General features: G+C 62.6%; 110 protein-coding genes (1 of these 110 cut by a window edge). 51 read left to right on the top strand and 59 right to left on the bottom strand.

The window, feature by feature from the left end:
* Positions 1 to 832, top strand: partial view of a DEAD/DEAH box helicase gene (locus tag R6254_RS07625; protein WP_318405689.1) — the 3' portion only. Its footprint begins 407 nt before the window's first position; 832 of the gene's 1239 nt are visible here — the last part of the coding sequence; its start codon lies off the left edge, out of view; the stop codon is at positions 830 to 832.
* Here R6254_RS07625 and R6254_RS07630 read toward each other — a convergent pair.
* Complete coding sequence (locus tag R6254_RS07630; protein ID WP_318405691.1) at positions 829 to 1074, bottom strand: DUF6139 family protein; 246 nt, start codon at positions 1072 to 1074, stop codon at positions 829 to 831. The genes R6254_RS07625 and R6254_RS07630 overlap by 4 nt on opposite strands.
* Positions 1075 to 1397: 323 nt before the next feature.
* On the opposite strand from R6254_RS07630, the gene R6254_RS07635 reads away from it, so the two are divergent.
* From R6254_RS07635 to R6254_RS07660, 6 genes are all read left to right on the top strand, one after another.
* Complete coding sequence (locus R6254_RS07635) at positions 1398 to 2162, top strand: SDR family oxidoreductase (RefSeq protein WP_318405693.1); 765 nt, start codon at positions 1398 to 1400, stop codon at positions 2160 to 2162.
* Positions 2163 to 2455: 293 nt separating this feature from the next.
* Positions 2456 to 3229: an ABC transporter ATP-binding protein gene (locus tag R6254_RS07640; RefSeq protein WP_318405695.1), complete on the top strand. Its 774-nt coding sequence runs from the start codon at positions 2456 to 2458 to the stop codon at positions 3227 to 3229.
* Positions 3229 to 3933, top strand: a complete 705-nt coding sequence (locus R6254_RS07645; RefSeq protein ID WP_318405697.1) for an ABC transporter ATP-binding protein — start codon at positions 3229 to 3231, stop codon at positions 3931 to 3933. Before R6254_RS07640 ends, R6254_RS07645 begins: the two co-directional genes overlap by 1 nt.
* A 68-nt stretch (positions 3934 to 4001) precedes the next feature.
* Positions 4002 to 5198, top strand: a complete 1197-nt coding sequence (locus R6254_RS07650) for an ABC transporter substrate-binding protein (RefSeq protein WP_318405699.1) — start codon at positions 4002 to 4004, stop codon at positions 5196 to 5198.
* Positions 5199 to 5297: 99 nt separating this feature from the next.
* On the top strand, positions 5298 to 6182 hold the full coding sequence (locus R6254_RS07655; protein WP_318405700.1) for a branched-chain amino acid ABC transporter permease: 885 nt from the start codon (positions 5298 to 5300) through the stop codon (positions 6180 to 6182).
* A 45-nt stretch (positions 6183 to 6227) separates the two neighbouring features.
* Positions 6228 to 7199 carry a branched-chain amino acid ABC transporter permease gene (locus tag R6254_RS07660; RefSeq protein ID WP_412103137.1) on the top strand — a complete coding sequence of 324 codons (972 nt, stop codon included), beginning with the start codon at positions 6228 to 6230 and terminating at the stop codon, positions 7197 to 7199.
* 117 nt (positions 7200 to 7316) lie between these two features.
* Here R6254_RS07660 and R6254_RS07665 read toward each other — a convergent pair whose 3' ends face one another.
* Both R6254_RS07665 and dbpA read right to left on the bottom strand, forming a co-directional pair.
* A complete protein-coding gene (locus R6254_RS07665) occupies positions 7317 to 8189 on the bottom strand; it encodes a transglutaminase-like domain-containing protein (protein ID WP_318405701.1) in 873 nt (290 codons plus the stop codon).
* A 365-nt stretch (positions 8190 to 8554) separates the two neighbouring features.
* Positions 8555 to 9979: an ATP-dependent RNA helicase DbpA gene (dbpA, locus tag R6254_RS07670; protein ID WP_318405703.1), complete on the bottom strand. Its 1425-nt coding sequence runs from the start codon at positions 9977 to 9979 to the stop codon at positions 8555 to 8557.
* 257 nt (positions 9980 to 10236) lie between these two features.
* On the opposite strand from dbpA, the gene gorA reads away from it, so the two are divergent.
* Positions 10237 to 11610: a glutathione-disulfide reductase gene (gene gorA / locus R6254_RS07675; protein WP_318405706.1), complete on the top strand. Its 1374-nt coding sequence runs from the start codon at positions 10237 to 10239 to the stop codon at positions 11608 to 11610.
* On the opposite strand, the gene R6254_RS07680 is transcribed toward gorA, so the two are convergent.
* From R6254_RS07680 to phnG, 8 genes are all read right to left on the bottom strand, one after another.
* On the bottom strand, positions 11607 to 11837 hold the full coding sequence (locus R6254_RS07680; RefSeq protein ID WP_318405708.1) for a hypothetical protein: 231 nt from the start codon (positions 11835 to 11837) through the stop codon (positions 11607 to 11609). The genes gorA and R6254_RS07680 overlap by 4 nt on opposite strands.
* 141 nt (positions 11838 to 11978) lie before the next feature.
* Positions 11979 to 13118 (bottom strand): alpha-D-ribose 1-methylphosphonate 5-triphosphate diphosphatase, encoded by a 1140-nt coding sequence (locus R6254_RS07685; protein WP_318405710.1) that lies wholly within the window; start codon positions 13116 to 13118, stop codon positions 11979 to 11981.
* Between the two features lie 14 nt (positions 13119 to 13132).
* Positions 13133 to 13831, bottom strand: a complete 699-nt coding sequence (gene phnL, locus R6254_RS07690; RefSeq protein WP_318405712.1) for a phosphonate C-P lyase system protein PhnL — start codon at positions 13829 to 13831, stop codon at positions 13133 to 13135.
* 37 nt (positions 13832 to 13868) lie between these two features.
* A complete protein-coding gene (gene phnK, locus R6254_RS07695; RefSeq protein WP_412103138.1) occupies positions 13869 to 14648 on the bottom strand; it encodes a phosphonate C-P lyase system protein PhnK in 780 nt (259 codons plus the stop codon).
* A 50-nt stretch (positions 14649 to 14698) separates the two neighbouring features.
* A complete protein-coding gene (locus tag R6254_RS07700) occupies positions 14699 to 15619 on the bottom strand; it encodes an alpha-D-ribose 1-methylphosphonate 5-phosphate C-P-lyase PhnJ (protein WP_318405713.1) in 921 nt (306 codons plus the stop codon).
* Positions 15616 to 16764: a carbon-phosphorus lyase complex subunit gene (locus R6254_RS07705; protein WP_318405714.1), complete on the bottom strand. Its 1149-nt coding sequence runs from the start codon at positions 16762 to 16764 to the stop codon at positions 15616 to 15618. Before R6254_RS07705 ends, R6254_RS07700 begins: the two co-directional genes overlap by 4 nt.
* Before the next feature lie 256 nt (positions 16765 to 17020).
* Entirely contained in the window at positions 17021 to 17635 is a 615-nt protein-coding gene (gene phnH, locus R6254_RS07710; RefSeq protein WP_318405716.1) for a phosphonate C-P lyase system protein PhnH, read from the bottom strand.
* Complete coding sequence (gene phnG / locus R6254_RS07715; RefSeq protein ID WP_318405718.1) at positions 17632 to 18096, bottom strand: phosphonate C-P lyase system protein PhnG; 465 nt, start codon at positions 18094 to 18096, stop codon at positions 17632 to 17634. Before phnG ends, phnH begins: the two co-directional genes overlap by 4 nt.
* Before the next feature lie 100 nt (positions 18097 to 18196).
* Here phnG and phnF point away from each other — a divergent pair, with 100 nt between their 5' ends.
* Genes phnF through phnN form a run of 3 tightly spaced genes read left to right on the top strand, consistent with a single transcriptional unit; the run spans position 18197 to position 20189 of the window.
* Entirely contained in the window at positions 18197 to 18967 is a 771-nt protein-coding gene (phnF, locus tag R6254_RS07720) for a phosphonate metabolism transcriptional regulator PhnF (protein WP_318405720.1), read from the top strand.
* Positions 18964 to 19659: a DUF1045 domain-containing protein gene (locus tag R6254_RS07725; protein WP_318405722.1), complete on the top strand. Its 696-nt coding sequence runs from the start codon at positions 18964 to 18966 to the stop codon at positions 19657 to 19659. The genes phnF and R6254_RS07725 overlap by 4 nt, the downstream gene beginning before the upstream one ends.
* Complete coding sequence (gene phnN, locus R6254_RS07730; RefSeq protein ID WP_318405723.1) at positions 19656 to 20189, top strand: phosphonate metabolism protein/1,5-bisphosphokinase (PRPP-forming) PhnN; 534 nt, start codon at positions 19656 to 19658, stop codon at positions 20187 to 20189. The genes R6254_RS07725 and phnN overlap by 4 nt, the downstream gene beginning before the upstream one ends.
* Positions 20190 to 20197: 8 nt before the next feature.
* Here phnN and R6254_RS07735 read toward each other — a convergent pair whose 3' ends face one another.
* The 4 genes from R6254_RS07735 to phnC form a co-directional block, all read right to left on the bottom strand.
* Positions 20198 to 20743, bottom strand: a complete 546-nt coding sequence (locus tag R6254_RS07735; protein ID WP_318405725.1) for a phosphonate degradation HD-domain oxygenase — start codon at positions 20741 to 20743, stop codon at positions 20198 to 20200.
* A gap of 8 nt (positions 20744 to 20751) precedes the next feature.
* Entirely contained in the window at positions 20752 to 21486 is a 735-nt protein-coding gene (gene phnE / locus R6254_RS07740; RefSeq protein WP_412103139.1) for a phosphonate ABC transporter, permease protein PhnE, read from the bottom strand.
* 117 nt (positions 21487 to 21603) lie between these two features.
* The gene (gene phnD / locus R6254_RS07745) at positions 21604 to 22566 is read right to left on the bottom strand and encodes a phosphonate ABC transporter substrate-binding protein (RefSeq protein ID WP_318405727.1); all 963 of its coding nucleotides are present in this window, start codon (positions 22564 to 22566) and stop codon (positions 21604 to 21606) included.
* A 42-nt stretch (positions 22567 to 22608) separates the two neighbouring features.
* Positions 22609 to 23472: a phosphonate ABC transporter ATP-binding protein gene (gene phnC, locus R6254_RS07750; RefSeq protein ID WP_318405729.1), complete on the bottom strand. Its 864-nt coding sequence runs from the start codon at positions 23470 to 23472 to the stop codon at positions 22609 to 22611.
* Between the two features lie 139 nt (positions 23473 to 23611).
* Here phnC and R6254_RS07755 point away from each other — a divergent pair, with 139 nt between their 5' ends.
* Both R6254_RS07755 and R6254_RS07760 read left to right on the top strand, forming a co-directional pair.
* A complete protein-coding gene (locus R6254_RS07755; RefSeq protein WP_318405731.1) occupies positions 23612 to 25111 on the top strand; it encodes an AMP nucleosidase in 1500 nt (499 codons plus the stop codon).
* A gap of 199 nt (positions 25112 to 25310) precedes the next feature.
* Entirely contained in the window at positions 25311 to 26216 is a 906-nt protein-coding gene (locus R6254_RS07760; protein WP_318405733.1) for a c-type cytochrome, read from the top strand.
* Positions 26217 to 26325: 109 nt separating this feature from the next.
* Here the strand turns inward: R6254_RS07760 and R6254_RS07765 are convergent, their stop codons facing one another.
* The 10 genes from R6254_RS07765 to purT all read right to left on the bottom strand — a co-directional run bounded on the left by R6254_RS07765 (position 26326) and on the right by purT (position 37131).
* Entirely contained in the window at positions 26326 to 27327 is a 1002-nt protein-coding gene (locus tag R6254_RS07765) for a D-2-hydroxyacid dehydrogenase (protein ID WP_318405735.1), read from the bottom strand.
* A gap of 8 nt (positions 27328 to 27335) precedes the next feature.
* A complete protein-coding gene (locus R6254_RS07770; RefSeq protein WP_318405737.1) occupies positions 27336 to 28370 on the bottom strand; it encodes a Bug family tripartite tricarboxylate transporter substrate binding protein in 1035 nt (344 codons plus the stop codon).
* Between the two features lie 56 nt (positions 28371 to 28426).
* The gene (locus tag R6254_RS07775) at positions 28427 to 29215 is read right to left on the bottom strand and encodes a class II aldolase/adducin family protein (protein ID WP_318405739.1); all 789 of its coding nucleotides are present in this window, start codon (positions 29213 to 29215) and stop codon (positions 28427 to 28429) included.
* Between the two features lie 30 nt (positions 29216 to 29245).
* Positions 29246 to 30406, bottom strand: coding sequence for a tricarballylate utilization 4Fe-4S protein TcuB (tcuB, locus tag R6254_RS07780; protein WP_318405740.1), 1161 nt, complete (start codon positions 30404 to 30406; stop codon positions 29246 to 29248).
* Positions 30393 to 31802, bottom strand: coding sequence for an FAD-dependent tricarballylate dehydrogenase TcuA (tcuA, locus tag R6254_RS07785; RefSeq protein WP_318405742.1), 1410 nt, complete (start codon positions 31800 to 31802; stop codon positions 30393 to 30395). The genes tcuB and tcuA overlap by 14 nt, the downstream gene beginning before the upstream one ends.
* A 22-nt stretch (positions 31803 to 31824) precedes the next feature.
* Positions 31825 to 32817, bottom strand: a complete 993-nt coding sequence (locus tag R6254_RS07790; RefSeq protein WP_318405744.1) for a Bug family tripartite tricarboxylate transporter substrate binding protein — start codon at positions 32815 to 32817, stop codon at positions 31825 to 31827.
* A 58-nt stretch (positions 32818 to 32875) separates the two neighbouring features.
* The gene (locus R6254_RS07795; protein ID WP_318405746.1) at positions 32876 to 33631 is read right to left on the bottom strand and encodes an SDR family NAD(P)-dependent oxidoreductase; all 756 of its coding nucleotides are present in this window, start codon (positions 33629 to 33631) and stop codon (positions 32876 to 32878) included.
* A 130-nt stretch (positions 33632 to 33761) separates the two neighbouring features.
* Positions 33762 to 34694, bottom strand: coding sequence for a LysR substrate-binding domain-containing protein (locus R6254_RS07800; RefSeq protein WP_318405747.1), 933 nt, complete (start codon positions 34692 to 34694; stop codon positions 33762 to 33764).
* A 95-nt stretch (positions 34695 to 34789) separates the two neighbouring features.
* Positions 34790 to 35893, bottom strand: a complete 1104-nt coding sequence (locus R6254_RS07805; RefSeq protein ID WP_412103128.1) for a mechanosensitive ion channel family protein — start codon at positions 35891 to 35893, stop codon at positions 34790 to 34792.
* Between the two features lie 11 nt (positions 35894 to 35904).
* On the bottom strand, positions 35905 to 37131 hold the full coding sequence (gene purT / locus R6254_RS07810; protein WP_318405749.1) for a formate-dependent phosphoribosylglycinamide formyltransferase: 1227 nt from the start codon (positions 37129 to 37131) through the stop codon (positions 35905 to 35907).
* Between the two features lie 233 nt (positions 37132 to 37364).
* Between purT and R6254_RS07815 the strand changes: the two genes are divergently transcribed.
* From R6254_RS07815 to R6254_RS07825, 3 genes are read left to right on the top strand one after another with little or no spacing between them, the layout of a single operon-like run.
* Positions 37365 to 38192: a siderophore-interacting protein gene (locus R6254_RS07815; RefSeq protein WP_318405751.1), complete on the top strand. Its 828-nt coding sequence runs from the start codon at positions 37365 to 37367 to the stop codon at positions 38190 to 38192.
* A 41-nt stretch (positions 38193 to 38233) separates the two neighbouring features.
* Positions 38234 to 39187, top strand: a complete 954-nt coding sequence (locus tag R6254_RS07820; protein ID WP_318405753.1) for an ATP-binding cassette domain-containing protein — start codon at positions 38234 to 38236, stop codon at positions 39185 to 39187.
* 23 nt (positions 39188 to 39210) lie between these two features.
* Positions 39211 to 40035, top strand: coding sequence for an ABC transporter permease (locus R6254_RS07825; RefSeq protein WP_318405754.1), 825 nt, complete (start codon positions 39211 to 39213; stop codon positions 40033 to 40035).
* A 104-nt stretch (positions 40036 to 40139) separates the two neighbouring features.
* Here R6254_RS07825 and R6254_RS07830 read toward each other — a convergent pair whose 3' ends face one another.
* Both R6254_RS07830 and R6254_RS07835 read right to left on the bottom strand, forming a co-directional pair.
* The gene (locus R6254_RS07830; protein ID WP_412103129.1) at positions 40140 to 40802 is read right to left on the bottom strand and encodes a hypothetical protein; all 663 of its coding nucleotides are present in this window, start codon (positions 40800 to 40802) and stop codon (positions 40140 to 40142) included.
* A 179-nt stretch (positions 40803 to 40981) separates the two neighbouring features.
* Entirely contained in the window at positions 40982 to 41788 is an 807-nt protein-coding gene (locus tag R6254_RS07835) for a hypothetical protein (protein ID WP_318405756.1), read from the bottom strand.
* Positions 41789 to 42321: 533 nt separating this feature from the next.
* On the opposite strand from R6254_RS07835, the gene R6254_RS07840 reads away from it, so the two are divergent.
* Together R6254_RS07840 and R6254_RS07845 are read left to right on the top strand one after the other, a co-directional pair.
* A complete protein-coding gene (locus R6254_RS07840; RefSeq protein WP_318405758.1) occupies positions 42322 to 42762 on the top strand; it encodes a hypothetical protein in 441 nt (146 codons plus the stop codon).
* Positions 42755 to 42928 (top strand): hypothetical protein, encoded by a 174-nt coding sequence (locus tag R6254_RS07845; protein WP_318405760.1) that lies wholly within the window; start codon positions 42755 to 42757, stop codon positions 42926 to 42928. Before R6254_RS07840 ends, R6254_RS07845 begins: the two co-directional genes overlap by 8 nt.
* A gap of 151 nt (positions 42929 to 43079) precedes the next feature.
* On the opposite strand, the gene R6254_RS07850 is transcribed toward R6254_RS07845, so the two are convergent.
* The 5 genes from R6254_RS07850 to pcaH form a co-directional block, all read right to left on the bottom strand.
* A complete protein-coding gene (locus R6254_RS07850; RefSeq protein WP_318405762.1) occupies positions 43080 to 43649 on the bottom strand; it encodes a YceI family protein in 570 nt (189 codons plus the stop codon).
* A gap of 15 nt (positions 43650 to 43664) precedes the next feature.
* On the bottom strand, positions 43665 to 44210 hold the full coding sequence (locus tag R6254_RS07855) for a YceI family protein (protein WP_318405764.1): 546 nt from the start codon (positions 44208 to 44210) through the stop codon (positions 43665 to 43667).
* Complete coding sequence (locus R6254_RS07860) at positions 44207 to 44824, bottom strand: cytochrome b (protein ID WP_412103130.1); 618 nt, start codon at positions 44822 to 44824, stop codon at positions 44207 to 44209. The genes R6254_RS07855 and R6254_RS07860 overlap by 4 nt, the downstream gene beginning before the upstream one ends.
* A gap of 78 nt (positions 44825 to 44902) precedes the next feature.
* Positions 44903 to 45493, bottom strand: a complete 591-nt coding sequence (gene pcaG / locus R6254_RS07865; RefSeq protein WP_318405766.1) for a protocatechuate 3,4-dioxygenase subunit alpha — start codon at positions 45491 to 45493, stop codon at positions 44903 to 44905.
* A gap of 27 nt (positions 45494 to 45520) precedes the next feature.
* Positions 45521 to 46234: a protocatechuate 3,4-dioxygenase subunit beta gene (gene pcaH, locus R6254_RS07870; protein WP_318405768.1), complete on the bottom strand. Its 714-nt coding sequence runs from the start codon at positions 46232 to 46234 to the stop codon at positions 45521 to 45523.
* A gap of 139 nt (positions 46235 to 46373) precedes the next feature.
* Here pcaH and pcaQ point away from each other — a divergent pair, with 139 nt between their 5' ends.
* The 3 genes from pcaQ (at position 46374) to R6254_RS07885 (ending at position 49014) form a co-directional block, all read left to right on the top strand.
* A complete protein-coding gene (gene pcaQ / locus R6254_RS07875) occupies positions 46374 to 47327 on the top strand; it encodes a pca operon transcription factor PcaQ (protein WP_318405770.1) in 954 nt (317 codons plus the stop codon).
* Positions 47328 to 47405: 78 nt separating this feature from the next.
* A complete protein-coding gene (locus R6254_RS07880; RefSeq protein ID WP_318405772.1) occupies positions 47406 to 48116 on the top strand; it encodes a TetR/AcrR family transcriptional regulator in 711 nt (236 codons plus the stop codon).
* Positions 48088 to 49014 (top strand): fatty acid desaturase family protein, encoded by a 927-nt coding sequence (locus R6254_RS07885; protein ID WP_318405774.1) that lies wholly within the window; start codon positions 48088 to 48090, stop codon positions 49012 to 49014. Before R6254_RS07880 ends, R6254_RS07885 begins: the two co-directional genes overlap by 29 nt.
* Here R6254_RS07885 and R6254_RS07890 read toward each other — a convergent pair.
* Positions 49000 to 49923: a class I SAM-dependent methyltransferase gene (locus R6254_RS07890; RefSeq protein WP_318405776.1), complete on the bottom strand. Its 924-nt coding sequence runs from the start codon at positions 49921 to 49923 to the stop codon at positions 49000 to 49002. The two genes, R6254_RS07885 and R6254_RS07890, sit on opposite strands and share 15 nt — an antisense overlap.
* A gap of 116 nt (positions 49924 to 50039) precedes the next feature.
* Here R6254_RS07890 and R6254_RS07895 point away from each other — a divergent pair, with 116 nt between their 5' ends.
* The 4 genes from R6254_RS07895 to R6254_RS07910 all read left to right on the top strand — a co-directional run bounded on the left by R6254_RS07895 (position 50040) and on the right by R6254_RS07910 (position 53397).
* Positions 50040 to 50480 carry a MarR family winged helix-turn-helix transcriptional regulator gene (locus tag R6254_RS07895; RefSeq protein WP_318405777.1) on the top strand — a complete coding sequence of 147 codons (441 nt, stop codon included), beginning with the start codon at positions 50040 to 50042 and terminating at the stop codon, positions 50478 to 50480.
* A 59-nt stretch (positions 50481 to 50539) separates the two neighbouring features.
* Complete coding sequence (locus R6254_RS07900; protein WP_318405778.1) at positions 50540 to 50959, top strand: organic hydroperoxide resistance protein; 420 nt, start codon at positions 50540 to 50542, stop codon at positions 50957 to 50959.
* A gap of 168 nt (positions 50960 to 51127) precedes the next feature.
* Positions 51128 to 52234: a DUF2855 family protein gene (locus tag R6254_RS07905; RefSeq protein WP_318405780.1), complete on the top strand. Its 1107-nt coding sequence runs from the start codon at positions 51128 to 51130 to the stop codon at positions 52232 to 52234.
* Between the two features lie 113 nt (positions 52235 to 52347).
* A complete protein-coding gene (locus tag R6254_RS07910; RefSeq protein WP_318405782.1) occupies positions 52348 to 53397 on the top strand; it encodes a serine/threonine protein kinase in 1050 nt (349 codons plus the stop codon).
* A 40-nt stretch (positions 53398 to 53437) separates the two neighbouring features.
* Here the strand turns inward: R6254_RS07910 and R6254_RS07915 are convergent, their stop codons facing one another.
* The 3 genes from R6254_RS07915 to R6254_RS07925 form a co-directional block, all read right to left on the bottom strand.
* Complete coding sequence (locus R6254_RS07915) at positions 53438 to 54400, bottom strand: tripartite tricarboxylate transporter substrate binding protein (protein ID WP_318405783.1); 963 nt, start codon at positions 54398 to 54400, stop codon at positions 53438 to 53440.
* A gap of 81 nt (positions 54401 to 54481) precedes the next feature.
* The gene (fahA, locus tag R6254_RS07920) at positions 54482 to 55810 is read right to left on the bottom strand and encodes a fumarylacetoacetase (RefSeq protein WP_318405784.1); all 1329 of its coding nucleotides are present in this window, start codon (positions 55808 to 55810) and stop codon (positions 54482 to 54484) included.
* Positions 55811 to 55842: 32 nt separating this feature from the next.
* Positions 55843 to 56646 (bottom strand): 3-hydroxybutyrate dehydrogenase, encoded by an 804-nt coding sequence (locus tag R6254_RS07925; RefSeq protein WP_318405785.1) that lies wholly within the window; start codon positions 56644 to 56646, stop codon positions 55843 to 55845.
* Positions 56647 to 56772: 126 nt separating this feature from the next.
* Here R6254_RS07925 and R6254_RS07930 point away from each other — a divergent pair, with 126 nt between their 5' ends.
* A complete protein-coding gene (locus R6254_RS07930; RefSeq protein WP_318405787.1) occupies positions 56773 to 57681 on the top strand; it encodes a LysR family transcriptional regulator in 909 nt (302 codons plus the stop codon).
* Positions 57682 to 57971: 290 nt separating this feature from the next.
* On the opposite strand, the gene R6254_RS07935 is transcribed toward R6254_RS07930, so the two are convergent.
* The gene (locus R6254_RS07935) at positions 57972 to 58844 is read right to left on the bottom strand and encodes a fumarylacetoacetate hydrolase family protein (RefSeq protein WP_318405789.1); all 873 of its coding nucleotides are present in this window, start codon (positions 58842 to 58844) and stop codon (positions 57972 to 57974) included.
* A gap of 179 nt (positions 58845 to 59023) precedes the next feature.
* Between R6254_RS07935 and R6254_RS07940 the strand changes: the two genes are divergently transcribed.
* From R6254_RS07940 to R6254_RS07950, 3 genes are read left to right on the top strand one after another with little or no spacing between them, the layout of a single operon-like run.
* Positions 59024 to 59992 carry a tripartite tricarboxylate transporter substrate binding protein gene (locus tag R6254_RS07940; RefSeq protein WP_318405790.1) on the top strand — a complete coding sequence of 323 codons (969 nt, stop codon included), beginning with the start codon at positions 59024 to 59026 and terminating at the stop codon, positions 59990 to 59992.
* A 39-nt stretch (positions 59993 to 60031) separates the two neighbouring features.
* Positions 60032 to 61003, top strand: a complete 972-nt coding sequence (locus tag R6254_RS07945) for a tripartite tricarboxylate transporter substrate binding protein (protein ID WP_318405792.1) — start codon at positions 60032 to 60034, stop codon at positions 61001 to 61003.
* 11 nt (positions 61004 to 61014) lie between these two features.
* Positions 61015 to 61722: a molybdate ABC transporter substrate-binding protein gene (locus R6254_RS07950; RefSeq protein ID WP_318405794.1), complete on the top strand. Its 708-nt coding sequence runs from the start codon at positions 61015 to 61017 to the stop codon at positions 61720 to 61722.
* 31 nt (positions 61723 to 61753) lie between these two features.
* Here the strand turns inward: R6254_RS07950 and R6254_RS07955 are convergent, their stop codons facing one another.
* From R6254_RS07955 to htpG, 3 genes are all read right to left on the bottom strand, one after another.
* Positions 61754 to 63004, bottom strand: a complete 1251-nt coding sequence (locus R6254_RS07955) for a HipA domain-containing protein (protein WP_318405795.1) — start codon at positions 63002 to 63004, stop codon at positions 61754 to 61756.
* The gene (locus R6254_RS07960; RefSeq protein ID WP_318405796.1) at positions 63001 to 63273 is read right to left on the bottom strand and encodes a helix-turn-helix domain-containing protein; all 273 of its coding nucleotides are present in this window, start codon (positions 63271 to 63273) and stop codon (positions 63001 to 63003) included. Before R6254_RS07960 ends, R6254_RS07955 begins: the two co-directional genes overlap by 4 nt.
* Positions 63274 to 63701: 428 nt before the next feature.
* On the bottom strand, positions 63702 to 65588 hold the full coding sequence (gene htpG / locus R6254_RS07965) for a molecular chaperone HtpG (RefSeq protein ID WP_318405798.1): 1887 nt from the start codon (positions 65586 to 65588) through the stop codon (positions 63702 to 63704).
* A gap of 265 nt (positions 65589 to 65853) precedes the next feature.
* Between htpG and R6254_RS07970 the strand changes: the two genes are divergently transcribed.
* The 5 genes from R6254_RS07970 to R6254_RS07990 are packed head-to-tail and all read left to right on the top strand — an operon-like array spanning position 65854 to position 70762.
* A complete protein-coding gene (locus tag R6254_RS07970; protein ID WP_318405800.1) occupies positions 65854 to 66309 on the top strand; it encodes a Csu type fimbrial protein in 456 nt (151 codons plus the stop codon).
* Positions 66310 to 66328: 19 nt separating this feature from the next.
* Positions 66329 to 66724: a hypothetical protein gene (locus R6254_RS07975; RefSeq protein ID WP_318405802.1), complete on the top strand. Its 396-nt coding sequence runs from the start codon at positions 66329 to 66331 to the stop codon at positions 66722 to 66724.
* 2 nt (positions 66725 to 66726) lie between these two features.
* Complete coding sequence (locus R6254_RS07980) at positions 66727 to 67443, top strand: fimbrial biogenesis chaperone (RefSeq protein ID WP_318405803.1); 717 nt, start codon at positions 66727 to 66729, stop codon at positions 67441 to 67443.
* Between the two features lie 41 nt (positions 67444 to 67484).
* A complete protein-coding gene (locus tag R6254_RS07985; RefSeq protein ID WP_318405805.1) occupies positions 67485 to 69896 on the top strand; it encodes a fimbria/pilus outer membrane usher protein in 2412 nt (803 codons plus the stop codon).
* Positions 69893 to 70762, top strand: coding sequence for a spore coat protein U domain-containing protein (locus R6254_RS07990; RefSeq protein WP_318405807.1), 870 nt, complete (start codon positions 69893 to 69895; stop codon positions 70760 to 70762). The genes R6254_RS07985 and R6254_RS07990 overlap by 4 nt, the downstream gene beginning before the upstream one ends.
* Here the strand turns inward: R6254_RS07990 and R6254_RS07995 are convergent.
* The 18 genes from R6254_RS07995 to R6254_RS08080 form a co-directional block, all read right to left on the bottom strand.
* Positions 70752 to 72056, bottom strand: coding sequence for an esterase/lipase family protein (locus tag R6254_RS07995; protein WP_318405809.1), 1305 nt, complete (start codon positions 72054 to 72056; stop codon positions 70752 to 70754). The genes R6254_RS07990 and R6254_RS07995 overlap by 11 nt on opposite strands.
* 147 nt (positions 72057 to 72203) lie before the next feature.
* Positions 72204 to 73226 carry a Csu type fimbrial protein gene (locus tag R6254_RS08000; protein ID WP_318405811.1) on the bottom strand — a complete coding sequence of 341 codons (1023 nt, stop codon included), beginning with the start codon at positions 73224 to 73226 and terminating at the stop codon, positions 72204 to 72206.
* Between the two features lie 37 nt (positions 73227 to 73263).
* The gene (locus tag R6254_RS08005) at positions 73264 to 75633 is read right to left on the bottom strand and encodes a fimbria/pilus outer membrane usher protein (RefSeq protein ID WP_318405813.1); all 2370 of its coding nucleotides are present in this window, start codon (positions 75631 to 75633) and stop codon (positions 73264 to 73266) included.
* Between the two features lie 28 nt (positions 75634 to 75661).
* Positions 75662 to 76471, bottom strand: a complete 810-nt coding sequence (locus R6254_RS08010) for a fimbrial biogenesis chaperone (RefSeq protein WP_318405815.1) — start codon at positions 76469 to 76471, stop codon at positions 75662 to 75664.
* A gap of 8 nt (positions 76472 to 76479) precedes the next feature.
* A complete protein-coding gene (locus R6254_RS08015; RefSeq protein ID WP_318405816.1) occupies positions 76480 to 76992 on the bottom strand; it encodes a Csu type fimbrial protein in 513 nt (170 codons plus the stop codon).
* Positions 76993 to 77275: 283 nt separating this feature from the next.
* Positions 77276 to 78133 (bottom strand): pseudouridine synthase, encoded by an 858-nt coding sequence (locus R6254_RS08020; protein WP_318405817.1) that lies wholly within the window; start codon positions 78131 to 78133, stop codon positions 77276 to 77278.
* Between the two features lie 75 nt (positions 78134 to 78208).
* Positions 78209 to 78916, bottom strand: a complete 708-nt coding sequence (gene kdpE, locus R6254_RS08025) for a two-component system response regulator KdpE (RefSeq protein WP_318405818.1) — start codon at positions 78914 to 78916, stop codon at positions 78209 to 78211.
* 65 nt (positions 78917 to 78981) lie between these two features.
* Positions 78982 to 81687 (bottom strand): DUF4118 domain-containing protein, encoded by a 2706-nt coding sequence (locus R6254_RS08030; protein WP_318405819.1) that lies wholly within the window; start codon positions 81685 to 81687, stop codon positions 78982 to 78984.
* Positions 81688 to 81758: 71 nt separating this feature from the next.
* A complete protein-coding gene (locus R6254_RS08035; RefSeq protein WP_318405821.1) occupies positions 81759 to 82601 on the bottom strand; it encodes a TorF family putative porin in 843 nt (280 codons plus the stop codon).
* Between the two features lie 203 nt (positions 82602 to 82804).
* Positions 82805 to 83200, bottom strand: a complete 396-nt coding sequence (locus R6254_RS08040) for a hypothetical protein (protein ID WP_318405822.1) — start codon at positions 83198 to 83200, stop codon at positions 82805 to 82807.
* A 132-nt stretch (positions 83201 to 83332) separates the two neighbouring features.
* Positions 83333 to 84277, bottom strand: a complete 945-nt coding sequence (locus R6254_RS08045; protein WP_318405823.1) for a magnesium transporter CorA family protein — start codon at positions 84275 to 84277, stop codon at positions 83333 to 83335.
* A gap of 21 nt (positions 84278 to 84298) precedes the next feature.
* The gene (locus R6254_RS08050; protein WP_318405824.1) at positions 84299 to 84460 is read right to left on the bottom strand and encodes a hypothetical protein; all 162 of its coding nucleotides are present in this window, start codon (positions 84458 to 84460) and stop codon (positions 84299 to 84301) included.
* Positions 84450 to 84791, bottom strand: coding sequence for a hypothetical protein (locus R6254_RS08055; RefSeq protein ID WP_318405825.1), 342 nt, complete (start codon positions 84789 to 84791; stop codon positions 84450 to 84452). The genes R6254_RS08050 and R6254_RS08055 overlap by 11 nt, the downstream gene beginning before the upstream one ends.
* 9 nt (positions 84792 to 84800) lie before the next feature.
* Complete coding sequence (gene kdpC, locus R6254_RS08060) at positions 84801 to 85373, bottom strand: potassium-transporting ATPase subunit KdpC (RefSeq protein ID WP_318405827.1); 573 nt, start codon at positions 85371 to 85373, stop codon at positions 84801 to 84803.
* Positions 85374 to 85382: 9 nt separating this feature from the next.
* Positions 85383 to 87470, bottom strand: a complete 2088-nt coding sequence (gene kdpB, locus R6254_RS08065; protein ID WP_318405828.1) for a potassium-transporting ATPase subunit KdpB — start codon at positions 87468 to 87470, stop codon at positions 85383 to 85385.
* A gap of 24 nt (positions 87471 to 87494) precedes the next feature.
* On the bottom strand, positions 87495 to 89294 hold the full coding sequence (gene kdpA, locus R6254_RS08070) for a potassium-transporting ATPase subunit KdpA (protein WP_318405830.1): 1800 nt from the start codon (positions 89292 to 89294) through the stop codon (positions 87495 to 87497).
* A gap of 85 nt (positions 89295 to 89379) precedes the next feature.
* The gene (locus R6254_RS08075) at positions 89380 to 89478 is read right to left on the bottom strand and encodes a potassium-transporting ATPase subunit F (RefSeq protein WP_318405832.1); all 99 of its coding nucleotides are present in this window, start codon (positions 89476 to 89478) and stop codon (positions 89380 to 89382) included.
* Positions 89479 to 89752: 274 nt separating this feature from the next.
* Positions 89753 to 90478 carry a Crp/Fnr family transcriptional regulator gene (locus R6254_RS08080; RefSeq protein ID WP_318405833.1) on the bottom strand — a complete coding sequence of 242 codons (726 nt, stop codon included), beginning with the start codon at positions 90476 to 90478 and terminating at the stop codon, positions 89753 to 89755.
* A 164-nt stretch (positions 90479 to 90642) separates the two neighbouring features.
* On the opposite strand from R6254_RS08080, the gene R6254_RS08085 reads away from it, so the two are divergent.
* From R6254_RS08085 to R6254_RS08125, 9 genes are all read left to right on the top strand, one after another.
* Positions 90643 to 92589 (top strand): AMP-dependent synthetase/ligase, encoded by a 1947-nt coding sequence (locus R6254_RS08085; RefSeq protein ID WP_318405834.1) that lies wholly within the window; start codon positions 90643 to 90645, stop codon positions 92587 to 92589.
* Positions 92590 to 92713: 124 nt separating this feature from the next.
* Positions 92714 to 93496 (top strand): ABC transporter ATP-binding protein, encoded by a 783-nt coding sequence (locus R6254_RS08090; RefSeq protein WP_318405835.1) that lies wholly within the window; start codon positions 92714 to 92716, stop codon positions 93494 to 93496.
* Positions 93497 to 93638: 142 nt separating this feature from the next.
* Positions 93639 to 94568 (top strand): branched-chain amino acid ABC transporter permease, encoded by a 930-nt coding sequence (locus R6254_RS08095; protein ID WP_318405837.1) that lies wholly within the window; start codon positions 93639 to 93641, stop codon positions 94566 to 94568.
* An 11-nt stretch (positions 94569 to 94579) separates the two neighbouring features.
* On the top strand, positions 94580 to 95656 hold the full coding sequence (locus R6254_RS08100; RefSeq protein ID WP_318405839.1) for a branched-chain amino acid ABC transporter permease: 1077 nt from the start codon (positions 94580 to 94582) through the stop codon (positions 95654 to 95656).
* A gap of 57 nt (positions 95657 to 95713) precedes the next feature.
* The gene (locus R6254_RS08105; protein ID WP_318405841.1) at positions 95714 to 97045 is read left to right on the top strand and encodes an ABC transporter substrate-binding protein; all 1332 of its coding nucleotides are present in this window, start codon (positions 95714 to 95716) and stop codon (positions 97043 to 97045) included.
* Between the two features lie 113 nt (positions 97046 to 97158).
* A complete protein-coding gene (locus R6254_RS08110; protein WP_318405843.1) occupies positions 97159 to 97968 on the top strand; it encodes an ABC transporter ATP-binding protein in 810 nt (269 codons plus the stop codon).
* 137 nt (positions 97969 to 98105) lie between these two features.
* Positions 98106 to 99365, top strand: a complete 1260-nt coding sequence (locus tag R6254_RS08115) for a phenylacetate--CoA ligase family protein (protein ID WP_318405845.1) — start codon at positions 98106 to 98108, stop codon at positions 99363 to 99365.
* A gap of 86 nt (positions 99366 to 99451) precedes the next feature.
* Positions 99452 to 100438 carry a tripartite tricarboxylate transporter substrate-binding protein gene (locus R6254_RS08120; protein WP_318405846.1) on the top strand — a complete coding sequence of 329 codons (987 nt, stop codon included), beginning with the start codon at positions 99452 to 99454 and terminating at the stop codon, positions 100436 to 100438.
* Between the two features lie 144 nt (positions 100439 to 100582).
* The gene (locus tag R6254_RS08125; RefSeq protein ID WP_318405848.1) at positions 100583 to 101593 is read left to right on the top strand and encodes a Bug family tripartite tricarboxylate transporter substrate binding protein; all 1011 of its coding nucleotides are present in this window, start codon (positions 100583 to 100585) and stop codon (positions 101591 to 101593) included.
* Between the two features lie 153 nt (positions 101594 to 101746).
* Here R6254_RS08125 and R6254_RS08130 read toward each other — a convergent pair whose 3' ends face one another.
* A complete protein-coding gene (locus R6254_RS08130) occupies positions 101747 to 102070 on the bottom strand; it encodes a DUF1840 domain-containing protein (protein ID WP_318405849.1) in 324 nt (107 codons plus the stop codon).
* Positions 102071 to 102217: 147 nt separating this feature from the next.
* On the opposite strand from R6254_RS08130, the gene R6254_RS08135 reads away from it, so the two are divergent.
* The 8 genes from R6254_RS08135 to R6254_RS08170 all read left to right on the top strand — a co-directional run bounded on the left by R6254_RS08135 (position 102218) and on the right by R6254_RS08170 (position 110498).
* Complete coding sequence (locus tag R6254_RS08135) at positions 102218 to 102958, top strand: 2OG-Fe dioxygenase family protein (protein ID WP_318405851.1); 741 nt, start codon at positions 102218 to 102220, stop codon at positions 102956 to 102958.
* Positions 102959 to 103157: 199 nt separating this feature from the next.
* Complete coding sequence (locus R6254_RS08140; protein ID WP_318405853.1) at positions 103158 to 105458, top strand: bifunctional salicylyl-CoA 5-hydroxylase/oxidoreductase; 2301 nt, start codon at positions 103158 to 103160, stop codon at positions 105456 to 105458.
* 63 nt (positions 105459 to 105521) lie between these two features.
* Positions 105522 to 106004 carry a MarR family winged helix-turn-helix transcriptional regulator gene (locus tag R6254_RS08145; protein WP_318405855.1) on the top strand — a complete coding sequence of 161 codons (483 nt, stop codon included), beginning with the start codon at positions 105522 to 105524 and terminating at the stop codon, positions 106002 to 106004.
* Positions 106001 to 106855 carry an enoyl-CoA hydratase family protein gene (locus R6254_RS08150; protein ID WP_318405857.1) on the top strand — a complete coding sequence of 285 codons (855 nt, stop codon included), beginning with the start codon at positions 106001 to 106003 and terminating at the stop codon, positions 106853 to 106855. The genes R6254_RS08145 and R6254_RS08150 overlap by 4 nt, the downstream gene beginning before the upstream one ends.
* Position 106856: 1 nt before the next feature.
* Positions 106857 to 108026 (top strand): acyl-CoA dehydrogenase family protein, encoded by a 1170-nt coding sequence (locus R6254_RS08155; RefSeq protein ID WP_318405859.1) that lies wholly within the window; start codon positions 106857 to 106859, stop codon positions 108024 to 108026.
* On the top strand, positions 108023 to 109663 hold the full coding sequence (locus R6254_RS08160; protein WP_318405861.1) for an AMP-binding protein: 1641 nt from the start codon (positions 108023 to 108025) through the stop codon (positions 109661 to 109663). The genes R6254_RS08155 and R6254_RS08160 overlap by 4 nt, the downstream gene beginning before the upstream one ends.
* The gene (locus R6254_RS08165; protein WP_318405862.1) at positions 109660 to 110106 is read left to right on the top strand and encodes an acyl-CoA thioesterase; all 447 of its coding nucleotides are present in this window, start codon (positions 109660 to 109662) and stop codon (positions 110104 to 110106) included. Before R6254_RS08160 ends, R6254_RS08165 begins: the two co-directional genes overlap by 4 nt.
* The gene (locus R6254_RS08170; RefSeq protein WP_318405863.1) at positions 110103 to 110498 is read left to right on the top strand and encodes a RidA family protein; all 396 of its coding nucleotides are present in this window, start codon (positions 110103 to 110105) and stop codon (positions 110496 to 110498) included. The genes R6254_RS08165 and R6254_RS08170 overlap by 4 nt, the downstream gene beginning before the upstream one ends.
* Positions 110499 to 110780 lie beyond the last annotated feature (282 nt).

A 110780-nucleotide genomic window follows, 5' to 3' on the forward strand; every position in this document is an offset into this window, starting at 1 on the left:
GCTGGACCTGGTGAACCAGAACGCGCTGGTCTTGTCCGGCGTCTCGGCGCTGGTGCTGGACGAGGCCGACCGCCTGTTTGACCTGGGCTTTGCCGACGAACTCGCGCGCATCCTCGCCTTGCTGCCGCCCAAGCGCCAGAACCTGTTTTTCTCGGCCACCTTTCCGACGGCCGTGCAGGCGCTGGCGAATCAGTTGTTGCGCGACCCGGTCCGTATCGACGTGTTGGCTCAGGAACAAGACGAACCCGACATCCTGCAGCGGGCGATGGCGGTCGATCCCGAGCGGCGCACCCAGTTGCTGCGCCACCTGATCGTACAAAACGCCTGGCGCCGGGTACTGGTGTTTGTGGCGACCAAACATGCGGCCGAAATGGTGGCCGACAAATTACGCAAGGCCCGCATCAACGCCGAACCTTTCCACGGCGAATTGAGCCAGGGCAAACGCACGCAGGTGCTGGCCGACTTCAAGGCGTCCCGGCTCAAGGTGGTGATTGCCACCGACATCGCCGCGCGCGGCCTGGACATCTCGCAGTTGCCGGTGGTGGTGAACTACGACTTGCCGCGTTCGGTGCACGACTACATCCACCGCATAGGCCGCACCGGCCGCGCGGGCGAAAGTGGTGTGGCCCTGAGTTTTGTCAGCGCCGACACCGAGGCGCATTTCCGCCTGATCGAAAAACACCAGGGCCTGGCCCTGCCGCGCGAGCAGGTCGAAGGCTTTGAGCCACGGCAAGACCCGGCGGCACTGCCGCCCTCCACCGGTGGCATCAAGGGCAAACGCCCGAGCAAAAAAGACAAACTCCGGGCGGCCGCGGCCGCCGCAAACCACTAACCGCCGGCGTTGACGCGGGCCTTCAGGCTGGTGATGGCATAACCTTTTTCGGCGATCTGCTGCTCCAGCCCGTCAATCGCGTATTTGCCCAGCAGCTCGGCCTGGGCACCGCCCTCCACACCGCGGGCCTCGGACGCCCAATCGGTGTTGGTCGCCTCCTCAGGAATAAGCCGGCCCTCAGGCACGGCCAGGTAAGAGTGCCGCTGGTCGGATTCGGCTCGGCGGTAAATGTCCACACGCATGGTTTTCTCCTTGGCTGGCTCGCTGAGCGTTCTACCTTATCGCCCTGTCGCCACAACGCTCTAGGGAAAACCCTAAACCCCTTCTTAAAACCCTGACAAAGGCGGTTCAGGGGTCGGCTTTTGCTCCTGTTTTTATAGCTGTTTGCGCCCGTCTTTCATGGGCTGGAGGCCAATTTCGCTCATAAATATCGCGCCACCCCAGGAAGCAGGCGCCAGAGCGGCCCGCCAGACACCCAGGTGACGGGCCGGCGGGAACAGCCGCGCTAAGCTGCGACGACAACGACCTCGCCATCCCGGACACCATCCCCACACAGGAGCCCCCCATGAATGATCTTTTCTCCCTCCAGGGCCGCACCGCCCTGATCACCGGCGGCTCGCGCGGCATAGGCCGCATGATCGCCGCCGGCTTTCTGGCCCAGGGCGCGCGGGTTTATATTTCGGCGCGCAAGGCCGCCGCCTGCGACCAGGCCGCCCAGGAGCTCTCCAGCCTGGGCCACTGCGTCTCGCTGCCGGCCGATGTGTCCACTCTGGCCGGGGCCGCCGCCCTGGTCGCCGCCTATGCCGCACACGAGCCCCAGCTCGACATCCTGGTGAACAACGCCGGTGCCGCCTGGGGCGCACCGTTTGACGAGTTTCCGGAAAGCGGCTGGGACAAGGTCGTGGACTTGAACCTCAAAACCCCTTTCTTCCTGACCCAGGCCTTGATGCCGCTGCTGCGCAAGGCGGCCGAAAAACGACCGGCCAAGGTCATCAACATCGCCTCCATCGACGGCATTTCGGTCAATCCGATGGAAACCTATTCCTACGCAGCGAGCAAGGCCGGCCTGATCCAGCTCACGCGGCGTATGGCGGTGCGCCTGGTCCAGGACAACATCGTGGTCAGCGCGATTGCGCCCGGCGCTTTTGCCTCGGACATGAACAAGGACGCCAGAGACCACGGCGACGCGGTGGCGGCGCGTATTCCGGCCGGGCGTGTCGGACAAGATGCCGACATGGCCGGCGCGGCGATTTACCTGGCCTCGCGCGCCGGCGACTACGTGGTCGGTTCCACGTTGGTGGTGGATGGCGGCGTCACCCATGCACGTTAAACAGCGCGTTGGCCCACACCGGACTCGCTCCATTTTTGATAGCTGCTTGCGCTTGTACGGCATGGGTCAGCGCCTCTTTTGACTTAAAAAACTAGCCTGCCGCCATTGGATCACCGAAAGCCGCGTGACCCGCCTGCGTGCGGCTTTACCACACATTGGTGCATCGCAACATGCTGGTGAAACTACTTAAGTTCTAACCCGCTGGTGTGGCCCAGTGGGGCTCGTTAGCATCCGCTTATCTTGTCGCGGATCGGGGTGTCCGCCATATGCCATTTAAATAGCCGGAGAGCAATTTGCCAGCGGAATTCATTCTTGAAACGCAGGGTTTGACCAAGGAATTCAAGGGATTCGTGGCCGTCAACCAGGTGGACCTGAAGGTCCAGCGCGGGCATATCCACGCGCTGATCGGCCCCAACGGCGCGGGCAAAACCACCTTCTTCAACCTGCTGACCAAATTTCTGCACCCGACCACGGGCACCATCCTGTTCAACGGCAACGACATCACCACCGAAAAACCGGCGCAGACAGCGCGGCGCGGCATTGTCCGTTCCTTCCAGATCTCGGCGGTGTTTCCGCACATGACGGTGCTGGAGAACGTGCGCGCCGCATTGCAGCGCAACCTGGGCACCTCGTTTCATTTCTGGAAAGCCGAAGACACGCTGTTTCACCTGCACGACCGTGCCCGCGAGTTGCTGGCCCAGGTCGACCTGAGCGCCTTTGCCGACGAACTCACCGTCAACCTGCCTTACGGCCGCAAACGCGCGTTGGAGCTGGCCACCACGCTGGCGCTGGAACCCGAGCTGATGCTGCTCGACGAACCCACACAAGGCATGGGCCATGAAGACGTGGACCGTGTGACGCAGCTGATCAAAAAAGTCTCCGTCGGCCGCACCATCCTGATGGTGGAACACAACATGAATGTGGTGGCCTCGATTGCCGACCGCATCACCGTGTTGCAACGCGGCGCCATCATTGCCGACGGCCCGTATGCCGAGGTCTCCAAAAACCCGCTGGTCATCGAAGCCTATATGGGCACCGTCAATACCGAGCTGCAAGGAGCGCATTGATGACCAAAGAATTGCTCCGTATCGAGAACCTGCACGCCTGGTATGGCGAGTCGCATGTGCTGCACGGCGTCAACCTGACCGTGCATGAGGGTGAAGTCGTCACCCTGCTGGGACGCAACGGCGCCGGGCGCACCACCACCATGCGCGCCATCGTTGGCCTGACCGGCACACGCAAAGGCTCCATCCAAATCAAGGGGGAAGAAACCATCAAGCTGGCGCCACACAAGGTGGCCCGTCTGGGCGTGGGTTATTGCCCCGAGGAACGTGGCATTTTCGCCAGCCTGACGGCCGAGGAAAACCTGATGTTGCCGCCCACGATTGCGCCTGGCGGCATGAGCATCGCCGAGATTTACGACATGTTCCCCAACTTGAAAGAGCGCGCGTCCAGCCCCGGCACCCGCCTCTCAGGCGGCGAACAACAGATGCTGGCGGTGGCGCGTATTTTGCGCACCGGTGCGCGTTTGCTGCTGCTGGATGAAATCTCCGAAGGCCTGGCACCCGTGATTGTGCAAAAACTCGGCGAGATGATTCTCACGCTGAAAGCCAAGGGTTACACCATCGTGCTGGTCGAGCAGAACTTCCGTTTTGCCGCGCCGCTGGCCGATCGTTTTTACGTGATGGAGCACGGCACCATCGTGAAACAGTTTGCCCAACACGAGCTGACCCAGAACATGGGCATGCTGCAGGAATACCTGGGCGTTTGAGCGCCCCGCGCCCAGCCCACCAGACTTTTTTCGCGTTTTAGACAGCCCCACTTTAACCAGGAGACACCATGAAACTCAAAACCCTCGTCGCCGCTTTGGCCATTGGATTTGGCGCCGCGGCGTCCGCGCAAACCAACACGGGACCGGTCAAGATCGGCATGATCACCGACATGTCCGGCCTCTACGCCGACATCGACGGCCCGGCGGGTGTCGAAATGGTCAGGTGGGCCGTGCAGGACTTTGGCGGCAAGGTGCTGAACCGCCCCATCGAAGTGTTGTCGGCCGACCACCAGAACAAACCCGACATCGCCAGCTCCAAGGCCCGCGAATGGATGGACAAGGACAACCTGGCCATGCTGGTCGGCGGCACCAACTCGGGCACGGCGCTGGCCATGGCCAAGGTTGCGGCCGAGAAAAAACGCCCCTTCATCGCGATTGGCCCCGGCTCGGCCCGCCTGACGAATGAAGACTGCTCGCCTTACACCGTGCACTATGCCTACGACACCGTGGCCCTGGCCAAGGTGGCCGGCTCCGCCCTGGTCAAGGCCGGCAACAAAAGCTGGTACTTCCTGACGGCCGACTACGCCTTCGGCCACTCCCTGGAAAGCGACGCGGCCTCGGTGGTGAAAGCCAATGGCGGTACCGTGGCTGGCGCCGTGCGCCACCCGCTGAATGCCTCCGACTTCTCGGCCTTCCTGCTGCAGGCGCAATCCTCCAAGGCGCAAATCCTGGGCCTGGCCAACGCCGGCGGCGACCTGATCAACTCCATGAAGGCGGCCAAGGAGTTCGGCATCACCAAAACCATGAAAGTGGCCGGTCTGCTGGTGTTTATCAACGACGTGCACAGCCTGGGCCTGGCCAACACCGAAGGCCTGCAACTGGCCGACAGCTGGTACTGGAACCAGGATGACGCCTCGCGCAAATTTGCCAAGCGGTTCTTCGAGAAATACAAACGCATGCCTTCCAGCCTGCAGGCCGCTGACTACTCGTCCGTCACGACCTACCTCAAGGCCGTCCAGACCGCCGGCACCACCGACGCCGACAAGGTGATGAGCACGCTCAAGGGCATGAAGATCGACGACTTCTACAACAAGGGCCAGATTCGCGCCGACGGCCGCATGATTCACGACATGTACCTCTACCAGGTCAAGGGCCCGAAAGAGTCCACCACGCCATGGGACTACTACAAGACCGTGGCCAAGGTGCCTGGCGAGCAGGCCTTCACCACGGTAGCCGATTCCAAGTGCTCGCTGCTCAAGAAGTGATCTGACGGCGCCGGTGGCCCATCGCCCTTGCGATCGGCCACCGGGCTTTTTTTACCTTTGCATTTTTCTCACTCTCCAGGCGTGAACTGACGGGCTTTCATGGAAATTTTCGGCATTCCCCTTCAAGCTTTTATGGGCCAGCTCTTGCTGGGCCTGGTCAATGGCGCGTTTTATGCCCTGCTCAGCCTGGGGCTGGCGGTCATTTTTGGCCTGCTGGGCATTGTCAATTTTGCGCACGGCGCGCTCTACATGCTGGGCGCCTTTGCCGCCTGGATCATGCTGGACCAGCTCGGCATCAATTATTGGGCGGCGCTCTTCCTGGCGCCACTCGTTGTGGGCATTTTGGGTGTGGTGATAGAACGCCTCTTCCTCAAGCACCTGTACAAGCTGGATCCGCTGTACGGCCTGCTGCTGACCTTTGGCCTGGCCTTGATTGCCGAAGGCATTTTTCGCGAACTCTACGGCGTCTCGGGCCAGAATTACCCGGTGCCCGAACTGCTGTCGGGCGCGACCAACCTGGGTTTCATGGTGTTGCCCAACTACCGCGCCTGGGTGGTACTGGTGTCGCTGGTGATCTGCCTGGGCACCTGGTACCTGATTGAACGTACACGGCTGGGCGCCTACCTGCGCGCCGGCACCGAAAACGCCGCGCTGGTGCAGGCTTTCGGCATCAATGTGCCGCTGATGGTCATGCTGACCTATGGCGCCGGCGCTGCGCTGGCCGCGCTGGCCGGGGTGCTGGCGGCACCCATCATCCAGGTCAACCCGCTGATGGGCTCCAACCTCATCATCGTGGTGTTTGCCGTGGTGGTGATAGGCGGCATGGGCTCGATTCTGGGCTCCGTTCTCACCGGCCTGGGCCTGGGTCTGGTCGAAGGCCTGACCCGTGTTTTTTATCCCGAAGCCTCGAACATCGTGGTCTTTGTGATCATGGTCATCGTGCTCATGTTCAGGCCCGCCGGCCTGTTTGGCAAGGAAGCCTGAACCATGAACAACAGCCTGACCGATACCGCCGTCCCTCCAACCACCATGCCCAAAGCCGCGCCCCTCATGACTGCAAGCCGCATCACCTACCTGGCCCTGCTGGCCCTGCTGCTGGTGGCACCCCTGCTCGGGCTGTATCCGGTGTTTGTCATGAAGCTGCTGTGCTTCGCCCTGTTTGCCTGCGCCTTCAATCTGCTGCTGGGTTTTACCGGCCTGCTGTCCTTCGGCCATGCCGCCTTTTTTGGCTCGGCCGCCTACGTCACGGGCTGGTTCATCAAGTCACAAAGCTGGACCCCGGAGCTGGGCCTTGTGGCCGGCACCGTGGCGGCCGGACTGATTGGTCTGGTGGTGGGCCTGGTCGCCATCCGGCGCCAGGGCATTTATTTCGCCATGATCACGCTGGCGATTGCCCAGATGGTGTTTTTTGTTTGCCTGCAAGCGCCTTTCACTGGGGGTGAAGACGGTTTGCAGGGCGTGCCGCGTGGCCGCCTGCTGGGCCTGCTCTCGCTGGAATCCGACACCACCATGTATTACTTCGTGGTGGCGGTGTTTGTGCTGTGTTTTCTGTTCATCTCGCGCATCGTGCATTCGCCTTTTGGCCAGGTGCTCAAGATGATCCGTGAGAACGAACCACGTGCGATTTCACTGGGCTATAACGTGGACCGTTACAAGCTGCTGGCCTTTGTGTTGTCGGCCGCACTGGCCGGTCTGGCCGGCTCGCTCAAAACCCTGGTCATGGGTTTTGCCACCTTGTCCGATGTGCACTGGTCGATGTCGGGCGAGGTGATTTTGATGACCTTGCTGGGCGGCGTGGGCACCTTCTTCGGTCCGGTGTTTGGCGCCGGCATCGTGATCGCGCTGCAAAACCTGCTGGCCGACAAAGTCGGCTCCTGGGTCACCGTGATCATCGGCGTGATTTTTGTGCTGTGTGTGCTGGCCTTCCGCAAGGGTGTGGTCGGCGAGCTGCAGGCTTATCTTGAGCGGCGTCGGCGCGCTGCCGGCACGCCCGGCGCCTGACAGCCCGCGCGCTGTCTCTTCACCAGCCGGGGCCGCGGAACCGGCTTTGCCGGGCCGCAGGCGCAGCGCCCCCTTGGGAGTCAGAGAGCTGCACGCTAGTAGAGCGAACGTGGGGGCTCAGTCTTCCGCCCCGGCCGTCGACAAGGCCTCGGTCCCATGTTGCGGCAACACCAGCACCCCCTCATCGTCGGGCAAGGCTTCAATGCTGATCACCGGTGCCGAGGGCGTGACCCCCCCGAACAAGGTGGCAAAAGCGGCGGACGCGGCGTCGCGGCCGGTCGCAATACGCACAAAACCCATGGGAATCGCGGTGCCCGACGGATCGAACAGGTACCAGCGGTGGCCCACGTAGGCCTCGACATAGGCGTGAAAGTCGGTCGGGCCCAAGGCCGGATCGGCGCCGTAGTCGATGCCGCTGACAAAACGCGCCGGAATGTTGACCGCGCGGCACATGGCGATCATCAGGTGCGCAAAGTCGCGGCAGACACCGACTTCGTCGATCAAGGTATCCACCGCCGTGGTGTTGACGGTGGAGCTGTTGGACCGAAAAGTCACGCGCTGCTGGACCCAGTCACGGATCGCCTGCACCCGGCTGTAGCCCTGGCGCAAATGGCCGAATTCCTTGACCGCCAGCCGGTTCAAACGGTCGGACTGGCAATAGCGGCTGGGGTAGAGATAGGGCAACACAGACCCCGGCAGTTGCAACACGCCGACCTCCAGCAGTTGCTCGGCTTGCGCCACATGGTGGCGGATGTCGACCGTGGCGCCATAACTCACCGTCAAGGCACCGGCCTCGGCCCGAAATTTCAGGTAGCGGTTGCGGCTGACCGCATCGGTGTACATCTCGGGCTGCAGGATCTGGCTGATGCCCAGGGTTTCATTGAGCACGGTTTGCTCGGGCGTGTGTGCCGCGTGGATATTGAAAATGAAATCGCAGCCGGCATCCGCGACCTGGTAACTCAGTTCAATCAAAAATTTAAGCCTGACCATACGCTGTCTTCCTGAAGTTTTGCCGCCACCCGGCCGGCATGGACGGGTGGGGTTCTTGCAAAGGGGGTGACGGCGCGGCGCACGCACCAGGCGGCAACATCTGGCTGCGGGCAAAGGCGTGGCCGCACACCAAGTCAGTGTGGCACGGGAAAACGAGGGGACTGGCAGGTCAAGCCAAACGGCCATGGTGCTGGCGCTGACTTCGCATGCCGGGCGCGCGCCGCACCTGACAGCGATGCGGCCTGTGCGCCTACAAACGACGGCGCCGGGGACTGGCCAGCGGCTCAGTCGCTATATTTTTTATAGCTGCTTGCGCCCTACTCATAAGGGCTAAAGCCTGTTTTTATGCCGAAACAGCGCCTAACTCAGGCCCCGACTTCGTCCATGAAACGCACTTTGACACTTTTGCCCTTGACCCCGCCGGCATCCAGCTTTTGCTGGGCCAGGCTGGCAATGTTGCGGTCCACCGCCACATAGGTGGAAAACTCGTTGACATTGATCTTGCCGACCTGTTCCCGCGTAAAGGGCGGGACGTTGCCGGCCTCGCCGGTCAGCGCGCCCAACACGTCGCCGGCGCGGATTTTTTCCTTGCGGCCGCCGACGATTTGCAGGGTGACCATGGGCGGCAGCAGCGGCTCGTTGCTGGCCGGTGTCAGTTCGGTCAGCTTGTGCCACTCGGACTCGGCTTTTTGCAGCACCTCGATCTTGCCGACATAACCCATCTCGTCCATGCTGGCCAGACTGATGGCCCAGCCTTCTTCATCGGCACGGCCGGTGCGGCCTATGCGGTGAATATGCACCTCGGCATCCGGCGTCACGTCGACGTTGATGACCATGGCCAGTTGCGCAATGTCCAGCCCGCGTGCCGCCACGTCGGTCGCCACCAGCACCGAACAACTGCGATTCGAAAACTGCACCAGCACCTGATCGCGTTCGCGCTGCTCGAGTTCGCCAAACAGCGCGAGTGCGCTAAAGCCCTGCTCTTTCAAATAGGCCACCAGCGCGCGGCATTGCGATTTGGTGTTGCAAAAAGCCAGGGTGCTGGCCGGGCGAAAGTGGCGCAACACCTGGGCGACGGCGCCCAGACGGGCTTCGTCATGGTCGCTGTCCGGCACCTGGTACCAGCGCTGCTGGATCTTGGTTTTTTCATGCTGCGCCTGCACCGTGATGGTTTGCGGCGTCTTCATGAACTGCTGGCTCAGCTTGGCAATCCCTTCGGGGTAGGTCGCCGAAAACAGCAGGGTCTGGCGCTCTTTCGGGCATTGTTTGGCCACCGTGACGATGTCCTCGAAAAAGCCCATGTCCAGCATGCGGTCGGCTTCATCCAGCACCAGGGTGTTCATGGCCTCCAGATTCAGGTTGCCGCGCCCCAGGTGGTCCATGATGCGGCCGGGTGTACCGACCACGATGTGGGCGCCGTTTTCCAGGCTGGCGGTCTGGTTGCGCAGCGGCACACCGCCACACAAGACCACCACTTTCACGTTTTCTTCGGCCCGCGCCAGGCGGCGGATTTCGGTGGCGACCTGGTCGGCCAGCTCACGTGTCGGACACAAGACCAGGGCCTGCACGGCAAAACGCCGGGCATTGAGGTTGGCCAGCAGGGCCAGCCCAAAGGCGGCGGTTTTGCCGCTGCCGGTTTTGGCTTGCGCAATCAGGTCTTTGCCCAGCAGCGCCACCGGCAGGCTGGCAGCCTGAATCGGGGTCATGGCCAGGTAGCCCAGCTGCTGCAGGTTGGCCAGCATGTGGGCGGGCAGGGACAAGGTACTGAAATCGGAAGAGGAAGAGGTCATCCCCCATTATCGGTGCCCGGCCTAGGTACCAACCCCTAGCGCCCCGAATGACCCGTGCGGTCCCTCACAGAAGCCGCTTCATGGCGCACCGTTGAGGCGCTCCTGCCACGTCTTTTTACAAGAAAATAGGCTCTAACCCTTATCCAACGGACGCAGGCAGCTATCATTTTTATACCAAAAACCCCTGCATGTTGCGGGTTCAAAGCGCTACAGGCATGCTTGCGTCTTACGTCTGACAAGAACACCAAAGATTATTTATGCAAAATTTCGACTTCGACCTGTTTGTCATAGGCGGCGGCAGCGGCGGTGTGCGCGCGGCACGCATGGCGGCGCAACGCGGCGCACGGGTGGCGCTGGCCGAGGTGGCGGCCATGGGCGGCACCTGTGTCAACGTGGGTTGTATCCCGAAAAAGCTGTACAGCTACGCCGCCCACTACGCCGAGAGTTTTGAAGAGTCCCATGGTTTCGGCTGGGTCGGCGAAGCGCCCACGCTAGACTGGGAGTTGCTGAAAACCAACCGCGCCAAGGAAATCACGCGGCTCAACGGGATTTACCTGAGTCTGCTGAAAAACGCCGGTGTGCAAATCATCGAAGACTGGGCCACGCTGGCGGGCAAACACAGCGTCGAGGTGGGCGGCAAGACCTACAGCGCCAAACACATCCTGATTGCCACGGGTGGCACGCCCAGCGTGCCGGAAGTGCCGGGCCGCGAACATGTGATCACCTCCAACGAGATTTTTGACCTCTCGCCCTTCCCGAAACGCCTGCTGGTGGTGGGTGGCGGCTACATCGCCTGCGAATTCGCCTCCATCTTCAACGGCCTGGGCGCCCAGGTCATACAGGCCTACCGCGGCGCCCAGGTGCTGCGCGGCTTCGACGACGAGGTGCGCGCCTTTATTGCCGGCGAAATGCGCAAAGCCGGTGTCGACCTGCAACTCAACACCGACGTCGCCAGCATCAGCAAAACGCCAGAAGGCCTGCAGGTGACGCTAAAAAGCGGCGCGACCCTGGTCGTCGACACCGTCTTGTACGCCACCGGCCGCGAACCGCTGACCGGCGGCCTGTGCCTGGACACCGCGGACGTCGCCGTGAATGAGGCCGGGGCGATCCAGGTGAATACGCATTACCAGAGCTCGGTTCCCTCGATTTACGCCGTGGGTGACGTCACCGCGCGCCTGCAACTCACGCCCGTGGCCCTGGGTGAAGCCATGGTGGTGGTTGACCAGCTGTTTGGCCCCGCCGCCGGCAAAAAACCGCGCCACATGAGTTACGACTTCATTCCCACAGCGGTGTTCACCCATCCCAACATCGGCACCGTGGGTTATTCGGAAGCCGAAGCGCGCGAAAAATTTGGCGCCATTAGTGTCTACAGCTCTGACTTCAAGGCCCTCAAACACACACTCAGCGGCAGCAGCGAACGCACCTTCATGAAGCTGCTGGTGGAAGATGCCACCGACCGCGTGGTTGGCTTGCACATGGTGGGCGCGGACGCCGGCGAAATCGTTCAGGGTTTTGCCGTGGCCATGAAAGCCGGCGCCACCAAGGCAGTGTTTGACAGCACGATAGGCATACACCCGACCGCAGCGGAAGAATTTGTGACCATGCGCGAACCCGTGAAAAAACCGGCCTAAAGCCGGTTGTCCCGCTTGCGCGCCGCCGCCAGCGGGCCGGATTTATCGATTGCGGCGTCAAAACTCGCCACGTCCGCGTCATCCGGTCGCGCTGGACGCGCATCCAGCGGACGAAACACCTTGTGCTGCAAGTGGCGCAAGGCATCGGACTTTTTCATCGCGTCCAGCACCCGCTCGGGCGCCATCATCAGCACAAAAGGATTGGCGCGAGGGACATCGGTTCTCATGGCAGCGGCTCCTTGAATACATCCGTGGGGCAGTCAGGGTTAGATGAACTGACTGTAGGAGCGCTGGAGAATTCGGAAAAGTCAGCGGGCAGCCAGAGCGCTTGTAGGCCGCAGGCTGACACGCCTTTGCCGCTACCCGCGTCAGAAAGCCCGTTCGCCTTGGTGCCAGGCGCCGCGTACCATGGGCATGCCACCGCTCATTTTGACCCGGATCAGGTCGGCCCTAAGCCCGGGCGCGAGTTCACCGCGGTCCATCAAACCGATGGCACGCGCCGGATTGCGCGTCACGGTGTTGACGGCTTTGGGCAAGCTCCAGCCCACCGTGTCACGCAACAAAAAGGCCGACTGCAAGAGGCTGGCAGGCACGTAATCCGACGAAAAAATGTCGAGCAGGTCGAGTTGTGCCAACTCGGCCGCCGACACATTGCCGGAATGGGAGCCGCCCTTGACCAGGTTGGGGCCGCCCATGACGATGGCAATACCCGCCGCCCGCGCGGCCTGCGCCGCCGCCACCGTGGTGGGAAATTCCGAGATCGCAATCCGTTCCTCGCTGGCTTGCGCCACATGTTCGACTTCGGTGTCGTCGTGGCTGGCCAGCGGCACGCTGCGGGCGTGGCTGCCGGCAATCACGGCAGCGCGGTTGGGGATGGCATGGCGCTGCTGGTGCGCGGTCAGTTCCGCCACCAGGGCCAGGTACTCGCTGTTGTCGAAGCTGCCAAAACGCTCGGCGTAACGCCGGTATTTTCCGAGATCTCGCCACTGGCGCTGGCCGGGTGTGTGGTCCATCACACTGACAAGTTCCAGCAGCGAATCGTCGGCATATTGCTCAAACACTTCCACAATATCCGGCGCAGAAACTTCGCAGCGCAGGTGCAGCAGGTGCTCGACCCGCAGCAGTCCTTCATCGCGGCATGCGTGCAGGGCCTGAATCGAAACATGTTGGGTCTGGCTGCGTGCGCCACCCCGGTCCATGTCGCCAATCACGATGGAGTCCAGCACCGTGGTGATGCCGGCGGCGGCACACAGGGCGTCGTGCATCACGGTCGCCGAATGGGCATTCCAGAGCACGCCGGGGCGTGGCACCAGGTGTTTTTCAAGGTTGTCGGTGTGCAGCTCGACCAGGCCGGGCAGCAGCCAGTCACCCGCCCAGTCCTCGGCGCCTGGCACGGAGGTGTCGCCGCGTTCGATGGAACGGATGGTGCCCGCCTCGATCACCATGCAGCCGGTGAATTCTTCGGTGGCGGTGACGATTTTTGCGTTCCTGATGATTCGTTGTGTCATGAGAGGCTTCCGGTTTAAAGAGGTTTGCGATGTTGTTCAACGTCAAAGCAGCGGCTCGCCACGGCCTCGCGCACTTCGTCGTCGTGAAAAATGCCGACCACGGCGGCGCCGCGCGAGCGGGCCGCCCAGATCAGCTCGACCACCACACGGCGGTTGTCCGCGTCGAGTGAAGCGGTGGGTTCGTCCAGCAGCAGCACAGGCTGGTTGGCGATCAGGCCGTGTGCAATGTTCACGCGCTGCTGTTCGCCACCGGAAAACGTCGCCGGCGGCAAGTGCCACAAACGCTCCTGCAAATTCAGCCGCGCCAGCCATTCGGCGGCCTGGCTGCGTGCGAGTTCGGCCGCCATGCCGAGACGGCGCAGCGGTTCGGCCACGATGTCCAGGGTGGAGACGCGGGGAATCACGCGCAAAAACTGCGAGACATAACCCAGCGTGCGGCGCCGCACCTCCAGCACCTCGCGCGGCGCGGCGTTCGACAAGTCCACCCATTGTTCGTCGTGAAGAATGCGCACCTCGCCGCGGCTGGCGCCATAGTTGCCATACAGGCAGCGCAGCAGGGAACTCTTGCCACTGCCGGAGTGGCCGGTCAGTGCCAGGCATTCGCCCGGATAGACCTGCAGGTCGATGCCGTCAAACACAGGCAGCGCCAGGCCACCGCGGCCATGCAAGGTAAAGGTTTTGGAGAGTTGGTGGGTTTCAAGCAAAGCAGTCATGGGGGCCATCACAGTGGGAAAGAGGGGGCACGCCGGCTCATGGCGTGAGAACGGAAGAAACCAGCAACTGGGTGTAGGCATGTTGCGGGTCGTCGAGCACCCGGTCGGTCAAGCCCTGCTCCACCACCTGGCCGTCCTTCATGACCAGCATGCGGTGCGCCAGCAGGCGTGCCACGGCCAGGTCATGGGTCACGATGACGGCCGCCAGTTGCAGCTGGTCCACCAGTTCGCGCAGCAAATCAAGCAGCCGCGCCTGGACCGACACATCGAGCCCGGTGGTCGGTTCGTCCATGAACACCAGCCGCGGATGTGTCACCAGGTTGCGGGCAATCTGCAGGCGCTGCTGCATGCCGCCGGAGTACGTGCCTGGCAAGTCGTCGATCCGGTCCACGTCGAGCTCGACACGTTCCATCCAGCTCAAGGCCTGGCCGCGTAACTTGCCGTAGTGGCGGCTGCCCAGGGCCATCATGCGTTCGCCGATGTTGGCGCCGCCCGAGACATTCATGCGCAGGCCATCCCGTGCGTGTTGCTCGACAAAACCCCAGTCGGTGCGGGCCAGCCAGCGCAAACGGGCTTCCGACAAATCCGCCAGGTCGACCAGGCCGGCCTCGCTGCGTGCCGGCGCCGCAGACACCACGCCGGCCTCGTCCCGTACGTCGTAGTGAACCGAACCTTCGTCACAGGCCAGGCGGGCCGCCAGCAGCCGCAACAAGGTGGATTTTCCGGAACCGGATTCCCCCACCACCGCCAGCACTTCCCCGGGGTAGAGGTCAAAGTTCACATCGCGGCAAGCCCAGCGCAGGCGACTGCCTTGCATAAACTGTTTGCCGGCGCCGCGTACGGATAAAAGCAGATCGTTGTTATTCATCATGCCCCCTGCCCTGCGGGCTGTGTGTGGTGTGTTGTGTTGGCCAAGGCGTCCGGCATCTGCACCGCCTGTTGTGTCCCGACATGGCCGGCGTCACGGCGATCGCCGCAAAAATCACTGTCCGAACAGACAAACAAGCGGCTGCCTTCATCGTCCACAATCATTTCGTCCAGAAAACTGTTGTCTGCCCCGCACAAGGCGCAGGCATGGTCCCAGCGCTGCACCTCAAACGGATGGTCCTCAAAGTCGAGGCTGCGCACGGCGGTGTAAGGCGGAATCGCGTAAATGCGTTTTTCCCGTCCGGCCCCAAACAGCTGCAGGGCCGGGTTCATGTGCATCTTGGGGTTGTCAAACTTCGGTATCGGTGATGGCGAGGTCAGGTAACGCTCGTTGACCAGCACCGGGTAGTCGTAGGTTTTGGAGATGGCCCCCAGTTGGGCAATGTCTTCGTAAAGCTTGACATTCATCAGTCCGTATTCGGCCAGCGCATGCATGGTGATGGTCTCGCGGCGGCGCGGCTCCAGGCGGAACAGCGGCTCCGGCATAGGCACCTGGTACACAAGGATCTGGGCTTCTGTGAGCGCCGCTTCCGGGATGCGGTGGCGGGTCTGGATGATGCTGGCCAGCGCGGTTTTTTCAGTGGTCGGCACCCCGGTGGTGCGGGCAAAAAAGCGACGGATGTTGACCGCATTGGTGGTGTCGTCAGCGCCCTGGTCAATCACCTTGAGCACATCCTCACGCCCGATGATGCTGGCCGTGACCTGCACACCGCCCGTGCCCCAACCATAAGCAAAAGGCATTTCGCGTGAGCCAAAAGGTACCTGGTAGCCGGGGATCGCCACCGCCTTGAGCATGGCGCGGCGAATCATTTTTTTGGTTCGCTCGTCGAGAAATCCGAAGTTGTAGTGTCCGTCCATCATGCTGCTTTCTGTATCGCCGGAGCGGGGTTGTGGCTTGTTTCTTTGCCCTCTTTGTCGGCCTCTTTCTCCAAGGCATGGGCGGCGCGCAGCTTGCGCACCAGCTCCAGTTCGGACTGGAAATCCACGTAATGCGGCAACTTCAGGTGTTGCACAAAACCAGAGGCTTCGAGGCTGTCGGCATGCGACAGCACAAACTCTTCGTCCTGCGCGGGCGCTGTGGCCAGCTCGCCCAGTTCGCGGGCGCGCAGCGCTCGGTCGACCAGCGCCATGGCCATGCTTTTTCGCTCAGCCCCGCCAAAAGCCAGGCCGTAACCTTGGGTGAACTGCGGTGGTACCTCGCGGTTGCCGGCGAACTGGTTGATCATCTGGCACTCGGTCACTTCAACGTCGCCGATCTCAATCGGAAACCCGAGTTCGTCCGCCAGGATTTCCACCGCCACCTTGCCGCGCCGGATTTCGCCGGCAAACGGATGAGCATTGGCATAACCACGCTGGGTCGAATACCCCAGCGCCAGCAGCCAGCCTTCGTCGCCGCGTGCCAGGGCCTGCAGGCGCAGCGGCCGTTCCGCCGGAAACATCAGCGGCTCACGTGTCAGGTCGCCGGGTTCGGCGCCGGACGTGGGACGAGGTGTCTCCATCAGGCCTTCACGCGCCATCAGGTCGTTGACGCGCGGCATGTGGGCCGGCAAAGCCTGTTCGGCGACGGGGGCCTCCCCGGACGCCTGGTCGCTGCCGCCCTCTGCCAGCAAGGCAAAGTCCAGCAGGCGCTGGGTGTAGTCATACGTGGGGCCCAGGACCTGGCCGCCGGGCAGGTCCTTGAAGGTGGCCGACACACGGCGCACCAGTTGCATCTGCGCGGTATCCATCGGCAGGCTGTAGCCAAAACGCGGCAAGGTGGTGCGGTAGGCACGCAGCAGGAAAATGGCTTCGACCAGATCGCCGCTGGCCTGCTTGATGGCCAGCGCGGCCAGCTCCGCGTCGTACAGCGATCCCTCGGCCATGACACGGTCCACCGCCAGCGGCAGTTGTTCGCGGATCTGCGCCACCGACAACTCCGGCAGCGAGGTGTCGCCCCGGCGTTGTCCGGCCAGCAGGCGCCAGGAGTGTTCGATGGCGGCTGCGCCGCCTTTGACTGCAACATACATCAGGGATGCTCCTCATGATTTGCGCCGCGCGCGGCGTGGTTTTGCGGGATGAGCCGCAAGGCGAAAAACCCAAGGCAAGGCTGGACGCCTTGCCTGGTTTTGCAACGAAGTGGATCGCCCGCAAAACCACTCCCCTTCGGGTTCGAACCAAAACGGGCGCTTTGCCCACCCAACCCCTTGCGTGTGCCTCGGCACACGCTGCGAGGTCTTGGCAAGCAAATCATCCCGTTTTGGACTCGAACGCGCATGGCGCAAGTCATGATGAGCATCCCAGGACTCCTTCCAGACGCCGCACACGGGTGGTGCGCGGCAAACCCAGCGCCGCATCGGCGCAGGTAAAAACAATGTCCACACCCTGGGGGAAAGACGCGTGGTTGGCTTGCCATTGCGCCCAGAAGTCCTCCGGCAGACCGGCAATCCGCACCGTCTGCATGTCCTGGATGCCCGGGCCGCGCCACTCGACAGCGGGACCGGTTTCCAGCGATGCAACCTCCACCAGCAAGGTGGCGGCTGTTTCGGGCGCGTCCATGGTGCCTGCCGCAAACGTGTCGAGCGCAGGCCATCCGGCGGCATGGCTCAACACGGCAAAAGCCGCTTCTGACGGGGCTGCGGCGCGTGAGGCGCCGGTATGAAAGCGCAACCACTGCGCCTCAGCACAGTCGCCTTGCGGCCACCACACGGCGGTGTCGTCGTCGGTCAGGGCCAGCAACAGGTGCGCCATGGCCGGGCCAAGCGCCAAGCCTTTGACGGTCTGCCCCAGGGCCACAGGCTGGCCGGGCCGAGACAAGGCATCAAGAACCCGGCGGAAAGCTTGTTGTGCGTCATGCACCGGATCGACAAAACCGGCACTGAGGGAATGTTGTTGCGTCATACCTCGCCCCGCACAAAAGTAAAAAATTCGACCCTGGATGCCGCGGCCGAACGGCTGGCGGCATCACGCTGCGCCGCCTGCTGACTGGCCAGGGGATCCATCACGGCTTGCTGCAGATACGCCTGACGTGTTTCGTCCTGCAACAGTGCGTCAAAAAGTGCCACCAGCTCGGCTTTGCGGCGGTCGCGCCCCAGCGTGTAACCCACACCCAAGGCGCCGGACCCCACACGCAGGGCACAACGGGTGACCGTGGCTTCGCCGAGGTTGAAGGCGTCACCGGTGCCGCCTACACGTCCGCGCAGCATGACCATGCCAGGCTCGGACGGCCTGACATGTTCAAGCGCTGGCAAGTCCCCCACCAGCGCCAGCGCTTTTTCAAGCTCGGGCCTCGTAGCCCGCGTCAACACGCCCAGCCAACGCCGACGCGGCGCATGGTTTGCATTCATTGCATCGTTTGTCATACAGATGTCTAAATCAGTCACTAGAGTTGGATAAGTTGCTGCAAAACACCCGCAGTGGGTGCGAAGAGCCTCTAGTTCAACCGGACAACATGACCAATTGATGACAAACGAATACACACTTTCCAGCGCACCGGGCAGGCGCAGCGGTGTCGCGGTCTGGAAGCAGATCGCCAACACACTGAGCACAGAAATTCGCGACCGCGCCTTCACCGCCAGTGGCCGGCTGCCCAGCGAAAACGAACTGTCCACACGTTTCGGCGTGAACCGCCATACCCTGCGCCAGGCGGTGGCGGCCTTGCAGGTGGATGGCCTGGTGCGCATCGAACCGGGACGCGGCACCTTTGTCCAGCACGAGCTGCTGGACTACGTGCTTTCACGCCGGACACGTTTCACTGAAAACCTGCAGCGCCAGGGATTGCTGCCCAGCAAACAATTGCTGACGGCGCGGGAAATACCGGCGCCTGAACGCGCCGCCCATGAACTCCGGCTGGACAAAGGGGCGGCCGTGCTGATGGTGGAGACGCTGGACGAAGCCAACAACCAGCCCATCGCCCTGGCCACCGCCTATTACCCCGCGCTGCGTTTTTCCGGGCTGCTGGAGATGCTCCACGACGGCACAGGCACCACGAAAATCCTGCGCCATTTCGGCGTGGAAGATTACGTGCGCGCGGAGAGCCACATCACCACCCAAATGCCCTCGGATGAAACCGCACGCCTGCTGAAGCAACCGGCCACCCGCCCGGTGTTGTGTGTGGAATGCCTGGATGTGGACATGGACGGCCAGCCCATCAAATACGGTGAAACCGTGTTTTCCGGCGACCGGGTCCAGCTGGTGGTCAACGCGGGACAAGACGCTGGAGAAAAATCATGAGCGTGCGTTATGCCATTTATTTTTCGCCGGCCAAAAACACCCCCTGGTGGAACTTTGGTGCGCACTGGCTGGGCCGTGACGAACATGACAACACGGCACTTCCGCACCCTCTTGTGGCGGGGATTCCATCCACGGAGCTCGCCAGCCTCACGCAAACACCTCGGCGTTACGGTTTTCACGCCACCCTGAAAGCGCCTTTCCACCTGGCGGCCGAGGTGGACGAAACCGGCCTCATCACAGGCCTGCGCACGCTGGCACAGACCTTGAAGCCGGTCGCACTGGGGCCCCTGCGTGTCGCGACACTGGGCAATTTTGTGGCGCTGATCCCCCACACCATTCCCGGCGGCCTGCAGGCGCTGGCGGATGCTTGCGTGACCGGGCTGGATCACTTTCGCGCGCCGCTTCTGGAGGCCGACCTTCGCCGGCGTCGCACCGAGCAACTCGATGAACGCGAGACCGAATTGCTCGACCTCTACGGCTACCCTTATGTGCTGGAACGTTTCCGCCTGCACCTGACATTGACCGGCCCCGTCGACGCGGATACAGCGCAACGCGTGACGCAGGCCGTCTCTACACATATCGACAGACCCAACACCGATATACCACTGTTGCTGGACCGGCTCTGCCTGTTTGTCGAAAGATACCCTGGTGCACCCTTCCAACGCATCATTGACCTGAGGTTGCAGTCATGAGTGGCGCCTGGATTTTTGTCTGTGGCCCCTCGGGTGCCGGCAAAGACAGCGTCATCGCCTCGGCCCGGCAACAGCTGTCCGAGCGACAAGACATCGTGTTTGCACGCCGCATGGTCACACGTGCCATGCAGGCCGGCTCGGACCACGATGCACTGACAGAAGCAGAATTTTTATCGCGGCTTCGGAACAACGGTCTGTGCTGGCACTGGCAGGCGCACGGTTTTTACTATGGCATTGCCCAGCACTACGCGGCCGAGGTACAAGCCGGGCGGCGGGTGGTGGTTAATGGCTCGCGCGCACATGTCCAGGGCCTGATGCCATCGCCAGAACTGCGGGTGGTGGAGGTCACGGCCAGCCCCGAGCAGTTGGCCACCCGGCTGGCACAACGCGGCAGGGATGCCGCCAGCGCCGTGGTCGCGCGGCTGGCACGCAACACGGGCTTTGCCGACCTGCAAGCCGACTGTGTGATTGTCAACGACGCGACGCTGGCGGTGGCCGGCCAGCGCCTGGCGGACTACCTGGCAGCTTAAGGCCTCGCTCAGGCGATGCGGGCGCTTTCAAGGACCGTCACATAATGCGCCCAGGCGGGCGTGTTCGCAGTGGGGTCCTTGGCACCGTCATCCCAGCGACGCAGCGCCACCGCATCGGCGGCAAACGGCTGCTGGATAAAAACAGCCGCGTCTTCCTCTGAAAACGCCCCGCCCTGCAAGGCCAGGCTGCGCTGGGACGCCGGCGACAGACTGGCCGCATAGTGCGGGTCCATATGGCAAAGATAACGTTTGGCGTCCACATGCAGACGTATCGGCGCCAGCACGGCCTCGTCGAACACACCGCGTAAAAACGGAATCGCCAGGTATTGATGCACATCATCAATGGCTGCTGTCCTAGCCTCTGTCCTGGGTGCCATCAAATGCCCCAGGTCATGCAAGAGGGCGGCGGCGATCAGCGACGGTGACGCACCGGCCTGCTCGGCCAGGTGCGCACACTGCAAGGCATGTTGCTGCTGGTTGATGGCTTCCGAGCCGTATTGCACGACCCCCTGGGTTTGGTACAAGCCGGTGATCTCCGCTATTTGCAATGCCATGATCAGCCCTACACCAGGGCTTGGCGGATACGCGCTGACACCAGGTCGATCACCGTGACGGTGACAATGATGATGATCATGACCGCGCAGGTTTCGGCGTACTGAAAGCCACGGATGATCTCCCACAAAATCACGCCAATACCACCGGCACCCACCATGCCCACCACCGAGGCCGAACGGACGTTGGACTCAAACCGGTACAAGGAATACGAAATCCACAGCGGCAATACCTGCGGAATGATGCCGTAGACAATTTCTTCCAGTGCATTGGCCCCGGTCGCGCGTATGCCCTCGACCGGCTGTGCGTCAATCGACTCCACGGCCTCGGAAAACAGTTTGGCCAAGACCCCCGTGGTATGTACAAACAGCGCCAGCACACCGGCGAACGGCCCCAGCCCCACGGCCACGATGAACAACATCGCAAACACCATTTCGTTGATGGCGCGTGCCGCATCCATCAGCCGCCGCACGGGCTGCCGAATCCAGGCAGGGGCGATATTGGCCGACGAGAGCAAACCGAGCGGCACGGCAAACACCACGGCCAGCGCCGTCCCCCACAAGGCAATCTGCAGGGTCACCAGCATTTCCTGCAGGTAGAGGCGCCACTGGCTGAAATTGGGTGGAAAAAAGTCCGCCGCGTATTGCGCCATGTTGCCGGAATCACGCACCAGGTCCAGCGGACGCATGTCTGCGCCCTGCCAGGACGCGGCCAGCAAGGCAATCACGACGCCCCAGCCCAGCATGGCCAGCACGCTGGTTTTGGGTAAATTGACCTGGAGGGGGGCGACCGCCAAGGGAGAAGCAGGTGTGCTCATGTCAGTTGGGCTGGAATCAGGAAGACGGGATCAATAGGCATTTGTTTACTGACCCAGTTCGGCCAGTTTTTTGTCGATGTCAGCAAGCTTGACCTGCTTGTCGGCCGCCGCCATGCCGGCATCGGCTTCAAACTTGTTGCGTTCCTTGAACAGCTCCAGCTGGCGGATGGGAATCAACTGCGCATTGGTCGAGGCCTTGAAGCCGGACAGCTTGGAGAGTTTCATCAGGTTGTCTTTTTCCTGCTGGCTGCCTTTGCCGTAGTTGTAGAAAAACTCGCTCACGTTTTTCTTGGTCGCTTCGGGCAAGTCCTTGCGCATCACCAGCGGGTCCAGCGGAATCAGCGGCGAGGTCCAGAGGATTCGGATGTCCTTGAATTTCTCGGGCAAACGATCCTTCATCTTCTCCAGGTTTTCGCTGTTGTTGGTGGCGACATCGACCTGCTTGTTGGCGACGGCCAGACCGTTGCTTTCGTGGTTGGCACCACGTGCCACCTTGAAAAAGGTTTTGGGATCAATCTTGTTTTTCGCAAACACGTAATAACCGGGGACCAGAAACCCCGAGGTGGAGTTGGGATCGCCGTTGCCAAAGGATAGGTTTTTGCCGTTCTTGAACACATCGTCCAGCGATTTGAGCGCGCTGTCCTTGTGTGTGATCAGGTGGGAGTAATAACCTTGACTGCCATCGGCATTGACCATTTGCGCAAACACCTCGCCGCCTGCGCGGTCCACCGCTTCCATGGCGGACTTGTTGCCATACCAGGCGGCATGCACCTTGTTGAAACGCATGCCTTCAATGATGCCGGCGTAATCAGAGGCAAAAAAGGCGTTGATTTTCATGCCCGTCTTTTTGGCCATGTCATCCAGGATGGGTTGCCAGTCGGACTTCAGGTTTTGGGAGGACTCGGTGGAGATGATGCCGAAATTGAATTCCTTCATTTCCTGCGCGCCCACGGGGGTCAAGGCGACCAGCGCCGTGGCGGCCAGTCCAGTGAGTAGTTTTTTAAGCATGGGGATTCCTTGGTCAATGAATGCGTGATGAAAAAATGGGGGTCAGGCCGCTTGGGCCAGCGGTGTGGGCCAGGCCAGATGCGGCACGGGTTTCACTTTGTCTTCCAGGCTGGAAATGTGGTCACCCAGCGCCAGGATGTCGTCCGCTTCGGCGCCGTACAAATTTCGCAACACCTCGGGGGTGAGTCCGACCGAGGGGCCGTCGTACACCACCCTGCCCTGGTGCAAGGCCACGGTGCGCGGGCAATATTTCATGGCGACATTGACCTGGTGCAGCGACACCACCACCGTGCATTGGTCTTCCCGGTTGACGCGGGCCAGGATGTCCATGACCTTGCGTGAGGACTCGGGGTCCAGCGAGGCAATGGGTTCGTCGGCCAACACCACCTTGGCGCCCTGCACCATGGCGCGGGCAATCGCCGCGCGCTGCTGCTGGCCGCCCGACAGGGTGGAGGCACGTTGGGCCCAGCATTCGGCAATGCCCACGCGGCGCAGCGCCTCGATACCGCGGGCTTTTTCCTCGGGCGTGAACCAGCGGAGCAGGCTGCGCCACATCGGCACCCGGTGCAAGGTGCCGGCCAACACATTGATGATCACCGGCAGACGACCCACCAGGTTGAATTGCTGGAACACAAAACCGATTCCCGAGCGCACCGAGCGGATGTTGGAAACAATTTTTCCGTTGCGTTGCACAGTCCGGCCGTGGATCTCGATGGACCCCGGCGTCTGGCTATCCCCGGCCATCAGCCCCGCCATGTGGCGCAGCAAGGTGGATTTTCCGGAACCCGAGGCGCCTATCAGCGCCACCATTTCGCCCGGGACAATACGCAGGTTGATCTGTTGCAGGGCTTTGCGGCCGTTGCCAAAGGTTTTGCTCAGGGTATTGATTTGAATCGCAGCATGCATGGTCTTTTCCGTTGGTGAACGGCTTGAATCTAGGGCCGCAATGTGTCGGTTTCGTGTCAGGCCTTCACCTTGCAGGGGGCTTGCAGGGCTGGAATGGGGCGTTTGCGCCTATGGGCCGGGACGGCGCACAATCAAGGCCATGGCTTATCTACCAACCTTCATCGCCCCCACCCGTTACACCGACCCGCTTGCCGCGCTGGCCCAGGTTCAGACAATTTATGACCAGCAGATCAGCCACCTGCGCGAAGCCATGCAGCGTTATGTGGCCGGTGAGACCTTGCCCGGCCATGTGCGCGCCTGTTACCCCTTTGTGCGGGTGCATACCGACACGGTGGTGCGTTCCACGCTGGCCTCGGTCGATATTTCCAAGCTCAGTTATGGTTTTGTCGCCGGCCCCGGCCGTTTTGAAACCACGCTGACACGACCCGACCTGTACGGCGCGTATTACCTGGAGCAGTTCCGCCTGCTCTTGGAAAATCATTCGGTCGAACTTGAAATCGGCACCAGCACCCAGCCGATTCCTGTGCATTTTTCCTTCGCCGAACACGACCACATCGAAGGCAACCTGAGCATGGCGCGGCGCATGTTGATGCGTGACGTGTTTGACCTGCCGGATCTGGCCGCCATGGACGACGGTATCGCCAACGGCACTTACGAGCCGCGCCCCGGCGAGCCCCAGCCGCTGTCGCTGTTCACGGCCGCGCGGGTGGACTACTCGCTGCAGCGCCTGCGCCACTACACGGGCACCTCGCCGGACTGGTTCCAGAACTTTGTGCTCTTCACCAACTACCAGTTTTATATCGACGAATTTGTGCGCCTGGGCCATGCAGCCATGGCCGACCCGGCCAGCGAATACATCGCTTTTGTCGAACCCGGCAATGTGGTGACACGCCGCGCCGGCCTGAGCGCGCAAGAAGGTGATGCGCTGGGCCTGGCGCCGCCGCGGCTGCCGCAAATGCCGGCCTACCACCTGATGCGCGCCGACCGCAGCGGCATCACCATGGTCAACATCGGTGTCGGTCCGGCCAATGCCAAAAATATCACCGACCACATCGCCGTGTTGCGCCCGCACGCCTGGCTCATGCTGGGCCACTGCGCCGGCCTGCGCAACAGCCAGCAGCTCGGCGACTATGTGCTGGCCCACGGTTATGTGCGTGAAGACCATGTGCTGGATGAAGAACTGCCGCTGTGGGTGCCGATTCCGGCACTGGCGGAAATCCAGGTGGCGCTGGAGCGCGCCGTCAAGGACGTGACCAAGATGGAAGGCGCGGCCCTCAAAAGCATCATGCGTACCGGCACCGTGGCCTCGACGGACAACCGCAACTGGGAACTGCTGCCCGGCAACCAGCCGCAACGCCGCTTCAGCCAGAGCCGGGCGGTCGCGCTGGACATGGAAAGCGCCACCATTGCCGCCAACGGTTTTCGCTTTCGTGTGCCTTATGGCACCTTGTTATGTGTCAGCGACAAACCCTTACACGGCGAGATCAAACTGCCCGGCATGGCCAACCATTTCTACCGCGAGCGGGTAGACCAGCATTTGCGCATAGGCATGCGGGCCATTGAGCTACTGCGCGAACAAGGCATCAAGCAGCTGCACAGCCGCAAGCTCAGAAGTTTTGCCGAGGTGGCTTTCCAGTAAGCCCTGCTTGCGCCACGTCCGGGGTGTATTCACGCCTGGCCCCTGCGTGAGCGTGCCTGTCAACGGTCCCGACAAGGGGCCTTGACGGCGCGCCCCTGCTGGGGACATCATTCCTTTTTTTCAAATCTGAGCATTTTTGATTGGTTGATTTGTTTTAAAGCGCTATGGGCATCTTGTAGGAACAACAAGGAGCATCGCGATGAAACCCTGGATCGTTCGCACCGCGGCAGCACTCGCCGCACTGACCCTGTTGGCTGGCGGGGCCGTGCTGGCCGGCACCTACCTGGCAGACCGCAAAGCCAATCGCAGCGTCCACGCCGAGGTCCAACCGGTGGCGTACCGCAGCGACGCGGCGGCGCTTGAGCGCGGGCGTTACCTCTACGACTCACGCGGTTGTGTCGCCTGCCATGCGGCCGACGGCCATGGCAAGACCTTTGTCGATGAACCCAACGGCCTGCTGGTCAAGGGCCCCAACATCAGCCCAGGACCGGGCAATGTGGTGGCCAGCTACCAGCCTGCAGACTGGGTGCGCGCGATCCGGCACGGGATCAAGCCGGGCGGAAAACCGCTGCTGATCATGCCCAGTGAAGACTACAACCGCCTGACCGACGACGACCTGGCCGCGCTGGTCAGCCACCTGCGGCACATGCCGCCAGTCGCGGGCGAAGCCGCGGTGCTGCGCCTGCCGGCCCTCGTGAAGGTGCTGTACGCGGCCGGCATGGTGCAGGACGCCTACGAAAAAATCGACCACCGCTTGCCGCCGGCGCAGCCGGTCACCGAAGGTGTCACCATCGCCCACGGCGCGTATGTGGCCAATATGTGCATGGGTTGCCACGGCGCGAATTTCAGCGGCGGAAAAATCTCCGGCGCCCCGCCCGACTGGCCGGTCGCCGCCAACCTCACCACTGGCCCCCAAAGTGAAATGGCACGCTACACGGCGGCCGGGCAATTCCGGCAGATGCTGGCCAGCGGCCGCCGCCCGGACGGCAGCCAGGTCAGTGCCGTCATGCCTTTCGACGCGCTCAAGGCCATGAGTGCGACCGATGCCGACGCGCTCTACCTCTACCTCAAGAGCCTGCCGCCGCGAAACGCCGGCGAGCGTTGAGGCCAGCAGCGGAGTCGCTATGGTTTATATAGCTGCTTGCGCCCGCCATATAAGGGCTGGAGGCACTTTTTACTCATAATCAAGCAGGTATTTCGCTGCCGCCTACCCATCAGGGAATGCAGTGCTGCAGGGCTTGGCCCGCCTGCCAGCGCGCCAGGTTGGCGAGGAACAACTCGCAGACACGGCGGTGGTTACCGTCGGAGTGGCCTGCCGAATGGGGTGTCACGATGACATTGGCCAGCCCCCACAAGGGCGAGTCGCTGCCCAGCGGCTCGTGTTCGAACACATCCAGGTAAGCGCCGCCCAGACGCCCGTCGCGCAAGGCCTCGATCAAGGCCGGCTCCACCACCACCTCGCCTCTGGCCACATTGATCAGGCAGGCGCCCGCCGGCAGTGCGGCCAGGGCTTCGCGATCCACCAGGCCACGGGTCTGCGCCGTCAGCGGACAAGCCAGCAGCAGCCAGTCCGCGCGCGGCAGCACCGAGGGCAAGGCGGCGAAACTCACCATCTCGACCCCGTCCTCGGCGGCCTGCGGCGGGTGCTGGCGCACCACCACCAGCTTGAGGCCCAGCAGGCGCAAAAACGCGCCCAAGCGCTGCCCGATCGGTCCCCAGCCGACCAGCACCACCGTTTGCCCCGCCAGGTCGCGCGGCGCTTGCGCACCGCCCACCAGGGGCGCCCAGGTGCGCGCCTGCTGCGCGGCCATGAGTTGCGGGAAGCGGCGCGCCAGGGCCAGGAGGCCGGCCAGCGCAGTCTGCGCCACCACCTCGGCATTGGCACCCGACGAAGTGCAGACATACACACCACGCGCGCGCAGCTCGGGATAAATCGGTCTGTCGGCACCAGCCGAATGGATATGCACCCACTGCAAGGCCTCAGAGCGGCGCAGCACGGCATAAAAAGCCAACAGGCCAGCGGTGAGCTCATGTTTGGTCGACAGGCCGGTCACATCACGCGAGATAAACGCCAGGTCCACCCCGGCCTGCGCCGATTCGGCGACTTGGTCGGCTGTGACCAGTTCAAACGCCCGGCTCCCCAGCACACCCGCGATGGCGGGTGCCAACGCCTGCCGGGTTTGCGGCGACAACAGAATACGCAGCGGACGGGTCATCAGGGCGCTCACTCCGCGCGGGCGCCGGACTCCACCACGATGACTTTCCATTTTTCGTACTCACGCTGCACGAACTGGGAAAATTGCGCGGGCGTGCCGCCCATCGGGTCAGCCCCTTCGCGAATCATCTGCTGCTGAATGGCGGGCACCGCCACCACCTCGTTGACGGCTTTGTTGAGCACGGCAATCACGGACTCGGGTGTCCCTTTGGGTGCAAAAAAACCAAACCAGGAACCGGCTTCAAAACCCGGGAAACCCTTTTCAGCAATCGTCGGCACCTCGGGCATGGAGCGGGAGCGCTGGACGCTGCTGACCGCAATCGGCCGCAGCTTGCCGGCCTGGATTTGCGACATCACCGACGGGATGGTGGCAAACATGAACTGGATACGGCCGGCCAGCAGGTCGCGCACGGCGTCCGCGCCCTTGTAGGCGATATGTGTCGCTTCAAACCCGGCGCGTTTGGCCATCATGTAACCCGACAGATGCGAAGAGGTGCCAACCCCGGTGGAACCGTAGTTGAGTTTGCCGGGGTTGGCCTTGGCGTAGGCAATAAATTCTTCCACCGTTTTGGCGCTCACGGACGGATGCACCACCAGCACATTGGGCACCTCGGCAATCTGCACCACAGGCACCAGGTCGATCAACGGGTTGTAGGGCAGCTTGGGGTAGAGCGTGGGGTTCACCGCGATCGGGCCGACCGAGTTGACGATCAGGGTGTAGCCATCGGGCGCGGCACGCACCACGGCTTCGGTGCCGATGTTGCCGCCGGCACCGGGCCGGTTGTCGATCACAAACTGCTGCTTCAGGCGCTCCGACAGCTGCTGCGCCACCAGCCGCGTCAAGAGGTCGGTGGTGCCACCAGCGGTGAAAGCCACCACGACCTTGACCGGCTTGGCCGGGTAGGTCTGGGCCAGCGTACTGCCCACACCCGCGGCGCCCAGCAGCAAGGCGGCGGCGAGACGTGTGCCATGGCGCCGCACCGAGGTCCAGCGGCGAGCGGCAGGCGTTGGGGCCGCGGGGTCGGAATGAAAAGTCGTCAACATGGTTTGTCTCCTGTTTTTTTAGGTCTGTCTTGCGTGGGATGCCGGCCTGATTTTTTTCAGGTCTTGTAGCTGGGGTCGGTCCGGTCGAGTTTTCTAAGCAGCGCGGGCCACTCCATCAAACCGTAGGGGCGACGCGTGCCGGGCTGGTAATTGCTCCAGGTTTCTTCGAGCACGGGCTGCGAAACGGGGGAAAAAGGCGAGTTGCAGGCCATCGCCGCCAGTTGGGAGCGGCAGGCCAGCTCCAGCCTGTGCATCCAGTTGAAGGCCTCGCCAATGCTGCGCCCCACCACCAGCGCACCGTGGTTGCGCAGCATCAGGGCTTCGCCGTCACCCAGGTCACGCACCAGGGATTCCTGCTCGTCCAGGTTGAGCACCACGCCGCAATAGTCGTGGTAGCCAATTTTCAGAAAACGCATCGCGGTCTGGGTGATGGGCAAGAGGCCACATTCCAGGGCCGACACCGCCATCGAGGCCCAGCTGTGGGTGTGGATCACACAGCCCACTTCGGGCCGGGCTTCGTGGACCGCGCTGTGAATCACATAACCGGCCTTGTTGATGCCGTAGTTGAGTGCGCCGAAATCGGGCTTGGCCAGGATGTTGCCCGCGTGATCGATCTTGATCAGGCTGGACGCGGTGATCTCCTCGTACATCAGGCCGTAGGCATTGATCAAAAAGGCGCCGTCTTCGTCGGGCACGCGTGACGAGATGTGGTTGGCCATCATGTCGGACATGCCGTAAATTGCCACCAGCCGGTAACAGGCGGCCAGGTCCACGCGGGCCTGCCACTCGGCCGGCGAGCAGCGCTCCTTCATCGATTCAATTTTCAGCGTGCCGTTGTCTTGCATGAACTTTCTCCAGAACTGGGTTTATCAAACTCAATCGTCCCCCAGCTTCAGCGTGCTGGGCAAACGTTTTTCAATCGCCCACTTGAGCAGGGCCGCGCTGCGGAAAATGCCGTGCGCAAATTTCCCATACGGCAGCGTCAAAAACAAGGCCATCACCACGCCCAGGTGGATCGCCAGCAACAAGGCCATGGCCGGGGTGTCCCGCCAGGCCAGCAAGGCCAGGCCGGTGAGGCTGGTGAAAAACAGCAGCGCAATAAAACCGCGGTCCATCGGTTTCTGGGCGGCGTCGCCATGTTGGGGATGGCGCCTCAGGTTGAGCCAGAACAGGCCGGCCGGCCCGGCGAGCAAACCGAGGCCGCCCAGCGTGCCCAGCAGCACCGGCAAGCTGCTCAGCGCATACGGCGCCTGTTGGCCCAGCAGGTAGTGGTACAGCGTGGCCACACCCGTCGCGGCAAAACACAGCATGAAGCCATAAAAGGTCAGGTGGTGAAAGCGCCGGCGCCACAAGGTGAAGGCATCGTCCGTGTTGTTGCAGCCCTCGCCATGGCCGCCGTCGAGGTAAGTCAGGCGCAAGGCATTCCCGGCCGCTTCGGCCACGGCCGGTCCGCTGGCCTCGCCGGGGGACACATCGCGCCAGAACTTGCGCACCCCCAGGCCCAGGGCCAGCGTCGCAAACAAAAAGATGGGCGCGAACATGAAGACCAGCAGGTTGTGCGGAAAGATGGCGTAGAAATTTCCTGCCAGCGGCGCATGCCACAAGCTGCCTTGCAGCCACACAGCCAGCACCAGAAACAAGGCCAGCCCGGCGGCCAGCGCCAGCGCCACGGTCAGACCATTGCGTTTGTAGAGCGCACCCAGCGCGGGTGGCCAGGCGTAGTCGGCGTAGGTCTGACCACGCACCTGGGCCATGGCCTGCGGCACGTTGACGGCAAACTCATGCGGCGGCGCGTATTGGCAGGCATGCAGGCAAGCGCCGCAGTTGTGGCACAGGTTGGCCAGGTAGTGGATGTCGGCCTTGCCAAATTCCAGGCGCCGCGTCATGGCCGGAAAGACCGCGCAAAAACCTTCGCAATAACGGCAGGCATTGCAGATCTGCAACTGACGGCTGACTTCGGTTTCATAAGACGTCAGGGGAAATTCGCCGAGTGCCAGCGCGCGGGCGTCGCGGGTCAGGGCTTCAAGCTGTTGCACAAATCGCTCCTGTTTTGATAGCTGCTTGCGCAGCCTGGGCGCCGGCAATGCGGCCAAATGCCGTACCAATCGACATCCCAACCCCCGCCGTGTAACCCTTGCCGAGTACATTGCCGGCCATCATCTCGCCGGCCACAAACAGGTTGTCGCTGGGCTGGCCGCCAAAATGCACCGCAGCCTGATCGTTGACCTTGAGGCCCAGGTAGGTGAAGGTGATGCCGGGCTTGAGCGCATAACCGTAGAAAGGCGCGGTGTCCAACGGCCGGGCCCAATGGGTCTTGGCGGGCGCCACCCCATCGGTATGGCAGTCGTCCAGCGCCGTGTGGTCAAAAGTGCCGACACGGCAGGCGGCGTTGTAGTCATTCAGGGTCTGCATAAAGGTGGCCTCCTCCAGGCCCAGCTTGCGAGCGAGTTCGGGCAGGCTGTCGGCCACCACGCCCGGGAACACCGGTGGCATGAAGCGACCTATGGCCTTGGCATCGATGATGGAATAAGCGGTCTGGCCCGGCTGCTGCGCCACCAGACGGCCCCAGATGGCGTAACGTTTGGGCCAGAAGTCTTCACCCTCATCGTAAAAACGCTGGGCCTGCTGGTTCAGCACCACACCCAGCGACACACAGTCGATGCGGGTGCAAATGCCGCCGTCGTACAAGGGCGCACGTGCGTCGATGGCCACCATGTGGGCCTGCGTCGGATCACCAATCACATCGGCCCGGTGGTCGTCCAGCATGTGTTTGAGCAGCACCCCCTGGTTGAAGGCCGTGCCGCGAATCAGGAAGTTGTCGGCCGGCCATTCCCCCGCAGCGGTCTGGCCCCAAGCCTCGCGCAGCCAGGCGCGGTTGGATTCAAACCCGCCGGCGGCCAGCACGCAGGCTTTGGCTTCAATCCGCTCATCGCCAACATAGGCGGCGACAAAACGGCCGTCCTGGATCTCCAGGCGATCCACGGGCGCTTCATAACGAATTTTCACGCCCAGCTTTTCAGCGCTACGGTAATAGGCATTCACCAGCGCCTTGCCACCGCCCATGAAAAAAGCATTGGTACGCGCGACATGCAGTGCGCCCGACAGCGGCGGCTGGAAATGCACGCCGTGGCTGCGCATCCAGTCGCGGCAATCGGACGAGGCGCGAATGGTGAGCCTGGCCAGCTGTTCGTTGGTGAGGCCACCGGTCACCTTGAGCAAGTCCTGCCAGTACTCCTCTTCCCGGTAGGCCTCAATCAACACGTCTTGCGGCGCATCGTGCATGCAGCGCAGGTTGCGCGTGTGGCTGGAATTGCCGCCGCGCCATGCACGCGGGGCCGACTCAAGCAAGAGCACCGAAGCGCCGGCTTCACGCGCCATCAGCGCGGCGCACAAGGCGGCGTTGCCACCGCCTATGACCAGGACATCAAACATTTACAACGACTCTCAGTTTTTCTCAATCGGCATGGATACCGGCGCGTTTGACAATGTCGCTCCAGACCTTCTGTTCGCTCGTGATGAAGGAGGCAAACTCACTCGACGGCCCACCGCCGCCCACCGCGTTGTCCGTCGCAAAACGGACGGTCACCGCCGAGGACTTCAGCGCTTTGAGCGACTCTTCCTGCAGGCGTTTGACCACATCGGCCGGTGTGCCGGCGGGCGCCAGAATGCCGTACCACTGCGAGGTCTCGAAGTTCTTGAAACCCATCTCGGCCACCGTGGGCACCTCCGGCATGGCCGAAATACGTTGCTGGGTGCCTACGGCAATGGCGCGCAGCTTGCCGCTTTTGATATGCGCACTCAAGGCAGGCAAACCGGCCGAAGAAGCCTGGGTCCGGCCCGAGAGCAAATCCGTCAACTGCGGGCCGGTGCCTCGATAAGGAATGTGTGTGATGAACATGCCGGTCACCAGCTTGAGGTACTCCATCGCCAGATGGCCGGCACTGGCATTGCCGGCCGAGCCGTAGTTGAGCTGGCCGGGGTTCTTCTTCACATAAGCCACAAACTCCTGGAAGTTTTTGGCCGGCACGTCGGGATGGATCACAAACACATTGGGCACCTTGGCGAGCAAGGTCACGGGCATGAAATCCTTGTTCACGTCATAGGGCTGGTTTTTCAGCATGTAGGGGTTGACGGCCAGGGTGCCCACATGGCCCAGGATCAGGGTGTGGCCATCGGGCGTCGACTTCGCCACCTCCTGCATCGCCACCGTGCCGGCCCCGCCCGGCTTGTTCTCGACATACACACTTTGCCCCAGCTGCTTGCTGAGTTCGGCGGCCACGGAGCGGGCGACAATTTCGGAGGTGCCCCCAGGCGCAAACGGCACCACAAAACGAACCGCCCGGGACGGCCAGGCTGCTTGGGCCATGGCTGCGGGCAGCAGCAGCGCCGAAGCGCCCAGGCCAGCGACCTGCAAAAGGCTGCGCCGTGACATTGAATCGTTCATCATGCTTTGTCTCCTTGTCGTTATGTCTCTCAGCGAAATTTTTCGCCCGCAGGCCCGGCCTTCAGAACTGGTAGCGGCGCAAGCCCCCATCGACAGGAATCACCGCACCCGTGATGTAGCTGGCCAGGGGCGAGGACAGAAAACACACCAGGTTGGCCAGGTCTTCCGGCTCGCCATAACGGCCCACAGGAATTTCGTTGTCACACTGCCACTGGCGGTACTCCGGCGTGTAGTTGCGGAAAATTTGCTCAGAATGAATCCGCCCGGGCGGAATGCTGTTGACCGTGATGCCATTCTTGCCAACCATGCGGCTCAAACCCTTGGCCCAGCTGTGGATGCCGGCCTTGGCACAAAACGCGCCATTGACATGGTCGGGCTCGCTCTTGCCGGTGATATTGATGATGCGGCCCCAGTTGCGCGCGATCATCTGGTCCAGCAAGGCCTGCGCTACCTGGCGCGGGCGATGAAAATTCAGGGTGATGGCTTCCTGCCAGCGGTCTTCGCTGACATGCAGATCGGCGAAAGAGCGTGAGCCGCCCGCGTTGTTGACCAGGATGTCCACGCCGCCCAGGCCGCCCAGCGCGGCATCGGTCAGGGTTTTGGCGGCATCTTCGGCATACAGGTCGGATTCGATGACCACCGGCCTGTGCCCGCCGCGGCTGACAATTTCGTCGGCCACTTCGTTGAGAAGCCCAACACGCCGGGCTGAAATCGCCAGCCTCACGCCTTCGGCTGCCAGAGCCAGCGCAATGCCCCGCCCTATGCCGGTGCTGGCGCCCGTGACCAGTGCTGTTTTTTCTCTCAGTTGCAAATCCATGGTGTTTCCTCGTGGCGGACGGTTGAAAGCGTTAGCCCCGAAATCTAACGCTGAACCCCAGCTTGAGAAAGCAGGCAGACGGCATACGGCCATCACGAATCGTGATGGCTGCGGCCTCAGCCTGCCACACTCACACGCTGACCAGCCGCGCCCCGACCCAACGCCCGGAGCGCACCGCCTCGTTCGCACAATCGGTCAGCACCACACGCGCGGCCAGACCGGCGGGCGAAAGTTCATCGTCCGACAGGCTGCACAAGGCATTCGCGCGGCGTGCCAGCGTGTCGGAAATTTCCGTCAAATGAAAACGCTGCGCCGCATCGGCAAAACGACTCACCGCCGCCCAGGGCTGCAAGGTGTGGCCCAGGCCGCTGTCCACCGCGTCCATCAGCATGGCCAGCGAGTCAATCTCCGCCACCAGGGTCGGTTTGCATTTGGCCCGGGCAAAAGCGCCTTCCAGCGTGCTGCGCAAACCGTGCACACCCGTGGGCAAGATCAGCGGCACGCCAGCCAGCTGCGCCACACTGATACGTTTGAGCGGTTTGCCCACCAGGGTCCGGCGTGACTGGATCAAAAACAATTTTTCCTCCAGCAGCGGCATCACACTCCAGCGGCGACCGGCCTGGGTGTTGAACAACATGGCCAGGTCCAGCTGCCTGGCGTTGAGCATGCCGGTCAAATGGCCCGACAGGCTTTCGACCATGTGCAGGCGCACGTCGGGGTACCGTTCACGCATGGCACGAATCAGCGGCAGGCCCAGCACGGCGGCAGTGGTGGGAGCCATGCCCACGCTGACGCTGCCCGACAGGCGCGAGTGCTGCGCCGCACGCGCCGCTTGCTCCGCATGGCGCAGCACCAGTTGCGCTTCGCGAAAAAAAGCCAGCCCGGCCTCGGTCGGTGTCACCCCCTTGGGGCTGCGCTGCAGCAGACGGGTCGACAACTCGCTTTCAAGCCGGCTGATTTGCTGGCTGAGCGCCGATTGCACCAGGTCCAGGTCCAGCGCGGCCCGGCTGATGCTGCCGAGTTCTATCACCCGGACCAGGTAGCGCAGTTGGCGCAGTTCCATACACATTCCTTCACGCGGGTTGGATCATCACTTTTTGTGATGCCCGTGATCATCGCACGGGCCGATCCCGGAACAGGCTCAGCTGGGACGCCGTGTCAGGTGCCTGGCGGCGTGTTTGCGACTTGCTCTGGCGCCGGTATCCGGCTCAGTTCCGCGCGCATCAAGGGCAGGTGTTGTGGATACTCGCGTTGCATAAATTCCACCAGCGCCTCGCGCACATGGCAACGCAGGTCCCAGTTCTGGCCCGAGCTGGCCGAGGTCACCAACAAGCGCAGTTGGATGGCGCTGTCGCCGGCTTCGGTCACCTGCAGCTTGCACAGCCGCCGATCCCAGTCGGGCGAGGCCTCGCAGGCGCGCTGCGCTTCGGCACGCAGTGGCGCCAGCGGCATGCGGTAGTCCACCCACAAAAAGACCGTGCCTATGATGTCGGCGCTTTTGCGCGTCCAGTTCTGGAAAGGATTTTCGATAAACCACTGCAGCGGAATGACGAGTCGGCGTTCATCCCAGATTTTCAGCACCACGTAAGTGCCGGTGATTTCTTCGACCCGGCCCCATTCGCCCTGAATAACCAGCACGTCGTCGAGCCGGATCGGCTGTGCCAGCGCAATCTGCAGCCCGGCGATCAGGTTGCTGAAAATCGGACGCGCCGCAATCCCCGCGATGAGCCCAACCACGCCGGCAGAAGCCAGCAGGCTGGCGCCAAACTGGCGCGCGCCCGGGAAAGTCATCAACATCAGGGCCAGCCCGGTCAGCAACACCATGAACATGGCCGTGCGGGCCAACATGCGGGTCTGGGTATGGATGCGGCGGGCCTGAAGATTGTCTTCGACATCGACCGGGTGCAAACTGATCACGCCTTGCGCCACCCCACGTGCTGCACGCATGCCCAGCCAGGTCAGCGCCAGCAACAGCAACAGGCCATTGACATGGCGCACACCGGCGATCAAGGGAAAATCATCGGGCGCGCCCTGCCAGACGGCCTGCAGCGCGATCAGCGGCAGCAACAAGCGGGCGGGCGCCTGGCAGTGACGGACCACCGTGGCCGCCACCGGCATGGAACGTGTCAGGCGTAGCACCAGGGCCGAGCCCACGCGATGAACCCCCAAGGCCAGCGCGACGGCGAGCACCGCGACCAACAGGATACGCAGCGACGAATTGTCCGCCCAGGCCAACAGGTCCATCAGTTCAGGAAAATTCATGGGAAGCGCCGTCAAGCGACGCGGGGCCTGACTTTCGACGCAGCCAGCTTGGCATGTTGACGCGCGGTTTGCACATCGGCATCAAAGGCCAGCGCCACGCCCATGCGGCGTTTGACAAAACTTTCGGGTTTGCCGAACAGGCGAACGTCGGTGTTGGGCACCCGCAGCGCCTCGGCCACCCCGTCAAACACCACACCTTGTGCATCCACGCCGCCGTAAATCACGGCGCTGGCACCCGGGCTTTTCAAGGCCGTGTTGACCGGCAGGCCCAGGATGGCGCGCGCATGTAATTCAAATTCGTTTTGCCACTGCGTGCACATCGTCACCATGCCGGTGTCGTGCGGACGCGGGCTGACCTCGCTGAACCAGACATCGTCCCCTTTGACAAACAACTCCACCCCGTAGAGGCCCAGGCCCGACGGTTGGCCGTCATGTCCCAGCCCCAAGTTGTCGGTGACGGCCTTGCAGATGTCGCGGCTCTTTTGCAGCGCGGTGCTTGCCATGGGCTGCGGCTGCCAGCTTTCCACATAATCGCCGCTGACCTGCACATGGCCGATGGGCTCGCAGAAATGGGTCTCGATCTGACCGTTGGCGCCCATGGCCCGTACGGTCAGCAGGGTGATCTCGTAATCAAAATCTATGAAACCTTCAACAATCACGCGGCCATGGCTGACACGCCCGCCGGCCATCGCGTGGTCCCAGGCGGCGGCCACATCGGCGGGGCCGGAAATTTTGCTCTGGCCCTTGCCCGACGAACTCATCACCGGCTTGACCACGCAGGGGTAGCCAATTTTGCTGTCGATCGCGGCCTGCAATTCGGCCAGCGAATCACAAAACACATACGGGCTGGTTGGCAGGCCCAGGGTTTCCGCGGCCAGACGGCGTATGCCTTCGCGGTCCATGGTCAGGCGCGCGGCCCGCGCGGTGGGCACCACACGCACCACACCGGCGGCTTCGAGCTCTTCCAGCATGGGGGTGGCAATGGCTTCAATCTCGGGCACCACCAGATGTGGCCGATCTTTTTCGATCAAGGCCTTGAGCTGCGCCGGATCACTCATGGTGATGGTGCGCGCATGGTGCGCGACCTGCTGGCCGGGCGCGTTGTCATAACGGTCGGTGGCCGTGGTTTCCACGCCCAGGCGCTGCAAGGCAATCAACACCTCCTTGCCGAGCTCGCCGGAGCCGAGCAGCATGACTTTGGTTGCATGGGGAGACAAGGGGGTGCCGAATGTAGTCATGGGATGTACCGAAAGTGAAGAAACAAGGGTCAAGAGACGGGCGCAAGGGATAGCGCCAGACGCCGCAGCAAACACTTTACTGCACCCGGCCCAGCGCCGACGGCTCAACCCCCCACATCCAGCGCGCCGCCCGGAATTTAACCTTACAAATCAGCCGCCCAGGCGCTTAGGATAACAATCGTTCGCATTAACCCATCCGTCTTTTTTTCGTCTTTTTCTTTAGAAAGTCGCTTGTGACCCCAACAACGCCAGCAGCCCCCTCCCCCAGCGATGTCTCCAGCCCGGCGCCGGCGCGCAAACGCCGGCCGCCACGGCGAGTGGAAGTCAGCCGCGTCGAAGTCTTGAGCCCGGCCATGCGCCGCATCACACTGACCGGCGCGGAACTCGAAGGCTTCGCACCCGCCGGCCCGGCCAGCTACCTCAAGCTGATCTTTCCGGAACCCGGACAAACCGAACCGACGCGCCCCCTGCCCGACGGCCCGCGCGCGGTGTCCATGCGCACGTACACGCCGCTGGCGGTCCGGCCCGAGACGCTGGAAGTCGACGTCGATTTTGTGCTGCACGGCGAAGGCCCGGCCTCGACCTGGGCCGCGCAGGCCAAGGTCGGCCAGGTCTTGTTCCTCATGGGGCCCGGGCCCGGCTACACGCTGGATGCCGAAGCCACACAACACCTGCTGATTGCCGACGACAGCGCGCTGCCGGCCGTGGAAACCATTCTGGCCGCCTTGCCTGCCAGCGCCCGCGCCCTGGTGCTGCTGGAGGTGATCTCCGCCGCCGAGGAGCGCCCGCTGCACAGCGCCGCGCAACTCGAGGTGATGTGGCTGCCACGCGGCAATGACCACCGCGCCGCCGGTCTGCCGCTCGAAAAAGCATTGCGCGCCCTGCCGACCATCCCGGTTGACGCACGTATCTACCTGGCTTGCGAAGCCGCCGCCATGCGCCGCCTGCGCAAGCTGCTGACCGACGCGCTGGGCATCCCGCGCAGCCAGATCGTGGGCCGGGGCTACTGGAAACTCGACGAGGTCAACCACCCCGACCACGACTACGGCGACGACAGCTAAGACCTGTCCATCCAACATCCGGGATGGGCAACAATAGGCCCATGCGCCATCCTCTTGTCGAGATCCGGGGCCTGAGCAAACGTTATGGCCAAGCCGTGGCGGTTGACGACCTGTCGTTTGAAATCGCGCCCGGCGAATGCCTGGGCGTCATAGGCCCCAACGGCGCTGGCAAAACCACCACCCTGCGCATGTGCCTGGGGTTGGCGACACCCGACGCCGGCGCCATCTCCTACCATCTGAACGGCCAGAGCGCCGGTTTGCGTATGCCCCAGGACGCGCTGGCCATCAAGGCCAAACTAGGCGTGGTGAGCCAGTTCGACACGCTGGACCCGGACTTCAGTTGCGCCGAAAACCTGCAGGTCTATGGCCGTTATTTCGGCATGCGTGCGGCGCAAATTCGCGCCCGTGTGCCCAGCCTCTTGGCGTTTGCCTCGCTGTCGCACAAAGCGAACAGCAAACCCGGCGAGTTGTCGGGCGGCATGCGGCGGCGCCTGAGCCTGGCGCGCGCCCTGGTCAACGACCCACAACTGCTGCTGCTTGACGAACCCACCACCGGACTCGACCCGCAGGCGAGGCACCTGATGTGGGAGCGCCTGCAGTTGCTGCTGCAGCAGGGCAAGTCGATTTTGCTGACCACCCACTTCATGGACGAGGCCGAACGCCTGTGTTCGCGCCTGCTGGTGCTGGACCATGGCAAAAAAATCGCCGAAGGCCAACCCAAGGCCTTGATCGCCCAACACCTGGAGCCCGATGTGGTCGAGGTGTATGGCGTCGGTGCGCTGGCCCTGGCCGAAGCCGCGGACTACGCCGGTTTGCGTGCGCTGGCCGCGCGCGTGGAGGTCAGCGGTGAAACCGTGTTTTTCTACACCCAGGACGCACGTCCCTTGCTGGACCGGCTGGCCGCACACGTCCATTGGCGCACCCTGCACCGTCCCGCCAACCTGGAAGACCTGTTTCTCAAACTGACAGGCCGCCAGATCAGGGAGGATGCGTGATGTCCCAACAGGAAGTCCCCACCATGTCGACCACCGAAGCACCGAATGGGGGGGGGCAATCCATCTGGCGCAAGCCGGACCTGTCCAGCCGCTGGTGGCCCGTCTTCATGCGCAACCTGCTGGTCTGGCGCAAGTTGGCCATTCCCAGCCTGATCGGCAACATTGCCGAGCCGCTGATGTGGCTGGTGGCTTTTGGCTACGGCATGGGTGCGCTGGTCGGCGAGATCAAGGTCGGCAGTACCGCCGTGCCCTACATCCTCTTTCTGGCCAGCGGCTCGATTTGTATGAGCGCGATGAACGCGGCGAGTTTCGAAGCGCTGTATTCGGCGTTTTCACGCATGCATGTGCAAAAGACCTGGGACGGCATCATGAACGCGCCGGTCAGCCTGGACAGCGTGTTGCTGGCCGAGATGTTGTGGGCCGCCTTCAAGGCGCTGTTCACCGTCACCGCCATCCTGGGCGTGATGCTGGCCCTGGGTATCAGCCACAGTCCCAAGCTGTTGCTGGCCTGGCCGATCTTGCTGCTGGTCGGCATGATGTTTTCCTGCATTGCGCTGATCTTCAACGCGCTGGCCAAGGGTTACGATTTTTTCACCTACTACTTCACCCTGGTGCTCACGCCCATGATGTTTCTGAGCGGCGTGTTTTTCCCGCGTGAACAGTTGCCGACCGTGGTGCGCATCATTTCCGACTGGCTGCCGCTGACCAACGCGGTCGAGATCATCCGCCCGTTGTTCATGGACCAGTGGCCGGCCGCACCCGCGCGGCATGGCCTGGTGCTGGTGGTCTACACCGTGCTGGCCTTCTGGGTCGCGCTGGCGCTGACACGCAAGCGCTTTCGGAGTTAAGGCCGCCCAGCAGCGCCAGCCCGGTTTTCTTAAGAAAAATCGGGCTCTAGCCCAGTCAGGACGGGCGCAAGCAGCTATCGATTAAATAGCGTTTCATCCACCCTTCAATTTGCGGCGAAACAATAAAACAGCCCGGCGCTGCCGGTCGCCTTGAGCAGGTCCGGGCTGCAGCCGCGTGTGGCGTGGGAAGCGTTCCAGGACTTGGCCGCAGCGGAGTCGTCCAGACCCTTGCGGTCGTGATGACCCACAATCGCCGAGCCCGCGCCGCTCTCGGTCCAGTTGCCGCAGGTCGTGTCGCCAGCCGCCATCGCCACGCGGCCGTCCGGCGTGGAGCCGGTCAACATGTCGTGCATATTGACCGGGTCGCCACTGCCGCTGACCAGCTCGCCCTTTTCGCTCAGCGCCGTTTGTTTGCTCAGTTGGTTGGCACCATGCAACTCATCCACATGGGTCGCCACCACCACGCCCTTGGCGTTTTGCCAGGGGCCGCGGCCTATACGTTCACGTGCGTTGACCGCCGGGCTGGTGGCGCTGGCCGTGGTGCTGAGGTAGGCACGCCAGTTTTTGCCGCCGGCATTAACCGTGCTGGCAAGCTGCTTGCAATAGGCATCAGCACCGGCCAGTCCGCCCAGGTCGCCGCCCTTGCCCGGGTTGGTGCTGGTCACAAAGAAGCTCATCGGGCTCTGCGACATCCAGGACATGGACCCGCAGGCGCCCAGCGCTGCGAGGACCGGGACCAAAAGGGCGAGTTTCATACGTGGGTGCATGGCGGTCTCCTTGAGTGGCGGGTTTGCAAAATGGGCGTGAGCGTGCACGATACTCCGACCGCCCACGCGATTCAAGTGCCGATGCAACAAGCACCCGCAGGCGCTGCCCGCGTAGGGGGTGGGGTCTGTCGAGCAGCGAAGTGAGGTGCGGATTGCGCCCAAAACAGGCTCGGACCGGGCTACGGTGCCCGCAGCATGCGCGCCGGAACCACCCCGCGTTTTCCGTTCTCCAGACTGACGTCGTAGCTGATCTCCGGGCCTCGCGGTCCGTCGACCTGCCTGACTTGAATGACCCGTGCCCGGATCCATTCACGGCCGTATCTGGCCTGGACGATCTGGCCCACTGCGAACTCCGCGGCTGGCAGGCTCTGGGCCGCCTGGCGCGCAGCGCCGGCCGCTCTACTCGCCTGCGCATGTCCCGGCTGAGCAGACGCGGCTTTCGCGCCTTTGCCCGATGTCGGACACAGCACTTCCCACTGCTGTGAAATGCCCAGTCCACCGCTGGCGTTGTCGCGCCCGACCATCTTGCCCGCAGCATCGCGCCATTTGCTACGGCCGGCGCCGATGTCGCGGTTGTCCCAAATGCCGGCTAACGTATAGGTCTTGCCATCAATCGGCGTGATGCGCCCGGCCGTGCAATCGGCCGTGGCCCGATAGACCTTGTTCAGGTCCTCAGCCGCAAGCTGGTCCTTCACACAGTTTTTGTCGTCGGGCTGCCAGTTGGCGCACCAGCCCTGAACCTCGGCACGCGTGATCCTCGCCTCGGCCACGGCCCTGGCCGTACCGATGCCCGACTTCGAAAAGATCGTCGGGTTGACGCACTTGCTGCAGAGCGCCAGCCAATCGGTCTGCGCGCCGGCGATCGTTGCTGCACCAAACATCACAAGACCTGCAAGTACCGTGATTGCGGTGCATCGCATACGCATCGTCTTTGGTTTGAACATCCTCGCCTCCATGAAGAAGGAGTCCCGCCCTTGATGGAACATGTGCCTTGCCTGGCACGTATAGATTGTAGGGGGATGACAACCCGACGTGCCACCCGCGTCAGAAAAAAGGCCCCCCTGCCGGTCAATCACGACTGCCGAAACGACCCGGTCTGGAGACTGCAGCAGCAGATGGAGTCGCTGCAGGAGGGGCCGCTGAAGATTCGGTTTCTCCGGGCGCCCGGCCCGTCAACCAGCAGCGCCGACGGACTCTTACTTTACGACACATTAGATACAAATATGCCTGATTACCGAAGATGCAATTTCGTGCCTGGCTGACAAGCCGGAATGGACGGTTGGGGAGGCTGGAGCCTCCCTGATTCAGCCTTCTCCAATACTTGTCAGTGGCACGGAAACCCGGCTGAACAGCCTCCCCTGTTTGGTGGATTCCCGTCTGGGGGACGACAGGCTATAACTTCTCAAGGCCAGGAAATGCTTCCTGAAGGAACGATATTTGTATTTATCTGTTTTCAGGCCCAGGATGAATTCGTGCCAATGCCGGGTCGGGTGCCGGCCTCAACCAGGGAGGTCAATCCATGAAGCACGGCAAGGTCCGGACCTCTGCACGAAGGCATCAGCCATCCGTGTCCAAGCGCGACGCTACCATCGATTCGCGGCCTCTGACCGGTCCCGAGCAACCGTACACCAGCGATCAGCCGTTTGTGGTCCGCCCCGTCCCGCTGGTGGATGACGCGTTCAGCTGCCCGCCCCAAATTTATGACCCGGCTGCCAACTTCATCGTGGACTCGGCCCTAAGTGACCTGGGCAGCGAATACCAGGCACTGATTGGCCCAAGCGAGGGCTCCGATACCAAACCGGAAGACGTGGATCCAACGGCAGCCCAGCTCGAAGCTCTCGAAAAATCGAGGCAGGCTGTTTGCGCCAGATTCAACGCGAGGATCAAACAGATCAACGAACAGATTGCCAGGCTGCAGGCGATTGCGCACCCGCCTCCGGAGGGAGAGCCGCATGATTGAGCCCCGCAACCACATGGGCTGGCTTGGCGCGCTGGTGCTGGGCGCCGCCCACCTCCCAGCCCTGACGACGCCCGGGCCAACGGGGTCGGCACCAATCAGCTATCTATTCAATAGCTACCTGCGTCTGCCCCATGCGGGCTGGAGGTCTGAAATGCATATGAAATGAGCAAAACCAGCCAGGTGCTTCCTGGTGTTCATATGCAGGCCATCAGGCCGCGCAGATGCCGCTGGCAACGACCACCCGATCACACACGGGTCACTCGGAGCAGTTCACCTTTTGCGTGGCAGTGCGGCGCACCCGAATTCGGTTTCCAGTTTCAACGCTTGAGTGCCTCCATGGACACATGCAGCGTGATCTCATCACCAATCAGCGGCACAAAACGGCCCAGGTTGAAGTCGCTGCGGCTGACCTTGCCGGTGGCGTTGAGCCCGCAGGCCGGTTTGCGCAACATGGGATGCATCATGCATTTGAAGTGGGTCACGGTCAGGGTCAAGGGCCGGCTGATGCCCTTGACGGTCAGGATGCCTTCAACGGCTATGACGTCATCGAATTTGCCAAAACTCAGGCGTGTGGACTTGAAGGTGATCTGGGGAAACTTGTTGGCGTCAAAAAACGTCTCGCTGCGCAACACCTGGTCAAACATACGCGAGCCGGTGCTGACCGACTGGACATCAATGGCCACCTCCACGTTGCCGACCTGGTTCTCCAGGTCCAGCGTGACCGTCGCATCCACTTTATCGAACCGGTCGCGTTGCATGCTGTAGCCCAGGTGGTTGAACTCGAACCAGGCGAAGGTGTGATCGGGGTCGCCCTCGTACACATCGACCGCCGCCAGGGCGGGCGCCAGCGCCCCCACACAGAGCAATGCGGCAAACAACTTTTTCATGATCCACTCCCATAACTAGGGCTTGAGCACCAGATGAAACTGCACCGTCACTTCGTTGGCCACCACACCGACATCGCCCCAGGGGCCGCCGCCTATCCCGAAGTCCAGGCGCTTGATCACCAACGTCCCCTCCAGCACCGCCTGCTGGCCACCGGGTTTGAGCTGGGCGCTCAGCACCAGCGGCCGGCTAACACCCTTGAGGCTGAGCACGCCGCTGACCTGAAAGCGGCCGCTACCCTGCGGCTGGAGCTGACGCATCTCGAAATACGCCTCGGGATAACGCTTCACATCAAACCACTGCGCGCCCGACACCTCCTCGTCGACCTCGCGCAGGCCGGTGTCAATGCTGGCCAGCTTGATACGCAGTTGCCCCTTGGCGGCGGCCGGCGCCTCAGGATCAAACACCAGGCTGGCGTCAAAGCTGCGAAAAGTGCCGTCCACCGGCACGCCCATTTGCCGCGAGGTAAAACGCAGGCTGCTGCCGGCCAGGTCCACCTGGCGGTACTCCACGGCCTGGGCGCCGGGGCAGGCCAGCAGCAAAACCATGGCGAGCGCTTTCATGAGCCGGCCCGGGTGAAACGAAACATCCGGTCCAGCACACCGTCCCGGTTGATGAAATGGTGCTTGAGCGCCGCCGCCACATGCAGGGTTACCAAAGCAAGCAGGCTGTAATTGAGAATGCGGTGCAGCGCTTCCAGAAACAGCCCCAGCGCTTCGTTGCGCGCCAGCAGGTTGGGCAACGCCCAAAGTCCGAAATAAACCGTGGTCACACCCTTGGCCGAACTCATCAGCCAGCCCGAGACCGGAACACAAGCCATCAAGAGATAAAGCAGAAGATGGCTAGCGTGGGCCGCGCTGTGCTCCCAGGCCGGCATGGCGGCCGGCAACGGCGGTGGTTTGTGCAGGCTGCGCCAGATCAGACGTGGCAACAGCAGCGCCGCGACGCTGATACCTATCCATTTGTGGAAAGAATAAAGCTGGAGTTTGAGCGGGCTGAGTGGCAGGCCGACCATGTACAGGCCGAGCGAAAACCCCATCAGCACAAGCAGGGCCATAACCCCGTGCAAAACCATCGCGGTGCGGGTGTAAGGACGACGGTCAGAGCTGTCAGGCGCAGGCTGCAAGCGGCTCTCCAGGGCGAAGGCAAAGGTGTCTTCGCGGCCATTTGACGCCATCCCCGCGGTCAACGCAAGGGGCCCGCGCCGCAGCATTTGCCCAGCAGGGCAAACCGCCGCGGCGGCTGAGAAAGCCCTTTAGAGGTCGAAGAAAACCGTTTCCTTGTCGCCCTGCATCCGGATGTCAAAACGGTACACCACACCAGCGCCAGTGACTTCGCGTTTGGCGATCAGGGTGGCACGGCGCTCGGCCGGCACGCTGGCCAACACCTCGTCTTGCGCATTGGCCGCAGCCTCGTCGTCAAAATAAATGCGCGTGAAATTGTGCACCAACATGCCGCGCGCGGTGATGCAGACCGTGACATAGGGTGCCTGGCCGGGCGCCCCGACACCGGGTTTCACGGTGTTGAACACATAGTGGTGTTTGGCAAAGGTGCCGGTGCCGCAGCGGCCAAAACCGGTGAAGCCGCTGGTCGCCACTTCGGCCGGTGTGCGGGCAAATTGTCCGTCCGCATCGGCCTGGCTGATTTCAACAATCGCGTCATGGATGGTGTTGCCGGCGCCGTCAATCACCTGGCCGGTGATAACGATGTGTTCGCCCTTGGCATGTGGCTGCGCCAGCACCGGTGTGAACAGGCTGGGGAAGTCGTAAGCGTATTGGGTGGGCGTGAGGCCGTAGGCGAAAAAAGGGCCCACGGTTTGTGAAGGGGTTTGCAGCAGTTTGCTCATGGTGTGCTTTTCCGGATCATTCAAAATTTATTCAAAACGCGTGGCCTGGGGGCCGCGCAGCACGATGTCAAACACATAACCGAGTGCAAAGTCGGGCTCGGTCACATCCAGGCTGAACTTGGACACCATCAGCTCACGCGTCTTCTCGGGCGCACCCATGTACATCGGGTCAAACGGCAGCAGCGGGTCGCCGGGGAAATACATCTGCGTGACCAGGCGGCTGGCAAAGTAGTCACCGAACAGCGACAGGTGGATGTGATTGGGCCGCCAGGCGTTGGGGTGGTTGCCCCAAGGGTAGGCACCCGGCTTGATGCTCAGGAATTTGTAGCGGCCGTCGGCATCGGTCATGCAGCGACCGGCGCCCAGAAAATTCGGGTCCAGCGGGGCGTTGTGCTGGTCGGCCTTGTGCACATAACGGCCGGCGGCATTGGCTTGCCAGATTTCGACCAGGGTGTTTTTCACCGGACGGCCGTCTTCGTCGCTGACACGGCCGGTGACGATGATGCGTTCGCCCAGCGGCTCGCCGTTTTTGATGCTGTTGCGGGTCAGGTCGTGGTCCAGCGGGCCCAGATCGTCAGTGCCGTACACCGGCGCATTCATTTCGGCCAGCGCCTGTTTGATAGGCAGCAGCGGCTTTTTCGGCCCGCGCAGCGCGGTCGACTTGTAGCCGGGATACACATGGTCAGGATGGGCGGACCAGTCACGCGGTGACAGGTAATCGGTAGCGGGGCTTGCGGCCATGGGGGGACTCCGGAGCGAAAGGTGGAAAGAAGCATCCGCCTGGGGCTGGATGAGGAATGGGAGGACTTTACCTACCCTGAATGGTTATGTATATTGACATTTAATCGATTCATCCATAACCAACAGCTATATTTAGAGCATGATCGACGGACACATCAAATTCAGGCACTTGCAGTGTTTTTTGGCGGTGGCCCAACATGGCAGCCTGCAAAAAGCCGCCGGGGCTTTGTCGATCACCCAGCCGGCGGTCTCCAAAACCCTGAAAGAACTCGAAAGCCTGCTGGCGGTGCGCCTGTTTGAGCGCGGACGCCGCGGCGCCGTGCTCACGCGTGAAGGCGAGGCCTTCACGCGCCACGCCGGCGCCAGTGTCAGCGCGCTGCGGGAAGCCGTGGCCAGCGTGGCCCAGGTCAGCAGCGAAGCCGGCGCCGTCGTGACCATCGGCGTTTTGCCCACTGTGGCGCCATCACTGATGCCTGAAGTGCTGCTACTGATGGACAGCCAGCAAGCCAAAGAGCCGGCCTGGCCGCGCAGCAAATTACGCATCCACACGGCCTCCAACCCGCAACTGCTGAACCAGTTGCGTCAGCGCGAACTCGACATGGTGATAGGTCGTTTTGCCGAGCCCTCGCACATGCTGGGCCTGAGTTTTGAGCACCTCTATGCCGAACCACTGGTGCTGGCGGTACGGCCCGGCCATCCGTTGCTGGCCCCCGCGGCGGCAGGCCAGGACCCCTTGCTGCAACTGGCCCGCTTCACCGTCATCCTGCCCATGCAGGGCACGGCGATCCGGCACTCGGCCGATACGTTTTTGCTGCAACGCGGCCTGGGTAGGTTGGCGCACACGCTGGAGACGCTGTCGGTCTCGTTGGCGCGCCACTACGCCGCCGCCAGCGATGCCGTGTGCCTGTTCCCGCGGGGCGCCCTGGCGGCCGAGCTGGCCAGCGGCGCACTGGTCCGCCTGCCGGTCAACACCGCGGGCACGGAAGAACGTGTGGGTTTGACCCTGCGCGCCGACATGGCGGCCACGCCCGCCCAGCAGCAACTGATCAACACCATCCGCCTGGTTGCCCATACTTACAGGCTGAGGCCGTAAACCACCGGAACCACTCGAAAGGACGGCGCAGGCATCCCCCGATTGACGGCCTTGTTTGTACGACATACAGTTATTGGCATGCCCTCAGCCCACGAACCGACGGTGCTTGAAACACCAGCCCGCGCCACGCGCGAGCCCGGTCGGCGCATGCGCTCCCACCTGCTGGACATCGCGGTGGAACTGTTCAAGGTGCGCGGCCTGGGCGGCGTGTCGGTCTCGGACATTGCGCAGGCGGCGGACGCTTTCCCCAGCCAGGTGACGTATTACTTCCGCACCAAGGAAGCCTTGTTTGTCGAGGCCGCCTGCCGCGAAATCCTCTACACCGGGCAGCAGGCGGAACACGCCGCATCGACCGCGCCAACCCTGACGCTTTACACCCGCGCGCTGGTGGAAAGCGTCGTGGCATCGACCGGCCTGGCCCTGTTTATTGAAGCCCTGACCTTGGCGCGCCGGCGGCAAGACCTGGCGCCGCTGATCGAGCGCACCTTTGAACGCCTGCATGCCGAGGGAGACCGCGCTTACGCGGCGATTCGCGATGCGCGGGCTTGGCCGCATGACAACGACCCGGCCATGCGTGCGCGCCGCTTCTGGGCGCTGGCGCTGGGAGCTGTATTGCGGGGTGCGGCCACCGGTCTGAGCACGGCCGATTGCGCCAGCGACATGTTGCAACTGCTGCGTGATGAAACGCCTGAAGACGAACACCCAGAGCGCCTGGCACCCGCGCTGCGGGTGGTCGTCAAACCCATCCCAAAGGACAACCATGAGCGCCGCCGCCCGCGTCAAACCTGAGGATTTTTTCAGCCCCGAGGAATGGCGCCACTTGTCCGCGCGTTCGTCCTGGAAAGGCCTGGCGCTGGTGCTGCACTGCTGGCTGGTCATAGGCGCGGCCATGGGGATCGGGGTGGTGTGGCCCCTGAGCATCCCGCTGATGGTGGTGATCATCGGCAACCGCCAGTTGGGCCTGTTCATCCTGATGCACGACGCGGCCCACGGCTTGTTGCATGCCCATCGCCCAACCAACGACAAGCTCGCGCGCTGGTTTTGCGGCTTTGAACTGGATCTCTACCGGCCCTACCATTTGCAGCACCACCGCTTTGTGCAGCAGACCGAAGACCCGGACCTGGTGCTGTCGGCGCCGTTTCCCGTGACGGCCGACTCCTTGCGGCGAAAAATCATCCGGGACCTGAGTGGTCAGACGTTTTTCAAGCAGCGTTTCGGCCGGCTGGTGGACAAGCTCAAAGCGCGCCAGCCTGGCGAATCCGCCTGGGCGTTGATCGCCGCTGAAGCCAGCCAACAACGCGTGTTTTTACTCGGTAACGGCCTGGGCCTCACGCTGTTCAGTGTTGCCGGGCTGGGCTGGGCCTGGCTGCTGATGTGGCTGCTGCCCATGGCCACCTGGCTGCCGCTGGTCAGCCGCTTGCGCAACATCTCCGAACACGCGTTGATCGTGCAAAACGGAACCGACCCACTGCGCCACGCCCGCACCACCCACGCCAACCTGCTGGAGCGTCTGTTCATTGCACCCTACTGGGTCAACTACCATGGCGAACACCACATGTTCACGCAAATTCCCTGCTGGAACTTGCCTCGGGCACACCGGCTGCTGGCCGCCCGTGGCGTGACCGCGCGTATGGAGGTGCAGCCCGGTTACGCCACCGTGATCCGGCTGGCCTCAGCCGGCCGGTGAAGCAAACCGGGCCGTCAGTTCGCCCAGATTCAGCTCGGCCAACACCTCCTGCAAGCGCGCCTGCGCCTGACGGGTTTTGGCGGCGCTGGGCGTTTGCGACCGGCTGGCAATGATGAGTTCGTTTTTCATCGAATGCTCCCAGCCCACCAGCTCGGTCACCGTGACCTGGTACCCGTTGGCTTCCAGTTGCAGGCAACGCAACACATTGGTGATCTGGCTGCCGAACTCGCGCGTGTGCAAGGGGTGACGCCAGAGTTCGGCCAGCGGCGTTTTGGCCAGGGTCAGCGCTTTGTTCTTGCGCAACACACCCGCCACCTCCGCCTGGCAACAAGGCACCAGCACCATGTGGCGCGCCTGTTTTTGCAGGCCGAAAGCAATGGCGTCGTCGGTCGCGGTGTCGCAGGCATGCAGGGCGGTGACGATGTCCACCTGCGCCGGCAACTGGTCCGAGGTGGTGGCCTCGGCCACCAACAGGTTTAAAAACACCATGCGTGAAAAACCCAGGCGCTGGGCCAGCACGCGTGATTTTTCCACCAGTTCGCTGCGGGTCTCGATGCCATAAATCGACCCGGCGGTTTTCTGGCCCTGGTGCGCAACATTGAAAAACAGGTCGTAAAGAATAAAACCCAGGTAAGACTTGCCGGCGCCGTGGTCGGCCAGCGTGAAGCCTTTGTCAGCGCCAGAGACTTCTTCCAGCAGCGGTGCGATGAACTGGTAGAGGTGGTAAACCTGCTTGAGCTTGCGCCGCGTGTCCTGGTTCAGCTTGCCCTCACGCGTGAGGATGTGCAGCTCCTTGAGCAGCTCGATGGACTGGCCGGGACGGATTTCTTCAATGACTTGAACGGCAGGGTCGGCCTGGGTCGCCTGGCGGGCGGGCTTGCCGCTGCGGAGAGTACTGGTTTTTTGCATGACCCTCCAGTCTAGCGCCGCCTCCATCACCGCCCCTGCCGTGCCACAAATACCCTTCAGAGGTTTGCCCTGATAATTAAATTGCACGCAATTTAATTGCACTATACAATAGCACCATGCCCACCAAGACCGACGCCCTGCTGCAACTGGACAACCAGCTTTGTTTTGCGCTGTATTCCACCTCGCTGGCCATGACCCGGCTGTACAAGCCGCTGCTGGACGAGCTGGGCCTGACCTATCCGCAATACCTGGCGATGCTGGTGTTGTGGGAACAGGACGGCCTGATGGTGTCTGAACTCGGCGAACGGCTTTACCTGGACTCCGGCACGCTCACCCCTTTGCTCAAACGACTGGAGTCGTCCGGGCTGATCACGCGCATCCGCGCCCTGGAAGACGAGCGCCGCGTGCACATCACCCTGACCGCGTCTGGCCGCAAGCTCAAAACCCGAGCCGCCAAAGTGCCCGCCTGCATCCTGGCGGCCGCGCAGTGCCCGATTCCTGAACTGATGGCCCTGACCCAGCAAGTGCAGGCTTTGCGCCAGCGCCTGGTGGCGTAAAAATCCAAGATATTTTTCAACCCGCTCCCATTTCGGGGCATTTTTCAAAGGCAAGCAGCATGACCACGAAACTCGACAAAGTCCTCTACACCGCCAACGCCCACACCACCGGTGGCCGCGACGGCCAGTCCAAAACCGACGACGGCCGCCTGGACGTCACGCTGAGTTCGCCCGGCACCGCCGGCACCGGCACCAACCCCGAGCAACTGTTTGCCGCTGGTTATTCCGCCTGTTTCATCGGCGCCATGAAGGCCGTGGCCGGCATACAAAAAATCACCCTCCCAACTGACCTGTCCGTCGACGCCAGTGTGGACCTGGGCAAGATCCCGGCCGGTTACGGCATTGCCGCCCGCCTGGACATCAACCTCCCCGGCATGGACCGCGCCGCCGCCCAAGCCCTGATCGACGCCGCTCACCAGGTCTGCCCTTACTCCAACGCCACACGCGGCAACATCGACGTGACCCTCACGCTGAAGTAGATCGCCCCCACGCTTTTCACTTCGTATCATGCGCTGCCCCCCGAGGGGGCTAATTTTCCTCGGGGCGGCCCGTCGGAAAATTGCCGTGTGACACGGGGCCATGAGGGGCTGTCGCCAAAGCGGCCCGGCGGTGTTGAACCGCCGGGCCGCTTCGTTTATGGTGCAGCCATGACACACCACACCACCCGCGCCACCCGGTTTCTGGTCCGCAAGGACAATCTCAGCGCCACCCGGCTGGACAAGGCCCCACCGCGTGTACTGGCCGCCGGTGAGGTGCGGCTGGCCGTGGACTCTTTCGCGCTGACGTCCAACAACATCACCTACGCGGCGTTTGGCGACGCGATGAACTACTGGCAGTTCTTCCCGACGGGCGAAGACGGCTGGGGCAACATCCCGGTTTGGGGGTTTGCGACCGTGCGCGAATCGTTGTGCGACGGCATCGCGGTCGGCGAGAAGTTTTACGGTTATTACCCCATGGCCTCCGAAGCCGTGCTGGCGCCTGTGCGTGTGGATAGCAGCGGTTTTGCCGACGGCGCCGCCCACCGGCGCGAACTACACGCGGTCTACAACCAGTACATGCGTTGCAGCCGCGACCCGTTTTACAGCGCCGCGACCGAAGACCTGCAGGCCTTGCTGCGGCCGCTGTTCATCACGTCTTTCCTGATTGATGACTTTCTGGCCGACAACGACTTTTTTGGCGCCGCTACAGGCGCCATGTTGCTGTCCAGCGCCTCCAGCAAAACCGCTTACGGCACCGCCTTCCAGCTGGCGCAGCGGCCCGGCATTGAGGTGATAGGCCTGACCTCGCCGGCCAATGTTGCCTTCTGTGAAAGCCTGGGTTGTTACAGCCGCGTGCTGACCTATGCGCAGCTCGACCAGATCGCGGCCGACCGGGCCTGTATTTATGTGGACTTTGCCGGCAACGCCCCGCTGCGCCATGCCATCCACAGCCGCTTTGCCAAGCTCAAGTACAGCTGCTCGATAGGCGGCACCCACGTGACGCAACTGGGCGGCTCGAAAGACCTGCCCGGCCCGCGCGCCACGCTGTTTTTTGCCCCCGCCCAAATCAAAAAACGCAGCGCCGACTGGGGCCGGGACGGCCTGGGCCAGCGCCTGGTGCAGGCCTGGCAAACCTTCAGTGCCCGCGTGGCGCAAGGCCCGACGCCCTGGCTGCTGACACAGCAGCACGAAGGCAGCGACGCGGTGGCCGCGATTTACCAGCAGGTGCTGGCCGGCAGTGGCGACCCGCGCACCGGCCACATCCTGAAACTTTGACGGCGGCCCGGATTCGCTATTGTTTCCATAGCTGCTTGCGCCCGCACTTAAAGGGCTAGAGGCTTATTTCACTCATAAAACAGGGTGAAAGCGGGAACAACGACAATGGAGGCATGACCGACCAGCCGCCCACCGCCATGCCTGCCCAGGCGCTTCACGCCTACGAAAAACTCTCGCCCGACGTGGTGCTGGATGCGCTGGCCAGCGTGGGCCTGTACGGCGACGGCCGCCTGATGGCGCTGTCGAGCTACGAAAACCGCGTCTACCAGGTGCATCTCGAAAGCCCGGCCGGCGAAGGGGCCGCCGCCGGCGACATTGTGGTGGCCAAGTTTTACCGGCCCGGGCGCTGGAGCGATGTACAGATCACCGAAGAACATGCGTTTGCCGCCGAGTTGTTGGCCGCCGAAATTCCGGTGGTCGGCGCGCTGGACCTGAACGGCAGCACCCTGCACCACTTTGACGGCTTCAGCTTCAGTGTGTCGCCGCGGCGCGGCGGGCGCCGGCCTGAGCTGGACGACTTCAGCGTGCTCGAATGGATTGGCCGTTTCCTGGCGCGTATCCACACCGTGGGCGCTCGCCAGCCTTTCACACACCGGCCCGCGCTGGACCTGCAGACCTTTGGTTACGCCAGCCGCGACCTGCTGCTGGCCGGCCACTACCTGCCGCTGGACATGGAGTCCCGCTGGCTCAAGGCCTTTGAAGAAGCCATGAGCGTGGCGCAAACCGTGTTTGAAAGTGTGGGCGAGATCCGCAGCTTGCGCCTGCACGGCGACTGCCACCCCGGCAACATCTTGTGGACGCCAGAAGGCCTGGAAGGCGCCGGCCCGCATTTTGTCGATCTGGACGATGCTAGATCCGGCCCGGCGGTGCAGGACTTGTGGATGCTGCTGTCCGGTGACCGTGCGCAGCAAATCCCGCAACTGGGCGCGCTGGTCGACGGGTATGAAGAGTTTCGTGAATTCCCCCGGGCCGAACTCGCGCTGATCGAACCGCTGCGCACCCTGCGCCTGGTGCATTACAGCGCCTGGCTGGCACAGCGCTGGCACGACCCGATTTTTCCGATCAACTTCCCCTGGTTCGGCTCCAGCGATTACTGGAAGGGCCAGGTCGACATGCTGGAAGAACAAACCGAGGCCATGCAGGAAGCGCCGCTGGTGGCTTGAGACCAGCCCGGCACACAGGGCGCCGGGCAGGAAACCCGTCTTACTTGTTGACGCTGGCCACCATGGCCTTGAGCGCATCACGCTCACCCAGGTAGGTGTCGCGCGCGTATTTGGTGTACGTGGCCTGGTCCATGTACAGCGGCGTCATGCCCAGCTTTTGCAGTGCGACCTGGAACTGCGGGTCGTTGTACACATCGCGAAAAGCGTCTTCCAGCTTCTTGACCACGGCCGGGTCCATGCCTTTGGGGCCGGCAAAACCGAAGGGCGAGGTGTGGACGATGGGGTAACCCTGCTCCTTGAGCGTGGGCACATTCGGCAAATCCGGCGAACGTTTGTCGCCCAGGGCGGCCAGCACCCGCATCTTGCCCGCCGTCACATAAGGCAAGACCGAGCTGGCGCTGACCACGGCCTGGATGTGGTTGCCCAGCAGGCCGGCCATGGCATCGGCATCCCCCTTGAACGGGATGTGTGTCCAGTCCACGCCGGCTTTCTCACCGAGCTGGGCCATGCCGATGTGCTGGCTGCTGTAGGCGCCGGGTGTGCCGTAAGACACGGGGCCGGTTTTTTTCTTGGTGTAGTCGACCAGTTCGGCCAGCGTCTTCCAGGGCGAGGAGGCGTTCACGGCAATGTAGTAGTTGAAGCCGCAAACCGTGGAGATATAGGTCAGGTCTTTCAGCGGATCGTATTGCGCACCCGTGATGTGCGGCATGCGGAACACGCCAATCGGGATCATGGTCAGGGTGTAACCCGCCGGATCGGTGTTGAGCATCTGCACCGCGCCCAGGGTGCCGTTGGCGCCGGTCTTGTTCTCGATGATGATGGGCTGGCCCAGGCGTTTGCCGGCAAATTCGGCAAAGGTGCGGCCAAGCTGGTCGGTCACGCCGCCGGCCGAATAGGGCACGATCAGCTTGATGGGCCGGTTCGGATAGTTTTGCGCCATGGCGGGGATGGCGGCGGCGAGCAGGCCTATGGCCGTGACGGCGGTGGCAAACAGTTTTTTCATCTCAAGTCTCCTTTTATCAACGGGAAGTGCAAACCACCGCGCCAGGCGATGGCTCCGAAAAAATGGGGTCGGGTGGACAACTCAATCCTGGATCAGACCACGGCATTCGCCCACACCAATCGGGGCAAAACCTTCGCGCTGGCAATACCCGCGCATCACCAATTCGTCACCGTCCTGCAAAAAGGTGCGCGACTCGCCATTGGGCAGCAACACGGCTGTTTTGCCGCCTTCGGTGATCTCCAGCAGGCAGCCAAAACCGATGGACTCGGGCGCCGAAATGGTACCGGAACCGATCAGGTCACCCGGACGCAGATTGCAGCCGCCGGCCGTGTGGTGCGTGACCATTTGCGCCGGCGTCCACCACATGTAGGTGGAGTTGCCGCGCGACAGGCGGTGCGGCGCCAGGCCCTGCTCACGCATGTTGCGGGTGCTGAGAAACACCTCCAGCTCTATGCGCAAACCGCCGTTGACCTGGTCCTGTGCATCCAGCAGATAAGGCAGGGGCCGCGGGTCGGCCGCGCCGCGTACCATGGCCGGCGCACGAAACGGCGCCAGCGCATCGCTGGTCACCACCCAGGGCGAGAGGCTGGACAAAAAGTTTTTGCCCTGAAAGGGGCCCAGCGGCTGGTATTCCCAGGCCTGGATGTCGCGGGCCGACCAGTCATTGAGCAGGCCGAAGCCAGCCACATGGTCAGCCGCCTCGCTCACGGGAATGGATTGCGCCAGTGCATTACCGGGACCGATCCAGATCGCCAGTTCCAGCTCGTAGTCCAGCCGCGCGCTGGGCTGGAACACGGGCACCGGTCCGTCGGGTGTGTCCTGGCGCACCTGCCCCTTGGGCCGATGCAAGACCGTGCCCGAAGGTCGCAAGGACGAGGCCCGGCCGTGGTAAGCCACGGGCACATGTTTGTAGTTGGGCAGCAGGGGCGAATCGGGCCGGAAAAATTTGCCGGCATTCGTCGCGTGGTGGATGCCCGCGTAATAGTCCGAAAAATCACCCACGTCGGCGGGCAGCAACATCTCGCAAGCGGCTTGCGGTTTCAGAATCTGGGCGCGGTGTGCGCAAGCCGCGAGGCCTTCGGAGGTCTCGGCGGCGAGCAGGGCCGACAACTGCAAGCGCAGCGCGCGGCGTTGTGCGGCCGGCAAGGCCATCCAGGTATTAAGCACCGGGGCGTTCATGGCTTGCGCCGTGGCCGCATCCAGTTGCGTCAGCAGACCGGCCTGCAAGGCGGCGGGCAGGTCCAGCACCTCGTCGCCGATGGCCACGCCTATGCGTGGCCCGCTGTCGCTGAGAAACACACCCAGCGGCAGATTCTGAATCGGGAACTGGGTGTGACCGGCGGCCGATTCAACCCAGCTGCGCAGGCTCAGCGCATGGGTCGCGTCGATAGGGTTCAGGGAGGAGCTCATAGAAGTGTCATTCACGTTGTTTGAAGCGGCACTCAGGCCGCCGTGGTGGCGCCGTCCATGGTCCAGGCGGCACCGCGCACTTCCTGCGCGTCGTCGGAACACAGGAAAGCGGCCAAGGCCGCCAACTGACCGGTGGTCACAAAACGGCCCGAAGGCTGGCGCTGGCCCAACAACTGGCGTGTGGCGGCCGCGTCGTCCAGGCCTTCACGTTCAGCCAGCGCATCAACCTGGCGTTGCACCAGCGCGGTCAGCGCCCAGCCCGGGCAGATGGCGTTGCAGGTGATGTCGGTGGTGGCGGTTTCAAGCGCGACCGCCTTGGTCAGGCCGATCAAACCATGTTTGGTGGCGTTGTAGGCGGATTTGCCGGCGCGGCCACGCAGCCCGCTGATCGAGGCGATGTTCAGGATGCGGCCCCAGCCGCGTTCACGCATGGCCGGCAGTGCCAGGCGAATCGTGTGGAAACTGGCCGACAGATTCACCGCCAGCATGTCGTTCCAGATGGCCACCGGAAACTGCTCGATATTGCTCACATGTTGCATGCCGGCGTTGTTGACCAGAATGTCGATCGCGCCGTTGCGCTGTTCGGCCTGTCGAATCAGTTGCTCGATCTGCGCCGGGTCGCGCACATCGGCCATCACGTAAGACACGTCCACGCCGTACTCGGCCGCCACGGCGTCACACTGCGCCTGGCCTTCGGCCTGCGGGGCAATGCCGTTGAGCACCAGGTGGGCGCCCTCACGCGCCAAACGCTGGGCAATCGCCAGGCCGATGCCGCTGTTGCCACCCGTCACCAGGGCTACTTTGTCTTTCAAATTTGTCACGCGTGTTCTCTCCATTTCGCCAAGCGGGCCGCAAGGGCGACCCATGCGATGAATGCTAAAAAACCTTGATTCATATGTCCAATACCGTTTTAGACACCAACCTATACTCACAACGTCTTAATCAAACTCTCACCCCAACACATGGAACTCCGGCATCTGCGTGGTTTTCTGGCCGTGGCCCAGGAACAAAGCTTCACCCGTGCAGCCCACCGCCTGCACATGGCCCAGCCCCCGCTGAGCCAGCGCATCCGTGAGCTGGAACAAGAGCTGGGCGTGCGCCTGTTTGAGCGCCACACACGCAAGGTCAGCCTGAGCCACGCCGGCAAAACGTTTTTTGATGCGGTGCAACCACTGTTTGTGCAACTGGACCAGGCCGTCGAAGCCTGCCGCCAGGCCGACCGCGGCGAAAGTGGGCGCCTGCGTGTGGGCTACACCGGCCGCGCCAGCCATGTTTTGTTGCCACGCCTGGTGCTGGCCTTTCGCCAGCGTTTCCCCGAGGTGGTGCTGGACATCGAAGGCCCGCTGGCCACAGGCGCCTTGCGGCTGGCCTTGCTGGACGGCCAGCTGGATGTGGCGCTGTGTTTTTTGCCGCTGACCGATACCGGCATCGCCTCGCGCAGCTTTGCGGCCAGCGAGTTTGTGCTGGCCCTGCCTGCCTCACATGCCCTGGCCGAGCGCGACGAGGTGCCGCTGGCGCTGCTGGCCCAAGAGGCTTTTGTCGGTTACCCCGCCAACAAGGGTTTTCATTTGCGCGACGCCATGGACGCCGAATGCCGGCGCGCGGGTTTTCAGCCACGTGTGGTGCGCGAGAGCGAAACATCCCAAGTGTTGTTGTGCCTGATCGCCGCCGGCGCCGGGGTGTCCATCATCCCGCGCGAGTTGCAGTCACTCGACGAAATCGGCGGCGTGGTCTTCAAGTCGCTGGGGCCGGACGCACACCGCCTCAGCCATGGCCTGGCCTGGCTGCCCGGCAACCTCAACCCGGCCCTGCACAACCTGCTGGCGCTGGACCTGAGCCAGCCTCTGCAGAAAAATCCGGGAAAACCCTAGGAGTTATGCCCGGCTTCTGTGAATGGAGCTGTGGAAAAGAATGGGGACAAGTCCGCAAACCCGCGCCGGTATTGGGCTGGCGAGGACTGCTTAAATAGCAGGCAGTGGGCACATCTGGCCTCAAAATACCGTGGACACAAACACCTCACACGCAGCAACGCCATCGGTGGCAGCCCAACAAACGCTATCAAATTAATAGCTGTTTGCGCCCGTAGATAAAGGGCTATGACCACTTTTTCAAGAAACTGCCCGCCAAGGCCAAACCATCACGCGGGTGCCCGTCAAAGTCCTCAGCGAACCGGGTTTTCCAGGCTGCCTATGCCGTCGATTTCGACCCGCACCACGTCGCCGGACTGCAGGTATTTGGGCGGCTTGAAACCAATACCCACACCGACCGGCGTGCCGGTGGCGATCACATCGCCAGGGTAAAGCGTGATGCCGGCCGACAGGGTTGCTATCAGTTTCGGAATGTCGAAAATCAGCTCGGTCGTCGAGGCGTTCTGGCGCAACTCGTTGTTGACGTAACAACGCACCTGGGTTTGGGTGCCGTCACATTCGTCGGCGCTGACCAGCCAGGGCCCCATGGGGCAGAAGGTGTCGAAGGACTTGCCCAACAGCCACTGCTTGTGGCGGCTTTGCCAGTCGCGTGCCGTCACGTCGTTGACGATGGTGTAACCCCAGACATGCGCCATCGCGTCTCTGGCAGCAATACCTTTGCCACCGCGCCCGATGATGACGGCCAACTCGGCTTCGTAATCAATGGCCGTGGAGGCGGCAGGCATCTCGATGGTGGCGCCGGGGCCAACCACCGACTCCGGCACCTTGGTGAAATAAATCGGGTCGGACGGCACATCCTCGCCGCCCTGGGCGCTGCTGTCGAAGCCGCTGCTTGCAAACTCCTTGGCGTGGGCGAAGTAGTTTTTACCGACGCAGAAAATGTTGCGGCGCGGCTTGGGCAGCGGCGCGGTGATCTGCACCTCGCTGAGCGCCACGGCGGCCAGCAGGGCCGGCAAGGCTTCGCCGCGCGCCAGCATCTCAATCACCGCCAACGCACCCGCTTCGCGCTGCGCCTCGGGCAGGTCAAAAGGCTGGACCTGCTGGAGATCGGCGCAGACCAGACCCACACAGGGCTGATCGTTCTGACGGAAGGCAACAATTCTCATGCGCAGTCTCTTGTTTCTCTGGATGTGATGCCTGGCCGACGCCAGCAGGCGCCTGAGGCACTGGCGGCTTAGGGATTGCGATGATCCCCCTGAATTCGCGCGGATGTTAGCATGCAAACCATGAAATCAGGCGCCGGGTTTAGCCTCTGTCTCCAGCCCAGCCACACAAGGACATCCACATGAAACGCAGATCCGCCCTGCTCGCCAGCTTGCTCCTGACCAGCGCCACATGGGTGGCCGCACAAGGCGCCTGGCCGGTACGCACCATCACCATGATCGTGCCCTTCCCGCCCGGCGGTCTGGCCGACCTGGTCGCGCGCCCTGTGGCCGAAGCCATGTCGCGCGAGCTGGGCCAGCCGGTGGTGATTGAAAACAAGGCCGGCGCCGGCGGCGGCATCGGCATGGCCCAGGCCGCCAAGGCCAAGGCCGACGGCTACACGGTGCTGATGGCGCTGTCTTCGCTGACCGTGATTCCCGAGGCCGACGCCGTGTTGGGCCGCGCGCCCATGTTTGCGCTGAATGACCTGCGCCCCATCGCACGTTTCACCGCCGACCCCACGGTGCTGGCTGTGCGTGCCGACGCGCCGTGGAAAACCGTGCAGCAGTTTGTGGAGGACGCCAAAAAACGCCCGGGCGTGCTCAACTACGGCTCCTCGGGCAACTACGGCACCATGCATGTGCCCATGGAAATCCTGGCGCAAAACGCCGGCATCAAGCTGACCCATGTGCCTTTCACCGGCGCCGGCCCGGCCGTGGTGGCGTTGCTGGGCGGCCAGATAGATGCCGTGTCGTCCGGCCCGGCCACCGTGTTGCAACATGTCAAAGCCGGCAAAATTCGTGTGCTGGCCCATTGGGGCACCACACAACTCGGCGCCCTGCCCGAGGCCCCCAGCCTGAAAGAGGCCGGCTACAACGCCGAATACGCGCAATGGTCAGGCCTGTTTATTCCCAAGGACACCCCCGAGCCCATCGCCCAGCGCCTGCGTGCCTCAGCCAAGGCGGCGGCGCAGGACAGCAAGGTCAAAGAGGTTATCCTGAACGCTGGCAGCCCGGTGCTGTACCAGGACTCGCCGGACTTTGAAAAGTATGTGCAAGCCGACGCCAAACGTATGGCTGGCGTCGTCAAACGCATGGGCAAAATCGAGTAAGTCGCCGGGCCGGGTGGCCCGGGTTCACCGGAGATCGGCATGGGATGCAAGATGGCTTTCACGCTGGCCTTGAGCCTGGCCGCAGCGCTTCTGGGCGGCCCCGCAGCCGCGCAGGCCTACCCCGCCAAACCGGTCAAAATCATCGTGCCCTTTGCGGCCGGCGGTCCGGCCGACAACTACGCACGTTTTATGGCGCAGCGCCTGCAGGAGGCATTGGGCCAGCCCTTTGTGGTCGACAACCGGCCCGGCGCCGGTTCGGTCATAGGCACCGACATGGCGGCCAAATCGGCGCCCGACGGCTACACCTTGTTGATGATGTCGAATGCCCACACCGTCAACGAAACCCTGATCCCGAACAAGCCTTTTCAGCTGATGCGCGACTTCGTGGCGGTGGCGCCGGTCAACTACTCGGACCTGGTGCTGGTGGCTTACCCCGGTCTGGCGGCCAACAATCTCCAGGACCTGCTGCAACAGGCCAACGCCCGGCCTGGCAAATTCAATTACGCATCCTCCGGACCCGGCACGCCGTACCACATGGCCGGTGAGTTGTTCAAAAGCATGGCCGGCGTTTACCTGGTGCATATTCCCTACCGCGGCAGCTCGGGCGCTCGCACCGACGTGATAGGCGGACAGGTCGACGTGATGTTTGATGCCGTCACCACCATGGCCGAACAAATCAAGGCCGGCAAGGTCAAGGCCCTGGCCACCACGGGCCGGGCCCGCTCCGACGTGTTGCCCGAGGTGCCGACCATGAGTGAAGCCGGCGTGCCCGGATACGAAGCCACGATCTGGTTAGGCCTGATGGCCCCGCGCGCCACCCCCAAAGCGGTCGTCGACAAACTCAACGACGCGGTATCCAAAATTTCCGGACAGGCCGAGGTCAAACAGCTCTGGGCCAAACAGGGCGCGGTGCCACTGGTCATGAGCCCCGAGATGTTTGACACATACACACGCGAAGACATCGCCAAATGGTCGCATGTGATCAAAACCGCCGGCATCAAGGCCGACTGAAAGCCACCGCCATGTCCACACTTCATTTGCTCAGCGGCGGTGCCGCCAAAGGCCTGGTCACCGCGCTGCGAGCACGTTTTCTGGCGCAAACCGGGCTGACCATCGAGGGCCACTTCGATGCGGTCGGCATCATGAAAGACCAGTTGCTGGCCGGTTCGCCTTGTGACGTGGTCATCCTGACCGACGCCCTGATCACGCAACTGACAGAGAGTTGCGACGTGACGGCCGGCAGTGCCCGTCCGCTAGGCATCGTGAAAACCGGCATCGCCGTGCGGGACGGCGCCACACCGCCGCCGCTGGCGACGGTGGCGCAACTCCGGCAGGCCTTGCTGTCGGCCACCGCCATTTATTTCCCCGACCCGGTCAAGGCCACGGCGGGTATTCATTTCATGAAGGTGATGCAGCTGCTGGGCGTTGCGGCAGATGTGGCCGGGCGTTTACGTCCGCACCCGAATGGCGCGGCCGCGATGCATGCGCTGGCGCAGTCGGAGCAACCCGGCGCGATCGGCTGCACCCAGGCCACCGAAATCATCTTTGCACCGGGCGTGCAACTGGCGGCGGCCCTGCCCCAGGAGTTTGAGCTGGCGACGGTTTACACCGCCGCCGTCAGCAGCCGGGCGGTACAGCCCCGCGCGGCCGCCACGTTGATTGAGCTGCTCACCAGCACCGAAGCCGCCGGGCTTCGCAGCGCCGGCGGCTTCGAGCCTGTGGCGGGCTAAGCTCCGCCAGTGAAAAATAAACCGATGCGCCTCAGCCGCCCGTCATCGACTGCGCATGGGAGCAATGGGTTTCAAAAACCCTGGTCATCCGCTCCAGCAGCGCCAGCTCTTGCACACTGGGCGTGGTTTGCTTGACGATGCGTTCATGCGTCTTCTTCCAAGCGGGCAGCAGTGCTTGCGTCATCTTGCGGAATCCTTTCATGGTTTCAGGCAAACGAAACCCGCAGTCCCCGCACAGCGCCTCCCACGAGGGAGCACCTACCGCGTCAAAGCTGTCCTCATCGCCGATATACAGCGCCATGCCGGTGTCTCCATAGGCGCGCACACACAGCAGGTCGTAGAACGGCGCAAGGCGAAAGCCCTTGTCATCGACAAGCACCGACAGGTTTTTGGCATGGGCATCGGCGTTACCGATGAGGTAGTTGAACATCACCCATTGCTGGAACTGCAGCAAGTCGCTGCCACGTACGGACAAGCCGCGCAGGGCCGCGACCAGCTTGGGCATGCTGACCAGACCGCCTTGGCGCTCATACTTCCAGCCGGAGCCATGGCCCAGCAACTGGCAGCCGTCGAACTGGTGTAAACCGATGATGTTGCCGGCCACGTCCATGCGGTCATAGCGAGCCACCAAATACACCGGCTCGGGCACGCGCAGAAACCACACATCGGGCACAGGCAGCTTCAGTGCGCGCGCCAGCTTCATACAAGCGTATTCGTTGATGGCACTGGGCTGGTAACGCAACTGGCGCGTGTCGGGTTTCAGGATGTGGGTGGTAGGCGAGGTGCCCACACTTTCTGACAGCTGTTTAGAACGGCTGTCAAAACGCAGCCCCATTTTTTCCTGCGCCCCGGCCAGCGACATGGTGCTCTGCTCGTTCGACAGCAGCAAGGGTTTTTGACTATGCAGGCGCTCGCTCAGCACCTCATAAGGCAAGGGCCGGTATTGCTGCAGTGGGGTGGGCTGCGCAGCTTCGGGTAGCAGGGACAACACGCCCGGCAGCTCCTTGCCCAACTGGCCCAGTAGTTCAAACGTGGAGGGGTCACGCAGCGCCAAGGCCGCGACCACGTCGTCCAGCGCCGTACCTTCGGGCAACAGGTTCTCGAAAAAGCTGCGCACCAGCGCGCCGGTGAAACGCTCACTAGTCAAAGGAAACTGCGGTGCCAGCACATAGCCGCCCGGCTGCGCCAACCACTGCGGGTCGTACTCCAAAAAATACTCACCCGCCGCATGACCAAACCAGCCCATGGGGCGCACATTCGCCCAGACGCGCAAGCGGATCATGAGGAAGGTGCCTCCGAAGGCCCGTCGCTTTGTGGATTGCTTTTTATATCGTTCTGCCAGCCGCTGAGTGTCGCTTTCAGGCCGAGCCCTTCGGTGAGTTGCAGCAGGCGCTCCAGCGAGCAACGGCCGGGATTGCTCTCGGCGTCGCGAATAAAGGACGAGCTCACGTTGCACACGGCCGCAAGCTGCTCGCGTGATAAGCCCTGAAGCTGGCGCTCCCGATTCAGACGCTGTGCCAAGGCATTCAAGGTTTTTGTGTGGAGTTGCATTTTTGCCCTTATAGGGTCAGTTTATTCCAAATACCAGTTCGATGTGCCAAATTTGCTCTTAAAAGAGCAAGCCCGCGACGGCTTCACGATAGATTCTTGCTGCGAGAAGTTGAGCTATCAAATGATTTTTTTGCTCTCACAGGAACAAAATAATCTTATATATTACAAAAATCAAATATTTGATCCTTTGAGATCAAATATTCAAAGCACCCATTTACCAACGCACATTTCACGGTGGCCATGAAATGTGCCGGAATCTTGTCCGTCGAGCCCGCGCCTCAGTGGACTTACGGCTGCAGGGTGCCGCTAGGGGCTTGCGTCCAAACCGACACAGCGCTGAAGGCGCGGTGATTGCGCGACTCACCAGCGAAAAAGCCGCCGGGCTTCGCAGCGCCGGCGGCTTCGAGCCGCTGCCGAAATAAACCGGATCAGGCTTTTTCGAGCAAGGCGTTGACACGCCGCACGTAGCTGGCCGGATCAGCCGGCAAGCCGCCCTCGGCCAGCAAGGCCTGGTCAAACAGGATGTGGGCCAGGTCGTCGAAATGCGCGCTGCCTTCCAGCTTTTTCACCAGCGGGTGCTGGGCATTGATTTCCAGGATGGGTTTGACCTCGGGCGCGGCCTGGCCAGCCTGCTTGAGCATACGGGCCAGCTGCGTGGACATGTCGCCGTCCTGCACCACCAGACAGGCCGGTGAATCGACCAGGCGTGTGGTGGCGCGCACGTCGGTGGCCTTGTCCTTCAGCGCCTCTTTCAGCTTGTCGAGCGTGGGCTTGAACTGCACCTGCGCTTCCTCGGCAGCCTTTTTCTCGTCCTCGTCCTGCAGCTTGCCCAGATCCACAGCGCCTTTGGCAACCGACTGCAGCGGCGTGTCATCAAACTCGTTCAGGTAGTTCAGTGCCCACTCGTCCACGCGGTCCGTCATGAGCAAGACTTCAATGCCCTTCTTGCGGAAAATTTCCAGCTGCGGGCTGTTCTTGGCAGCGGCCTGGGTGTCGGCCGTGATGTAGTAAATCGCGTCCTGGCCGTCCTTCATGCGCGCCTTGTAGTCGGCAAGCCCCACACTGGTGGTGTCGGTCGTCGAACTGGCAAAACGCAGCAGCTTGGCCAGGCGATCGCGATTCGCAAAGTCTTCGCCCAGGCCTTCCTTGAGCACCGCGCCAAACTCGGCGTAAAAGGTCGCAAACTTTTCCGGCTCGTTGGCGGCTAGGTCCTCGATCATGGACAACACCCGCTTGGTGCAGCCTTCACGGATGGCCTTGACGGCGCGGCTTTCCTGCAGCAGTTCGCGCGAGACGTTGAGCGGCAGGTCTGACGAATCCACCACGCCTTTGACAAAACGCAGGTAGGTGGGCAGCAAGGCCTGCGCATCGTCCATGATGAAGACACGTTTGACATAAAGCTTGATGCCCGCGGCCTTGTCGCGGTTGAACAAATCCATGGGCGCCTTGGCCGGGATGTACAGCAGCTGGGTGTATTCGGTCGCACCTTCGACACGGTTGTGGGTGGTGGCCAGCGGCGGCTCGCTGTCGTAGCTGATCTGTTTGTAGAACTCGTCGTACTGCTCGGGTGTGATGTCTTTTTTGGCACGTGTCCACAAGGCCGCCGCCTGGTTCACGGTTTCCCATTCGTCGCTGGTGACCATCTCGCCGGGCTGGTCGTTCTCGCCCTCTTTCCAGGCTTCCTTTTTCATCAGGATGGGCAGCGAGATGTGGTCGGAATATTTGCTGATGATGCTTTTCAGCTTCCAGGTGTTGAGGTACTCGGCAGCATCGTCCTTCAGGTGCAGGATCACGCTGGAGCCGCGCTCGGCGCGGTCAATTGTTTCCACTTCAAAGTCACCCGTACCGGCACTGGTCCAGCGCACACCGTCAGCGGCTGGCAGACCAGCGCGGCGGCTTTCGACCACAATTTTGTCGGCCACGATGAAGCCCGAATAAAAACCAACACCAAACTGGCCAATCAGCTGCGCGTCGTTTTTCTGGTCGCCCGAGAGTTTGGACATGAAATCGCGCGTGCCGCTTTTGGCAATCGTGCCCAGGTGGTCGATGGCCTCCTGCTGCGACAGGCCAATGCCGTTGTCGCTGATGGTCAAGGTCTTCGCCGCCTTGTCGAAGCTCACACGCACTTCCAGGTTCGGTACCTCCTCGTACAACGCCGCATTGTTCAGCCCTTCAAAACGCAGCTTGTCGCAGGCGTCAGACGCGTTGGAGATCAGCTCGCGCAGAAAAATATCAGGGTTGGAATACAGCGAGTGGGTGACCAGGTTCAGCAGCTGGGCCACTTCGGCTTGAAAGGACAGGGTTTGTTTTTGCATGCTCAGACTCAATACGTTTCTAAATTGTTACAAACTCAGGCTTATCGCCCAAGAAATTAATGGCGCCGACCGTGTTTACAAAAGTTACAAATGACTTGTTTTTAAAAGAATGGGGGGAACCACAACAATATCAACGCCTTGGTGTGACAAATTCCCCGATTTCCGATGTCATTACGAATACAAATGGCTTCATATTTGAAATACCTAGTTACAGTTGACTCACATTCAAGTTGGTCTTGTTGTTCGTTTTAACTGGAGAACCGTCATGAAAAAGCTTATTTTAGTAACCGCCCTGGGTTTTGCCAGCATTCTGTCCGCACCAGCCCAAGCGGCAACGGCTACCGGCAACTTCGACGTGAACATCAACCTGACCAGCGCCTGCGTCTACGCCAAGACCTCCGACGTGCAGTTCAACTACACCTCGTTCCAGGCCGCAGCACAGGTTCAAACGACCGCCGGCGGGTTCACCGTGAAATGCACCAACCTGCTGCCCTACACCATGGCCCTCGACAGTGCCGGCAGCTACACCGACGCCGCCGTCAATCTGGCTTACACCCTGGCCCTGAGCGCGGCAGGTGGCACCGGCAACGGCGCGGCCCAGACTTACTCGGTCACGGGTTCCATGGCGGCCAACCAGTCAGGCAATTGCGCCACCACCGGTGGCGCCTGCAACAACTCGGCCTCCGCCAACAAGCAACGCACGCTGACGATCACCTACTAAGCGCCGGAGCGCGTCCGTCATGCGCCACTTTGTTGTCACCGCCACCATGGTCCTGGGCTTGTGCGCCCCGGCCATGGCCAGGGCTGGGGCAGCAACGGGCGCACTGTCTGTGAATATTTCACTGACCGGCAACACCAGCATCTGCACCAGCCAGACCCTGGGCCAGGCCACCAACGCCTTCGTGCAGATTGTCTGCGGTACCGGTCAGTTCGTCAGCATCGAGGCCAACCCGGCCAAGCCCTTTCTGGGCGTGCACGGCGGGGCCTATCGCTACAGTTTCGGCCCCGGATTGCCCTGGCCGACAGATGGCGGTGCCGGCATCAGCCCCTACATTGGCGCGGGCACCGTGACCTCGATGAAGATACTCAATATCAATGGCTGGATGGAACCGATCGAGCTGCTGGTAAGCTTTTGAGTATGAACACTCCAAAACTACTGGCGGCGGTACTCGCCGCGCTGGTCGCCGCGCCTGCCCTGGCAGGCGTTTTTTCGGTCAGCCCGGTACGTATCTACATGACGCCGCGCGACCGCGCCGTGGCAGTCACGTTGACCAATGAAGGTGACACACCGGTGGCGCTGCAGGCCGACATCAACAGCTGGGCCCAGAAGCCCGACGGCACCGACGAGTTGGTGCTGACCGATGACCTGATCCTGTCGCCTCCCATCATCAAGCTGGCGCCCAACGCCCGCCAGGTGGTCCGGCTGGCGCTGCTCAAGCCGGCCGATGCGAGCCGCCAACTGACCTACCGACTGATCATCCGTGAAGTGCCCGAAGCGACGGCCGGCAAGGGCAACGCCATCGACGTGCCCATTGCCTTGGCCTTGTCCATGCCGGTCTTCATTACCCCCCCCGTGGCCAAACGCAATGTGAGTTGCACGCTGCAGCGCAAGGACGCGCAAACCGCCGAGGCCGTGTGTGCCAACAGCGGCACGGCCTACGCCCAGGTGCGCGGCGCCTCGCTGAAGCGTGGTGACCAGCTACTGGGCAATTTCGAAGGCGGCGTGTACGTCTTGCCCGGCGCGAGCAAGACCTTGGCCATCAAAGGCCAAGCGGCGTTACCCGCCGGGATCGTAGAACTCAGCGTGACGTTTGACGACGGACAAACCACGTCTTCCAGCGTCACCCTGCCGTAACGCCTGTGCGGGCGGCGTCAGCCTTCCCGTCCTAGCTCACGATGCAGCTCCTGTTCACCCTCCCCAGGTTCACCACCCTGCTTTCGGCCGGCCTGCTGTCGGGTGCTGGCGCGCTGCAGGCGCAGACCGCCGCAAGCCCCGCCGATGCGCCGTCTGCCGCCAGTGCAGAACGCAAGAGTCAAGACCGCCTGATGCCGCTGGATATCAGCGTGAACGGAGCACCCACCGGCAGCTGGGTGCTGCTGGAGCGCGACGGGGTGCTGTATGCGCCGCTGGAGGCAATTGAGGAATGGCGCGTCTCGGTGCGTCCCACCGCGCCATCACTCACGTTTCGCGGGCAGACCTATTTACCGCTGGTGGCCATCCCCGGTTTCGAGTCCCGCATCAATCTGGCCAACCAATCGCTGGAGCTGATTTTTTCACCGGCCGCATTTTCGGCGACCCGGCTGGCCAGCGACGCCGCCAGCCGGCCAGCACTCTCGCCAGCCCTGCCGGCCGCTTTCCTCAACTACGACCTGAGCTACAACGCCAGCACGCAGCGGTCCGCAGCGTCCACCCGCGAACTCGGCGCCCTGTTGGAGCTGGGTGCGTCCGGCGATTGGGGGGTGCTGACCTCCAGCCACGTGGGACGCAACCTGACCAGCGTCGACCCGGTTGCGCCACGCAGCATGCGGCGCCTGGAGACCACCTACAGCCGCAACTTTCTGGACTCGGGCACCAGCCTGCGTCTGGGCGACAGCACCACCCGCAGCGGCCTGTGGGGACGGCCCGTGTATTTCGGCGGCTTGCAGTTGTCGCGCAACTTCGGCCTCACGCCCGGCTTCGTCAGCCAGCCGCTGCCCAGCATCAAGGGTGTGTCCAGTGCGCCCAGCACCGTGGAGCTCTACATCAACGATGCCTTGCGCCAGACATCGCAAGTACCCACCGGGCCCTTTGCCATCGACAATTTCCCCCTGCTCACGGGTGCGGGACAAGCCCGCGTGGTGGTGCGCGACGTGCTGGGGCGCGAAACCGTGCTGGTGCAGCCTTTTTTCACCAACGCCAACCTGCTGGAGAAAGGCCTGACCGACTGGAGCGCCGAACTCGGGGCGGTGCGCCTTGATCTGGGCACGGAGAACGCCAACTACGGTCAGCGTTTTGCTTCGGGCCTGCTGCGCCATGGCGTCAGCCAGACGCTGACCCTGGAGGGCCGAACCGAGATGGGCGCGAACACCCAGAGCCTGGGCGGTGGCCTGACCTATGCGCTGCCATTCCAGTCGCTCGGTCAATTGGCATTGGCCGCCAGCCGGGACAAAAATGCCGGCGCCGGCTCGGAGTGGATGCTGGGCCTGGAAAACAGCCAGTTGCGCCACGGTTACGCGGTCCGCTGGCAGGGCGCGAGCCGCAGCTTCAGGCAGCTGGCACTGGATGGCACGACCCTGCCCTACAAGCGCCAGATAGCCGCCAACTACAGCTATACCAGCGAAGGTTTTGGTTCGCTAGGCCTGGGCTTCGCCAGGATAGAAACCTATGACCGCGGCCCCATCAGCACCTTGAGCGCCAACTACTCACTGCGGCTGGGCAAGCGCGCCAGCTTGACCCTGTCCGCCACCCACGTGCGCGCCGGTGTTGTAGGCGGCAGCAACGGCAGCGCGATAGGCGCGAGCCTGATGATCCCGCTGGACGGACAGGTCGTGCTCGCCGCCAACGTCAATCACAGGGACAACAAAACCGACGCCTATGCGAGCGCCAGCCGAGGCCTGACGTCCGAAACCGGTGCAGGCTGGCGCACGCTCGCGGGCACGCGCAATGGCGACGGGTTCAGCGAAGGCGGACTGTACTACCAGGGCAGCCAGGGCCTGGTCACGGCCGACATCTCGGCCTCCAGCACCCAGCAAACCATGCGCCTGGGTGCCCAGGGCGGCTTGGTGCTGGCCGATGGCCAGGCTTTTGTCTCGCGCCGGGTGCAGGAGAGCTTTGCGGTCGTCGAGGTGCCGGGTTACGCCGATGTGAGCGTAGGCTTCCAGGGCAGCCGGCTCACGCGCACCAACGCCCAGGGCGTGGCCTTGTTGACGGGCCTGCAACCCTATCAGCGCAACAACGTGCGGCTGGATCCGAGCGAGCTGCCGATCAGCGCCGAAATCGACAGCATCGAACTGGTCGCGGTGCCAGCCCTGCGCAGCGCCGTCAAGATCAAGTTTCCGGTACGCAGTGGCCGTGCCGCCCTCATCAAGCTGGTGTTCGATGACGGCGAGCCGGCGCCCGCCGGCGCGGAAATCGTGTTGCCGGGCGACACCCGGGAGTTCTTTGTGGCACGCCGCGGCGAGACTTTTGTGACCGGACTGCAGGCCAGCAACACGCTACGCCTCACCTGGAATGGCGCCAGCTGCGCCGTGACCGTCACCTTGCCGGAAGGCCAGCGTGACGACATCGCCCGGGTCGGGCCCTTGACCTGTTCAGGAGTCAAACGATGACACGATTCACCATGAAAACGCTGCCCATCCTGGCCCTGTTGTTGGGGAGCGCGGCATCACACGCCACCATCACCTGCAACATCTTCGCCACCGGTGTCACCGGCATCTACGATCGGTCGTCCAACCTCGATCTGACCGGCTCGATCTCGGTCAATTGCACGCGGGCAGCCGGCGACCCGACCAGCCAGGTGCTTTACATCGGCATCGACCAGGGCGAGGACCCGTCCGGGCGCGACATGACGCGTCAGACCGGGACCGATCTGCTGCGCTACTTCATTTACCGCAATCCCGGGCCGGCCAACCAGTGGACCACCGCCGCCGGAAAAGCCCCTGGGAGTGGACAGAACGGTGGCCTGCAGTTCACCCTGAATTTCGGCGCTGGCACCTCGGCCAGCGTGAGCTACCCCTACTACTTTCGCGTCAGATCAGGCATCACGCGACCGGCCGGCATCTACGACGATGTATTGATCACTGCCTTTTTGCGCACCAGTTCGTCAAGTGGACCGCTCATTGCAAACGTCGACTTCACGGCCAACGCGAGCATTTTGTCGCAGTGTTACCTGAGTTCCCTGCCCTTGCCGCTGACGCTCAATTACACGTCGTTTTCACCCAGCCCGCAGACCGGTGCCACTTCGTTTGGCGTCAGCTGCACCTTGTCGACCCCCTACACGATGGCACTGGACGCCACCAGCGGGACACTGCTGGGCCTGAACTACACACTGGCCTTGAGCAGCAGCGCAGGCACCGGCACCGGCTTCGGCCAGACCTACAACGTGACGGGCACCATCCCCGCCAACCAGGTCGGCACCTGCACACTCGGCTCCTGTTCAGGCTCGCAAGCGCGCACGGTGACCATCACTTACTGAGCCAGCCCACCAATTGCCGCGTCACCTCGGGCCGGCTCAGCAGTTCCATGTGGTTCATGCCCTGCGCCACCCACTGCTTGTCCGGCGCAAAGGCCAGGCGGTGTTGCACGTCGTCGTGCTGGCCCAGCGCGCTGGGCACGGGCACCAGACCGTCGCCTATCCATTGATCCTTGAGGTCGCCGGCCTGGTCTGACAGGCTTGCCGCCACCGTGAAGCAGGCGACATCTTCGGGCAGGGGCAAGGGTTCGCGGGTATCGGGCGCACGTTCAAAGCGGTCGGTGTCCTGCCAGCTCGACGCCAGCACATAACCGTAGCGCAAGTCGGTGATGCCGCTGCTTCTGATCTGGCCGATTTTGGCAAACGGCCGGGTCACGGCGCTGCTGCCCAGCAGCGTGTCAACCCAGCTTCCCAGGCTTTCCAGCGGCGCGCCGTGGTGCGGTGTGCCCAGGAACACGAGATGTCTCAAGCCTTTTCGCCACCGATGCTCAGCCTGTTCGCCGTGCTGGCAGGCGCTGCGCGCCACCAGCCCGCCCATGCTGTGGGTCAGCAGTGTCAACTCTTGTACCGGCAGAGGCCAGGCCTGCCAGAGCTGCTCCAGCAACGCGGCCAACTGCTGGCCATTGTCCGAGGTGTGCAGCCCCGTGTTGTAGTGCAGGTAAACCGTGGTGTAGCCCAGCGCGCGTGCCAGTGCTTCGCCGTGGTCGTGGGCACCGGCCGGGTGGTCCGAACGCCACTGCAGATCGTTCATGCACAAACCATGCACCAGGACCAGCAGCTTGGTCGTGGCCGCGGGCAGGTCTTGCGCCAGCGCGGTTTTTTCCATCGGCAACGAGCGTCCTTGATGGCGCACGCTCATGCGAATGGCCAGCGGATTGGCCGTGTCCCGCAACTGGTCGCCCAACACGCCGTTGAGGGCCGACAACACGGCCTCCCGTTGCGGCGACGAGGCTTGCGGCCCGACCCTGGGCACAACGTGTGACAACACCGTATCCACGGCGCCACCCACCAGACGCGTCACCCCTTTGACACTGCCGTAGACCAGCCCGGTGATGCCGTTTTTCTTGACGCCCGAACTGCCCGCGGCAGGATCGACAAACTTCTGACCGGCGGCGCCAAACGGTGCGGCGACCGCCTTGTAGACATGGCCCTGCACTTGCTCGGCCAGCTCGGCCACACCCAAGGTGCCCTGCGTGGCCAGCTGCGCCAGGCCCTGGATGTCTGACAGGTGCAGGTAGCTGGGCCACTTGCCCATCGGGTGAGACGGTGCCGGGGGCGGAGGGGGTGTGGTGCGCATGCCGCCATTGTGCGGCGAGAAGGGAGACCTGCGCCCGTCAGAAGCCAGGCATCCCGACTTTCATATTTTTATAAGGAAAATGTGCCTGCAGCCCAATTCGAACGGGCGTAATCAGCTATCAATTCAATAGCGATTGAAAAACACCGGTTAATAGGTGAGGGTCACGGTGACCGTGTCCGTGTACGACCCGGAAGGCGCGGAGGCCTGGGCCGGGACACGGCCATAAACGGTTTGCGACACCGGGCTGCCTTCGCCCTGCCCGCTGCCATTGGCGGTGTCCGTGCCGGGGGTGTTGCCCCAGCGCTGGCTGCGCGCACCGTCGCGGTACAACTCGTAGATGACGTAGTTGCCGGTCGCATTGCGCATGCGCCGCACGATGCCGCTGGGGTTGCTGCCGTTGTTCAGCCCCAGGCGCCAGTTGGTCCCCGTGGGACAACGCACCATGATGGTGGAGGTCTGGTCGCGGTTGCTCGTCAAGGCACCGGCGTTGCCGAAGTCGAGGTCGGTCGCCAGGGTGATGCGGCAGCTGTTGTCCACATTCGCCGTTACCCCCTGGTAGAAAGTGGTGCTGTCGGCGCCGCCACTGCCGCTGGTGCAGTCCGGCGGCGTGCCACTGTTGCTCCAGGCCCAGTACAAGGTCGCACCGTTAATCTGGGACTGGAAGCCGTGGGTGGCAGGCAGGCTTTGGCCGGCCGGCACGCGGGCGTAAATGGTGGCCGTGTTTTGCACCTTCACATAACCGGCCGGCGCCAGAGCCGTGAAGCTGTAGACCGGAAACCCGCCGCCGGTGGGCGGCGGGCCTATCACCCGGGTCCGGGCCGCGTCGGAATACAGGTCGTAGCGCATTGCGGCGCCGTTGTAGTTGGTCATGCGCCGCGGGTTGATGCCGGACAGCGGGCTGCCCTCGGGGATGTACATGCAGACCCGGAAATACGTCGTACTGGCGTTGGACTGGCAGGTGTAGACCAGGTTGTTGAAGGTGTCGGTGTTGGCATCCGGGCTGGTGGTGCCAAAACTGATGTCATCGACCTTGCCGACGAAACAACTTTGCGCCGCCGCAGGCGCCGACACCAAGCCCAGCATCAAGCCACCCAACAGCACAGCCAGCAGGCGCCGCACCAAACGCAGCAAGACCACAGGCGACAAAGAAGTTGGAGCAGCAACGTGCATGGTCAGTCTTTCATTAAGAAGCATGGGGCGGCCGACGTCATTGGCACCTTAGCACGCCGATGTCCACCAGCCCGCTGGCCTGAGTCGGCAACGGCAAGACCGCACGGCAGGACCCCTCGGGCAGTTGCACACGCAGGGTCGCATCCGGCGCGGGGTCTTCCAGGTACACCAGCCCGTCATGACCGACAACCGTTGTGCTGGGCACGTTGGCAGCGGAAGGCTTCGACGCGACGGCAGGCGCCTCCAGCCAGACCGGGCTGCCCGCAGGCAACCACTGGCCCTGGGCATCGCGCAAACTCAGCTCCACGGCCAGAATGCGGCGCATCGCAAATGTCGCCAATAGACCGCTGCGGCTGTCGGGCACGGCCTCGAGCGCAGCGCGGTCTATGTGCATGTCCACCGGCAGCCGCAAGGTGTCTATGCTCAGGCGGTTGTGCTGGTAGGCGTTGAGCTGGGTCACAAACAGCATCCCGCGGGCATCGGTCTCACCGACCAGGCGGTTCTCCAGGCGCACCGGCACCCCGGCCACGCCGTTGGTCGAGACCAGCGCAAAAGCGTCGTCGACGCGGCGCGAGGCGTAAGCCTGCCCCTGCACCAACACCAGGCCGCCGCTGGCACTGCCGAACACGGTCTGGGCCGAGGAGGCAGCGCCTTGTCCACCGAACTGGCTCAGGCCCGCACTCCATTGCCCGTAACGCCCCAGCTGGCTGACTTGCGCCTGGGCATTGCTGCTGTCCCCCGCGCCGGCCTGAACACGCCAGCCCCAGCCGCCCTGGTCCCCCGGGGGCGAACGCGAGGCGTCAAACACCAGGTTCTGCGAATTGCCGCTGGAGCGAGCTGTCGCCGAAACAGAAACGCGGCGCTCCAGCGGCATGGACCATGACAGGTAAACGCTGGAGGCGGCCGGGTTGTCCAGATTCCGGTTGACATTGAAACTCAGCATGGCGTTGCCGGGCATCTGGTAGGACCAGCTCAGGCCCGCATAACGCACGGGCGACGAATTGAAATATTGCTGACGAATAAAGTTGAGGCCCAGTTGCCCGCCCAAACCACCGAAATTGTTCAAGCCCAGGTAGGCCGAGTCGCTGCCGCGCGCCAGCAACTCGTTGGGCTGGCTGGCGACGTCGCGAAAGCCGACATCGCGGCGCAAGGTGCTCAAGGCGGCCGTCAGGCGGCGCGAGTTCCACTGGTAGCCCAGGCCCCACTGCGCGCCTTTTTGATCAATGCCCTCCATGTTGTTCTGGCTCATGGCCAGGGAGGCATTCACAACGCCGGCCTGCTGGCCCAGCAGCCAGAGGCCGCCCACACCGGCCTGCCAGGCGCCCGGCCCGGCCTCGGCATGGGCTTCCAAGGTGGTGCGTGCGCTCCAGCCATAACGCGCACTGCCGCTGGCCATCGGGTCACCATAGGCAAACGACTTCAGGCCGTAGTCGCGCCGCACGCTGCCCAGGTCCACCGACCAGTCGGTCAGGCCGGCCGCCAGCAATTGCGGCGCGCCATAAAGATCAAAACTCACTTCCCGGCGCTGGCCGTTGATGTCGGTGATCACCATTTGCGCCTGGCCGCTGCCGCCCAGCGAAGGCACGCCGTTGAGCTGGAACTGGCCGGGCTGGACCTGCTGGCTGGACTGCTTCAAGCCGTTGACAAACAGGTCCACCGTCGAGGGCAACACGGCGGCCCCCTGGAACGAAGCCAGCGGCGTGGTGATGCGGTAGGGCTGCAACGCAAACTTGCGCGACAGGCGCACGCCCCCCAGGCGTGTGGCGCGCGACCACGACAAGGCGCCGCTGGTCAGGTCACCCACGGTCAGCGACAACATCTGGTCGGGAAATTCCTGCTGCCAGGAGGTGTCCAGCCGCACCACGTCGCTGCTGGACGGGCCGCCCTGCGTGCTGGTGCTGCGGCTGATCAGGGTGTTGCTCCAGACCCCGGGACCGATACCAAACAAACGTGTTTCGCTAAAACCGCTGAGCACCTGCTGGCCACCGCCCTGCTGGGCGTAGAGGTCGTAGTTCAGCACCAGGCCAGGCACCCGGCTGGCCGGGTCCACCAGGGCGCGCGACTCCTGCACGGGGCCGATCCGGGTCACCGGCCGGTCCAGCAAATCCAGCGCGGCCGTCATGATCAGGCGCTGCTGCGCGGCATCGTAGAGCACCTCCAGCCCGGGCAGCTGGTTCAGGGCCACCAGGCCGCTAGCACCGGCACTACCTGACCACTTCAGGCCCAGCTCGCGCAGGGTGGCGGCGCTGGCGGACAGCGCCCCGCGCTGGCGCGCAAAACGCGCGAGCCGGCCCATGGCGACACCGTTCAGCGTCACATCCAGGTAAAGTTCCTGCGCCTCGGCATCCTCCAGCGCCAGCTCGGTGGCCGGCGGGACGTCCGGGCCGGAAACGGGCTGGGCAGCCACGGCGCCCCACCCGAAGACAGCGGCGAGACTAGAGGCGAGCAGGGGCCAGTGGCAAGACTTGCTCTTCCAGGTCGGCATTAAATTTTGCTTTGAAGGTACCGTCGGCCGGCAGGTTCAGCGGCCACTGCATACGCTGGCCAGCAAGCACATAACCGAGCAAGCCGGGCACCAGCGAGGTCCGCCGGCCCTGCTTGTCGACATGGACCAACTGGCTGATCTTGACCCGCTGCGTGCCCTTGTTGATGACGGTCAAGAGCGGCGCGGGCGGGCCGCTTTGCAGGCTGGTCGACAGGGCTGAGATATCGCTGGGTTTGCCGGTAACCGGCACGGGCTCCACTACGGACACAAACACCGGTACCGAATAACGCAGCAGGAACTGCAGACCGGCGGGCGCAGTGCCGCCCGGGCCGGCCACGCCGGAGGAAGGCAACTCGTCCACGATCAGGCGATAACTTTCCTCACGCGCCGGCACCCCGCCCTGCGGTCGGATGATACGAATCATCTGTTTTTCGCCGGGCGGAATCTCCACCACTGGCGGGCTGGCCAGCAGTGCACGCGTGGGGCTGAGCTGGTCGCCCTCTGACGTTTGGGTCCACTGCTGCACGCGCACCTGCGCGCGCAGGGGTTGCGTGCCGGTGTTGCTCAGCCACATGCTTTGAGCCTGCTCCTTGGGCGCAAACTCCAGCAAGATAGGCGAGACCTGCAGGCTGGCGGCAGACGCAGTCGCAGCCTGGCCCAGCAGGACGGTCAGCCCCAGCAAGAGAACGAGGCCATGCCAGGTGACCCAACGCCAAGGCGCCGGCCCGCCCGGCCGGGCGCTTTGGCAGAGATCGCTCACGGGATCAATCAGTACGTGACGGTAGCGGTGATGGTGTCTTCGTAACTGCCGGCGGCAGAATTGACCGACGTCACACGGCCGTACACCGGAAGTGCCACCGAAGCACCCGTGCCGGTGCCGGCCACCGTGCTGGTGCCAATCGTATTGCCCCAGAACGTGGTGCGGCCAGCATTCTGGTACAGCTCGTAAGGCACGTAAGTGGTCGTTGCGCCCAGCTTCATGCGGCGGTTGCCGGCCACAGGTGTATTGGCAGTTCCCAACGCATTCACGCCACCATTCAAGCCAATGGTGTAAGGCGTGCCGGCAGAACAATTGACGTTCAGCGCGCCTGCCGCATCAAAGGCAACGGCTGTCGTTACCCGGCCCTGGGAACCGAAGTCAACGTCGGTAGGTGCGGTGGTGCTGATGGTGCAGGACTCGGTGATGACCAGTTTGACCTTGAAGGTCGTGGTGTCCGACGCCGCTTGGGCCGCGCCCAAAGTGCCCAAGACGGCCAAAGCCAGGAGGCCAGACCGAAGCAAGGGAGTGTTTCTATTTTTTACTTGTACGCGCATGCTTGACTCAAAAGATAGGTGGAAAGACTTAATTCTAAGGGTTTCCACCATATAACACACTGCTTGTTACAAACAGTCTTTTAAAGCTGTGATTTACCGCACAAAAAACCAACAGGTCATTCGTCAGGGCGGCTGCCAGCCGGCGAAACACCCACCATGGCGCACGAGGTGGCGGACAACAGGCGAAAAAAAGGGGCCCAAAGTGGCCCCGGGAATGAAAAGCGGAGTTGATCCCGCCGGCTCTTGGGCCTTAAAACCGTTCGTGCGGCGCCAGGTAGCGCCACTGGCCCACTGGCAGATGGCCCAGGTTGACATGGCCGATGCGCACACGTTTGAGGCCGGTGACAAACAAGCCAACCTGTTCACACATGCGGCGAATCTGGCGTTTTTTGCCTTCCTTGAGCACAAAACGCAGTTGTTCGGGGTTTTGCCAGCTGACCTGGGCCGGGCGCAAGGCCTGGCCGTCCAGGCTCAGGCCGTGGCAGAGCAGCGCCAGCTTCTCGTGCGGAAAGGCGGCTTGCACGTTCAGCGTTTCCGGACCGTAGCTGACACGCACCAGGTACTCTTTTTCCATCTCCGAGTCTTCACCGATCAGCTGGCGCGCGACACGGCCGTCCTGCGTCAACACAAGCAAACCAATCGAGTCGATGTCCAGCCGGCCGGCCGGCGCCAGGCCGCGTAATTGTTCATGGCCCCAGCGCATACGGCTGTTGCACTCGCTCCAGCGGTTTTGCGGCTGCACCAGCACCACGGCCGGTTCGTGGCCGTCTTCGGCCTGGCCGCTGACGTAACCCACGGGTTTGTTGATCAGGATGGTGACTTGCTGGCGCTGCTGCTGCTCGGCTTCGCGCGCCACCTCGATCCGTGCGTTGGCGGCCACCGGCTGGCCCATCACCGCAGGCGCGCCGTTGACACGGACCCAGCCGCGCGCAATCCAGTCGTCGGCTTCGCGGCGCGAACACAGGCCGAGTTCGGCCATGCGTTTGTTCAAACGGATGGTCGCGCCGGTCGAGGGCGGGGTCGCCGGGTCGGCCGCGCGTATACGCGTGGCGGTGGGGGCGGCCGGAGAAAGGGGTTTGGGCGCTTTGCCAGGCGGTAGGTCGGACATAAATTCACTATCTATTTTATAGCTGCTTGCGCCCGTTGGTATTGGGCTAAAGCCTTGTTTGGCATATAAAAACGGTCAAGTGGGCAACAGGCGGTAACCCACGGCCGTTTCCGTCAGCAGATGTTGTGGCTGAGCCGGATCGGCCTCCAGCTTCTGCCGCAAGTGTCCCATGTAAATGCGCAGGTAGTGGCTTTGCTCGGCGTGTGAGGGGCCCCACACCTCCCGCAGCAGCTGGCGATGTGTCAGCACCCGGCCGGCATTCGCCATCAACACGGTCAGCAGGCGGTACTCGGTGGGCGTGAGGTGAACCTCGGCACCGCGGCGGCGCACCAGCCTGGCCTGCCGGTCCACCTCGACCTCGCCAAAACGAAACACCGGATCGGCCTCTTCCGCCTCGCTGCCGTCGGTGGCGGCGGCCCGGGGCCGGCGCAGGTTGGCGCGCACCCGGGCCAGCAGTTCGCCCACACCAAACGGTTTGGTCAGGTAATCGTCGGCGCCGGCATCCAGTGCGGCGATCTTGTCGGCCTCGTCGGCACGCGCCGACAACACGATGATGGGCACGCCCGACCAGCCGCGTACATCGCGGATCAGGTCCAAGCCGTCACCGTCGGGCAGCCCGAGGTCGAGCACCAGCAGATCGGGCTTGCGTGTGCCGGCTTCGGTCAGGCCGCGCTGCGCGGTGTCGGCCTCGTGCACTTGCCAGCCCTCGGCCTCGAGGGCGCTGCGGACAAAGCGGCGGATTTGCGGCTCATCTTCGATGACGATAACAACAGGATGAGACATGGTCAGAGTTTAGGGCTTGCACCGCGGCGGCCGCGTGTGATGCCCGCGGGCCAAAGCGGCGTGATTTAAGGTTCTTCGGGCGCCGGTGCAGGCGGGGCACGACGTGGCAGGGTCAGAACGAATTCTGCGCCTCCGCCAGGGCTATTGCCAGCCACAATCCGGCCACCGTGCGCATCAACCACGGCTTTGCAAATGGCCAGCCCCAGACCCACGCCCGGGGTAGAGGACTCGGACTGGCCGCGGGTGAATTTATCGAACAACTCGGCTTCGCGGCCGCGCAGCGCGGCCGGCAAGCCCGGCCCCTGATCGCGCACGCTAAGCACCAGACTGTCCGAGGTGACGCGGGCCGCGATTTCTATCGGCGGCGCGCCATACTTGGCGGCGTTTTCCAGCAGGTTCACCAGCACCCTTTCCATCAGCACCGCGTCAAACTCCACCAGCGGCAGATCCGGCGGCACATCGGTGTGTACGGCCAGGCCGCCCAACGCATGTTGCGCGGCGCGAATCGCCGACCCCACCACCTCCTCGACCGACTGCCACTCGCTGCGCAGGTTCACGCCGCCGTTTTGCAAACGCGCCATGTCCAGCAGATTGGTCACCAGGGCACTCAGTTGGCGCGCCTGCTGCGTCATGGCCTGGGCCATCTCGGCCTGTTGACCCGTGGGCAACAAACGTTGCAACGATTCGGCCAGGCCGATCAGCGCCGTCAGCGGCGTGCGTACATCGTGCGAAATCGCCGCCAGCAAGGTGTTGCGCAGCCGCTCCGACTCCATCTGCACCACGGCCTGCTGGGCAATGTCCACGTAATGCACACGCTCCAGGGCAATGGCGATTTGCCGCGCCAGGGTGTCGAGCTGCTGCATTTGTTCGGGAACCAGCAGCCAGCGCGCCTGCGCGGGCTTGAGCGCCAACACACCGCGCACCCGCATGGGCGCCTTCAGCGGAATGTAATGCCAGGACTGCGCCGACAAGGTGGACGTGGCCAGGCCCGCCGCCTGGGTGTTGCGAAATGCCCAGTCGGCGACGCTGGGATCAAAGTCAGAGGGCACGTCCTTGTCAGGCAGGACCAACTGGTCATGCGCATCGGTGGCCAGCATCAGCGCCTGTCCGCCAAAATTGCGCCGCACCGCCGCCTCGCCCAGTTCGGCCACCTGCGAACCCAGCAGCGCCGCCGACAGGTCGCGGGTGAGCTCAAACAGCGACTGCGCGCGGCGTTCGCGGCTGGCTGAAATACGCGCCTGAAACCGCAGGCCTGCCGTCAATTGCCCGGTCAACAGGCCGACCACCAGCATGACACCAAACGTCACCAGGTACTGCACATCACTGACCGCAAGCGACAGGCGCGGCTCGACAAAAAAGTAGTCAAATGCGGCCACATTGAGAAACGCCGCCAACGCCGCCGGGCCGCGGCCAAACCTCAGCGCGACCAACACCGTGCCCAGCAAAAACAGCATGACGATGTTGGCCTGGTCAAAAAAGCGGAGCAGCGGCAAGGCCAGCAAGGTGATGGCCGCACTGCTGGCCGCCGCCCAGGCATACGGCGGCAGGCGGCCGTGCCAGGCCGTGGCATCGACGTCGTCTTCGCTGCGTGTTGTGCTGCGCACCAGCCGCCGGGCGCTGTCGGCATGGCCCACCTCGACGATGTCCAGCGTGGGCGCCAACGTGGCCAGCCGGCGCGTCATCGTGCGCCGACTCCACCAGGCGGACCAGCCCGACAGCTGCGGCCGTCCGACCACCAGGGTGGCGCAGTTGAGCAACTGGGCTTGCGCCACCAGTTCGGCCGCCGCATCACCGCCGGCCAGAACGGCGGTGGCCGCACCCAGCTCTTCCGCCAGCTTGATCACCGCCAGCACCTTGTCACGCGGCGCCACGCCGCGGCGTTGCAAACGCGGCGTCTCCACATAAGCCGCATACCAGCGCACATTGAGCTGGCCGGCCAGCCGCGCCGCCGTACGCACGGTCTGCTCGGCCCCTTCACGTGGGCCGATGCAGGCCAGGATGGCCCCTTCGGTGTTCCACACCGGCGCGATAGATTTTTCCACGCGGTAGCTGCGCACGTCGTCTTCGACATGTTCGGCCGTGCGCCGCAAGGCGATCTCACGCAAGGCAATCAGGTTGCCCTTGCGAAAAAAGTTTTGTGCCGCACGTTCCGCCTGCTGCGGCAGGTAAACCTTGCCGGCTTTCAGCCGCCCCATCAACTCGTCGGGCGTCACGTCGACCAGGATGATTTCATCGGCGGCGTCCAGCACCGTATCCGGCACCGTCTCATGAACACGGATGCCGGTGATCGCGCCCACCGTGCCGTTCAGGCTTTCGAGATGCTGGACATTGATCGCCGACCAGACATCGATGCCGGCCTCCAGCAACTCCTGCACATCCTGCCAGCGTTTGGCATGGCGCGAACCTTCGACATTGCTGTGCGCCAGTTCATCCACCAGCAAGACCGCGGGCTTGCGCGCCAGCGCCGCGTCCAGATCGAACTCCTGCAGGCTGCGGCCGCGGTAAGCCACCTGGCGCAGCGGCAATTGTTCCAGCCCCACCAACAACTCTGCGGTTTCGCTGCGCCCGTGGGTTTCCACCACCCCGACCAGGACTTCGCGACCGGCCCGGCGTTCACGCTGGGCCGCACTCAACATGGCGTAGGTTTTGCCCACGCCGGCGCTGGCGCCGAAATAAATGCGCAACTTGCCGCGGCGCGCGCGCTCCTCCTCGCCACGAAGCTGCTCCAGGAGCTGGTCCGGGTCGGGTCTGGCGTCTGGGCTAAGCGCCATAAGAGGAAATCGTGCGTGTCACATGCATGGCTCGAAAGCGTAACACCCCGGCCTGCGCCGGGGCGTTTGTTTTAGAACGTTTTGCTGGCCGAAATGACCAGCGCTGTTTTTGCCAGCTTTTTCGGGTTCGCGCCAGCCGAGTTGGTCGCCTGGTAATACTTGCTGTCGGCGTCGGCACCGACCACCGCCAGGTTCAGGGTCACACCGGCGAATTCCTTGGCCACGGACACTTTGTAGTCGGTGTAGGACAGCTCGCTGTAGCGACGCACGCTGGTGTGGCCGGCATGTAGCCCCAAGGTGACCTGGTTGCCCAGATCAAAGCTGTAATTCAGGTCCAGGTAAGTTGTGCCCTTGGAGTCACCGCGCGCTGGCAAGGCGTTGAAATACGCGTAGCCGGCGGTTGTGCTGTTCAAACCAAAATAGTCGGTGACCGCATACGACAGTTTTGCGTTGAAGACGCCCTGCGTCAAGCCGAAATAAATTTCGGTGTTGTCGTATTTATTGCCGGTTGGCGTCGCCGGTGCACTGTTGAGTTTGGCGCCGGGGTACATGTAGTGCAACACGCCCACATCGCCGCTCAGGTTCTGGGTCAAGGGAAAACGGTAGCCGCCGTAAAGATCCACTTCCAGCCCGGCGCCATTGTTGTAGGAGTTGGACGAGACGCTGGAATTCCAGTTGCCCAGGTAAAAGCCGCTGGCATGGGTGTAATCAAAACCGCCCTGGATGGCCGGATGACGGTAACTTTGCGAAATGCCGCGGAAGCGGTAGTCGGACACCGCGGCGATATTGCCGGTGAGGGTGTGCGGCGATGCCGGCTGGTCGGCAGCGGTAGCGGCGCTTGTTTGCGCATGTGCGGCGCCCAGGGTGCACAACAGGCCTGCAGCCATAGACAACAGGTGTTTTTTCGGGATCATTCAATTTCCTTGGTTAAAAAAAGGGAGCGTTGGCGTTTAAACACCAACAAAGGGATCACAGGTGGTGGCCAGAAGCGACCGTGACCTAATCTTGGTGTCGACGAGCTTGGCGGGTTTGCCGTCTGCCTTGCCACCACACGATGCACCAGGCAAAGGTCAGCGGCAACACAAAGGCGGCCAAGGCACAGACGAGTCGCAGCAGTTCAGAATCCATGGATGTGCACAACCTTGGCGTGTTCCCGATAAGGCTTCACGCACGGGACGGCGCAGGCGACCACGCCGCCAATTTCGCCGCAAAGCAGGCAAGCCTGAATCCGCGCCATCACGGCAGCCACCTGTCCCGCCGGAAAACGAATTTCCAGCTTGACACGGTTGTCACTGGGCATGGGAAAACAGCGAAGAATGGCGGTGCCCGGGCAGGCCAACAAGGCCTTGCGGGCTTGCAACACATCCTTGCTGGCCACCATCACACCAACCAGCTCAAAACGCGGGTTGGCGGGCGGCCGAGGTGTGGCCATGGGCTCATCAGAAAATACCTTGCTGAGGCCGCGGTGCAGGACACCGGCGGCCGGAGAAACTCGGGCGGAAAAAATGCTCATCATTGACTCCAAGGTCTTGCTGCCTGAAACGGCAAACGCGACAGATGAAGCATAAAAAATGCGCCGTAAAAACGGGGACAAAACTCCGTGGCGCCGTGGAAAAAAAGCGTAAAGATCGTCACGCCCACGTTTTTACTTTCGCCGCTGCCGCTTCTCCAGCACGCGTACCAGCCCATGCCAGCTGCCCCAGCCCAAGGTCACCATGGCGATGCCGAACAGCGAATAGGCGATGCGCCAGTCGATGCCCTGGGTCATCATGCTGAACTCGGACATGCCACCTATGCTGGCGATCAGGTTGAGCGGCAGGAAGATGATGCTGATCAGGGTCAGCTTCTTCAGCAACACGCTGACGTTGTTGTTGAGGATGGTGCCGCGCGCATCCATCAGGCCAGCCACCACATCGCTGTAGATACGCGCCTGCCGGGCGCACTGCTGGTTGTCGACCGTCAGGTCGTGTAGCGTGGCGATCTGGCTGGGGTTGAGCTGCAACCTGGGTGCATGGGCCTCCAGCTTGGCCAGCACGCCGCTGTTGGCCTCGATGGCGTTGATGTAATAAATCAGGCTTTCACCCAGCACCAGCATCTGCAGCAAATACTGGTTGTCCATCGAGCCGGTGATCTTGGTGCCGAGTTCTGCCGTGATCTGTTTGATCACCTTGAGGTGGCCCAGGTAGTGGCGTATCGTCTGTTCCAGCAGCTTCAGCAAGACATCCTCTGCCGAGCCGCAACGCTGGAACTCCCGCGCCGTGAACGACGGCGCGTCCTCGCCCACAATCACGATCAGCCGGTCCTGGTGCAGAAACAGTCCCATGGAGCCCACGTCGAAACGCAGCTGTTCTGCAATGGACACGTTTTTCGGTTGTTTCCAGATCATGGACACACAGTCGGCCGAAAAATCCACACGCGAAATTTCGTCGGCGTCCAGCGCGGACTCCAGCTCATGCGGATCCAGGGACAGGCGCTCGACGACCTCCTGTTTTTCCTTGGGGTCGGGTGCGGTGTAAAGCAGAATGTCCACGCGCTCGCCCGCCGTGGCGGGAAGCACGGCACCCGGAACAAAAACGAAGCCGGACTTCATGGCATGTCCTGCCTGATCGGGCTACTTGGGCGACCGCGGGAGAGCCCGCCCGCGCGCAGGGGAATGGCGGTTTTTCTGCTGCTTTTTTGCGCGGCCGTCCTGCCACGCGAGGAAGCGAAGCACCGCCAGCGTCAGCCCAAAAACGACCCAGACGCCCAGGTCGCGCAGCCATTCAGAATCCATGGGTCAGGCCATGGTTGGTTAAATGACGCCGCCAGGAGTTCAGTGCGCCCATCTCGCCGCTTGGGATACGGGTCATGAGCACATGCATGATCTCTGCCACCCGGTTCTCGGGCAAGAGAATTTCCAGCCGCACCAGGCTGTCATGCGGCCGCGGCACGCAGCGCAGGACGCCGGTATCGGGGCAACCCGCCAGCAGGCGGCGCACCTGGAAAGCCTCACAACTGGGGACGGTGAGTTCCAGCACCATGAGCCTTTCAGGCCGCCCGCGCTCCTCCGGCGCCTGGTTGAAACGGCTTGCACCGAAGGATTCGCGATAAGCGGCGTAAGCCATGATGTCCTTTTAGGAAAGAGTCTCCAACGCCAGATTGAGCTTGAGCACATTCACACGCGATTCGCCGAAAAAGCCCAACAGCGGGGTTTCAGTCTGCTGCTCGACCAGGGCTTGCACCTTCTCTTTCGAAACATTTCTGGCCTTGGCCACACGCGCCACCTGGTAGGCAGCGGCGGCCGGGCTGATGTGCGGGTCCAGCCCGCTGGACGAGGCGGTGACCAGGTCCACCGGCACGGGCGCCGTGTTGCCCGGATCAACTTCCTTGAGCGCGGCGATGCGGCCTTTGACGGCATCCACCAGCGCCGGGTTCAGCGGGCCCTGGTTGGCGCCGCTGGACGCCGAGGCGTTGTAAGGCATGGGTCCGGTGGCGGATGGTCGGCCCCAGAAGTTTTTGGGATCGCTGAAGTTTTGCCCGATCAGGCTGGAGCCGACTGGCTTGCCATCACGCAGGATCAGGCTGCCGGCGGCCTGCTCGGGAAACAAGGCCTGGGCCGCACCGGTGACCACCAGCGGATAAGCCACGCCAGTGATCAGGGTCAAGGCGCCAAACAACACCAGGGCGGGACGAAGAATATTTTTCATGATTTTTCCTTAAACGAGGTTCATGGCCACGAGCAACATGTCGATCGCCTTGATGCCGATAAATGGCACGATCAGACCGCCCAGGCCGTAGATAAGCAGGTTGCGGCGAAGCAGCGCAGCGGCCCCCACGGCGCGGTACTTGACACCCTTGAGCGCCAGCGGAATCAAAAACATGATGATCAGCGCGTTGAAAATAACCGCCGACAAAATGGCGGAATTCGGGCTGCCCAACTGCATCACGTTCAGCGCTGACAGCTGCGGATAGGTGGTCACAAAAATCGCCGGAATGATGGCGAAATATTTGGCCACGTCGTTGGCGATCGAAAACGTGGTCAAGGAGCCGCGTGTCATCAGCAGCGCCTTGCCGGTCTCCACCACTTCCAGCAGCTTGGTCGGATTCGAGTCCAGATCCACCATGTTGGCCGCTTCCTTGGCCGCCTGGGTGCCACTGTTCATGGCCACCGCCACGTCGGCCTGGGCCAGGGCCGGAGCGTCGTTGGTGCCGTCACCCATCATGGCCACCAGCCGGCCTTCGGCCTGGTACTGGCGAATCAGCTTGAGTTTGTCTTCGGGCGTGGCTTCGGCCAGGAAGTCGTCCACACCGGCTTCGGCGGCAATCGCTGCGGCGGTGAGTTTGTTGTCACCGGTGATCATCACCGTCTTGATACCCATGCGACGCAGCTCACCAAAACGCTCCTTGATACCGGACTTGACGATGTCTTTCAGCTCCACGATACCGAGCACGGTGTTGCCGTCAGCAACCGCCAGCGGCGTGCTGCCACGGCGTGCCACCTCGTCGGCAACGCGCATGACCTCCGCAGGCATGTGGCCGCCACAAGCCTCCACATGTTTGCGAATCGCGTCAACAGCACCCTTGCGCAGGTGACGCAGGCTGCCGTCGACTTTTTGGACATCGACGCCGCTCATGCGGGTTTGGGCCGTGAACGGCACGGGGTGGGCGTCGCCCACCAGGGGCTGGGCGGCATTGAGCTTTAGCGCCAGCGTGGCAATGCTGCGGCCTTCCGGCGTTTCATCGGCCACCGAGGCCTGCATGGCGCTGGTGGCGAGTTTTACTTCCGACACGCCCGGGGCGGGCAGGAAGCTGGAGGCTTGACGGTTGCCATGGGTGATGGTGCCGGTTTTGTCCAGCAGCAGCACATCCACGTCCCCCGCAGCCTCCACCGCACGGCCGGAGGTGGCAATCACATTGGCCTGCATCATGCGGCTCATGCCGGCCACACCAACGGCCGACAGCAGGCCGCCTATGGTGGTCGGGATCAGGCAGACCAGCAGAGCGATCAAGGCGGTGATGCTGACCACCGTGCCAGTGCCCGCGGCTTCAACGCTGAACATCGAAAACGGCAGCAGGGTCACCGTGACCACCAGGAACACAATGGTCAGCGCCACCAGCAAAATCGTCAGAGCGATTTCATTTGGTGTTTTGGCGCGTTTGGCCCCTTCGACCATGCTGATCATGCGGTCCAGGAAGGACTCGCCGGGGTTGACCACGATACGCAGCACCAGCCAGTCGGACAACACCCGGGTGCCGCCGGTCACGGCCGAGAAGTCGCCGCCGGACTCACGCACCACGGGGGCCGATTCGCCGGTGATGGCACTCTCGTCCACCGTGGCCACGCCTTCGATGACTTCGCCGTCCAGTGGAATCATGTCGCCGGCCTCGACCAGCACGACATCACCCTTGCGCAGGTTTTCGGCCTGATCCGGCAGCCAGGCGCTGCCATGGAAGGGTTTGCCGGCGCCAACCTGGAACTTCTTGGCCCAGGTGCTTTTCTTCAGGCTGCGCAGCGAGGCCGCCTGGGCTTTGCTGCGGCCTTCGGCCAGCGCCTCGGCAAAGTTGGCGAACAACACGGTGAACCACAGCCACAAGGCCACGGCCAGGATAAAACCGGCCGACGCCTCGCCCTGGCCCTGCAGGGCTTGCAGCCCCAGCAAGGTCGTCAAGATGCTGCCGACATAGACAACAAACATCACCGGGTTGCGCCACTGCACACGCGGGTTCAGCTTGGAAAAAGATGCCACGATGGCCGGCTTGAGCAGCGCCGGGTCCAGCAACACAAACGTTTTTTTGGTACTCATATCAGTTACTTCTTTGTCTTGCAGTTATTGGGCGGGCCACAGCATCAAGTGCTCGACCACCGGCCCCAGTGCCAGGGCCGGCACGTAATTCAGCAGCCCCACCAGCAGCACCGTGCCAATCAGCAGCATCACAAACAGGGGGCCATGGGTGGGCATGGTTCCGGCCGTGACGGGCAGGCGTTTTTTGCTGGCCAGTGCACCGGCAATCGCCAGCACCGGCACGATCACACCGAAACGGCCCAGCCACATCGCCAACCCCAGCAGCGTGTTGTAAAACGGCGTGTTGGCCGAGAGACCGGCAAACGCACTGCCGTTGTTGTTGGCGGCCGAGGTCAGCGCATACAAAATTTCCGAAAAACCGTGCGCACCCGGGTTGGCAATACCGGCCTTGCCGGCACCCGACATGACAGCGATGGCCGTGCCTGCCAACACCAGGATGGGCGTCACCAGGATGGCGATCGAGGTCAGCTTCATCTCATGCGACTCGATTTTTTTGCCCAGGTATTCTGGCGTGCGGCCTATCATCAGGCCGGCAATAAACACCGCCAGGATGGCAAACACCAGCATGCCGTACAGGCCGGTGCCAACACCGCCAAACACCACTTCACCGAGCTGCATCATGACCATGGGCACCATGCCGCCCAGCGGCGTGTAGGAGTCGTGCATGGAGTTGACCGCCCCGCAGGAAGCCGCCGTCGTCACCACCGCAAACAGGGTGGAGGCATTGATGCCGAAACGGGTTTCCTTGCCTTCCATGTTGCCGCCCGCTTGCAAGGCACTGCTGCTCTGGTCCACACCCAGCGGCGTCAGCAGCGGGTTACCCACCTGCTCGGCCGGCGTGATGAGCACCACGGCGATCACAAACATCGCCGTCATCGCGGCCAGCACAGCCCAGCCCTGGCGTTGATCACCCACCACCCGGCCAAAAGCAAAACACAAAGCCGCAGGGATGATAAAAATCGCCAGCATTTGCAACAGGTTGCTCAACGCGGTCGGATTTTCATACGGATGGGCCGAGTTGGCATTGAAGAAACCACCCCCGTTGGTGCCCAGCATCTTGATGGCTTCCTGCGAAGCGACCGGGCCCATGGCCAGGGTCTGCTTGTCGGCTTTCATGTCTTCCATGACAGGCGCGCCCTGGGCATCCTTCAGCAGCTCGCCATCCGCACCCTTTTTCGGCTGCTGGTAGCTGGTGGTTTCCAGTGTCGTGACATCTTTGTAGGCGTCAAAATTCTGGATCACGCCCTGGCCGACCAGGACCATCGCCAGCACCAGCGACAAAGGCACGAGCAGCCAGGCCGTGATGCGGGTGATGTCGACCCAGAAGTTGCCGATCGCGCCGGTGGCGCGCGCCGCGAAACCTCGGAACAAGGCAAACACCACGGCAATGCCGGTGGCTGCCGATAAAAAGTTCTGCACCGCCAGCGCCAGCATTTGGGTCAGGTAACTCATGGTGGATTCACCGCCATAACCCTGCCAGTTGGTGTTGGCCACAAAGCTGATGGCCGTGTTGAAGGCGGAGTCAGGCGAGACATTGCCCATGCCGGCCGGGTTGAGCGGCAGCCAGACCTGCAGGCGTTGCAAGGCGTAAACGACCAGCACACCCAAGAGGTTGAAGGCCAGCACCGCCAGCGCGTAGTGCGACCACTTCATAGATTGGTCGGCCGAGGTGCCGGCCAGACGGTATAGCGGCGCTTCGGCGCGCAACATCCAGTTGGGCAGATGGCCGGTGTTTAAACGCGCGATCCAGATTCCCAATGGCCAGGCGGCCACCCCCAAAATACCGAGAAAAAGAGCCAATAGGCCCCATGCGGACGTACTCATAGGACCCCCACGTTTGCGGCCAAGGCCGCGACACTGCCCCCCGAGGGGGCGTTCACTTGTTTGAAGCGGTTCTGCACGACGTTCATCAAAACTCCTCGGCGCAGATCAGCGCATAAACCAGATACGCCAGCAACGCGATGGCCGTCATGCCACCAAAGCCGTACAGAACTTCAAGGCTCATCATGGCCGGCCTCCTGCAGGCGTCTCAAGCTTGCGAAAACCCCAGACCAATAAAACCATCACGCCCCATAAGGCGGCGGCCAGGGCGATATACGCGATATCCATGAACCTTCTCCAACATAAAAGTAATGGCGCAAGCTTAGGTTTTGGCGCATAAAAACGGGGATGAAAGAGAGGGAGGCTGTATAAAGAAAGCGTAAAAACGCCACACACCGCAGATCGCGCCCAGCCGCAATTCGCTATTGATTCAATAGCTGCTTGCGCCCACCCCTTCTGGGCTACAGGCCTTTTTTATCTATAAAAGCGCTGGAACGAAGCGCCGCCAGGTCCAGCACCCGCAAACCGCCGTATTCAATGCGGATGGTGCCCTGCGCCTCCAGGCTGGCCAGGGCTTCGTTCACCCGCTGGCGTGACAAGCCCACCAGATAGGCCAACTCCTGCTGGGTGATGCGCAGGATTTCACCAACGCCCGGGTACAACACCGGGTTGAACAGCGCCGCCAGGCTGCGTGCCACACGCAGGTCGGGGTTGTTCATGCGGTCAATCTCGCGTGCGGCGATGAACTGGCCCAGGCGTTCGTTGAGCTGGTTCATCACAAAGCGGTTGAACCCAATCGAGTGATCCAGCAGCCAATGAAAAGTGTCCACCGGTAGTCCGGCGACCACACTTTTGCGCAAGGCCTGGATGTTGTAGCGGTAAGGCTCGCGCTTGAGCGCCGTGCCTTCGCCAAACCAGCCGCCAGGCGGCACACCGGTAAACGTCATGGTCATGCCTTGCGCGTTGTCGCTGCTCATCTTGAGCAGACCCTCGACCACGCCAAACCAGTAGGTGACCGGCTTGCCGACACGGCAGACATAGTCGCCCGGCAAGGCGTCACCCACGGTCAACTCGGCCACCGCCTGCTCACGCTCGGCCGGCAGCAGCAGCCCCAGCCAGGGAATGCCCGCCAGCTCATCCACCTCGGGGCGACGGCGACGTTGGTGCAGTGGCAAGTCCAGGCTCATGGCGCGCTCCAGGCAAACAAACAGATGCGGGAAAGTCCGGGGAGGGGTGACCCCTAAATTGTCGTTCAAACGACAACATGGCGTCAAACCCAGGCCTAGTATGCAAGTCATACCCCGACGTGTCTTCCTTGAAAACGTCGCCAACGCTGGAGACAAGGTACCGAATGTTGACCACCTTCCCCCGACTGCTGCTGAAACATGCGAGCGAGCGCCCCGAGGCGCCAGCCATGCGCGAGAAGGAATACGGCATCTGGCAAGCGCACAGCTGGGCCGGCCTGGCCACCCTGGTGGAGCACATTGCCTGCGGCCTGCACCTGGCCGGCCTGCAGCGTGGCGAACACATGGTGGTCATAGGCGCGAACCGGCCCCGGCTCTACGCCACCATGCTGGCGGCCCAGTCGCTGGGCGCGATTGCGGTGCCGCTGTACCAGGACGCGGTGAGTGCCGAATGTGTGTTTCCGATCACCAACGCCGAAGTGCGTTTTGCCATGGTCGAGGACCAGGAGCAGGTGGACAAGTTGCTGGAGATCCGCGGCCAGTGCCCGCAACTGTCAACGATTATTTTTGACGACCCACGCGGCCTGCGCAACTATGAGGAGGCTGGCCTGGGCGCGCTGGATGTGCTGATCGCCGAAGGCCAGGCCTTTGCCCGCCAGCAACCGGCGTTTTTCAAGACGGAGGTAAACAAGGCCCAGCCCGAGGACGTGGCCGCCATGTTTTTCACCTCCGGCACCACCGGCAACCCCAAGGGCGTGGTGCACACGCACAACACCCTGCTCGACCGCGCCCAGGCCGGTGCCGAATTCGACAAACTGAGCAATCGCGAGGAAGTGCTGGCCTACCTGCCGCCGGCCTGGATTGGCCAGAACATCTTCAGTTACGCGCAGTGGTTATGTTGCGGCTACGTGGTGAACTGCCCTGAAAACGCCAGCACCGTCACCATCGACCTGAAAGAGGTGGGCCCCACCTATTATTTTGCGCCGCCGCGTGTATTTGAAGGCCTGTTGACCAGCGTGATGATTCGCATGGAAGATGCGGGCGCTCTCAAACGCAAGATGTTCCACTTCTTCATGGCTGTCGCCAAACGTGTCGGACCGGCCCTGATGGACGGCCAGGCGGTGGGCGCCGGCCACCGCCTGCTGTATGCCCTGGGCCAGGTCATGGTCTATGGCCCGTTGCGCAACAACCTGGGCTTCAGCCGGGTGCGTGTGGCCTACACAGCGGGTGAAGCCATAGGCCCGGACCTGTTTACCTTTTACCGTTCGATAGGTATCAACCTCAAGCAGTTGTACGGCTCCACCGAAACCGCGGTGTTTGTCTGCCTGCAGCCAGACCACCAGGCGCGCGCCGATACCGTGGGGGTACCGATCAAGGGCGTGCAAATCAAGGTCGCCGACAACGGCGAAATTCTCGTCAAGTCCGCCGGCCTGCTCAAGGGCTATTACAAAAACCCGGCCGCCACGGCCGAGGTGTTGACCGCGGACGGCTGGTACCACACCAGCGACGCCGGCTTTCTCGATGCCAGCGGTCATTTGAAAATCATAGACCGCGTGAAAGACGTGGGTCGCATCAAGGGCGGCGCCAACGACGGCGCGATGTTTGCGCCCAAATACGTGGAAAACAAACTCAAGTTTTTTCCGCACATCAAGGAAGTGGTGGCCTACGGCGACGGCCGCGAAAAAGTCTGCGTGATGCTCAACATCGACTTTGATGCGGTGGGCAACTGGGCCGAACGGCGCAACCTGCCTTATGCCGGCTACACCGACCTGGCGCAAAAACCCGAGGTGTATCAATTGATCAAGGAATGTGTTGAAAAAGTCAATGCCGACCTGAGTGTCGACACCTTGCTGGCCGGCTCGCAGGTCAGCCGCTTCCTGGTATTACACAAGGAACTCGACGCCGACGATGGCGAACTGACACGGACCAACAAGGTGCGCCGTGGTTTCATCGCCGACAAATACCAACCCCTGATCGACGCGCTGTACAGCGGCAAGGCCGAGCAGTTTATTGAAACCGTGGTCAAGTTTGAAGACGGCCGCAGCGGCAGCGTGAGCGCCACGCTGAAGATCAGCGATGCCAAAACCTTTGCCCCCGTGAAGGCAGCAGCATGAACAACAAGCGACAACAAGTCCCCCGAATACCAGTTCGAGCCGCGGAACCGGCTTTGCCGGGCCACAGGCGGGCGGCCCCCTCGGGGGGCAGCGCAATACACGCAGTGACAAGCGTGGGGGCTCTATGACCAAGAAAATAGGCGACGTCATCCTGGACGTACACAACATCAGCCTGAGTTTTGGCGGGGTCAAGGCCTTGTCGGATATTTCCTTCAATGTGAAGGAACACGAAATCCGCGCCATCATCGGCCCCAACGGCGCCGGCAAAAGCTCCATGCTCAATTGCATCAACGGCGTCTACACGCCGCAGCAAGGCTCCATCACTTTTCGCGGCCAGACTTTCAAACACATGAACAGCCACCAGGTGGCGGTCATGGGTGTGGCCCGCACCTTCCAGAACCTGGCGCTGTTCAAAGGCATGAGTGTGCTCGACAACATCATGACCGGGCGCAACCTGAAGATCAAAAGCAATCTGCTGCTGCAGGCCTTGCGCATAGGCCCGGCCCAGAAAGAAGAGTTCCAGCACCGCGAAGCCGTTGAAAAAATCATCGACTTTCTGGAGATCCAGGCCTACCGCAAAACCCCGGTGGGGCAACTGCCCTACGGTCTGCAAAAACGTGTGGACCTGGGCCGCGCGCTGGCGATGGAGCCGCAGGTCTTGCTGCTCGACGAACCCATGGCCGGCATGAACGTCGAAGAAAAACAGGACATGTGCCGCTTTGTGCTCGACGTCAACGACGAGTTTGGCACCACGGTGGTGTTGATCGAACACGACATGGGTGTGGTCATGGACATTTCCGACCGCGTCGTGGTGCTGGATTACGGCAAAAAAATCGGCGACGGCACACCCGACGAGGTGCGCAACAACCCGGATGTGATCCGGGCTTACCTCGGAACCTCTCACTAACCATGCACCGCAACATGACCATTGAACCAACCAATGCAAGCGGCCGCCGTGGAACCGGCTTTGCCGGGCCACTGGCGGCGTCCCCTGCAAGGGGAGAGGCGGCTACGCGAAGCGAGCCCGCAACAGGGGTGGGGGAATAACTATGGCCTTTTTTTTAGAAACACTACTTGGCGGCCTGATGGCCGGCATGTTGTATTCGCTGGTCGCCTTGGGCTTTGTGCTGATCTTCAAGGCGTCCGGCGTCTTCAATTTCGCGCAAGGGGCCATGGTCTTGTTTGCCGCACTGGCCATGGCCCGCTTTTCGGAATGGATTCCGCAGTGGACAGGCATCACCAGCCTGGTGTTTGCCAATGTGCTCGCCTTTGTCATTGCCGGCATCATCATGTTTGTGGTGGCCTGGCTGATCGAACGCCTGGTGCTTAGCCACCTGGTCAACCAGGAAGGTGCGACGCTGCTGATGGCCACGCTGGGCATTGCCTATTTTCTGGAGGGCCTGGGCCAGACCTTGTTCGGTAGCAGCATTTACAAAATCGACATCGGCATGCCCAAGGAGCCGATTTTTGTCCTTGAATCCGTTTTTCAGGGCGGGGTGCTGCTCAACAAGGAAGACCTGATCGCCGCCGGCATTGCCGCCGGCCTGGTTGCGCTGTTGAGCGTCTTTTTCCAGAAAACCGCCACCGGCCGCGCCCTGCGCGCGGTGGCCGACGACCACCAGGCGGCGCAGTCCATCGGCATTCCGCTCCAGCGCATCTGGGTCATTGTCTGGTGTGTGGCTGGCGTGGTGGCACTGGTTGCCGGGATGATCTGGGGCAGCAAGCTGGGTGTGCAGTTTTCGCTGGCCACCGTGGCCTTGCGCGCCTTGCCGGTGGTGATTCTGGGCGGCCTGACCTCGGTGCCGGGCGCCATCATTGGCGGGCTGATCATTGGTGTCGGTGAAAAACTCTCCGAGGTTTACCTCGGGCCGTTTGTCGGCGGTGGCATCGAAATCTGGTTCGCCTATGTGCTGGCGCTGGGCTTCCTGCTGTTCAGGCCCCAAGGGCTTTTTGGTGAAAAAATAATTGACCGGGTCTGAGAGAAAAGAACATGCTTTACAGAGAAAACGGTCAATTCAAAACCACTTACCAGGCGGATCAGCAGATCTTCCCGATTCTGCAGGACCGCATCTTCGTGGCCCTGTTCCTGCTGCTTGCATTTGTGGCCGTGCCCATGCTGGCCAGCGACTATCTGTTCCGAGCCATCCTGATTCCCTTTCTGATCATTTCACTGGCTGCACTGGGCGTGAATATCCTGGTCGGGTATTGCGGCCAGATTTCGCTGGGCTCGGGGGCGTTCATGGCGGTCGGCGCTTACGGCGCTTATAACTTCTTTGTGCGTATTCCCGGCATGCCGCTGATCCCGGCCTTGATCCTGGGCGGTTTGTGCGCCACCTTCTTCGGCATTCTGTTTGGTTTGCCGAGCTTGCGTGTCAAAGGCCTGTACCTGGCCGTGGCCACGCTGGCCGCGCAGTTTTTCAGCGACTGGATGTTTCTGCGCATCAAGTGGTTCACCAACGACTCGCCCTCCGGCTCGGTGTCGGTCAACAACCTGCAGGTTTTTGGCCTGCCCATCGACAGCGCCCACAGCAAATACTGGTTGTGCCTGGCCATCCTGGTGGTGATTGCGCTGCTGGCCAAAAACCTGGTGCGCGGCGCCATCGGCCGCGAGTGGATGGCGATACGCGACATGGACGTGGCGGCCGCCGTGATCGGCATCCGCCCCATGTACGCCAAGCTCAGCGCGTTTGCGGTCAGCTCTTTCATCATCGGTGTGGCCGGCGCGCTCTGGGGCTTTGTACACCTGGGCGCCTGGGAGCCCGCCGCCTTTTCCGTCGACTTCTCGTTTCGCCTGCTGTTCATGGTGATCATTGGCGGGCTGGGCTCCATCCTGGGCGGCTTCCTGGGCGCGGCCTTCATCACCGTGCTGCCGATTGCCCTGAGCCAGGCCCTGCCGGCGCTGGTCGGCTTATTTGGCATCGAAATTTCGACGGCAGGTATTTCACACGCCGAACTGATGATTTTTGGCGGCCTGATTGTCTGGTTCCTGATCGTGGAGCCACACGGCCTGGCCAAGTTGTGGTCCATCGGCAAGCAAAAACTGCGCTTGTGGCCATTTCCACATTGAGATTCGGATGTCGTTTTTTTCAGGGTGCTTTGCTTTTACTTTTCAGGAGACAAGATGATGAAGATTCGAAATTTGATTCTGGCCGTGGCAGCCATCGCCGCTGGCGCTTCGTCACTGGTGACGACCAGCGCCTTTGCTCAAGCCAAGGAGCAGTTTTTCCCGCTGCTGTCTTACCGCACGGGGCCTTATGCGCCCAATGGGGTGCCCTGGGCTAACGGCAAGCAGGACTACCTCAAGATGATCAACGCCAGGGACGGCGGCATCAACGGCGTCAAGCTCACCTACGAAGAATGCGAAACCGGTTATGCCACCGACCGCGGCGTGGAATGTTACGAACGGCTGAAGGGCCGTCCGGGCGTGGCGGTGTTTGATCCACAGGCCACGGGCATCACCTTTGCACTGACCGAAAAAGTCGCGGCCGACAAGGTTCCGCTGATCACGCTGGGTTACGGCTTGTCGGTATCGCAGGACGGCCAGGCCTTCAAATGGAATTTCCCGCTGATGGGCAGCTATTGGACCGGCGCCGACATTCTGATCCAGCACATCGGCAAAAAAGAAGGCGGCCTGGACAAACTCAAGGGCAAAAAAATCACCTTGGTTTACCACGACTCGCCGTTTGGCAAGGAGCCGATTCCCCTGCTGCAGGAGCGGGCCAAGATGCATGGCTTCGACCTGCAACTGCTCCCCGTGACGGCACCGGGCGTCGAGCAAAAATCGGCCTGGCTGCAGGTACGCCAGACCCGGCCTGACTACGTGTTGCTGTGGGGTTGGGGCGTGATGAACTCGACCGCGTTGAAGGAAGCCCAGGCCACGGGTTATCCGCGCGACAAGATGTATGGCGTGTGGTGGGCCGGCGCCGAACCTGACGTGAAAGACGTGGGTGAAGGGGCCAAGGGTTACAACGCACTGAACCTGAACACCTCGGGCCAGCAGCCCAAGGTGATCCAGGACATCCTGAAATACGTGCACGAAAAAGGCCAGGGAACCGGCCCCAAGGATGAAGTCGGTTCGGTGCTGTACACCCGCGGCGTGATCATCCAGATGTTGTCCAACGAAGCCGTGCGCCGTGCACAAGAGCGTTTTGGCAAAGGCAAGGTCATGACCGGCGAGCAAGTACGCTGGGGCCTGGAAAATCTGGCGCTGGACCAGAAACGCCTGGACGCCCTGGGCTTCGCAGGCATCATGCGGCCGCTCTCGACCTCCTGTTCCGACCACATGGGTTCGACCTGGGCGCGCGTGCAAACCTGGGACGGCAGCAAATGGGGTTTCAGCTCCGACTTCATCCAGGCGGATGAACAAATCATCAAACCCATGGTCAAGGCCGGCGCCGACAAATACCTGGCCGACAAAAAAATGACACGCCGCACTGCGGCCGATTGCCAGTCCTGAGCTGATCACCTTCCCCAACCCTCCCGCCCTGCGGGAGGAGGTGGCTCCCAGGAGCCACCAACGGAAAGGGCTGCAGCGCGGGTCTTTCCCTTGGTTCAACCGGACATATCTTCATGAGTGACTCACACATCGTTCTCAACGTCAATGGCATCGAGGTCATCTACAACCACGTGATCCTGGTGCTCAAGGGGGTGTCCCTGCAGGTGCCCGAGGGACGCATCGTGGCCATTCTGGGCGGCAACGGCGCCGGCAAGACAACCACCCTGCGCGCCATCTCCAACCTGCTCCAGGGTGAACGCGGGGCCGTCACCAAGGGCAGCATCGAGTTGCGCGGTGAACGTATTGAAAACCTGTCGCCAGCCGACCTGGTGCAGCGCGGCGTGGTGCAGGTGATGGAAGGCCGTCACTGTTTTGCCCATCTGACGATTGAGGAAAACCTGCTGACCGGCGCCTACACACGCAAAAGCAAGGCCGAAGTGGCCGCCAACCTGGACAAGGTTTACAACTACTTTCCGCGGCTGAAAACCCGGCGTACCTCGCAAGCCGCCTACACCTCGGGCGGCGAGCAGCAGATGTGCGCCATCGGACGGGCCCTGATGGCCAACCCCAGCATGGTGCTGCTGGACGAACCGTCCATGGGCCTGGCGCCGCAGATTGTGGAGGAGGTCTTCAACATCGTGAAAGACCTGAACCAGAAGGAAAAAGTCACTTTCCTGCTGGCCGAACAAAACACCAACATGGCCCTGAAATACGCCGACTACGGCTACATCATGGAAAGCGGCCGGGTGGTGATGGACGGCGCGGCCAGCGACCTGGCCAACAACGAAGACGTCAAGGAGTTCTACCTGGGCGTGGGCGGCGGCGAGCGCAAAAGTTTCAAGGACGTCAAGAGTTACAAACGCCGCAAACGCTGGCTGGCCTAGGCCCCCACGCTGCGCCGCTGCGCGGGTCGCTGCCCCATAGGGGGTGCTGCGCCTGCGGACCGGCGAAGCCGGTTCCGCCGCCCTGGCTGGCTTGTTCGCATCGCACAGAGGTATTGACAGGAATTGGAAGATCTCACATGACAACACATTACGACGCCCTGGAAACGCGCCCCCCGGCCGAGCGCGAAGCCGCCTTGCTGGCGGCCTTGCCGGAGCAAATTGCCCATGCCCGCACACGCTCGCCGGCGTTCAGCGCGCTGCTGGCCGGTGTCGATGCCCTGGCCGTGGACTCGCGGGCGGCGCTGGCGCAATTGCCCGTCATCCGCAAACACGAGTTGCTGGAGCTGCAAAAAGCGGCACGCCAGGCCGGCGGGTCCGGCGATGTGTTTGGCGGTTTCAGCGCGCTGCCTTTCGGCGCACGCATGCCGCGTGTTTTTGCCAGCCCCGGTCCCATTTACGAGCCCGAAGGCGCACGCAAGGACTACTGGCGCATGGCGCGTGCCATGTTTGCCGCAGGTTTTCGCCCTGGCGAGTTGATCCACAACAGCTTCAGCTATCACTTTGTGCCAGCCGGCTCGATGATGGAAACCGGCGCCCACGCGCTGGGTTGCACGGTTTTTCCCGGCGGCACCGGCCAGACCGAACAACAGGTGCAGGCCATCGCGGAGCTCAAACCCGCCGGCTACATCGGCACACCGAGTTTTCTCAAACTCATTGTGGACAAGGCCGCGGAGATGGGTGTGCCGCTGCCCAGCCTGACCAAGGCCCTGCTGTCCGCCGAGGCTTTTCCGCCCAGCTTGCAGGCCTGGTTTGCCGGCCGCGGCATAGACGGCTACCAGTGTTACGCCACGGCGGATCTTGGCCTGATCGCTTATGAAACACCGGCCCGCGAAGGCCTGGTGCTGGATGAACAGGTGCTGGTGGAAATCGTCCGCCCGGGCACCGGTGACCCGGTCCCCGAGGGCGAGGTCGGCGAACTGGTGGTCACCACCTTCAATCCGGACTACCCACTGATCCGTTTCGGCACGGGCGACCTGTCGGCCGTGTTGGCCGGCCCCTGCCCCACCGGTCGCACCAACAGCCGCATCAAGGGCTGGATGGGCCGCGCCGACCAGACCACCAAGGTGCGGGGCATGTTTGTGCACCCCGGCCAGGTGGCCGACATTGCCCGGCGTTTTCCGGAAATCCGCAAGGCCAGACTGGTGGTCAGCGGTGAAATGGCCAAGGACAACATGACGCTCCAGGTCGAGGTCAGCGACCAGCCATCGGGACTGGCGAGCCGGATCAGCGAGGCGATCCGCGACGTGACCAAGCTGCGCGGCGATGTCGAACTGATGGCCCCGGGCAGCCTGCCCAATGACGGCAAGGTCATCGAGGACGCACGCAGCTACAAATGAGTTGGGTGATTGCCCTTACGTAGTTCCCGCGATGGACAGTGCCACGATGGTTTGTAAACTTGGCGCTTAAATTCCAAGGAGACTTCATGAAACGCCTGTTAGTTCTGGCCGTGGCGGCAACCGCCCTGTTCGCCAATGCGCAAACCTATCCCGGCACCAAACCCGTGTCCATCGTGGTGCCATTTGCGGCCGGTGGCCCGACCGACCGAGTGGCGCGCGACCTGGCCGAAGCCATGCGCAAAGCCATGGGCGGCAACGCCAACTTTGTGGTGGAAAACGTCAACGGCGCCGGTGGCACGATTGGCGCGACCAAGGTCGCCAAGGCCAATCCCGACGGCTACACCTTGCTGCTGCACCACATCGGCATGGCCGCGGCGCCTGGCCTGTACCGCAAGCTGCAGTACAAACCGCTGGAAGACTTTGAATACCTGGGCCTGATCAACGAAGTGCCTATGACCCTGATCGGCAAGCCCCAGCTGCCCGCCAACAACTACCGCGATTTCGAGAACTACATCCGCGCCAACGCCGGCAAACTCAACATCGCCCACGCCGGCCTGGGTTCCGCCTCGCACCTGTGCGGTCTGATGTGGCAAGCGGCGATCAACGCCAAAGACGCCATGACCACCATTCCGTTTGGCGGCACGGCACCGGCCATGAATGCCCTGATAGGCGGCCAGGTCGACCTGATGTGTGACCAGACCACCAATACCACCGGCCAGATCGAAGCCGGCCGGGTCAAGGCTTTTGCGGTGACCACCGCCAAGCCGCTGACCAAGCACAAACTGCTCAAGGACTACCCGTCCCTGCAGGAAATGGGCCTGAAAGGCTTTGACCTGACCATCTGGCACGGCCTGTACGCCCCCAAGGGCACGCCACCGGCGATCCAGGCACAGCTCAACACCGCGCTCAAAATTGCGCTGAAAGACCCTGACTTCATCAAGAAGCAGGAAGGCCTGGGCGCCATTGTGGTGACCGACAAACGCATGGAGCCGGCCGCACACAAGGCTTTTGTGGCCAGCGAAATCGCCAAGCTCAAACCCGTGATCGAAGCCGCCGGCAAATTCGCCGACTGATCCAGCAGGACCCCGTCTGCAAGCCGCCTGGCGCAAGCCCGGCGGCTTTTTTCATGCCCACCGGGATTGCCCCGATGGTGGCGACCACACCGGGGCGTACAGTGGCCGCATCACGTTCACCGTCTTCTGACAGGAAACCCCATCATGCACCCAAGCTTCAAGCCAAATCGCCGCCTGGCCCTGACCGGCATTGCGCTGGCAGCTATCTCTTTTATAGCGATTCCAGCCAGCGCCCAAAGCAGCTGGCCAACCAAGCCGGTGCGGATTGTGGTTCCCTTCGCCCCCGGCGGCACCACCGACATCCTGGCCCGCGCCATCGCGCCCGAGCTCTCCAAAGCCTTCGGCCAGCCCTTCATCGTTGACAACCGGGCGGGTGCCGGCGGCAACGTGGGCGCCGACATCGTGGCCAAGTCACCGGCCGACGGCTACACCCTGCTGATGGGCACGGTCGGCACACACGGTATCAACAAGTCGCTGTACGCCAAGATGCCGTTTGACCCGCAAAAAGACTTCGCACCCATCACCCTGGTCGCCGGTGTGCCGAATGTGATGGTGATGAACACAGAGAAGGCCGCCAAGCTGGGCATCCACAATGTGGCGGATTTTGTCGCCTACGCCAAAACCCACCCCGGCCAGCTCAGCATGGCCTCCAGCGGCAACGGCACCTCGATTCACCTGGCCGGCGAACTGTTCAAGTCACAGAACGGGATTTTCATGACCCACATTCCCTACCGCGGCTCCGGCCCGGCTTTGCTGGACATGATAGGTGGCAACGTGGACGTGATGTTCGACAACCTGCCCTCGGCCATGCCGCAAATCAAGGGCGGCAAACTCAAGGCCTTTGCGGTCACCAGCGCCCAGCGTTCGGCCGCCCTGCCCGACCTGCCCACCGTGGAAGAAGCCGGCAAGCTCAAAGGTTTTGAAGCCAGCAGCTGGTTTGGCCTGCTGGCGCCCGCCGGCACCCCGACCGAGATCGTCAACCGCATCCAGCAGGAAGTGGCCAAGTCGCTGAACACCGCGGCCATCAAGGAAAAAATGCTGGCACAAGGCGCCATCCCCAGCGGCAACACACCGCAGGAGTTTGCCAAGCTGATCGACTCGGAAATCAAGAAGTGGGCGCAGGTGGTGAAAGTCTCCGGCGCCAAGGTTGATTAGCGAGCGTGCGGGCCACGTGCGCCGCGAAGGGCAAACGAGCGTGAGGCGCCCCTTCAAGCAGGGGCCGCGGAACCGGCTTCGCCGGGCCGCAGGCGCAGCTGCCCCCTCGGGGGGCAGCACAGTACGCGAAGCGACTAAGCGTGGGGGTCGTATTCAGACGCCCCAGACGATGTCGCAGTTATCCTTGTGGCTGCGTTTGAGCAACTCGATAAAGGGCAGGACGCGCAGGCGCAAGCTCACCGCCGTGCCATCGTAGCCAAAACTGTGTTCTTCGCCACCTTCGGCGTCGGCCGCGTGGCGCTCGGCTTCCTCCCTGACGATGGCGGCTTCCAGGCTGGCAATGGCCGCCGGCATTTGCTCCGGCAGGACGATGCCTTGGGCGCCGGGGTCTTTGCCTATGATCTCCAGCACACGCCGGCCGTTCGGCTCCAGCATGACCAGGTCGCCGGACGCTTTTGATTTAAATTTGTACAGCATGGGCAGTTCCTTTTTTGCATCAACGCCATTGATTATGGGCGTTGTTGGCGGCCGGCGCCTGTAGGCTGCCACCCCGTCCTGCGTCCTGCGCGCCTGTGCCGGACTGGCCAACACCGGGGGCTGTGCGCTGAAGCAAAATAGGCGTCTATGTTCACCATTTCCACCGCTCCAAAGCCTGCCGCACAAGCCTTGAGCCAGGACGGCTTGCGCCTGTTGTCACCCACCGATCTGGCCGCCACCCTGCCGGCCGGCTGGGCCGCCAGTTGGCCCGCACTGGCGGACTCCTGGAACCGCCTGCCGCCGGACGCCCACCTCAAGGACGGCGGCCACTACCGCAAGCGCCGGCACACCTGTTTCGTCCAGGATCTGGCCGACGGCACCCTGGTACAAACGCCGCACCGCGCGCACTGGCAGCCAACCGACTACAACGCCCTGCATGGCGGCTTTGAGCGCTGGTTTGACCCGGTGGAAGCGGCCGTGGCCGGCGCGCCGGCCTGGACCACCCTGCTGACCGGCCTAGGCCAGCTGTTTGCCCAGGTACGGCCGGTGCCGCACTGGTACATCGAGGCCCACCAGTTCCGCATCGACACCGCCGGCGGCGTAGGCCGGCCAACCCCCGAAGGCGCACACCGCGATGGAGTGGACTTTGTCGTCGTGATGCTGGTCGCGCGGCGCGGCGTCAAGGGCGGCGAAACGCGGGTGTTCGACGCCAACGGCCCCCACGGCCTGCGTTTTGTGATGGAGGAGCCGCTGACCACCTTGCTGCTGGACGATGCCCGGGTGATCCACGAAACCACACCCATCCTGCCCCAGGAGACCGGTACCGTGGACGGACACCGGGACACGCTGGTGCTGACTTACCGGGCGGGCGGATTTCAGTCCCCCTAGTCATAGCGCCCCCACGTTCGCTCGCTGCGCGTAGCTCTCTGCCCCCCTAGGGGGCGCTGCGCCTGCGGCCCTGGCCGGCAAAGAGGGCGGCCCGTCTGAAAACCATAACCACTTCCCGGTTTAGGTGAAACCCGCTTGACGAAATTAGTTTAAACCTAAACAATTAAGACTCGATCAATTCACTTGAACGGTCTTGTCAATGCAGATTCTTTGCCTGGGCGGTGGACCCGCCGGTTTGTACTTCGCTTTGCTGATGAAGCTGCAGAACCCGGCGCATCAGATCACCGTGGTTGAACGCAACCGCCCGTTTGACACCTTTGGCTGGGGCGTGGTTTTGTCCGACCAGACGCTGGGCAACCTGCGGGTGGCCGACCCGGTCAGCGCGCAACTGATAGGCGACGCCTTCAACCACTGGGACGATGTGGAGGTGTTTTTCAAAGGCACGTCTGTGCGTTCGGGCGGTCATGGGTTCTGCGGCATTGGCCGCAAGCGCCTGCTCAACATCCTGCAAGACCGTTGCCTTGAACTCGGCGTCGACCTGGTGTTTGAAACCGATGTGCAGGACGACCAGGCCATCGCCGCGAAATACCAGGCCGATCTGGTGATTGCCAGTGACGGCCTGAACAGCCGCATCCGCAACCGTTACGCCGACACCTTCCAGCCCGATGTGGATTTGCGTGCCTGCCGCTTTGTCTGGCTGGGCACGCACAAAACCTTTGACGCTTTCACCTTTGCTTTTGAGCAGACCGAACACGGCTGGTTTGCGGCGCACGCCTACAAGTTTGACGACAACACCTCGACCTTTATTGTCGAAACACCGGAAGCCGTCTGGAAAGCCCACGGCCTGGACCAGATGAGCCAGGAAGATGGCATTGCCTTCTGCGAACAACTCTTCGCCAAATACCTGGACGGCAATGCGCTGATGAACAACGCCACCCATGTGCGCGGCTCGGCGATCTGGATCCGTTTCCCGCGTGTGGTCTGCGAGCACTGGGTCCACCATGCCTCCATCAGCGGCAAGGATGTACCTATCGTGTTGATGGGCGACGCCGCCCACACCGCACACTTCTCGATTGGCAGCGGCACCAAGCTGGCGCTGGAAGACGCGATCGAGCTCAGCCGCTGTTTTGACCAGCACCCCAATCCTCAGCAGGCATTACAAGCCTATGAAGCCGTGCGTTCGATCGAGGTGCTGAAGATCCAGAACGCGGCACGCAACTCGACCGAATGGTTTGAAAATGTGGACCGTTACAGCGGACTCGATGCCGAACAGTTTTTCTACTCGCTGCTGACCCGTTCACAACGTATCAGCCACGAAAACCTGCGTGTGCGCGATGCGTCGTGGCTGCAGGGTTACGAACAATGGCTGGCCAAAAGCCAGGGCCAACCCGCACCGCCGCCCATGTTGCTGCCACTGAAGGTGCGCGAGTTGCAACTGAAAAATCGCATCGTGGTGTCGCCGATGGCGACCTACAGCGCCATTGACGGCATGCCGCAAGACTTTCACCTGGTGCACCTGGGCGCACGTGCGCTGGGCGGTGCCGCCATGGTGTTTGCCGAAATGACCGCGCCCTGCCCCGAAGGCCGCATCACGCCCGGCTGCCCCGGCCTGTGGAACGAGGAACACATGCTGGCGTGGAAACGCATTGTCGATTTCGGACACCGCTCGGGCGAAGGCGTGCGCATGGCCATGCAGCTGGGGCACAGCGGGCCCAAAGGTTCGACCCAGGTCGGCTGGGAAGCGCCCGACGAACCGCTGGCCTCCGGCAACTGGCCTCTGCTGGCCGCCAGCGCGGTTTCTTATGGCCCGACCAATGCGGTGCCGGCGGCGATGACCCAGCAGGACATGGACCGCATCAAAGCGCAGTTTGTCCAGTCGGCGCGTTATGCGGTGCAAGCCGGTTTCGACTGGCTGGAGTTGCATTGCGCCCACGGCTACTTGCTGTCGAGTTTCATCACGCCGCTGACCAATCTGCGCACCGATGACTACGGCGGCTCCCTGGACAACCGCTGCCGTTATCCGTTGGAAGTTTTTGCGGCCATGCGTGTGATCTGGCCGGCGCATCTGCCCATGAGTGTGCGTATCTCGGCCCACGACTGGGCGCCTGGCGGCAACACCGCCGACGATGCGGTGGAGATCGCGCGCCTGTTCAAGGCCGCCGGCTGCGACTTCATCGATGTGTCTTCGGGCCAGACCACACGTGCCGCCAAACCGGTCTACGGTCGCATGTACCAGACACCGTTTGCGGACCGCATCCGCAACGAGGTCGGCATCCAGACCATTGCCGTCGGTGCGATTTCGGAAGTCGATCACGTCAACAGCATCATCGCGGCCGGGCGTGCCGATCTGTGCGCGATTGCACGCCCGCACCTGGCCGATCCGGCCTGGACCTTGCACGAAGCGGCCAAGTTGCAAAGCCGGGCGGTGGACTGGCCGAAACAGTATCTCAGCGGCCGGGACCAGCTCTACCGCGAACTTTCCAAGCAAAAACAGGCTTGAGCCCAGTATGGACGGACGCAAGCAGCTATCAAAACAATAGCGATAGCGAATCAGGAGAACCCCATGGACATGGAAGCACGCGGACACCGCGAACACCCGGAGGCGCTGCGCCTGTGGCTGCGCCTGCTGACCTGCACGCAGCTGATTGAAAAACAGGTGCGCGGGCAATTGCGCGAACAGTTCGACACCACCTTGCCGCGGTTTGATCTGATGGCGCAGCTGGAGCGCAACCCGGAAGGGTTAAAGATGAACGAGTTGTCGCGCCGCATGATGGTCACCGGCGGCAACGTCACCGGCATCACCGACCAGCTGGTGGCCGAAGGTCTGGTCGAACGGGTGGAGGTTGCCGGTGACCGCCGCGCCTACCGTGTGCGCCTGACGCCCCGCGGCCGCAAGATATTTGACGACATGGCACGCCAGCACGAAAGCTGGATTGTCCAGGCCCTGGGCGGCCTGTCGCCGCGCGAAATCGACACCCTGCACAAGCTGCTGGGCAAAGTCAAACAACACCAAACCGACCTCAGCCAGGAACTGGAAAACACATGAAGCACTACATCACCGCCAGCAACCCCATGCACGCGCAGTTCAATGCGCTGGGCAATTACCAGGCGCGCCACTTCGCCTACAGCTTTGACAATGGTGTGGCCACCTTGACCCTGAACCGGCCCGAGCGCAAAAACCCGCTGACCTTCGACTCTTATGCCGAGCTGCGGGATTTGTTTCGCAATCTGAACAACGCAACCGACGTCAAGGTGATTGTGCTCACCGGTGCCGGCGGCAACTTCTGCTCGGGTGGCGACGTGCACGAAATCATAGGTCCCTTGACCAAAATGGCCATGCCCGAGCTGCTGGAGTTCACGCGCATGACGGGTGACCTGGTCAAGGCCATGCGCCTGTGCCCGCAACCCATCGTGGCCGCGATCGACGGCATTTGCGCCGGCGCCGGCGCCATGATGGCGCTGGCCGCCGACATGCGCCTGGGCACGGCGCAGGCCAAGACCGCCTTTCTGTTTACCCGCGTGGGTCTGGCCGGCGCCGACATGGGCGCTTGTGCGCTGCTGCCGCGCCTGATCGGTCAGGGCCGCGCGTCCGAGCTGCTGTTCACCGGCCGCGCGATGACGGCGCAGGAAGGGCTGGCCTGGGGCTTTTTCAATGCCTTGCACGAGCCGGCCGAGGTTCTGGCCAAAGCCCAGGCGATGGCTGCCGACCTGGCCGCCGGCCCGACCTTTGCCCACGGCATGACCAAAACCATGTTGCACCAGGAATGGGCCATGACCCTGGACCAGGCGATTGAGGCCGAAGCCCAGGCGCAGGCCATTTGCATGCAGACCCAGGATTTCACGCGTGCCTACGAGGCCTTTGCCAACAAACAAAAACCTGTGTTCCAGGGAGACTGATGTGAAAGCCACCACCACCCACCTGGCCTTGCCCTTTTTTGACGATGCCCACCGCACGCTCGGCGAACAACTCGCCGCCTGGGCACCGCAACAAGATGTCGACGAACATGATGACAGGCTGGCCTGCAAGGAGTGGGTACGCCGGCTGGGCGACGCTGGCTGGTTGCGTTACTGCGTGCCCGCCAGCAGTGGTGGCGCGCTGGAAAAGCTCGATTCACGCGCACTGGTGATCCTGCGTGAAACCCTGGCCTTTCATTCCCCGCTGGCCGACTTTGCCTTCGCCATGCAGGGCCTGGGCAGCGGCGCCATCACCCTGGCCGGCACAGCGGCGCAACAAGCCGCCTACCTGCCGGCGGTGGCGCGCGGCGACAAGATTGCCGCCTTTGCCTTGAGCGAGCCCGATGCCGGCTCCGACGCCGGCGCCATGGTCACCACCGCCGATGCGGCCGGCACGGCCTGGGCGCTGAACGGCAGCAAGACCTGGATCAGCAACGGCGACATCGCCGACTTTTACGTCACCTTCGCCAAAACCGACATCAGCGCCGGCACACGCGGCATCACGGCCTTTATTGTCGATGCCGGCACACCCGGCCTGGACAGCAGCGAACACATCGCCGTGATGGCACCACACCCGCTGGCCACACTGAAGTTTGCGCACTGCCGCGTGCCGGGGGAAGCTCAGCTGGGCGCGCTCAACGGCGGCTTCAAGCTGGCCATGCAGACTCTGGACATCTTCCGCGCCTCGGTCGCCGCCGCCGCCCTGGGCATGGCACGCCGTGCGCTGGCCGAGGCGGTTCGTTTTTCGCGAGAACGCAAGATGTTCGGCCAGACCCTGGCCGACTTCCAGCTCACACAAGCCAAGATCGGCGAGATGGCCGCCCTGATCGATGCCGCCGCCCTGCTGACCTACCGCGCCGCATGGCTGCGTGACGACAGCGAACGCAAGGGGGCAGGCACACGTATCACCGCCGAAGCCGCCATGGCCAAAATGACGGCCACGGAAAATGCCCAGCGTGTCATCGACATGGCGCTGCAAATGCATGGCGGCCTGGGTGTCAAGGTCGGCACCAAGGTTGAAAGCCTGTACCGCGACATCCGGTCCCTGCGCATCTACGAAGGTGCGACCGAAGTCCAGCAACTGATCATTGGCAAGGCAGTGTTGCAATCATGACTACTCCGACTCCCACATCAACAGCGCCGTCGGCACAAACCGACCGCTTTGTGCATGACCGCCTGCCACAGCAGGCGCTGCTGCCCGAGCTGCGCTACTCCTTGCCCGACATGCACATTCCCGCCCAGGCCAATCTGGTGGACACGCTGTTCAGCAAGGCCTTTGCAAATGGCCATGGTGACAGGCCGATGCTGCGCTCGGACCGGATCACCTTGAGTTATGCCGAGGCGCTGGAGCGCGTCAATCGCATCGCCCAGCTACTGACCGAAGACTTCAAGCTGGTGCCGGGCAACCGGGTTTTACTTCGCGGCGGCAACTCCATCGGCATGGCCTTGGCCTGGCTGGGCGTGGTGCAGGCCGGGCTGGTGGCCGTGGCCACCATGCCCTTGCTGCGCGCCAAGGAGTTGGGCGAGATCATTGAAAAGGCGCAACCCACCGTGGCCATCTGCGACGCCACGCTGATGGATGAATTGGCGCAGGCCCAAGCGGTGCATCCGGTCTTAGGCACGGTGTTGAAGTTCAATGCGCTGGGCGATCCGCAGGATCTGGGCGCTTTGTGTGCGGCCAAATCCGGGCAATTCACTCCCTGCCCCACCTCGGCCGACGACATCGCCATGATGGCCTTCACCTCCGGCACCACCGGCACACCCAAAGCGGCGGTGCACACGCACCGCGATGTGCTGGCCGCCTGCGAGGCCTGGCCGCGCCATGTGCTCAAGGCTACGCCCGAGGACATCGTGATGGGCTCACCACCGCTGGCCTTCACCTTCGGGCTGGGCGGCATGCTGATTTTTCCGATGTGGGCGGGCGCCTCGGTGTATTACCCCAGCGTGGCCTACACCCCCGAAGTCATGGTCCAACTCATCAAGCAGGTGGGCGCCACCACCTGCTACACCGCGCCCACGTTTTACCGACAAATGGCGGCGTTTGCCAAACAACACGGCGTGCCGACCCTGCGCACCTGCGTCAGCGCCGGCGAAGGCCTGCCCGACGCCACCCGCCAGCTCTGGAAAGACGCCACCGGCATCGAGATGACGGACGGCATAGGCGCGACCGAAATGTTCCACATCTTCATCTCCGCCGCGCCGGCAGACGTGCGCCGTGGTGCCATCGGCAAGGTGGTGCCCGGCTACACCGCCAAGGTGGTGGACGACATGGGCCAGGAAGTGCCACGCGGCACCGTCGGCAAACTCGCCGTCATCGGACCTACCGGCTGCCGCTACCTGGACGATGTGCGCCAGACCAACTACGTCAAGGGCGGTTGGAACTACCCCGGCGACGCTTTCCTGCAGGATGCCGATGGTTATTTCTTCTTCCAGGCCCGGGCCGACGACATGATCATCACCTCGGGCTACAACGTCGGTGGCCCGGAAGTCGAAGACGCCTTGCTCAAACACCCCGCCGTCGCCGAATGCGGCGTGATTGGTGTGCCCGACGAGGAGCGCGGCATGATCGTCAAGGCGATTGTGGTGCTCAAGCCCGGCCAGGTCGCCGACGAGGCCATGGTCAAGCTGCTGCAAGACCATGTCAAAACCACGCTGGCGCCTTTCAAGTACCCGCGCCAGATCAAGTTCGTGAGCAGCCTGCCGCGCACGGAGACCGGCAAGTTGCAACGTTTCAGGTTGCGCCAGCCATGAAGTTCGAAACCAAAAAACAGATTCGCTTTCACCATTGCGATCCGGCCGGCATCGTTTTTTATCCGCAGTATTTTTACCTGCTGCACGAAGCCCAGGAAGATTTTCTGGCGCATATCGGTTACCCCGAACATGAACTGATTGCCTCGGGCATAGGTGTGCCCATCGTGGACCTGAAAACCGAATTTCTTGGCATGTGCCGGTATGGCGACGAAATCAACATCCACCTGAGCTTGAGCCGCATCGGCAATGCCAGCCTCGGCATGCGCTACGAAATTTATAGCTACTCACGCATAACAGATAAGGGCCAGAGCCTTAAATTGCTTGCAAAAACCGTGGTGGTGTGCTCCGAGGTGCCACATGGCAAAGTGTTGCCCATCCCGGACGGCTTGCGCCAGGCGCTGCTGCCTTATCTCGAAACCGAACTGGAAGAAAACAAATCATGATGAAACTATTGCAACCCGCGGAGTGGACCGCCCCCAAGGGTTACGCCAATGGCGTGATGGCTCGCGGCGCGATGATTTTTGTGGGCGGCCAAATCGGCTGGAATGCGCAGCAGCAGTTTGAAAGCGACGATTTCATCGTACAAACCCGCCAGGCCCTGCAAAACATCCTGGCGGTGCTGCAGGCCGGTGGCGCCGGGCCAGAACACATGGTGCGCATGACTTGGTACGTGGTGGACCGCGTTGAATACATCGCGCGCCTGAAAGAACTGGGAGCCGCTTACCGTGAGGTCATGGGCAAAAACTTTCCGGCCATGACCTGTGTGGAGGTGTCGGCCCTGGTGGAAGAGCGCGCACGTATTGAAATTGAAGTGACGGCCGTCCTGCCTGACTGAACGGAGCACGCCCCTCAGGGGTGGCTAGCGCATCCCCTGGCGTTGCCAGCCTGAGCACTCCCCGCCGGCCCTTCTTGACGCGGAACCCCTTGGACTTGAAAACCGGCTCAGAATCTAATTAAAAAATCGGGTTGACGCGACCAGGGGTCGCTGCCGTGCAGCGTCTTGGCTCAGGAACGCGCAGACGGGCTATAACCCAAGGAAAAACAAGCCCCAAGTCATACGGCGAGCCACACAAGAGCGGCGACCGGCCCTTGCGCTGGCCCCGCCAGAGGCCTTGCC

Source organism: Polaromonas potterensis, assembly GCF_033446725.1.
In the GTDB taxonomy this organism is placed as follows: domain Bacteria; phylum Pseudomonadota; class Gammaproteobacteria; order Burkholderiales; family Burkholderiaceae_C; genus Polaromonas.

What these genes read in the sequence shown, in the direction of transcription:
- R6254_RS08170 (WP_318405863.1), top strand. Translation starts at nt 110,103, where the DNA reads ATGATGAAACTATTGCAACCCGCGGAGTGGACCGCCCCCAAGGGTTAC.
- R6254_RS07825 (WP_318405754.1), top strand. Translation starts at nt 39,211, where the DNA reads ATGTCGACCACCGAAGCACCGAATGGGGGGGGGCAATCCATCTGGCGC.
- R6254_RS07860 (WP_412103130.1), bottom strand. Translation starts at nt 44,824, where the DNA reads ATGGCGTCAAATGGCCGCGAAGACACCTTTGCCTTCGCCCTGGAGAGC.
- R6254_RS07955 (WP_318405795.1), bottom strand. Translation starts at nt 63,004, where the DNA reads ATGATCCGCTTGCGCGTCTGGGCGAATGTGCGCCCCATGGGCTGGTTT.
- phnC (WP_318405729.1), bottom strand. Translation starts at nt 23,472, where the DNA reads ATGCATGCTGCGATTCAAATCAATACCCTGAGCAAAACCTTTGGCAAC.
- pcaG (WP_318405766.1), bottom strand. Translation starts at nt 45,493, where the DNA reads ATGAGCAAACTGCTGCAAACCCCTTCACAAACCGTGGGCCCTTTTTTC.
- R6254_RS07880 (WP_318405772.1), top strand. Translation starts at nt 47,406, where the DNA reads ATGCCCTCAGCCCACGAACCGACGGTGCTTGAAACACCAGCCCGCGCC.
- pcaH (WP_318405768.1), bottom strand. Translation starts at nt 46,234, where the DNA reads ATGGCCGCAAGCCCCGCTACCGATTACCTGTCACCGCGTGACTGGTCC.
- R6254_RS07765 (WP_318405735.1), bottom strand. Translation starts at nt 27,327, where the DNA reads ATGACCCGTCCGCTGCGTATTCTGTTGTCGCCGCAAACCCGGCAGGCG.
- R6254_RS07885 (WP_318405774.1), top strand. Translation starts at nt 48,088, where the DNA reads ATGAGCGCCGCCGCCCGCGTCAAACCTGAGGATTTTTTCAGCCCCGAG.
- R6254_RS07650 (WP_318405699.1), top strand. Translation starts at nt 4,002, where the DNA reads ATGAAACTCAAAACCCTCGTCGCCGCTTTGGCCATTGGATTTGGCGCC.
- kdpB (WP_318405828.1), bottom strand. Translation starts at nt 87,470, where the DNA reads ATGAGTACCAAAAAAACGTTTGTGTTGCTGGACCCGGCGCTGCTCAAG.
- R6254_RS07830 (WP_412103129.1), bottom strand. Translation starts at nt 40,802, where the DNA reads ATGCACCCACGTATGAAACTCGCCCTTTTGGTCCCGGTCCTCGCAGCG.
- R6254_RS08020 (WP_318405817.1), bottom strand. Translation starts at nt 78,133, where the DNA reads ATGTCCGACCTACCGCCTGGCAAAGCGCCCAAACCCCTTTCTCCGGCC.
- R6254_RS07665 (WP_318405701.1), bottom strand. Translation starts at nt 8,189, where the DNA reads ATGGTCAGGCTTAAATTTTTGATTGAACTGAGTTACCAGGTCGCGGAT.
- R6254_RS07970 (WP_318405800.1), top strand. Translation starts at nt 65,854, where the DNA reads ATGAAAAAGCTTATTTTAGTAACCGCCCTGGGTTTTGCCAGCATTCTG.
- R6254_RS07630 (WP_318405691.1), bottom strand. Translation starts at nt 1,074, where the DNA reads ATGCGTGTGGACATTTACCGCCGAGCCGAATCCGACCAGCGGCACTCT.
- phnK (WP_412103138.1), bottom strand. Translation starts at nt 14,648, where the DNA reads ATGCAAGGCAGTCGCCTGCGCTGGGCTTGCCGCGATGTGAACTTTGAC.
- R6254_RS07635 (WP_318405693.1), top strand. Translation starts at nt 1,398, where the DNA reads ATGAATGATCTTTTCTCCCTCCAGGGCCGCACCGCCCTGATCACCGGC.
- R6254_RS07905 (WP_318405780.1), top strand. Translation starts at nt 51,128, where the DNA reads ATGACACACCACACCACCCGCGCCACCCGGTTTCTGGTCCGCAAGGAC.
- kdpE (WP_318405818.1), bottom strand. Translation starts at nt 78,916, where the DNA reads ATGTCTCATCCTGTTGTTATCGTCATCGAAGATGAGCCGCAAATCCGC.
- R6254_RS08165 (WP_318405862.1), top strand. Translation starts at nt 109,660, where the DNA reads ATGAAGTTCGAAACCAAAAAACAGATTCGCTTTCACCATTGCGATCCG.
- R6254_RS07735 (WP_318405725.1), bottom strand. Translation starts at nt 20,743, where the DNA reads ATGGCATTGCAAATAGCGGAGATCACCGGCTTGTACCAAACCCAGGGG.
- R6254_RS08090 (WP_318405835.1), top strand. Translation starts at nt 92,714, where the DNA reads ATGACCAAGAAAATAGGCGACGTCATCCTGGACGTACACAACATCAGC.
- R6254_RS07760 (WP_318405733.1), top strand. Translation starts at nt 25,311, where the DNA reads ATGAAACCCTGGATCGTTCGCACCGCGGCAGCACTCGCCGCACTGACC.
- R6254_RS07950 (WP_318405794.1), top strand. Translation starts at nt 61,015, where the DNA reads ATGTCCACACTTCATTTGCTCAGCGGCGGTGCCGCCAAAGGCCTGGTC.
- R6254_RS08075 (WP_318405832.1), bottom strand. Translation starts at nt 89,478, where the DNA reads ATGATGAGCCTTGAAGTTCTGTACGGCTTTGGTGGCATGACGGCCATC.
- R6254_RS07655 (WP_318405700.1), top strand. Translation starts at nt 5,298, where the DNA reads ATGGAAATTTTCGGCATTCCCCTTCAAGCTTTTATGGGCCAGCTCTTG.
- R6254_RS07915 (WP_318405783.1), bottom strand. Translation starts at nt 54,400, where the DNA reads ATGAAAAAACTGTTTGCCACCGCCGTCACGGCCATAGGCCTGCTCGCC.
- R6254_RS08140 (WP_318405853.1), top strand. Translation starts at nt 103,158, where the DNA reads ATGCAGATTCTTTGCCTGGGCGGTGGACCCGCCGGTTTGTACTTCGCT.
- R6254_RS08160 (WP_318405861.1), top strand. Translation starts at nt 108,023, where the DNA reads ATGACTACTCCGACTCCCACATCAACAGCGCCGTCGGCACAAACCGAC.
- R6254_RS07925 (WP_318405785.1), bottom strand. Translation starts at nt 56,646, where the DNA reads ATGGAGAGAACACGCGTGACAAATTTGAAAGACAAAGTAGCCCTGGTG.
- R6254_RS07940 (WP_318405790.1), top strand. Translation starts at nt 59,024, where the DNA reads ATGAAACGCAGATCCGCCCTGCTCGCCAGCTTGCTCCTGACCAGCGCC.
- R6254_RS07935 (WP_318405789.1), bottom strand. Translation starts at nt 58,844, where the DNA reads ATGAGAATTGTTGCCTTCCGTCAGAACGATCAGCCCTGTGTGGGTCTG.
- R6254_RS08030 (WP_318405819.1), bottom strand. Translation starts at nt 81,687, where the DNA reads ATGGCGCTTAGCCCAGACGCCAGACCCGACCCGGACCAGCTCCTGGAG.
- R6254_RS07705 (WP_318405714.1), bottom strand. Translation starts at nt 16,764, where the DNA reads ATGTATGTTGCAGTCAAAGGCGGCGCAGCCGCCATCGAACACTCCTGG.
- R6254_RS08080 (WP_318405833.1), bottom strand. Translation starts at nt 90,478, where the DNA reads ATGAGCCTGGACTTGCCACTGCACCAACGTCGCCGTCGCCCCGAGGTG.
- fahA (WP_318405784.1), bottom strand. Translation starts at nt 55,810, where the DNA reads ATGAGCTCCTCCCTGAACCCTATCGACGCGACCCATGCGCTGAGCCTG.
- R6254_RS07700 (WP_318405713.1), bottom strand. Translation starts at nt 15,619, where the DNA reads ATGATGGACGGACACTACAACTTCGGATTTCTCGACGAGCGAACCAAA.
- R6254_RS07770 (WP_318405737.1), bottom strand. Translation starts at nt 28,370, where the DNA reads ATGTTGACGACTTTTCATTCCGACCCCGCGGCCCCAACGCCTGCCGCT.
- R6254_RS07960 (WP_318405796.1), bottom strand. Translation starts at nt 63,273, where the DNA reads ATGCAACTCCACACAAAAACCTTGAATGCCTTGGCACAGCGTCTGAAT.
- R6254_RS08105 (WP_318405841.1), top strand. Translation starts at nt 95,714, where the DNA reads ATGAAGATTCGAAATTTGATTCTGGCCGTGGCAGCCATCGCCGCTGGC.
- R6254_RS07845 (WP_318405760.1), top strand. Translation starts at nt 42,755, where the DNA reads ATGATTGAGCCCCGCAACCACATGGGCTGGCTTGGCGCGCTGGTGCTG.
- R6254_RS07855 (WP_318405764.1), bottom strand. Translation starts at nt 44,210, where the DNA reads ATGAAAGCGCTCGCCATGGTTTTGCTGCTGGCCTGCCCCGGCGCCCAG.
- R6254_RS07900 (WP_318405778.1), top strand. Translation starts at nt 50,540, where the DNA reads ATGACCACGAAACTCGACAAAGTCCTCTACACCGCCAACGCCCACACC.
- gorA (WP_318405706.1), top strand. Translation starts at nt 10,237, where the DNA reads ATGCAAAATTTCGACTTCGACCTGTTTGTCATAGGCGGCGGCAGCGGC.
- R6254_RS07725 (WP_318405722.1), top strand. Translation starts at nt 18,964, where the DNA reads ATGAGCGTGCGTTATGCCATTTATTTTTCGCCGGCCAAAAACACCCCC.
- R6254_RS08110 (WP_318405843.1), top strand. Translation starts at nt 97,159, where the DNA reads ATGAGTGACTCACACATCGTTCTCAACGTCAATGGCATCGAGGTCATC.
- R6254_RS07800 (WP_318405747.1), bottom strand. Translation starts at nt 34,694, where the DNA reads ATGGAACTGCGCCAACTGCGCTACCTGGTCCGGGTGATAGAACTCGGC.
- R6254_RS07850 (WP_318405762.1), bottom strand. Translation starts at nt 43,649, where the DNA reads ATGAAAAAGTTGTTTGCCGCATTGCTCTGTGTGGGGGCGCTGGCGCCC.
- phnH (WP_318405716.1), bottom strand. Translation starts at nt 17,635, where the DNA reads ATGACGCAACAACATTCCCTCAGTGCCGGTTTTGTCGATCCGGTGCAT.
- R6254_RS08050 (WP_318405824.1), bottom strand. Translation starts at nt 84,460, where the DNA reads ATGGATTCTGAATGGCTGCGCGACCTGGGCGTCTGGGTCGTTTTTGGG.
- R6254_RS08135 (WP_318405851.1), top strand. Translation starts at nt 102,218, where the DNA reads ATGTTCACCATTTCCACCGCTCCAAAGCCTGCCGCACAAGCCTTGAGC.
- R6254_RS07910 (WP_318405782.1), top strand. Translation starts at nt 52,348, where the DNA reads ATGACCGACCAGCCGCCCACCGCCATGCCTGCCCAGGCGCTTCACGCC.
- R6254_RS07980 (WP_318405803.1), top strand. Translation starts at nt 66,727, where the DNA reads ATGAACACTCCAAAACTACTGGCGGCGGTACTCGCCGCGCTGGTCGCC.
- kdpC (WP_318405827.1), bottom strand. Translation starts at nt 85,373, where the DNA reads ATGAAAAATATTCTTCGTCCCGCCCTGGTGTTGTTTGGCGCCTTGACC.
- R6254_RS07995 (WP_318405809.1), bottom strand. Translation starts at nt 72,056, where the DNA reads ATGCGCACCACACCCCCTCCGCCCCCGGCACCGTCTCACCCGATGGGC.
- R6254_RS07890 (WP_318405776.1), bottom strand. Translation starts at nt 49,923, where the DNA reads ATGCAAAAAACCAGTACTCTCCGCAGCGGCAAGCCCGCCCGCCAGGCG.
- htpG (WP_318405798.1), bottom strand. Translation starts at nt 65,588, where the DNA reads ATGCAAAAACAAACCCTGTCCTTTCAAGCCGAAGTGGCCCAGCTGCTG.
- phnG (WP_318405718.1), bottom strand. Translation starts at nt 18,096, where the DNA reads ATGACAAACGATGCAATGAATGCAAACCATGCGCCGCGTCGGCGTTGG.
- R6254_RS08055 (WP_318405825.1), bottom strand. Translation starts at nt 84,791, where the DNA reads ATGGCTTACGCCGCTTATCGCGAATCCTTCGGTGCAAGCCGTTTCAAC.
- R6254_RS08130 (WP_318405849.1), bottom strand. Translation starts at nt 102,070, where the DNA reads ATGCTGTACAAATTTAAATCAAAAGCGTCCGGCGACCTGGTCATGCTG.
- R6254_RS08000 (WP_318405811.1), bottom strand. Translation starts at nt 73,226, where the DNA reads ATGCACGTTGCTGCTCCAACTTCTTTGTCGCCTGTGGTCTTGCTGCGT.
- R6254_RS07990 (WP_318405807.1), top strand. Translation starts at nt 69,893, where the DNA reads ATGACACGATTCACCATGAAAACGCTGCCCATCCTGGCCCTGTTGTTG.
- R6254_RS07680 (WP_318405708.1), bottom strand. Translation starts at nt 11,837, where the DNA reads ATGAGAACCGATGTCCCTCGCGCCAATCCTTTTGTGCTGATGATGGCG.
- phnL (WP_318405712.1), bottom strand. Translation starts at nt 13,831, where the DNA reads ATGACTGCTTTGCTTGAAACCCACCAACTCTCCAAAACCTTTACCTTG.
- R6254_RS07660 (WP_412103137.1), top strand. Translation starts at nt 6,228, where the DNA reads ATGCCCAAAGCCGCGCCCCTCATGACTGCAAGCCGCATCACCTACCTG.
- R6254_RS07790 (WP_318405744.1), bottom strand. Translation starts at nt 32,817, where the DNA reads ATGATGAACGATTCAATGTCACGGCGCAGCCTTTTGCAGGTCGCTGGC.
- R6254_RS07985 (WP_318405805.1), top strand. Translation starts at nt 67,485, where the DNA reads ATGCAGCTCCTGTTCACCCTCCCCAGGTTCACCACCCTGCTTTCGGCC.
- R6254_RS07805 (WP_412103128.1), bottom strand. Translation starts at nt 35,893, where the DNA reads ATGAATTTTCCTGAACTGATGGACCTGTTGGCCTGGGCGGACAATTCG.
- R6254_RS07775 (WP_318405739.1), bottom strand. Translation starts at nt 29,215, where the DNA reads ATGCAAGACAACGGCACGCTGAAAATTGAATCGATGAAGGAGCGCTGC.
- R6254_RS08045 (WP_318405823.1), bottom strand. Translation starts at nt 84,277, where the DNA reads ATGAAGTCCGGCTTCGTTTTTGTTCCGGGTGCCGTGCTTCCCGCCACG.
- R6254_RS08085 (WP_318405834.1), top strand. Translation starts at nt 90,643, where the DNA reads ATGTTGACCACCTTCCCCCGACTGCTGCTGAAACATGCGAGCGAGCGC.
- R6254_RS07840 (WP_318405758.1), top strand. Translation starts at nt 42,322, where the DNA reads ATGAAGCACGGCAAGGTCCGGACCTCTGCACGAAGGCATCAGCCATCC.
- R6254_RS07795 (WP_318405746.1), bottom strand. Translation starts at nt 33,631, where the DNA reads ATGGATTTGCAACTGAGAGAAAAAACAGCACTGGTCACGGGCGCCAGC.
- R6254_RS07685 (WP_318405710.1), bottom strand. Translation starts at nt 13,118, where the DNA reads ATGACACAACGAATCATCAGGAACGCAAAAATCGTCACCGCCACCGAA.
- R6254_RS08095 (WP_318405837.1), top strand. Translation starts at nt 93,639, where the DNA reads ATGGCCTTTTTTTTAGAAACACTACTTGGCGGCCTGATGGCCGGCATG.
- R6254_RS08125 (WP_318405848.1), top strand. Translation starts at nt 100,583, where the DNA reads ATGCACCCAAGCTTCAAGCCAAATCGCCGCCTGGCCCTGACCGGCATT.
- purT (WP_318405749.1), bottom strand. Translation starts at nt 37,131, where the DNA reads ATGACTACATTCGGCACCCCCTTGTCTCCCCATGCAACCAAAGTCATG.
- R6254_RS07835 (WP_318405756.1), bottom strand. Translation starts at nt 41,788, where the DNA reads ATGTTCCATCAAGGGCGGGACTCCTTCTTCATGGAGGCGAGGATGTTC.
- pcaQ (WP_318405770.1), top strand. Translation starts at nt 46,374, where the DNA reads ATGATCGACGGACACATCAAATTCAGGCACTTGCAGTGTTTTTTGGCG.
- R6254_RS07945 (WP_318405792.1), top strand. Translation starts at nt 60,032, where the DNA reads ATGGGATGCAAGATGGCTTTCACGCTGGCCTTGAGCCTGGCCGCAGCG.
- R6254_RS08120 (WP_318405846.1), top strand. Translation starts at nt 99,452, where the DNA reads ATGAAACGCCTGTTAGTTCTGGCCGTGGCGGCAACCGCCCTGTTCGCC.
- kdpA (WP_318405830.1), bottom strand. Translation starts at nt 89,294, where the DNA reads ATGAGTACGTCCGCATGGGGCCTATTGGCTCTTTTTCTCGGTATTTTG.
- R6254_RS08035 (WP_318405821.1), bottom strand. Translation starts at nt 82,601, where the DNA reads ATGATCCCGAAAAAACACCTGTTGTCTATGGCTGCAGGCCTGTTGTGC.
- R6254_RS08115 (WP_318405845.1), top strand. Translation starts at nt 98,106, where the DNA reads ATGACAACACATTACGACGCCCTGGAAACGCGCCCCCCGGCCGAGCGC.
- phnF (WP_318405720.1), top strand. Translation starts at nt 18,197, where the DNA reads ATGACAAACGAATACACACTTTCCAGCGCACCGGGCAGGCGCAGCGGT.
- R6254_RS08040 (WP_318405822.1), bottom strand. Translation starts at nt 83,200, where the DNA reads ATGAGCATTTTTTCCGCCCGAGTTTCTCCGGCCGCCGGTGTCCTGCAC.
- R6254_RS07820 (WP_318405753.1), top strand. Translation starts at nt 38,234, where the DNA reads ATGCGCCATCCTCTTGTCGAGATCCGGGGCCTGAGCAAACGTTATGGC.
- R6254_RS07975 (WP_318405802.1), top strand. Translation starts at nt 66,329, where the DNA reads ATGCGCCACTTTGTTGTCACCGCCACCATGGTCCTGGGCTTGTGCGCC.
- R6254_RS08150 (WP_318405857.1), top strand. Translation starts at nt 106,001, where the DNA reads ATGAAGCACTACATCACCGCCAGCAACCCCATGCACGCGCAGTTCAAT.
- phnE (WP_412103139.1), bottom strand. Translation starts at nt 21,486, where the DNA reads ATGCTGGGCTGGGGCGTCGTGATTGCCTTGCTGGCCGCGTCCTGGCAG.
- dbpA (WP_318405703.1), bottom strand. Translation starts at nt 9,979, where the DNA reads ATGACCTCTTCCTCTTCCGATTTCAGTACCTTGTCCCTGCCCGCCCAC.
- R6254_RS07645 (WP_318405697.1), top strand. Translation starts at nt 3,229, where the DNA reads ATGACCAAAGAATTGCTCCGTATCGAGAACCTGCACGCCTGGTATGGC.
- R6254_RS07895 (WP_318405777.1), top strand. Translation starts at nt 50,040, where the DNA reads ATGCCCACCAAGACCGACGCCCTGCTGCAACTGGACAACCAGCTTTGT.
- phnN (WP_318405723.1), top strand. Translation starts at nt 19,656, where the DNA reads ATGAGTGGCGCCTGGATTTTTGTCTGTGGCCCCTCGGGTGCCGGCAAA.
- R6254_RS07930 (WP_318405787.1), top strand. Translation starts at nt 56,773, where the DNA reads ATGGAACTCCGGCATCTGCGTGGTTTTCTGGCCGTGGCCCAGGAACAA.
- tcuA (WP_318405742.1), bottom strand. Translation starts at nt 31,802, where the DNA reads ATGTTTGATGTCCTGGTCATAGGCGGTGGCAACGCCGCCTTGTGCGCC.
- R6254_RS08100 (WP_318405839.1), top strand. Translation starts at nt 94,580, where the DNA reads ATGCTTTACAGAGAAAACGGTCAATTCAAAACCACTTACCAGGCGGAT.
- R6254_RS08145 (WP_318405855.1), top strand. Translation starts at nt 105,522, where the DNA reads ATGGACATGGAAGCACGCGGACACCGCGAACACCCGGAGGCGCTGCGC.
- phnD (WP_318405727.1), bottom strand. Translation starts at nt 22,566, where the DNA reads ATGCTTAAAAAACTACTCACTGGACTGGCCGCCACGGCGCTGGTCGCC.
- R6254_RS07755 (WP_318405731.1), top strand. Translation starts at nt 23,612, where the DNA reads ATGGCTTATCTACCAACCTTCATCGCCCCCACCCGTTACACCGACCCG.